This is a genomic window from Undibacterium sp. (assembly GCF_030683615.1).
In the GTDB taxonomy this organism is placed as follows: domain Bacteria; phylum Pseudomonadota; class Gammaproteobacteria; order Burkholderiales; family Burkholderiaceae_D; genus Undibacterium; species Undibacterium umbellatum.
The window spans coordinates 288357-403699 of sequence record NZ_JAUXQE010000022.1 but is presented as its reverse complement, the minus strand read 5'-3'; the positions used below and the strand labels follow the sequence as shown (position 1 = coordinate 403699).

Below are 115343 nucleotides of genomic sequence, written 5' to 3'. Positions count from 1 at the left end.
CGCAAATCCTCGCCTATCAAAACCACGGAATTATACGTGGTTGTGCGTAATAACGTCAAACGTTTGATGTATATCGTCAAACGTTTGGTGCATAGCACCAAAATGCAACATTTTGGTGCTTTTTTATTATTGTACTGGCTTTGCCGTTTTTGTGATTAATGTGTTGAGCCAGTCCTGGCCTTGCTTCCAGCTACCCAGTCCGGAATCGCCATTGATATGGCCTTTCGCACCGATCAGGTGCAGCACCGCCCCCCAGCTTTTTGCCCAGGCTTGTGCAATTGACAGGTCGCACCAGGGGTCGTCGCTGGATGCTACCACGACAACCGGAAACGGAAACCGGATCTGCGGCATGGGATTAAATGTGGGTGCGGGGAAATTTTCCCTGCCCACATTTGGTGGAGCCACCAGGAATGCCGCCCTGACTTTGCTTTTATCCACAACGCCGGGCATATCTGACGCCAGCCACCAGGCCGTCAGCGCACAACCCATGCTATGCGCAACCAGCACCACTTCGTCAGGCACTGCATTGACAGCAGCTGATAAAGTGGCGACCCACACATCCTTGACTGGATTATCCCAGTCTTGTTGCTCTACTCTTTTTACATTCGGTAATTCGGCTTCCCAGCGTGTTTGCCAGTGGCCGGGACCAGAGCTATAAAGGCCGGGTAAAGTCAGTATCTGCATGGATCAAGTCTTTTTACTGTCCGCGAATTTTCAGGATGATGCCGTCCAGGCTATCCAGATCGGCAAAGTCTATCAGCATTTGTCCCCTGCCCTTGCTGCCCAGTTTCAGGGCAACCTGGGTTGCCAGCAAGTCGGATAATTCTTCTTCAAGACGGGTGATGTCGCGGGATTTTTCTGCCTTGTCACGCGGCTTGCCATTGGCACTCATCTCAGCCGTGGTCTTGGCTACCAGTTTTTCCGCTTCACGGACAGACATGCGTTTGGCAACGATCTGGTTAGCCAGTTGTATCTGTGTGGCAGCATCTGTGACCAGTAGGGAACGGGCATGACCCATGTCGATGTCACCAGCCATCAGCATCGTTTGCACGGGTTTGGCCAAGTTCAGCAGACGCAACAGGTTCGATACAGCGCTGCGGGAGCGCCCTACTGCATTGGCTGCCTGCTCGTGGGTGAAAGCAAAGTCGGTGATCAACCTGTGTATACCCTGGGCTTCTTCCAGGGGATTCAAGTCTTCACGCTGCATGTTCTCGATGAGGGCCATGGCGGCGGCGGCCTGGTCATCCACATCCTTGACCAGTACCGGTACTTCATCCATGCCTGCCATTTGCGAAGCGCGGAAGCGGCGTTCACCGGCAATGATTTCGTAACGGGTCACGCCATTGTTTTGTCCTATAGGGCGAACCAGGATAGGTTGCATCAAACCCTGAGCCTTGATGGAGGCAGCCAGCTCGGCCAGTGCGCCTTCGTCCATGCGGGTACGGGGTTGGTACTTGCCAGCCTGCATTTGTGCCACGTTGAGGCTGGTAGGGGCACCAGTGACTGTAGGCACGGCTTCGGCAAAGTCGGCGGCACCGCCGAGCAAGGCGTCCAGGCCACGGCCCAGACCTTTTTGTTTTTTGATCGACATACTTATTTTTCCAGTTGTTTAATTCTTTCCACCATCTCTGCACCAAAGGCAATATAGGCTTGCGCCCCTTTGGATGCAGGATCAAACACCACGCCGGGGATGCCGTAAGATGGTGCTTCTGCCAGACGCACATTGCGCGGGATCAGGGTCTTGAAGACCTTGTCGCCGAAATGCTGTTCCAGCTGGTCGGAGACTTGTTGCGACAGTGTCATCCGTGGGTCAAACATCACACGCAGCAGGCCGACTATCTTCAAGTCTGGGTTGAGATTGGCAGAGACTTTCTTGATGGTATTGGCCAGATCGGACAAACCCTCAAGCGCATAGTATTCACACTGCATGGGGATAATCACTCCATGAGCGGCGCATAGGCCATTCAGGGTCAGCAGCGACAAGGCTGGCGGACAATCGATGAGGATGAAGTCATAGTCAGCATCGACCTTGGCCAGGGCTTCACGCAGGCGCTTGTCGCGGTTATCCAGCGAGACCATTTCTACTTCAGCACCTGCCAGCTCTCGGTTAGCGGGGAGAACATCAAAGCGGCCAGATTCAGAACGCAGTTTGGCCGTTGTCACATCCGACATACCCAGCAAGACTTCATAGATGGAAGCAGTCAGCTTGGCCTTGTTGATACCTGCGCCCATGGTGGCATTACCCTGGGGATCGAGATCAACCAGTAAGACGCGTTGATCGAGTTTCGCCAGGCCTGCGGCGAGATTGACGGTAGTGGTGGTTTTACCCACGCCACCTTTTTGGTTTGCTACACAAAAGATTTTTGCCATAGAGGTTTCCGTGAGATCAGGCCTGGGTTTTCTTGATAAAGACGAGGTGACGTTCTGCCTGCAAACCAGGCACCGTCAAAGCTTGCAACTTATCCACATGCCAGCCAGCAGGAAGGCTGTCTATTTCCTGCTTAGGTTGTACGCCCTTCATTGCAATGAACTGGCCGCCATCTGCCAGCAGATGACCAGACCAATTGACAAAATTAGCCAGCTCAGAAAATGCGCGTGAAGTGATGACGTCAAATGGCTCTTTGACCTGCAAGGCTTCTACCCTGCCGGTATGGACAGTAACATTCCTCAAACCCAGCTCAGTCTTTGCCTGGGTCAGAAAGGCGGTCTTTTTACTGACCGTATCTATCATGGACACTTTTGCCTGTGGATAAGTGATGGCCAGCATCATACCGGGCAAACCGCCACCTGCTCCCACATCCAGTATATTTTTTGCATCCTTGAATGCCGGCGCTGCAGAAAGCGAATCCAGCAAATGTTGTTTGACCATTTCTTTGGGGTCACGGATAGCCGTTAGGTTGTAAACAGAGTTCCATTTTGACAACAATGTCAAATATGCAATCATATTATCAATTTGATCATTATTTAGATCCAGCGATAACTCCTCAACACCGCTCTGTAACATCGATCGTAACTGTGCTTGTTCCACGTGAATCATACGGCCTGGTCCTCGATTAATTTCTTGTTTTTCATTTCAATTTTTGTTTTCGTTTTTTTTTCATCGCCTGAATACGTGCAGATGCCAAAGCACTTGCAAGACACGGGCGTAGTTTGATGTTCCACGTGAATCACTCAGCCTGGCCCTCGACGACAACATCTGCATTTGCCATGAACTCTTTAAAACCGCGCTTCTTCAAATGGACTAATAGCAAGGAAATTGCCGCAGGCGTCACGCCGGAAATACGACCACATTGACCCAGGCTCTCAGGCTGGTGCTTATTCAGCTTTTGCCGGACTTCGATGGAAAGCCCGTTCACTTCCATGTAATCAAAATTGGCCGGCATTTTGAGGTTTTCAAAATGCGCATGGCGCTCAACCTCTTTGGCCTGCCTGTCTATGTAACCGGCATATTTGACCTGTATCTCAACCTGCTCGCGCACATGTGGATCGAGCACACCTGGCCCGGCCAGCTCCTGCCCTTCCACACCTTGCAAACTCATCAGACTGTCATAAGTCACTTGCGGGCGACGCAGTAAATCAGCCAGGGAATACTCACGCTCCAAAGCCTTGCCAACAACGCGCTCGGCTTCGACGTCGGCCAGGATGCGCGGATTGACCCAGGTAGAGCGCAGTCTTTCCATTTCACGCGAAACACTTTCACGCTTTTCTTCAAACTGCTGCCATTGGGCATCGCTGACACAACCCAGTTGGCGGCCTATCTCAGTCAGGCGCATATCGGCATTATCTTCACGCAAACTCAGGCGGAATTCAGCACGGCTGGTAAACATGCGGTAGGGTTCTTGCACACCCTTGGTAATCAGATCATCTACCAGCACACCCAGATAAGCTTCATCACGACGTGGCACCCAGGCTTCTTTACCCTGAGTTTTCAGGGCAGCATTCAGGCCAGCCAACATGCCCTGGGCTGCTGCTTCTTCGTAACCGGTCGTGCCATTGATCTGCCCGGCAAAGAACAGACCTTCAATCTGGCGGGTTTCCAGCGATGATTTCAAACCACGCGGATCAAAATAATCATATTCAATCGCATAGCCAGGGCGCAGGATGTAAGCGCTTTCCATACCGCGCATGGAACGTACGAGATCCAGCTGCACATCAAAAGGCAGGCTGGTAGAGATACCATTAGGGTAAAACTCATTGGTCGTCAGGCCTTCAGGCTCCAGGAAAATCTGGTGCGATTCCTTGCTGGCGAAGCGATGTATTTTGTCTTCTATCGATGGACAATAGCGTGGACCTACCCCTTCAATAACACCCGTGTACATGGGGCTGCGATCCAGACCAGCACGGATAATGTCATGGGTTTTTTCATTAGTGTGCGTGATCCAGCATGGCAACTGCCTTGGATGCATGCTGGCATTACCCATGTACGAGAACACCGGCACAGGATCAAGATCACCTGGCTGCTCTTGCATGAGCGAAAAATCGATGCTGCGACCGTCTATGCGTGGCGGCGTACCAGTCTTCAAACGGCCTTGTGGTAGCGCCAGCTCTTTCAAACGAGCAGACAAAGAGATCGCTGGTGGGTCACCGGCTCGGCCTGCGGAGTAGTTATTCAAGCCCACGTGTATCTTCCCATCAAGGAAAGTACCTGCTGTCAGCACGACTGCACGGGCGCGGAAACGGATGCCAACCTGGGTCACGGCACCGACAACGCGACTTCCTTCGACCAGCAAATCATCAACAGCCTGCTGGAACAACCACAAATTTGGCTGATTTTCCAGGCGACTACGTATCGCTTGCTTGTACAAAATCCGGTCAGCCTGGGCACGAGTGGCGCGCACCGCCGGGCCTTTGGATGAATTCAGGATACGGAATTGTATGCCTGCCTCATCAGTGGCTATCGCCATGGCACCCCCCATGGCATCGACCTCTTTAACCAGATGCCCCTTACCTATCCCACCTATGGATGGGTTGCAGGACATCTGACCCAGGGTCTCGATATTATGGGTCAACAACAGTGTGGACTGCCCCATACGGGCAGCAGCGAGTGCAGCTTCAGTACCGGCGTGACCGCCGCCGACGACGATGACATCGAATTCTTTAGGATAAAACATGGTGGATTTCTGAGAATCTAGGAGATGAGGCTCGATTATAGTTTGTTTTGCAGTGCAAACTTTGACGAGCTAAAGATTCTCTTTTTATTTAGATCTATGTTTCACGTGAAACATGAGTATCAAGACATAAAAAAAGGGGCCGAAGCCCCGTTTTTTTTACCTTCCGACTGTTTCACGTGAAACACAGCTATTTGAGAAAACCATCGTAAGTTGTCTTGCATATCAGCGCCACCACCACGCCAAGAAACATCTTGCGAACGAATGAAGTGCCGTGTTTTATTGCCAAATGACTACCTAAAATTGAGCCACCAACACCACATACTGCCATCGTCAAACCCAGCATCCAGAGTACGTGACCACTATAACCAAACCAGATGAGCGCTGCGGTATTGCATGCGACATTTAATACTTTGGCAGCCGCAGAGGCTCGGAGGAAGTCATAGCCGAAGATACGAACGAACAAAAACATGAAGAAACTGCCCGTACCTGGCCCAAAGAAGCCATCGTAAAACCCTATGCCTGCTCCCACCAGCATAGCCATATAAGTCTCCTTGCTACCCACAAACACAGGCTTATTGTCAGCCCCGAACTCTTTTTTCTTGAAGGTATAGACAGCTACGGCCAACAAAATAAAAGGTAATGCCTTACGCAAATAGGTAGGCGGGATGTGCGTTACCAGAAAAGCTCCGGCGAAAGAAAACGCAAAAGCCATCATGGCGGCTGGTACCACCATGCTCCAGCGCAAACTCACTGTCTTCATATAGCGAGCAGCCGCCACTGTCGTACCCCAGATGCCAGCCATCTTGTTGGTACCCAAGAGCGTTGCAGGAGCCGTTCCCGGCAAGAAAGAAAACAAGGCTGGCACCTGAACCAGCCCACCGCCGCCAACGATGGAATCAACAAATCCGGCAAAGAAAGCCGCAAAACCAAGCAAAACTATATCCATAGGTAACCAGAAATCATCGTAAATTAAAGATACAAACAAAGGACACAAGTGAGGAACAAGCAAGATGCAAGCAACTGCTTCCCGTATATAGTACGATGAAGACCAGGTATTAAATCAGAACAGAAACGCACTAACAGATTGGAATCACATCTTGCTTCACTACTTTTAAACATCTAGCCACAATCGGAAAATGTAAATATGAACGACTTTGAATTCAGAACCGTCCCCAGCCTGATCAGCCAAACCGGTGCAGCAACGCGCCTGGGTAAAATCATACGCCAGGAATTTCCAGCGATTAGCCATGTACTGCTGGTGACCGATGCCGGTTTCCTGCGTACTGGCCTGGTACAGCCAGTGATAGACAGCCTGGAAACGGAACAACTCAAAGTCAGTATTTTCTCCGACGTGATTGCCGACCCACCAGAAGCTATCGTTTTGCAGGCAGTCGAGAATGCCCGTAGCCTGCAAGTGGAACTGGTCGTCGGTCTGGGTGGCGGCAGCTCCATGGACGTGGCCAAACTCATCGCCATCCTGGCTGGCAGCGATCAAAGCCTGTCCACCATGTATGGCATAGGTAATGTCAAAGGCAAGCGCCTGCCGTTGATACAAATCCCGACCACGGCTGGTACTGGTTCTGAAGTTACCCCTATCTCTATAGTCACCACCGGTGCCACCACCAAGATGGGCGTGGTCGCGCCACAGCTATATGCCGACATCGCCATCCTTGATGCACACCTGACAACAGGCTTGCCACCCAAGGTCACCGCCGCCACCGGCATCGATGCCATGGTGCATGCGATAGAAGCCTATACGACAAAACATAAAAAGAACCCGCTGTCCGACATGCTGGCGGTACAGGCTTTAAAATTACTCTGGAACAATATTGACGAAGCCTGTACCAATGGCAACAACCTGGCGGCAAGGCAGTCCATGCTGCTCGGTGCCATGCTGGCCGGGCAGTCTTTTGCCAATGCGCCCTGCGCGGCAGTGCATGCGCTGGCCTACCCGGTAGGTGGCATCTTCCATGTGCCACATGGTTTGTCGAATTCCCTGGTCTTGCCCCATGTACTGCGCTTCAATGCCAGCCATGCAGCTGAACTGTACGCTGAGCTGGCCGCCATCATCGCACCAGCAGCCACAGGAACGGCAGAGCAGCGTTGCCACGCCATGATCAAGGCCATGGAAGACCTGGCAACCCGAGTAGGCATAGAAACCCGCCTGAGCCAGGTTGGTGTCACTGCGCAAGATCTCGATCAACTCGCCAGCGACGCCATGCTGCAAACGCGCCTGCTTGGAAATAATCCACGTGAAGTGACGAAGGAAGATGCCAGGGCGATCTACGCAGCAGCCTTGTAAGTATGAAGGTGGCGCATGGGTAAGCATCCATGCGCCATCCACCCTATATCAGCGCCAGCATCCGTAGCATCTCCCACCCATCACGCAAATTTAAAGTAGCCTGAAGGACGAATCCAGACATGGTGAACTTTGCAGAGCAACTCTCCAGGACATCCATACTGCCCATCATCATGGCTTGTGCAGAAACCCGCAATGCAGATGACTTCAGTCTGATCGCACAAGGCATATTGCGCGAAGTCTTGCCGCATGAAATGATGGTCTGCGGCGTAGGTGGGGTCAGCCCGCGGGGCAACTATGTACATAAATTATTGCAGTTCAATTGCCCGGCAGAGAGCTACCACTATTATCAATCCCTGCTCGACAGCAAAGGCCGGGCAAATAGTCCCTTGATGCAAAAATGGCGGGAAACACAGGAACCGGTTTTCTTCCAGACGGGGCGTGATGATCATGCAGTCCCCGCAGAATGGCTGGCCTCATTCAAGAAGCAGAAAATGCATAACACCGTTGCCCATGGCATGCTGGACCTGAGCGGGCATTTTTCCAGCTATTTCATCTTCACAAATCTGCCTTTTGAAGTCAGTCATCAGCACGCTTATCTGCTGGCCTTGTTGACACCTCATCTGCACCTGGCACTTGCACACGCCCTAACTAAGGTAGAAGAATTTCCCGTCAGACCCGGTATCAATAATAAAACCCTCAGTGAGCGGCAAAGAGAAATCCTGCACTGGATGCACGAAGGCAAAACCAACTGGGAAATAGCCACCATCCTTGAACTCACCGAAGTCAACGTCAAATATCACATCGACCAGATCTTCGCCAAACTGGATGTACGCAGCCGCGTACACGCTGTCGCCAAAGCCTATGAGCTGGGCTTGCTGTTAGCCTCGCATAAAAACTGACGCCAGCACATCCTTGCCACTATCTGAATAGATAGTGGTGGTCATAGCGACATGCTCCTACCCTGTTTTTTCCTGCGCACCAAAGCGCGGGACTACATAAAAACACAACAGGAGACATCACCATGCAACACCACACACTCACCCGGGTGCTCATCACAATGGGCTTCGGTTTTATCGCCTGCGCCAGCAACGCAGCTTGCCTCGACAATGTGGTACTGGTACACGGCAACGCAGGTTCACCGTCAGACTGGAATGCCACCGTCACCACCCTGAAAAACCAGGGTTATGTCGATGCCCAGCTATATCGCCCCAACTGGGGATCGAAAACCAATCCTGCCGTCAATGACCACGGCGCCGCCAATACCAATCCGGTGAAAGCATCCTTGCAGGCTGCCAAGGCAGCATCTTGCACTGGCAGGATAGATGTCATCGGCCATTCCATGGGTGTGACCCTGGCGATGAAGGCCATCAATGAACTGGCGTATGCAACATCAGTCAATTCCTTCATCGGCATCGCCGGTGCCCAGCACGGCCTGGGATCATGCGGCGTCTACCCTTTCAATGTCGTGACGCCGACTTGCGGCAGCAATGGCCTGGCTATCGACAGCCCCCTGATCCTGTCAGTCAAGAACAAACGCTATGGCAGCAAAATGTATTCCATCAAAAGCTATATCGATGAAGTCGTATGTTTTGGCAGTTGCTTTGTCTATGGCTCGCATACCAGCAATATCGACGGGCAGAATGCGACCTATGATTTCTGGCTGGGGCATTTCGGTTTGAAGGACTACACCACCAATACCCAGGCCAGCCTGGCATTTCAATAAGCAACTCCGGCACAATAACCAAAATGGAAAAAGTCCCCATGTACAATAAAACGGTGTTGTCCATATCATCCATGCACAATGCTATTGCAAGGGCTTTTTCCAAATTAGGACAGCTTCAAACCATGAAAAAAATCCTGCTCTTGCTGAGCCTGCTTGCCCTGGCCAGCCTGATATCAATGAACTGGATGACGCTGCCTTCAGACACCGCCAGCCCAGCACCAGTAGTCGCCAAGCATGGGGGTAGTGACAAAGCACAGCTTGCGACCCAAGCAGCACATACTCTGGGTCAGTTCACCAGGCTATGGGGAAATACAAACAGCGCCTCAATGCCCGTAGAAAAAGCAGATCCATTTGACTTGCTGTGGGCACGCGCCCTGTCACCTGCCGACCAGCTTGAAGGAAAAGAAGATGCCCAGGATCAGTTACGAAAACTCGCGCAAGAAAATCCGCACTACCTGAAAAAACTGGTGGCGCTGTATGACAGTGAGACATACGCCGCCAGCAGGGAGCTCATCATCAACCTGCTCGCCAGCATACCCAGCGCAGAAACATTGGCTTTATCAAGACGGCTTGCCAGCAGCCTGGATGCCGGACAACGCAAAGCAGCTTTATCCATGCTGGGCAACCTGAATATCAATCTGCAGGAAGAGCGTGAACTCATACTGCTATCGCTGAATAATCAACAAGTACCGGCCGTCGCCCTGCAGGCATTGGCAGCACTGAAAGCACCTGCACCAGCAGGAATTGACGGGCCACCCAAGCCCGCTAACAATATGCTGGACAGCGCCGATACCAAAACAACTGCAGCCGTGATCAGGCAACTACAAAGCCTGACTGAAAATCCAGATGCCACAGTCAGAAGCCGCAGCATTTCACAGCTCGCGCAATGGGATAAAAACGACAGCAGCCTCAATTACTTTTCTACTGCCCTGAATGATCAAATACCAGAAGTACGCCAGGCAGCCATCTTTGCCATTGCGCAGTCGGGCACGAATGCTGAAACCGTGAAACAGCTGCTGACCAGCCTCGTCAACAATGCCAGCGAAACTACGATAATCAAAACAAGTGCACGACAAGTGTTGGAAAGGCTGGCAGATAACAAGCACGTCGCCAACTAAGTCTTCAAGAAAAGAAAAAGCCCCGGGAATTTTCTTCACGGGGCTTTTTTGCTACTGGCAATTCAAAGCATTCAACCGGCCTTGGCCTTGCCATTGCGTTCAACATAGGCCATCAATTCACCCACAATACCACGCCTGAAAGCCAGTACGCAGACGATGAAAATCAGGCCAGTAACGATGGTGACTGAGTCACCTATGGTGCGGAACCATTCTATCGTCGTGACGTTTGCCAGCATGTTACCAAGATCACCGAGTTTGTTTTCCAGTGCGATGATGATAATGGCACCCACTATCGGGCCCACCAGCGTGCCCAGACCACCCACCAGCGTCATCAATACTACCAGGCCAGACATGGACCAGTGTACGTCCGTCAGCGTCTCAAAACCGAGTACCAGGGTTTTGGTGGCACCTGCCAGGCCTGCCAGTGCTGCCGACAGCACGAAGGCCATGAGTTTGTAGCGGTCTACGTCATAACCCAGCGAAATGGCACGCGGTTCGTTTTCCTTGACGGCTTTCAAGACCTGGCCGAACGGTGAATGCACGGTACGCATGACGATGGCAAAGCCGGCAATGGCGATCACGAGTACAAAGTAATACAGCGTCAGGTCAGAACTCAGATCCACCATGCCCAGCAGCTTTCCACGTGGCACACCTTGCAGACCATCTTCACCACCAGTGAACTTGGCTTGCAGGAAAACGAAGTACAACATCTGCGCCAGCGCTAGCGTGATCATAGTGAAGTAAATACCCTGGCGGCGTATCGCCAGTGCGCCCATCAACAGGCCTATCAGGGCTGCAGCCCCTACTCCAAGCAAGATACCCAGCTCGGTCGGCAAGCCGGCATCGCGCAAGGCCCAGCCAGCGATATAACCAGCAGCACCAAAGAAGGCAGCGTGACCAAAGGACAGCAAGCCAGTGAAACCAATCAGCAAATTAAAAGCACAGGCAAACAGGGCGAAGCACAAGAGCTTCATCAGGAACACCGGATAGACTATAAACGGTGCCGCCAGTAACAGGGCAAAAGCAATGCCGTAACTGATTTTCTTATTCATGGTGGCTCCGTTCATTTTTCTTTACCGAACAAACCGGCAGGGCGGATCATCAGGACGATGGCCATGACGATGAACACGACAGTGGCCGACAACTCAGGATAAAACACCCGTGTCAGACCCTCGATAATGCCCAGGCCCAGACCTGTCAAAATCGAACCCAGGATAGAGCCCATGCCACCAATCACCACCACCGCAAATACCGTGATAATCAGGTTGGAACCCATCAGCGGCGACACCTGTATGACGGGTGCTGCCAGCACACCAGCAAAGGCCGCCAGTGCCACACCGAAGCCATAAGTCAGCGTCACCATCAGCGGTACATTGACACCAAAGGCTTCGACCAGTTTGGGGTTTTCAGTACCGGCACGCAAGTAGGCACCCAGCTTGGTTTTTTCGATGACGAACCAGGTCGCAAAGCACACCACCAGTGAAGCTAACACTACCCAGGCACGGTAATTAGGCAGGATCATGAAGCCAAGATTGGTCGCCCCCATCAGCGCTTCCGGTACCTGATATGGCTGACCAGACACACCGTACACCGAGCGAAACACACCTTCCAGCATCAGGGTGATACCAAAGGTCAGCAGCAAGCCATACAGATGATCAAGCTTGTACAACCAGCGCAGCATGGTCTTTTCTATGATGATGCCAAACAGCCCCACCAGCAAAGGCGCAGCAATCAGCATGACCCAGTAATTGATACCAAAATAATTCATGCCCATCCATGCAAGGAAGGCCCCCATCATATACAGGGCGCCATGAGCAAAATTAATTACATTGAGCAAGCCAAAAATCACAGCCAGCCCCAGAGACAGCATCGCGTAAAACGAGCCGTTGACCAAGCCCAGCAAAAGCTGACTCAGCATCGCTTGCAGCGGAATACCAAATATTTCCATGGCACGCTAAATAAAAAATGGATGGAAAGGTGAAGACCTCTCAACACAGAGACACAGAGTCACAGAGAAAATCAGGAGAAAACCAAACTCTCATTGATCAACTTCTCATCAAACCCTCTGTGTCTCCCGATAAGACAGTTTCTACTTTTTACAAAGTCGAAGCATCGTTTTTAAACGATGCTTCACGTAAATCAACGGCAAACTTGAAATTCAATTACCGGGATGCAGAGCAAGGCGCAAAACACAGCAATACTTTAGTATCGCGAGGCTTTGCAACGCCGCTATGCGCCCGGAAATTGGATTTTATTTCCAGAGGGAGCACTTGGATTCGGATTTGGTGGTAAATGCCTGCTCACCCGGAATAGTCTGCGCCACTTTGTAATAATCCCAAGGCTCTTTAGATTCGGCGCTGGTCTTCACCTGCATGAGGTACATGTCATGGATCATGCTGCCGTCGCCACGGATATAACCGTTTTTGGCGTACATGTCATTAACCTTGGCAGCCTTCAGTTTTTCCATGACCTTGGCCGTATCATCCGTACCTGCGGCCTTGACGGCATTCAGGTAAGTCAGGGTCGCAGAGTAATCAGCGGCTTGCAGGCTGGAAGGCATTTTCTTCATCTTTTCGAAATAGCGGCGTGACCATTTGCGCGCTTCTTCATTCTGGTTCCAGTACCAACTGTCGGTCAGGTACATGCCGTTAGTGGCATTCAGACCCAGGGAATGGATGTCATTGATAAACATCAGCAGGCCTGCCAGTTTCATGGTCTTGGTGACGCCAAATTCGTTGGCCGCTTTAATCGCATTGATGGTGTCGCCGCCAGCATTTGCCAGACCCAGGATTTGTGCCTTGGAAGCTTGTGCCTGCAACAGGAAAGAAGAAAAGTCAGATGCTGACAAAGGATGTTTGACTGAACCTGCGACTGTGCCGCCATTGGCTTTGACCACATTGGCGGTATCACCTTCCAGCGAGGCACCAAAGGCATAATCAGCCGTCAGGAAATACCAGCTTTTGCCACCTTGTTTGACAACGGCAGAACCCGTGCCTTTTGCCAGGGCCACGGTGTCGTAAGCATAGTGAATTGTGTTTGCTGTGCATTCTTCATTGGTCAGGCGGGCAGTACCAGCACCGATAGAGATGAAGATGCGTTTCTTTTCAGCAGACACTTTGGACATGGACAAGGCTGTACCTGAATTGGTACCACCGATCAGCATATCGACGCCATCGCGGTCAAACCATTCACGTGCGCGGCTGGCTGCGATATCGGCCTTGTTTTGATGATCGGCTGTGACCAGTTCAATTTTCTTGCCCAGAACCGTGCCGCCAAAATCGGCAATCGCCATCTTGATGGCTTCTGCGCCACCCTGGCCATCGATATCAGAATACAGGCCAGAAATATCGGTGATGAAACCGATCTTGACCGTATCACCAGATACTTGCGCATTTGCATTCAGCGCAAAACCAGCCAGTGCAGCGGAAACAGCGAGACTTGCTACTTTTAATTTCGTGAATGTTGCTTTCATGCGTCTTCTCCAATCATATTTTTATTTAAACCTGCTTCACCAAGACAGCGAGGCAGTTACCTTACAGATGTACATCCTAAACACCCAACAACTCATTCAAGACCGGCATTTTTTCTTGCAATTGTGCAGACGCAAAGCTCTCAACAATCTGCCCATGCTCCATGACATAAAACCTGTCCGCCAGCGGAGCAGCAAAGCGGAAATTCTGTTCCACCATGACGATGGTATAACCCTTGGATTTCAGCATCGTGATCATGCGTGCCAAAGCCTGGACGATGACCGGTGCCAGGCCTTCGGAAATTTCATCAAGCAACAAGAGGCGGGCGCCGGTGCGCAAGATACGCGCTACAGCGAGCATCTGTTGTTCACCGCCAGACAGACGCGTTCCCTGGCTGTTCTTGCGCTCAGCCAGATTCGGGAACATCTCGTAAATCTCGGCCACCGACATGCCCTGGTTGTCCTTGGAGACTGAGGGCGGCAGCATCAGGTTTTCTTCTGTGGACAAGGATGAAAATATCCCCCGCTCTTCCGGGCAATAACCTACGCCCAGATGAGCCACTTTATAGGTCGGCAGGTGGATGGCTTCCTGTCCATTGATTTTGATTGACCCTTTGCGTGCACCTGTCAGGCCCATGATGGCGCGCATGGTGGTAGTACGCCCGGCACCATTGCGGCCCAGTATGGTCACCACTTCACCCTGGTTCACTTTCAGATTCACATCATGCAGGATGTGCGATTCACCATACCAGGCTTGCAGGCCGGTAATTTCCAATGCGGGACTCATATTGTTACTCATGCATGCGCCCCTTCCAGCTCACCACTGGTACTGCCCATATACGCTTCCATGACTTTGGGATTGGTGGACACTTCCTGATAAGTGCCCTCGGCCAGCATGGCACCGCGTTGCAAGACCGAAATCTTGTCGCAAATGCCTGACACCACACTCATATTGTGTTCCACCATGAGGATGGTACGGCCAGCCGATACCTTCTTGATCAACTCGGTCACGCGATGCACATCTTCATGACCCATGCCTTGCGTGGGCTCATCGAGCAGCATCATTTCAGGTTCCATGGCCAGTGTCGTAGCGATTTCCAGGGCGCGCTTGCGGCCATAGGGTAAATCAACCGTCACCGTGTCGGCAAATGAAGTCAGGTCAACTTCGGCCAGCAATTCCATGGCGCGGGCATTGAGCTGGTTAAGCGATTGCTCGCTTTTCCAGAAATGAAAGGATGTGCCCAGTTTTCTTTGCAAACCTATGCGCACATTTTCCATGACAGTCAGGTGCGGGAAAACCGCCGAGATCTGGAAAGAACGTATGATGCCCTGACGCGCAATCTGGGCTGGTTTGGCCGAGGTGATATCGCTGCCATTGAACAGAATTTGCCCCGAAGTCGGGACAAGAAATTTGGTCAGCAAATTGAAACAGGTGGTCTTGCCAGCACCGTTAGGGCCGATCAGGGCATGGATATGCCCACGTTGCACCTGCAAATTTACCTCGCTTACAGCTGTGAAGCCCTTGAACTCTTTGGTCAAGCGCTTAGTCTCCAGGATGACGTCGGTCATCTCTTCTCCTTATTGTCTGGCTTATGGTATCTAATCCCACTACGTCCAACGCGACAACACTTCCTTTATTTTTTGGAAGTTTTTTATATTAGCTTTTTATAGTACCCAGCAAATGGATTTCTAAACAATACGGTATAACTACTGTAAGTAATTCCACGCAGAAAAATTACTTCCTCTTTTTGATTCAATTTCCGTCCGCTCAGCTTGCCAATATACTCGTGGCTGCCTTCTCTGCAATCATCACAGTAGGTGAGTTGGTATTACCTGAGGTTATAGTCGGCATAATAGAAGCATCAGCCACACGCAGGCCTTTTATGCCTATTACACGCAAGTTGCTGTCGACTACTGCCGCAGGATCGTCCCCCCGTCCCATTTTGCAAGTGCCAACCGGGTGGAAAATCGTTGTACCGATATCCCCTGCTGCCCTGGTCAATTCTTCTTCAGTCTGGAATTCCACACCCGGCTTCATTTCTTCGGGTCTGTATTTCTGCAAAGCAGGTGCAGCAACTATCTTGCGCGTCAGCGTCAGCGAGACCGCTGCGATCTTGCGGTCTTCCGTGGTCGTCAGATAATTGGGCACGATTTTTGGTGCGGCAGCAGCATCATTGCTGGCAATCCGCACATGGCCGCGTGAAGTAGGGCGCAGGTTACAGACGCTGGCCGTGAACGCCGGGAAATCATGCAAAGGGTCGCCAAATTTTTCCAGCGACAAAGGCTGTACGTGGTATTGCAGGTTAGGTGTCGCCTGGCTGGCATCCGAGCGGGTAAATGCACCCAGTTGCGAAGGTGCCATCGACATCGGCCCGGTCTGGAACATCGCATATTCCAGTCCTATGCGCGCCTTGCCTATCAGACTATTGGCCATCTTGTTGAGCGTGCGTGCGCCGGTAATCTTGAAGGCAGAACGTATCTGCAAGTGGTCTTGCAAGTTACCACCTACACCAGGCAATTCATGCACAACATCAACTCCAGCCTGTTGCAAATGTGCTGCATCACCGATGCCGGACAATTGCAAAATCTGCGGTGAACCTATGGCTCCTGCGGCCAGCACAGTTTCTTTCATGGACTCGGCAAACCAGCTGCGGCCACCACCTATGAATTCCACACCCGTACATCGCTTGCCTTTCTCATCACTCTGGATGACCAGCTTTTGCACCTGGCAACCAGTCATGATGGTCAAGTTAGGCCTGCTTGCTGCCGGTTTTAAAAATGCCTTGGAGGCATTCCAGCGCACGCCACGTTTTTGATTGACATCGAAATAGCCGCAACCTTCATTATTGCCACGATTAAAGTCATCGCTTTTAGGGATGCCGACTTCGGCTGCGGCATTGCGGAAGGCATCCAGGATTTCCCATGACAGCCTTTGTTTTTCCACCCGCCATTCGCCGCCCTTGCCATGGAATTCTGCATCACCGCCGTGGTGGTCTTCGCTCTTCTTGAACAAGGGCAAGACATGTTCCCAGCGCCAACTATCATCACCTGTCAGCTCTGCCCATTGCTGGTAATCCCTTTCCTGGCCACGCATGTAAATCATGCCATTGATGGAGGAACTGCCTCCCAGCACCTTGCCACGCGGATAAATCAGGCTACGGCCATTCAGGCCAGCTTCTGCCTCAGTGCGGAACATCCAGTCTGTACGTGGATTATTGATGCAGTATAGATAGCCAACCGGGATGTGTATCCACACATAATCATCCTTGCCACCCGCTTCTATCAGCAAGACCCGGTTATCAGGATTTTTGCTGAGGCGGTTTGCCAGTACGCAACCTGCAGTACCGGCACCGACGACGATGTAATCAAACTGTCCTGCTGCTTCCATACTGTTTTCCCTTGTTCCTGATTAATTTTGCATTTCCGCGATCAGTGCAGCCATCAACTCCGCCACACTCAAATCCCTGGTGGCGGCCATACCCTGCCCGGCCCACATCGACATCAACTCGGTATTCGCTGCCTTGCCCGCCGCTGCACGTATGGAACCCGTCAGTGCATTTTGTATCGGATAGGCGGGCACTTTGTCAGCCACGGCAGCCAAGGTTTGCATGAAATGATTGTCGAGGCCACGCGCAATACGACCAGAAAAAGCACGGGTCTGGCGTGTGGTGTCACTGCTGCTTTCCAGCAGACGCTGTTTATAGGCAGGGTGGATGGCTGATTCCTTCGTCGTCAGGAATGCCGTGCCCATCTGCACCAATTGCGCGCCAGCCTGTAAAGCCTGTTTGATCTGCCTGCCATCCATAATGCCGCCAGCAGCGATAATGGGTACCTGCATATGCGGCTTGCAGGCTTCCAGCAAGGCAAACAGGCCGAGGGGCGAATCTTTTTGCGCACCAATGAAAGTCCCGCGGTGACCACCCGCCTCCACTCCTTGCAGGCAGACCGCATCTGCGCCCATGGCTTGCCAGACGATGGCTTCCTGCAGGTTGGTGGCGGTACCCACTACTTTTATTCCGGCATCATGCAGGCGCTGCAACTGGCTACCGTGCAAGACATCGAAAGTAAAACTTGCCACTGCAGGGCGTGCCGTGATCAGGGCATCGAGCTGTGCTTCAAAGTCTTCACACCAGCGGGTTGGGGTCGGTAAGGTGTCCCAGCCCAGCTCTTCGCAAACTGGTTGCAGCAACAACTTGGCGGCTTCCAGTGCGGCAAAATCGACTTGTGGCCGGGTTTGGACGAAGAGGTTGATGGCGAAGGGTTTGTCCGTCAGTCTTCTGATGTGTTCAGCTTGTTCTATGATGGCGAGTGGGGTCAGCAAGGGGGCTGCGAGAGAGCCCAGGCCGCCTGCATTTGACACTGCGGCCACCAGCTCTGGGGTGGTGGCACCACCGGCCATGGGGGCCTGGATGATGGGGTGGGGGCAGAGGGTTTGCAGGCTGGGCATTTTGGATGCTCCTTTAAATTTGATTTAGTAGCAAATGGGAATTCGGTTCTTTTATTCGCATTGATTAATGATTTGCTTTGAACGCTAACTCATTTATTCACTTCTGTCACTGTATTGCGATTGCAGGTCGGGGGTAGCCCGACAGCTACTCACTTTTCTTGTCTCGCCAAGAAAAGTAAGCCAAAGAAGGCGACCCAGGCGTAGTCGCCCCTGCGGGGTTCCCGTTTGTGCAGTACAAAAAATGGGAAATGCCCGAAACTCGCTGCGCTCAAACACGTGCATTTCTTAATCCATTTTCTGTACTGCACAAACGGCGTCTACACATGGGAACTACAAAAGTCAAAAACAGCAGCAACCCCAAAACCCCGGTTGATTGATCACTCTCAACGACATTATCGTAACGGTTGCATTGACGTTGTAGTTGCTGTTGTTTTTGACTTTCATCCGCTTGGGACGAAGCCGTTTGTGTGATGCAGAAAATGGAAAAAGAAGTGTCCGTTGTTTGAGCATAGCGAGTTTCGGACACTTCCCATTTTTTGCTTCGCACAAACGGGCACTCCCGCAGGGAGCGAGTCTGCGGTCGCCTTTCTTTGAATCCTTTCTTTGGCGAAGCAAAGAAAGGATTTCGGCCGCCGGGCCGAGACCCGGCTTGTGTCTACGGAGTGCAATCCCTTTAACAAAGACTCAAGCATGCAACGAACGCCACTAGGCTCCTGCCTTCGCAGGAGCGACGACAATCTGATTGCCGTTTATCGACAGAACCCCCATCCTCATCCCTACTGTCTCCTTAAAGGAAGCAGTTCGTGGTTACTTCGCCACCGGCATCGTAAACTCTGCCCCTTTATCTATGCTATCCGGCCATCTCTGCATGATGGATTTATAGCGCGTATAAAATCGTATACCCTCTTCCCCATAGGCATGCACATCGCCAAACAAAGAACGCTTCCAGCCGCCAAAAGAATGCCAGGCCATAGGCACAGGAATCGGCACATTGATGCCCACCATGCCAACCTGTATACGGCGGGAGAATTCGCGGGCGGTGTTGCCGTCCGAGGTAAACAAAGACACGCCATTGCCGAATTCATGACGGTTGATGAGTTCGACAGCAGAGGCAAAATCGGGGACGCGGACTACGCATAAAACAGGGCCAAAAATTTCTTCGCGGTGTATCTTCATGCCCTCTTTGACATGATCAAACAAACAGCCGCCGAGGAAGAAGCCGCCCTCATGGCCGGACACTTTCAAGCCACGGCCATCGACCAATAGTTGCGCGCCTTCGGTTATTCCTTCAGCGATATAAGACTCGATTTTTGCCTTGTGCTGGGCTGTCACTACCGGGCCCATTTCGGCATCAGACTCCATGCCGTTTTTTATCTTCAAGGCTTCCACCCGCGGTACTAAAGCTTCGACAAGTTTGTCAGCGACATTGCCAACGGCAACAGCGACGGAGATCGCCATGCAGCGTTCACCAGCAGAGCCATAGGCTGCGCCCATCAGGGCATCGACAGCTTGTTCGAGGTTGGCATCTGGCATGACGACCAGGTGGTTTTTTGCGCCACCCAAAGCCTGCACGCGCTTGCCCATGCGAGTGCCTTCGCTGTAGATGTATTCAGCGATGGGAGTTGAACCAACGAAGGAAATGGCAGAGACATCAGGATGCTGGAGCAAAGCATCGACAGCCACTTTATCGCCCTGCACGACATTGAATACCCCATCCGGCAAACCGGCTTTTTTGAGCAAGTCAGCTATCAGCAAAGAGCAGGATGGATCACGTTCAGATGGTTTCAAAATGAAGGTATTACCAGTCGCAATCGCCAGCGGTGCCATCCACATAGGCACCATAAAGGGGAAGTTGAAAGGCGTGATGCCTGCCGTCACACCCAGCGGTTGGCGCAGGTTGTAATTGTCTATGCCGCCACCAATATTGTCCGAGAATTGTGATTTCAACAGTTGCGGCATGCCGCAGGCGAATTCGACGATTTCTATGCCGCGTGTGACTTCACCCATGGCATCCGACAATACCTTGCCGTGTTCACGAGTGATCAGGGTGGCCATTTCCTTGTGATGCTGGTCCAGTAATTCCTTGAACTTGAACATCACACGGGCGCGCTTCAGCGGAGCGGTTTCTGCCCAGGCCGGTGCGGCAGCCTTGGCGGCGGCGATGACGGCATGTACTTCCTCTATGCTGGCGAGGGCAACACTGCCCATCACTTCGCCAGTGGCAGGATTAAACACATCTTGCTGTCGACCACTGCTGGATACATAGGTCTGGCCATTCATATAATGCGCAATTGTGGATGTCATAAGTAAACCTTGTGGATAAGTTTCGTTATACGGAAAGATGTGCACCACAATAATCGACTACCCGCTGTAAATCCAATGAGTTATTATCAAGAGCAATATAAGGATTGCTAATAATGGACTTGACACAATTACGTGCTTTTGTCGCTGTCGCCAGGGAAGCCAACCTGACCCGGGCGGCAGAGCAACTGCATGTGACACAACCCGCAGTCAGTCTGCAAATCAAGTCCCTGCAAGAGAGCTTGCAACTCACTTTATTCACGCGCAGTGCCAGTGGCATGCGTCTCACCAACGATGGTGCCAGGCTTTTGCCTTTTGCTGAGAAAGTCATCGCCAGTATGAGCGAGTTCCGCCAGACGGCGCAGGCCTTGCACAGCACTGTTTCTGGCGAGCTGGCGATAGGGACGATCCTGGACCCTGAATTCACCCGCCTGGGGGTATTTTTAAAGCGCCTGGTCGAGACTTATCCACAGTTATCCACAAAATTGCAGCAGGGCATGTCGGGTACTGTCTTGCAACAAGTGCGGGCTGGTAGCCTGGATGTGGGTTTTTACCTGGGCCAGCCGCCAGATGATGGCAAAACCCCCTGTCATAGCCTGGTGCTGACAGCATTCACCTATCGGGTGGTAGCGCCGAATGGCTGGAGAAGCCGGGTCGCTGGTCAGGGCTGGGCCAGCCTGGCAAAGTTGCCCTGGCTGTGGACCCCGCCAGAATCTGCCCATCATCGGCTATTAAGCAAAATCTTCGCCGAACATGAGGCCATTCCCAACAAAGTTGCCTTGGTGGACCAGGAACCGACCATGCTGGATCTGGTCAAGTCCGGAGTGGGCCTGAGCCTGATACGGGACTCCATCGCCATACGCGAAGCCCACGCCCATGGCCTGGTGATTGCCGATGCAGTCAGCATCACCACTGAACTAAGCTTCATCTGCCAGGAGAAACGTCAACATGAAGCCATGATCGCCGCCAGTTTTGCCTTATTGAAAACAATCTGGTCATAAACACCACTTTGCTTGTACAGCAATCAGAAATAGCTGCCCTAATTGGAAATTCAGCGGTATATTTCCACAAATTATCTCTATCGGAAACCTGAGTCGTGAACTCCCTGAAATCCAGTTTGCTTTGTTGCCTGGTCGTCGTTCCTGCCATCAGCCATGCAGAAACGATCAAACTGCTCATCCAGGAATTTGCACCATTTACCCATACGGATATCAAGACTGGAGAAATTCAGGGGGCACTGACGGAGAAGGTGCAAGAAATCCTGAAACGTGCCGGAGATAACTACAACATCGGCAGTACCTCGCTGGCTCGTGGGCTGCAATCCACTCTCAACGATGATAACACTTGCCTGTTTGGCTTTCGCAGGACGCCTGAGCGCGAAAACTCTTTTAAGTGGGTGGGGCCACTAGTTACCGATAATTGGGTTTTGTATGGCCGCAAAACGGATAGCCGGCTATTGAAAAATTTTGAAGATGCCAAACCCTATTCCATAGGCTCCTATAAAAATGCGGCGACAGGCTTGCAACTCCACGAACAAGGATACAAGATAGAATTTTCCAACCAGGACGAGGATAATCCACGTTTGCTGGTCAACGGCAGGCTGGATTACTGGATAGTTTCAGAATCGCATGGCATGGTCATTGCCCAGCAACAAGGATTTGGCCACGAGATTGCGCGCGCCATCAAGTGGAAAAGCATAGAGCTCAATATGTTATGCAATGTCCGCATGGATAAGCAGCGTATAGAGCTGTACAACAAAATAAATAAAGAGCTGGATAACGACGGCACTATGGAAAAAATCATGCGCAAATACGGGATCAAATAATGGCCAGATCAACCAAGGCCGCCTATGCTGTCAACCGCCTGCGCGAGCGTAGCAATGCAGCATATTCCATGGTCAGCCTGGCCGATGGCCGTTTTTCCCTGACTCTGGCCAATCTGGAACAGCCAGATGAATTACCAGCCAGTGTCAGTGAAGCCATGGAAATGGATGAATTTGTCGCTTATGTGAATAACTTGCAAAAGCTGGCTCCAAAAAAAGCCAGCAAACTGGATATCGCCTTTGAGAAAAAACTCGCGGCAGCCAAACAAAAATAATCTGTATTACCAATAAGGAAAACCGAATGAAATACAAAAGTCTTACCGCCCTGCTCGCCAGCACTTTGTTCACTGGCATCTTCTCCGTCCCACTGGCCCAGGCACAGGCACCTGATAGTGTGGTCATCAGCAGGCTCACTAAAATCGATGAAAAAGTTGGTAATGGCAAGCTGGCAAATGTAGGCAATACTGTCAATGTCCACTATACGGGCTGGCTGCATGATCCCTTTGCCCACAAGGAACGCGGCACCAAGTTTGATAGCTCGGTAGGTCAGCAAGCTTTTTCATTCACCATTGGAGCAGGTCGTGTCATCAAGGGTTGGGAGCAAGGTGTGGCTGGCATGAAGGTAGGCGGCAAACGCACCCTGATCATCCCGCCAGAACTGGCTTATGGTGCATCAGGGGCTGGCAATGGTTTGATACCGCCTAATTCTTATCTAATTTTTGATATTGAATTGCTGGACGTCAAATAAGAGAAAGCTGCCAGTTCAAGGCTGACTTTTTGCCTTGCTTTCCTGTGTCCCCATCCAGGCGGCATCATAGGAATACATGGCATAAAAGAAAACCGAAATCGCCAGCACAGTCGCCAGGGTCCCTGCAAAAAACAGGGGACTCAGGCCCGTCGGGAAAATATATTGATACCAGCTCAGCAGGCTGGCGGCGACCATGGCAAAAAAAGCCAGGATGATCAAACTGCGGCTTTTGCGCATGGTGCCAAAAGCCATTAACAGCAGTACCAGTAAAGATAAAGAAAAATTGATTAATCCTGGCACAGGTTACCTTTCTTGCATAGTAGTCAATATTAATTAATAATCTACTATAACAAATTCAACTTCAATTACCAGCACGTTGCTGGCTTATTTTGTAACCAGACGTCAGCATCAGGCTGAATGTTTTTCACTCTGCATCTTTTCCCGGACGCATCAGGAATTTTTATGACATATCTGCTTGCACTAGACCAGGGTACTTCCAGTTCGCGCAGTATCATCTTTAATGAGCGCGGAGAATTGATCGCCACAGCCCAGCAAGAGTTTCGTCAGATATTCCCGCAACCAGGATGGGTGGAACATGATGCCATGGAAATCTGGCAAAGCCAGTTCTCCACCTGCCAGCAAGTCTTGAGCAAGGCGGGACTGAATGCGACAGATATTGCTGCCCTCGGTATCACCAACCAGCGTGAAACCACAGTATTGTGGGACAGAAAAACAGGTCAACCGCTTTACCATGCCATCGTCTGGCAAGACCGCCGGACAGAAACTTATTGCGATGAATTGCGTCAGCAAGGCTATGCCGGGCGCATCCAAGCCAAAACCGGCCTGATACTCGACCCCTATTTTTCTGCTACCAAACTCAAGTGGCTGCTGGACAACATCCCCGAGGCCCGCCGTCGCGCCCAGGCTGGTGAACTGGCCTTTGGTACTATCGATAGCTGGCTGGCCTGGCAACTTAGTGAAGGCAGCTTGCATGTCACTGATGTCAGCAATGCTTCGCGCACCATGTTGTACAACATCCACGATAACAAATGGGATGAAGAATTACTGAGCTGGTTTGATATCCCCAGGGCTTTGCTGCCTGAGGTTTTACCATCCAGTCACCAGTTTGGACATAGCAAGCTGCTGGGTGCGGCCATCCCCATCGCCGGTATGGCCGGTGACCAGCAAGCTGCCTTGTTTGGCCAGGCTTGCTTTACACCGGGCATGGCAAAAAATACTTACGGCACCGGTTGCTTCATGCTCATGCATACAGGTGATCAATGTCCAAGTTCGCATAATGGCCTGATCAGTACGGCGGCCTGCCAGACCGACAACCGAGCCCAATATGCGCTTGAAGGTAGTGTCTTCATCGGTGGGGCAGTAGTCCAGTGGCTCAGGGATGGCTTGAAAGCGATACAGCATTCCACTGATGTAGAACAACTCGCGGCAAGCGTGCCGGACTCTGGTGGCGTAGTATTCGTGCCTTCGTTTACTGGTCTTGGCGCACCTTACTGGGTACCTGCCGCCAAGGGTGCCATCCTGGGCCTGAGCCGGGGCAGCACGGTAGCCCACATCGCCCGCGCTGCGCTGGAGTCGATCGCCTTCCAGAGTACAGCCTTGCTGCAAGCCATGGTCAGGGATGCAGTTTTCCCTATCAAGGAATTACGTGTCGATGGCGGTGCAGCAGCCAATAATATGTTGCTACAATTCCAGGCTGATTTGCTGGGCATACCCGTGATACGTCCCAAAGTGACGGAAACCACGGCCTTGGGTGCAGCCTGTCTGGCTGGCCTGGGTGTCGGTGTGTACAAAAATATGGAAGAATGCGCGGCCCAGTGGCAAATGGACAGGCAGTTCACACCAGTCATGAGTCGCGATGAAGCAAATAATCTTATGCAAAACTGGGAAGTCGCCATAGGAAAAGTAAGATAATTCGCAGCGGATATCCATAGCCTGGGTATCTACTGTATTGATAGATCTATAGATAGATGAAAAAAACAGGAGAATAAAAAATGAAGATCATCAAATGGTCGGCTGGCATACTGATTACAGCAATTGCCTTGATACTGGCGATTGCCTATTCACTCCCTAATGAATATAAAGTCAGTCGCAGCGTACTGATACGTTCCACACCAGCCGTACTTTACCCCTTGATCGCCACCCCTAAGGAATGGAAGAACTGGTCAGTCTGGAATCAGCGCGATCCAAATATGAAGATGGAATTTTCCGGCCCTGAATCAGGCTCGAATGCCGCCTGGGAATGGAAAAGTGAATCACAAGGCAATGGCGGCATGAAACTCACCCATGCAGGCCCAAACCGCTTGATTGAATATGAATTGCATTTTGAAGGCATGGGCAAACCATCCACTGGCAGTTTCACACTGGAAGCAGAGCCAAATGGCACGAAAGTGACCTGGAATATGCAGGGCAGCAGTGAGGGCAATTTTATGATGAAGCTATTTGCCCCATTTATGGATAAAATGGTGGGTCCCGATTTTGAAGCTGGTTTAAGTAATTTGAAAAAGCTGGCTGAAAAAAAATAATTGCCTTGGTATCAGGCTGGTCTCACCTGATACATCGCTGATACCTGGCATCTCACCCGATTGCATTAATGAAACTCAAGTATGCCCTGATCCTGGCTTTGCAGATGCTGACGGCATTGCCAGCTTCCTCTGTTTTTGCTGCAGCGAGTAGCAATGCTGCCGCGCCCGCTGCTCCGGCCCAGGGTTCGCAAGCCGTATTTGTGGTCGCACCACAAGACCTGCCAAAACAAAACGCCGGTGTGCAAATTGACACACCCAGGCAAGCCGCAATTGAAAAAAGCGATAAGCCTGAAGTCCGTATACAAATCTGGTCAGGGCCAGTCCCCCTGGCGGGCGGCTTGTGGATACTGGTTGCCTCCATGCCCGTGCTGGCTTCCCTGTATTTTGCTTATCAGTTATTCATGTTCATCAAGGCCAGACGTCGTCGCTTATCCATAAAGCACGGTAACTGAGTCAAACCAGCCCTGACGGAAACCCGAAAAAGCATGAATCATGGTTCATGCTTTTTTTATGACGTTTTTTTGTCGCTTTCTTATTTGTTTTTCACATAATCTTCATCAATCTGTCACTAGCCTGTCACCTCTGCATCCTAAAGTCTTCCTTATCCTAAAAACATAAGCGGAGACCAGCATGTCCAGCAAAGCTCTGATAGACAGCGCCGTTTTCAATTCCACCACGTCTGGCCGCAAGGGCCTGGCTGACAAATTGTTCGCCCACTGGTTCAGCCGCCTGGTGTACGCCCAGATCTGGGAAGACCCTAAATCCGATCTGGATGCCCTGCAACTCAAACCAGGCTCGAATATCCTGACCATTTCTTCGGGTGGCTGCAATGCACTGGCTTATTTATCTGCTGAACCGGCCGCCGTCCATGCGGTGGATTTGAATGCGGCCCACCTGGCCATGCTGAACATCAAGCAAACTGCCATCAGGCATTTGCCCGACTATGATGCGGTGCTGGCATTTCTGGGCAATGCCGACAAGCCCGATAACCTGAAGCGCTATAAGCGTCATATACGGACGCAGTTGTCAGACGATGCCAGCAACTTCTGGGAAAGTCGCTCTTTGTCCGGCAGACCACGCTACCATTACTTTACTAGCCAGGCTTATCAACATGGCTTACTGGGTAATTTCATCGGCTTCGCGCATTTCTTTGTACGCCTCATGGGTGGTGACATGAGCAAACTCATGCAGGCTAAAAATCTGCAGGAACAGGCGCAGTTATTTGAGCAATATGTCGCACCGGTATTTGAAACCCGCTTGTTCCGCCTCATCGCCAGCCAGCCTCTGGCTCTGTATAGTCTGGGAATACCGCCTTCACAATTTGCTGAATTAAAACACGATGCCAAAGATGGCCTGCATCTGCTGTTCAAAGAGAGAATGCGTCACCTGGCCTGTGATTTTCCTCTGGAAGAAAACTGTTTTGCCCAACAGGCTTTTGGCCGCCGTTATGACACCAAAAAGCAGGCCGCCTTGCCCATGTATCTGCAACAAGAACATTTCCACACCCTGCGCCGCAATATAGACAGGCTGCATCCTCACCATCAAACCCTGACAGACTTTTTGCTGGGCCAGCCACGGGCTTCCATGGATGCCTATCTCTTCCTCGATGCCCAGGACTGGATGGACAGACAACAATTGACCGAGCTCTGGCAAGAAGTAAGCCGTACAGCCGCACCTGGCGCCAAGGTAGTATTCCGCACTGGTGGCAGCGAGTCGCCACTGGAAGCCAAATTACCATCAGAGATACTGGCCACCTGGCATACCGATGTTGCGCATAACCGCGCCCTGTATGCCACTGACCGCTCTGCCATTTATGGCGGCATGCACCTGTACACCAAGATTTAAACTCTAAATTGCATACTTCATTACCGCCACGCGTGGTGGCAGATGCCCTGTGGCTAATGACTGCCCGTTCTCGCGGTGGCCAGCACTGGCTTAATAATGCAACTTGCGATGTCAATGCGATAGAAATCGCAGGACAAAGTCAGCCCGTCACTTTGCTGGATAACAGCACCTGGCAGGAAAGCTATGTTGCCAGCCCGCGTTCAACCTGGTTACGCTATCCGCGTCAGGAAATATTGCGCGATGCCAGTGCTGCCAAGGCACAAGCCATCAAGCTGGGCAGTTGCGCCATCCTTGGTCCCCTCTCCGCCCTTTTTAAGGCAAGTAAACTGGATCAGGCCGCAATCATTGCCAATCATCTGGTCTCCACCAATTTGTACTCTGACTGGACGGCGAGCGAAATCAGCAAAGTCACCGATAAGTTACTAGAAACTTATCCACAGCGCCCGTTGATGATGCGAAACATCTGTCCACAGGTCAACCCTGAACTGACTGAAAGCTTGCTTGCCAAAGGCTGGCAACTATTCCCAAGCCGCATGATTTACCTCTGCGACCCACGACATGCCAGCGTCTGGAAACACAATCATGTCAAACAGGATGCCCGCTTGCTTGACCATCCTGTAGTGGAAGTGCTTGGCCATGAAACACTACAGATGCATGACATCGCCGTATTGCAAGAACTTTATCGCCAACTCTTCATCGATAAGCATTCATACCTGAACCCTGACTTCAGCGCAGCCTTCTTTGAGCTTTGCCTGGAAACCGAATTTCTGGAAATGCATGCTTTGCGCTGGCAAGGTAAGCTGGTCGGCGTACTTGGTATTTACACGCAGCCAGAGCAGGGCTGGCTGACCACGCCACTGATAGGGTATGACACCAGCCTGCCAAAAGAACTGGGTTTATACAGACGCCTGATGGCTTTACTACTCAAAACAGCCAAAGACAAGAAGCTGAAACTGCACTACAGCTCAGGTGCCAGCCAGTTCAAACGCGCCCGTGGAGGCATCCCACATCTGGAATACACCGCCATCTATAACCGCCACTTATCCACAACTGCGGTACAAAGTGCAGCGATATTTGGTCGTTTACTCACTACTTTTGCGCCTTCAATCCTGAAAAAAGCCGACGGTATTTAAAATTTGACAACACAATTTCCCCTGTTTTATCTGTGGATAAGCCTATGCATATCCACAGGATGAACTGTGCAAAACCAGTGAAAGCTGTCTCCCAAGATTTTTTATCCCAAAACCGTCCTTTTTTCATACAGGACTTATAAGCACTTCTATACATGAACTAAGTACTTGTTTCTGTGAACAAATAAAGACTTATCCACAAAAAATCGCGACGTTAACTACTATTACTATGTATATGTAAACTAAGTTATTTAATTAAACCGTTTTTGGAAAACCCTTGATACTTTTCCTAAAAGAGCTGTTTTCAAAAGAAATACAAAAGTTTCAAGATAGCCTGCCCTAAAAAAAAATTTAAAACGCAGCCAGGAATATCTAAAAAAATTGCACTCTTTTTTTTCAAGCTGTTTTTTTATTTGCACGACTGCATTCAGCTTAAGAAACTTCCTGCAGGTCTTAAAAGCAAACCTGGCCCCTTCTTTCCCCAAAAAACTTGTTTGTAAAGCTAAAAACAGTTTTTTTTGGAAAAATTTTCCTTGAAAAACAACATTTTTAAATAAATCTTTGTGGATAAGTCTGCTGATATCCACTGTATCTATTGTGCGTAACCCAAAAATTACTTACTACAGCGTTTACTGTTCAGAATCTATCCTGTGGATATACAGACTTTTATCACCGCCTTATCATTTGCCTAAACTCTTGATCCTGTGGATGTTTACCGACTTATCCACAGCAACATACCTGCGTTAACTACTACTACTATTTATATATAAACTTATTCAATCTAAAGGTATCCACAGCTCAAAAAAAGCAAAAAAACAAAAGCAAAAAACTGTCGTAGAATCCGTAACTCGTACAAACCTGAGAGGAAATACCGATGAAGCCATGGTCAAATTTGTTGTTTGTGACCGTGCTTTGCTGTGGTTCAACACATCCCGAAAAACCAACCACAGTCTCGGTTTAAGAATTACTGAGATTAACGAATAATCAGCAAATGCTGAAAAATAGAGAAGTCCAAATGGAACCATTCCATCAAAGAAATGATGAAAACCGCCATGAAAGACCTAGCTGTCCGTGCAGAACAGCAAAAAATAATGAATAACTTCAGGGATAAGTTCATAGATATCCACAGATCAGAATTTTGCTTGGAAAAACTCGAACCAATTATTGTTCAGGTTTATAGCTGTACCCTGAGTCAGTAAGATAAAGATGGCATGAGCGCTTTCTACAGACCACCAGTTCGCAGGTCTTATGACAGCAAAATGCCTGTTGTCATTAAAAATACTGACAAATGTGCCGCAAAAAAATCGGGGTGAAGAGCAGCGCGACCTGACCCCAAAAAAAACTGACGACGTCACCTGGTGCCATCATGAATATTGGCATCAGCAAATGTGGATAAATTTTGACGATATTGTATTTACAAGAGAACAAAACACCATGACTAAAGCCAGGCATTTCATTTTTCTTGGCATGGGTACACTGGGAGATATATTTCCTTTCCTCAGTCTGGCAGTAGAAATGCAGCTGCGCGGACATGAAGTAACCATCTTGCTGGCCCCAGTTCATGCAAGTCATGCAGAAAAAGCTGGTATTTCTTATAAGATTTTTGGAACCCAGGCTGATTATGATGCGGCGCTGCGTCATCCGGATATGTGGGAAATACGCAAGGGCATGGGCATCGTGCTTGAATCAAGTAAGTCAGTGCTTACTGAGCTCCCAGGCTATATCGCGTCATTATCAGCAGAACAAGATTGCGTCCTGGTTGTCCATCCACTGGGTTTGCCCGCAGCTGATATTGCGCGCAGTTTCCGGCCTGACATTCCTGTCGTCGCGGCTTATCTCGCACCCTCGAATTTACGAACTGTCCATAATCCCCTGGTGATGGGTGATTTATTCATACCGCAATGGTTGCCGGTATGGATGCGCAGGTGGCTATGGACTTATGCAGACAAGAATTTTATTGATCCAGTCGCTGTACCCATCATCAATCAAGCCAGGCAGGCCAGGAATTTATCGACTATCAGCAGCCTGGCACCGCATATGTATGCAGTACCAGATTTGAGTATCAGTTTTTTCCCTGACTGGTTTGCACCAGTCCAGCCAGACTGGCCAGCTCCTTTGGCCATGGGCGAATTTCAGCTATATGATAGCAACCTTGTTACAGACTTATCCACAGAACTGGAAGAATTTCTTGCTGCAGGCCCTGCGCCACTGATTTTTACGCCCGGATCAGGAAATATACAAGCCAGTCATTATTTTCTATGTGCGCAGCAGGCTGTACAAAAACTGGGTTTGCGGGCAATTTTCCTTACCAGCCATCGTGAGCAGATCACTACAGCTTTACCTGACAACATACTCTGGCAAAGTTATTTACCCCTGCGCAGTATTTTGCCGCGCGCATCTGCACTTATTCACCACGGTGGTATAGGGACAACGGCAGAAGCACTGAGGGCAGGCACACCACAACTGGTAACGCCACTGGCGTTTGACCAGTTTGATAATGCTGCACGTGTTAAAAAACTAGGTACAGGCGATTTCATACGCATGTCGCGCCTGACTGGCAGCAAACTGACGCGCAGTCTGCAACAATTGCTGGCTTCTGAGGTCATAAAAACCAGTTGCGCGCAAGTTGCTAAGAAATTCAAGCAAAACGGCTATGCAGATTCTTTATGTAATGCTATCGAAACACTGCAGTCAAAACAAAAAAGCTGAGCAATCAACTCAAGCTACAGGGCATTAATCAAAATAAGAAAACTTATCCACAGCTTATTATTGTTTGTAGGTTTTTTGCACGCGAGAGCATCTGCAGACTCCAGTTGAAACGCGAATATTTTGCGTATGCAGTCAAAAAAATAACAGAGATAACCGAGCAAAGCCACGCCCTGTAAAGCTTTGCGGCTCGTCATGCATCGCTGGTATTACGCGACTATTAGATGTCAATGAAGACTTTTATCATATCCAGCATCAATTACTTTTTTATGTCTGGAGTCACCGGTGTCTTTATCTTCCCAATCTTCAGCGTCATTGCAGGCTGCAAATGCAAAAAATGCAACAACGGGCGCTAATGTTATTCTCAAGCTGCTGCCACTTTCGCTGGCGGTTTTCATAGGCTTTCTGACCATGGGCATGCAGTTACCGGTGCTGCCTCTTTACCTGCATGACAACCTGGGCATGAGTACCCTGGTTATTGGTACGGTCATCGGTGCACAGTTTGTTGTAGCTTTGCTTTCACGCGCATGGGCAGGCAATTTTGCGGACAGCCGCGGTGCCAAACGGGCGGTAGCGACTGGCCTGGTCATCATCGCAAGCTCAGGCCTGGCTTATCTTGCCTCACTGCCTTTTGTCTCTGTACCAGTCACTTCAGTCTGGATATTGCTAAGCGGACGAGTCTTGCTGGCAATAGGTGAAAGCCTGGTCGTCACAGGTGCCCTGGGCTGGGGCATAGGGCTGGTGGGGCCGCAAAATGCGGGCAAAGTCATGGCCTGGGTGGGCATTGCCCTTTACGGCGCCATGGCGCTGGGGGCACCAGCAGGCGTCGCCTTGAATGCACACTGGGGTTTTGCCGGTATTGCAGTCAGCACCATATGCATACCATTCCTGGCCTTGCTGATCGCTTTGACTATCACCTCAATTCCACCCTTGGGCAGTAGCCGCATGCCTTTTTATAAAGTATTGGGCATGGTTGTGTTACCTGGCATGGGCCTGGCACTGGCCAGCATAGGTTTTGGCGTGATCACGGCTTTCGTTGCCTTATTGTTTGCCGCCAGAGGCTGGGGTAATTCTTCCATGGCATTCACCTCCTTTGGTCTGGCTTTCATCGCTGCGCGCATTTTCTTTGGACATTTGCCAGACAAGCTTGGTGGGGCCAGGGTGGCGCTCGTCAGTGTCATCATAGAAGCTGCGGGATTACTGTTGATCTGGTGGGCGGATACAGCGACGATGACCTATCTCGGCATCGCCTTAACAGGTTTTGGATATTCGTTGGCCTTCCCTGGTTTCGGCGTCGAAGCCGCCAGACGTGCACCGCCTCAAAGTCGTAGCGTTGCCATGGGGGCTTACGTGGCTTTCCTGGATATCTCGCTGGGCATTGCCAGCCCGCTGGCAGGTGTCATCGCCGGGCGCTGGGGAGTGAATATGGTATTTCTTGTCGGTGGCGTGGCCGTAGGTTTATCCATGTTGGTGGCTATGCGTTTGCTGGGTAAAACTTCTGGAACTGCATAAAGTCTTGAACAGGCTGGTCGTCAAGCCTGTTCACTTCTGTTTTTCAGGTTGCTCAGATAAGCACAAAACATATCCGCCATGGCATTCGCATAATCATCTACTCTCGCCGCAGGATAAGTACTTGCCGAGACATGTTCTCCTGCATTGCTGAGCGTAGTAGACAGCAGTTCTTCCACGATGGAACGGTTTGCTGCAGAGGCCGCAGGCAGCAACTCTGCAATGAATACCTTGACGGTGTGATCCCAGTATAGCCATGCCTCCTGTGCCTGCGGGTCATCGTTATACAGCGGGGCAATATCTGTCAGGGCGCTACGCATTTGCGCCTCTTCACATTCTGAGCGGATGAAGGCATGCACAAGGGTGCGCAAACGTTCCAGCGGTGCTTGCTGGGCATCCTGCAGTATCTCGCGCAACATTCCGCCCGTCTGCCGCCATTCATCGCTCTGCAGGCGGAACAGGATGGCCGCCTTGTTCGGGAAATACTGATAAACAGAGCCTACACTGACACCTGCCCTTTCTGCCACCCGCGCCGTGGTAAATTTCTGTGCACCTTCCCTTTCCAAAACCTGCAATGCAGCTTCCAGTATGATGGCCACCAGTTCTGCAGAACGGCTTTGCTGAGGCTGCTTTCTTGAAGAAATACTGGGGTTCTGGCGTTTGCTCATGGGTGTGAAAAAGGGCAGTAAGTAAGCGGGGAACAAGCATGGGGTAAAGCACAAAATTGAATTGCCCATGCTCTTGCAAGTATTTTAACCCGTCCTTATTTTTCCTGACATTCCTTCATGAGCACCTGGCCTGCAAGAAATGCACGACTGGCTTTTGCGAAACAGCCAGGTGCCGTCCACAGTATGAAATGCGGGGCTTCATTTACAGTGACGAGCGTGAGCTTGCCGGTTTTTTTCAGGCTGGCGATATGCTCTACGGCGCCCTCATAATGAGTTTTCGGGTCCCATGTGCCTTGCAGTACCAGGCTGGGTGGCAAACTTGCAGGCACTTTTCCAAAGTACTGATCTGGCTCATAGGCAGGCAAACCGGTATTGATGAGCAAGCCTGGCAAGGGGCTGGTAAACAATAGGCTGGAGTTTTCCTGCTGTATAACCTCATGCGTCAAGCCCGGGCGCAAATTGTTTTCTGAGTGGCTGATGATGCTCACCAAAGGTATCGATGGATGCAATTGTGGATAAGCACCAAATTCAGAATATTTCTCACCCAGTATGCCCAGCACCTTTTGCAATTCACCTGCCTGCGTACCTTGCTCCATCTCTCTGATCAGGGCTGGCAAATGCTGTCGTGCTGCTGGTACATCCAGCAATCTGCCAAAAAACTGTCTGACTTCCCTGCCGGGGATATCTTTTGTCAAAGCAGGATTTGCTGCCAGTCTGGCCAGCAGATTTTTATAGGAGGTTTCGGTAGGACCAGCCAGCACTTTGCGGCCTATATCATCAAGCACAAAAGAACGCTGACTAAGATCCCATTTACCTGCTGTCTGCAAGGGCACCAGAGAATCAAGGATAAGACCATCCAGTGGCAATTCGGCGATCTGCAGAGCACGCAGTATTAATTGCGTGCCATACGATACCGCATATACATAAACAGGTTTGCCATCCTGGTTTTGTAGGATCAACTGGCGCAAATCATGTGCCGCATTTGTCAGGCTGAACTGGCGCGCATAGCCAGGATGTTGCTGAAGATAGCTGAAGCAGTTTTGCCATTCCTGAGCCACCAGTGTCGAGCCACCTGGGCTGTCCACCGCTTCTTCCTGCGGACACAGGCGGCTGGAAAAACCAGTACCGCGATGATCGGGTACCAGCAAATCGAAACCTGGAAAGCTATCCCGGAAGCGCTCAACAAAAGAATATAGGGAAGCACCTGATTCTCCAGGGCCACCGGCGATCAGCCATAGCTGGCCTTTTGCTATGCCTGCTGCTGGAAACTTCCGGACAAACAGGCTAATCGTCTTATCTGGCTGCTCAGTGACTGGCTTGCCATGCGACAGTGGCATATTCACGTGTGCACATATGCTGCCTTTCAAACGTGCATCGCTCCCGGCATCGCTACAAAGAGAAAACTCTGGCTGGTAGTTGTTACCGTCTTGTCCTGAAATCACCGCAGCAAAACAACTGTCGTTGAAGAAGGCATTGCACAGAAATAATATGAGCAGAAAACGCATTTTTTCCCTTGATGAAATCCATGACATACAAAAAAATGCCAGCATATCCACAGCAGGCACGAAGCTGTGGGGTGACGCGCCAGACTGAGAAAATAAGGGTGTGAAATGAGGATATGCGCACATCAAACCTGCTAGCTGCGGACGAACAAAAACAAAAAAAGCTCCTCCGTTTCCGGAGGAGCTGATTCTGGTGCAGCTTACAGATAATGGGTTTTAGTTAGCCAGTGTCATCAAGCTGGCATTGCCACCCGCAGCCGTGGTATTCACACAGAGTGCACGTTCAGCCATCAAACGCCACAAAGGTATTTCTGCATGGTCATGGGTTTCGACGACGGAGACAATGGCTTCATTCAGACCAGCAAACAAGAGTTTGTAATGGGACAGCAAACCACCTTCCACCATGGCCAACTGGGCACCGCAGTCTTCTGCTTCCGCAGTAATCAGCAGCTTGCTGACTTCGGCCGGCAACCCGGCAGGCAGGATAGCCATGGTTTGCGCAGGCAAAACCGGCTGGTTGCCCGTCGCCAGCGTTGCCGCCAGTTGATTGACGAGGCAGTTGACGGTGGTCGCCGCGCAGAAGATACGGCCACGTGGGGCAAATGACAGGGTATTGCGTTCGCCCGTTGGGCCGGGCAAGACCTGGGTCACTTTATAAGGGCTGTTATGGGCATAGTGTTCACCCAGCTCGGCGATTTTCTGATGACCTTGTTTTTGTGCCCATACCAGCAAGGCTTCCAGTGCTGGCGGTGACTGGCGTTCATACACGGTATGTCCACCCAGGCCAGTCACAGGCGTGCGTTGCAGGCGCTTCAGGTACAACGGGCCACCAGCTTTGGGGCCGGTACCGGATTTGCCTTCACCACCAAACGGTTGCACACCCACTACCGCACCAACAATATTGCGGTTGACATAGATATTGCCGACATGGGCGCGGGAGATGATGAAATCGATGGTTTCATCGATGCGGGTATGGATACCCAGGGTCAGGCCAAAACCGGTGCCATTGATCTGGTCTATCAATGCGGGCAAGTCACTGCGCTTGTAGCGCAAGACATGCAGTACCGGGCCAAATACTTCTTTTTTCAGGTCAGCCAGATTGGCGATTTCCATGACAGTTGGTGCAACAAAAGTACCGGCACGGCAAGTGGTTGACAGGTCCAGTGTGTAGAAGGACTTTGCCTTGTCACGCATGCCATTGATATGGTTCATCAAATTGTTTTGCGCTTCGGCATCGATGACAGGGCCGATATCGATGGCCAGACGGTCGGGCTGGCCTATGCGCAATTCCTGCATGGCACCGTGCAGCATTTCTATGGTTTTGTCGGCGATATCTTCTTGCAAGCATAGGACGCGCAAGGCAGAGCAACGCTGGCCGGCACTGTCAAAAGCGGAAGACAATACATCATTGACAACTTGCTCAGGCAAGGCGCTGCTATCGACGATCATGGCATTCTGGCCACCGGTTTCTGCAATCAGCGGGATATCGATGCCCTCAGCCACAGCGCGTTTTGCCAGTGTCCGGTTGATGATTTGTGCGACTTCAGTCGAGCCAGTAAAGATGACGCCCTTGACGCGGGAATCAGCTACTAGCTGGGCACCAACAACTTCACCCGTGCCTGGCAAGAACTGCAGGGCACCACGTGGCACGCCTGCTTCATGCATCAGTTGTATGGCGCGATAAGCGATCAGCGGGGTTTGCTCTGCTGGCTTTGCCAGCACCACATTACCTGCGGCCAGTGCGGCACTGACTTCACCGATGAAGATGGCCAGCGGAAAATTCCACGGACTTATACAGACGACAGGACCCAGCGCCTGGGTATTTGCCTGACTCTCTACCTGGGCTGCGTAATAGCGCAAAAAGTCTACTGCTTCGCGTACTTCTGCCAAGGCATTTGGCAGTGATTTACCCGCCTCACGTATCGCCAGCGCCATGAAATCCAGGGTTTGCGCTTCCAGCAAATCAGCAGCTTTTTTCAGGGCAGCAGCACGTTCTACTGGCGCTGTGGTTTGCCAGTCCATCGCATATTGTTCTGCCGCATGCAGGGCAGTTTGTACGTCCTGGGCATCAGCTTCTATGACTTCACCAACGACATCCAGCTGATTTGCCGGGTTATTCACAGGGCGTGTTTGTGTAGCAGATACCTGGCCATGCAGGATAGGCGCCGCTATCAAACTTTGCTGGCTGCTTTCGGCAAAATGGGCGCTGATTTTTTGCAACTCCAGTTCATTCGAAAAATCCAGGCCAGAAGAATTTTTTCTTTCCTTGCCAAATAAGTCCTTGGGCAAGGCAATGGCGGCATGCGGTGCACCACCCAGTTCGCGCGAGACGGCTATCGGGTCAGCCAGCATGGATTCTATCGATACATTTTCATCAACGATCTGGTTGACGAAGGAGGAGTTCGCACCGTTTTCCAGCAGGCGGCGTACCAGGTAAGCCAGCAAGGTCTGGTGTGAGCCTACCGGGGCGTAGATGCGGCAAGGCTTGTCCAGCTTGTCTTTACCTACCACCTGGTCATACAAGGTCTCGCCCATGCCGTGCAGGCACTGGAATTCATAATCAGTGATACCGGCTTTTTGTGCCCAGGTATAAATGGTGGATAAGGTCAGGGCGTTATGCGTGGCAAATTGTGGATAAATCACATCAGTCGCTGCCAGCAGTTTTTGTGCACAAGTCAGGTAAGACAAATCGGTGTAGACCTTGCGGGTATAGACCGGGAAACCACTCATGCCATCAACTTGCGAACGCTTGATTTCTGCATCCCAGTATGCGCCCTTGACCAGACGTATCATGAACTTGCTGCCACTGCGGCGCGCCAGGTCAACCAGGTAGTCGATCACAAACGGGCAACGCTTTTGATAGCCTTGGACGACAAAACCTATGCCTTCAAAACCTTTGAGGTCGGCATCAAAGGCCAGTGCTTCCATCAAGTCCAGCGACAATTCCAGCCTGTCGGTTTCTTCTGCATCAATGTTCAGGCCGATATTGTATTGCTTCGCCAGGAGCAGCAATTTTTTCAGCAGGGGCAGCAATTCATTCATCGTGCGTTCACGCTGGGCGCGTGAATAACGCGGGTGCAGGGCCGACAGTTTGACGGAAATACCAGGGCCATTCTTGATACCGCGGCCATTCGAGGCCTTGCCTATCGCATGGATGGCAGTTTCATAGGCTTTGTAATAGAAGGCCGCATCCTTGGCAGTCAGCGCTGCTTCACCCAGCATGTCATACGAATAACGGTAGCCGCGTTTCTCATTATCCTGGCTGTTTTTCAGGGCTTCTTCTATGGTTTGTCCGGTAACGAACTGGTTGCCCAGCATGCGCATGGCCATATCGACGCCCTTGCGTATCAATGGCTCACCACCCTTGGCAATCAGGCGCGTCAGGGCAGAACCCAGACCTTGTTCGCTATTCGTGCTGACCAGCTTTCCTGTCACCAGCAAGCCCCAGGTGGCGGCATTCACAAACAGAGAAGGTGATTCACCCAAATGCTTGCGCCAGTCACCCTTGCTGATCTTGTCAGCGATCAGGCGGTCAGCGGTTTGATGGTCGGGAATGCGCAACAGGGCTTCGGCCAGGCACATCAGGGCTACGCCCTCTTCCGAAGACAGTGAGAATTCATGCATCAGGGCATCAACACCAGAAGCGCGGGTGCGTTGCTGGCGTACATTGCTGACCAGACGGTGTGCCAGTTCTGCAACACTCTTTTGCTGATCTTCCTGCGGATTGATATTGCCGAGCAGCCATTGCACAGCATCTGGCTCTGATCGGCGGTATGCTTCTGTAATGGCAGTACGGAGAGGGCTGGCAGGGGCGAGCAGCTCTGCCTTCAGGGCAGAAAAAGGTGAGTTATTGGTTGGCACGGTGGTCGCAATCATATAAAAATAATCAAAACAAATATGATTTCATTGTATAGATGCTCTTCGAGGATTAATTCTGGAAATCAGAACATATATCGAAATTTTCTATTTTGTGAGAAAATTATGCCGAATATTATTAACCACCACACTGACGATTTTTGACTTCTTATGCTCGACAAAATCAGTAAAAGAATTCTGGCCGAATTGCAAAACGATGGCCGTATCAGTAATGTAGAACTGGCAACCAGGGTAAATCTCTCCCCTGCTGCCTGTCTGGAACGCGTGCGCAAGCTGCAAGAATCCGGCTACATACTAGGATACACAGCCCAGCTCAATCCTCATCTCCTGGATGTGGCTTTGCTGGTTTTCATAGAAGTTGTGCTCGACCGCACGACGCCTGACGTGTTCGACGCTTTTCGGCGTGGCGTACAAGCCATCCCTGAAGTGCTGGAATGCCATATGGTGGCGGGTGGTTTTGACTACCTCGTCAAGGCGCGTGTCAAAGACATGAATGCCTACCGCGATTTCCTCGGCAAATCGCTGCTGCAATTGAATGGCGTGCGTGAAACGCATACTTATGCAGTGATGGAAGAAGTCAAGAATACTAGTTGTTTGCCTATCAAATAAACCTGCTGTCGATATCTCCTTGGGGAGTTTGTCATGGAAGCGCGCCTGGAACGCCTTGAAGCCGTTCAATCCATGGTGCTGGAAATCAGCCAGATTTCTGCTTCCTCCAGCGACGTTACAGGATTCCTGCAAGCAGTGCATCAGGCACTGGGCCGCCTCATGTATGCGGCCAATTTCTATGTCGCCCTCTACGATAAACAGCAGCACGCCATACGCTATGCCTATAGGGTTGATGAAATTGACGCGCCTGTGGACCCGGCTGCCTGGTTTGTGCTGGCCTCTCCCGACCAGTCACCGACCGCCTGGATCATACTGAATCGTAAGCCCTTGCTGATGACGGCGGAAGAGGATGCGGCCAGGGAAAACGCCGTCATCGCCGCTGGTGGCGAAGCCTGGGGCACTGGCGCCCGTGCTGAACACTGGATGGGTTGCCCGCTGCTGGATCAGCAAAAGCAGCCACTGGGGGCGATGGTCATACAAAGCTATGATGCATCGCATACCTACAGCGAAGAAGATCAGGCCCTGTTTGCCCTCATCGCCAATCATATTTCCACCTCCTTGCAAGCGGTACAAAGCCTGGACCGCCTCGAACAGGCAGTGGCAGACAGAACGGCCCTGCTGGAACATGAGGTACAGGAAAGACGCCGCGCCGAAACTCTGCAAAGAGTCTTGTATGAAATCGCCGAGCTGTCCATTACCGTTACCGAAACCGAGCTGAAATTCTCGCGCCTGCATGACATTGTCAGCCAGTTATTGCAGGTGCCAAATTTCATGGTGGCCCTGTATCTGCCGGATAGCGATGAATTCAGCATACAGTATATGCGGGATGAAAAAGACGCGGACCTCAAGGGGCAACGCTTTCCTATGGGCGCAGGCATGACCTCTTATGTGGTCCATCAACGCCACGCACAACTGATAGATCAGCAGCGTTTGCAAAAGCTGGTCAGCGATGGTGAAATACAGGTATTGGGCAGTAGCGACCTGGTCAGCTGGATGGGGGCACCCATGCTGGCAGATGAATACATTCATGGCGTCATCATCGTGCAGAGTTATAACGCCGATATCATCTATACCGAGGCCGATCTTGATTTGCTGGCATTTGTGGCCAACCATGTTGCATCTGCCCTGGCGCGTATCAAGGCAGATAGTGATATACGCGAGGCCTATACCAGGCTGGCACAACAGAACGATACCCTGAACCACACCTTGGCCGCCTTGCAAGCCGCGCAGGCAGAACTCATCAGCCAGGAAAAACTGGCCTCGCTGGGTCGCCTGGTGGCCGGCGTCGCCCACGAAATCAATACCCCGGTAGGCATCTGTGTGACGGCCACCAGTCATATGGTGGAAGAGCTGGCACTGATACGCAAGGACTTTGAGGCAGGCCATCTCAGCAAGGACAGCTTGCAGCAATTCTTCGACATCATGGACCAGTCCCTGCGCATCATGACCAGCAATTGCCAGCGCAGCGCTACACTGATACGTAGCTTCAAACAAGTGGCGGTAGACCAGTCGTCAGAAAGCATGCGCGAGTTTGACCTGCGTGCCTATCTCGAAGAAATCCTGTTGTCTTTGCATCCCAAGATCAAGAATAAAAACATCAGTGTCAAACTGGAATGCGACAAGGGTGTACTTGTCATGAATTACCCCGGCGCGCTATCCCAAATCATCACCAATATGCTGATGAACTCCATCCATCATGGCTTTGATGGACGTGAGCAAGGCACCGTGACTATCCGCGCGCAAAGGTCGCAGGATCAGGTGGAACTGGAATTTGCCGATGATGGCATAGGCATGGATGATGCTGCCCTGAAAAAATTGTTTGAGCCATTCTTTACCACCAAGCGTGGGCAGGGTGGCAGCGGGTTGGGGGCGCATATTGTGTATAACCTGGTGACCGGGGCTTTGCATGGTACTGTTAGGGCGACCAGTGTACTGGGGGAGGGATTGCGGTATCAGTTGCGGTTTCCGCAGAGGAGGAGTTTGCCGGTGAGGGAGGGGGCTTAGGTTCTCGCGTCTTCATTTTTTGATATTTTGATACGAGATTGGAGATCGCAGACCGATGATAGACTGCATACTAAGCTACGTCATTCCTGCGTGCTTTTAGCAGGAATCCAGAGGCGTTCACGACATACTATAGGGTATGTTAATTTCAGATTCGTATTGTTTTATGTATTTGATTTTCAAACCTGTACTCGTTATTTAAGATTGCAAGTCGGGGGTAGCCCGACAGCTACTCACTTTTCTTGTCTCGCCAAGAAAAGTAAGCCAAAGAAGGCGACCCAGGCGTAGTCGCCCCCTAAAGGGGGTTCCCGTTTGTGCGGTACAAAAAATGGGAAGGCCCGAAACTCGCTTCGCTCAGACAGCGGTCCTTCTTAATCCATTTTCTGTACAGCACAAACGGCGTCTACACATGGGAACTGCGAAAGTCAAAAGCAACCCCAACCCCGTATCTCGTTGATCAACCACATTTAATGCAATTTAAATCTCGGTTGTATTGACGTTGCTTTTGACTTTGGGGCTGCCTTTGATCTTTGCCGTTCCGATGTGTCGATGCCTTTGCTGCAAGGCAGAAAATGGATTAAGAAATGACCGTTGTCTGAGCGCAGCGAGTTTCGGGCATTTCCCATTTTTTGTCTTGCAGCAAAGGGAACCCCGCAGGGGCAGCGACGCCTCGGTCGCCTTTTTTCGCTTACCTTTTTTGGCGAAGCAAAAAAGGTGAGTAGCCGCCGGGCTACCCCCGGCCTGCAATCTCAAATGACGTGTAACAGTAACGAATAATATGACTTAAAACAAGGTCAACGATATGTAGAGCAAACACCTTCTAACTGTCTCAATCCGGAAACCTTGCATTGATCATCAGCGCCTCATCCACATTGGCAATCATCAAATCCACATAACGCGGATCAAGGTGGCTGCCGCTGACGCTTTGCAGGTGGCTGAGGACATCGTCGAGTTCCCAGGCGGGTTTGTAGCAGCGGGCGTGCATGAGGGCGTCGAAGACGTCGGCGACGGCGACGATGCGGGCGTAGACGTGGATGTTTTCTCCGCTCAGGCCCTGTGGATAACCACTACCATCGTATTTTTCATGGTGCTGGTGGGCGATGATGGCGGCGGCTTTGAGTATGGGTCTTTGTGAACCTTCCAGTATCGATGCACCTACGTCGGGATGTTGCTTCATGATTTCCCATTCGGCCAGGTCGAGTTTGCCGGGTTTTAGCAAGACAGCGTCAGGTGTCGCTATTTTTCCTATGTCATGCATGGGGGCAGCTTGCCGCAGGATATTCGCTTCATCCCTGGGCATGCCGGAGGCAACTGCCAGCAGATAAGAGACTTCAGCCATGCGCTGTACATGGTTGCTGGCTTCATGCGAGCGCGATTCCACCACATCACCCAGGCGCATGATCATTTCACTCTGGGTATCGGTGATTTCCTGGTTGAGCAAAATATTATCGAAGGCGATGGCGACACCGGAAGAAAAAACTTCCAGCAATTTGGCATCGATCTCGGCAACATCATGCACACCCCTGAGCACCAGCAAAGACGCCTTGCCGCTACTGTTCGGGAAATAGCCTACATAGGTATCACCGTTCAGGAGCGAAATGCGGTTGGCGCAGGCTTCATGTAATTGCAATACCAGTTCATCAGTGAAGATCTGGCTGTCATCGTCGAATTCACCTATTTTGGCCAGCACCTCATAACTGTCTGCACCCGAGATGCCGCTGGCACCGCGTAGCCTTACCAGCAGGCTTTGTTCCAGCCGCAACAGGGCAACCACTTGCTGCAGCAAGCCATTGGCAAAATCATGCAGGTTGCGCTGCTTGAAGATATGGGCGGAGGCTTCGATGACACGCTCCAATCCTTCGCGATAAGTGGCCTGGAAACGCCTGGCCTGTTCCACGTCCATGATATCGCGGTAAGCACGCAGGGCGGCGAAGGTGGTGGTGAATAATTTCTTGCGGTCTAGCTCGGTTTTTTCCTTGTAATCATTGATATCGTAATCAACGATGACATTTTCTTCTGGTGCCTGGCCCGGTTGTCCAGTGCGCAAGACGATGCGGGTGAATTGATTGCCTTGCTCCTGGCGCAACCAGCGGGCTACTTCGAGGCCGCTGTCTTCTTTTTCCATGACCACATCAAGAAATACCAGGGCGATATCCTGATGGCTGGCCAGCATGGTTTTAGCTTCTGCACCGCTATAGGCATCGAGAAACAGCAGAGGCCGCTCGTCCATGCGAAAACGGCTCAGTGTCAGCTTGGTGACATCATGAATATCAGGCTCGTCATCAACCAGCAAGACTTTCCAGGGAGGCAGTGGCTTAGTGTTCGATGACAAGAAAGACATGACGTATATCCCCTCAAAACCTGCATGGATGAGTCTGAATTAATTCGGTCTGCTTATGCTCATTATGTATGTATTTTTGTTATCTGTCACAAGAGGTATTTTTCTTGTTTTCAATCTGCCTGAGTTTCTTTCAGTTTTTATTTGACAAGGCCAGCTTGATACCAAAAGAGACAAACATCAAACCAATGAAGCGGTTCAGCCACAGCGTGACAGCCTGGTTGACAGCTACGCGCTGTCTGGCAAATGCCGTTGATACTGCGAGGATATGACACCAGATCATGCCATTGAAATTAAAAATGCAACCCAGGAAGATCAGGGTCAGCGGTTTGTTGCTGGCATCAGCAGCAATAAATTGCGGCACGAAAGCCAGGAAGAAAATCGCTACCTTGGGATTGAGTACATTCGTCAAAAAGCCCTGCATGAAAATCTTGCGGTGGCTGAGCAAAGGCTGGCTGGTATTGCCTGCCTGAGCTTGTTCAGCAGACTTCGCCCGGCTCAACAGCATGGATACGCCGACGTACAGCAGATAGGCTGCACCCGCCAGTTTGACAATGGTGAAAGCAGTTGCAGAAGTCGCCAGCAAGGCTGACAACCCCAAGGCTGCGGCCATGATATGCACCAGAGTACCCGCACCTATTCCCAGCGCCGCAGCCGACCCGGCACGCCAGCCCTGCGTTGCGCTGCGTGTCATGATCAGGATGGAGTCGGGGCCAGGGGCGATATTGAGTAAAATGCCTGCGATGATGAACTGGATGAGGTCTTGCGTGCCTAACATAGATACTCCGGTATGGGATGGGGCGGACAAGGCCTCCATTATAATTGGTAATTGAAAAGGGATCGTCACCTGCAAGTCTGAACTGGTTTTTCAGGAACATAATTTTATTGATACAGTTTACATATCGCGAATGCAAATCCACCCAAGCGTAAGAAAGCTTTTGCTAAACATCATGAAGACGTTTCCTGATGTTGCCATTCCTATGTTAAGGCATGCCAGGAAACATCGCAGCATCGCACTTTGCACAACTGAAATGGTAGGAGAATTTGCCAGACTGACTACTCAGGCAGTGCGTGATGGCAATCAACCAGTGGTGCAATCGCATCTGAAGTTCATGTCCGGCTTACTGAGAGTAGCAGATGAAAAAACAAGAGAATATATAGATGTCTATTATGTCGAAGTGTTATTTTTTGGGTTGACTCACAAGCAAAAGAAAACTGCCTGGCCCTGGATGCCAGCAAATTTGAAACAGTTATATGTTGCCATGTGGGGGGGGGCTTGAGTGAGACTAATTTCCTCCTTGCCCGCTGAATACAATTAACTACTATTGAATACAGTTGTTGAGGATTTTTACAAATGAAGCTGTTTTGGCATAACTTATCCCCCATCTGGAAAACAGTGCTCGCATGCCTGGCGATGGAAACAGGCTTGTTTCTCTTGCTGCTCATATTCAGCCGTTCACTCATCATTTCCATGGTGGTACAGATAGTCTTGTTTGGTCCGCCTACCTTGTTCTTCGCTCCCTTTCTCTATAAAAAATATAAGAAACTGGCAGAGCAGAAAAAGGGATTATTGAGTGAGTAGCAAAAAAATCGACTATGACTGGTCCTGTCATGCCTGCTCAGCAGAAAACAGCAAACAAGTCCAGCAGTGCCAGGTTTGTGGCTGCGAAGCTTTTGCCAGCGTGAAGACTATACAAAACCACACGAACCAGCAGCCCAACGTTGAATTTCGATTTTCACGTGAGATTGTGGTGGAGGCCTTTTCCTGGATAGTGGGAGGCGTCCTTGTGCTTTTATTTAAATATGCCCTCTTGGTGTGGATGTGAAACGAGCATTTTGCGCCCTCGCAATAGCTTCTTCCCTGTTTGTTGCATAATGACGCTTTTAGTCGGCATATTCGTGTAAATACGAACCAAGTTTTCCCGGGTCCGGTTGAAAACTTGCTGCTGGCTTGTTTAATTTTGCTACGCATTTCATGTCTATCTCTGCCCAAACAGCAACAACTCCCGACTTATCCACAGTGCAAACCCTGGCAGAATTATTTGCCTGGCGGGTAGCACAAACTCCAGATGCAGAAGCCTACCGGCAATTTGATGATGCCCAGGGCTTGTGGATATCTTATTCATGGCAACAGACGCAAGAGCGTGTCCAGGGTTTTATCAAAGCCTTGTCACCGCTGGCACTTGAGCATGGCTCACGTATTGCGATCCTGCTGCCGAATGGTTTGCATGCCGTCTGCATGGACCAGGCCGTGCAGGCTTGCGGCTTTGTGCCCGTACCCATGCATGCACTGGATAACCCGGCCAGTATCGCCTATATCCTCAGTGACAGCGATGCTGCTTTTTTAATCGCCGCAAGCGACAGACAATGGAAAGACATCGCCAATGCAGGCCTGGAATTGCCTGCCTTGCTTCAGGTTGTTGTGCTGGAAAAAGAGCTGGATGCGACGGTCCTGCCAGCCAGTGTCCCTGTTTTACAAATCGATGAATGGCTGGCCAGTGCTACGCATTTGCAGGCCAATGCAAAAGGCCCGGTAGCTGATGACCTGGCAGCCCTGGTGTATACCTCTGGCACGACAGGCAAACCCAAGGGTGTCATGCTGACGCATACCAATGTGGTGTCTAACGTCAAGGCAGTTGTCCACAGGGTGTCGCCTGTCATCACGGATGTGTTTTTATCCTTCCTGCCTTTATCACATACCTTTGAGCGTACGGCCGGTTATTACTTGCCAATTGCTGCGGGTGCCTGTGTCGCTTTTTCGCGCTCGGTCAAGCAATTGCCGCAAGATTTGCTGGAAGTGCGGCCGACGATCTTGATTTCTGTACCGCGCATTTATGAGCGTGTGTATGGCGTGATCCAGACCAAACTGTCGGCATCAAAATTCCAGGCGAGTTTGTTTAATCTGGCGATTGCTACCGGTTGGCGTCGTTTCAGCCGTGAGCAGGGTTTGCTCAAGGGTGATGGCATAACAGCCATGCTGGATACCCTGCGCTGGCTGGTGCTGGAACCGTTGATCGCCAGCAAGCTCAAGAACCAGTTTGGTGGCCGCCTGCGGGTGGCTGTCAGTGGTGGTGCGGCTTTATCGCAGACGATTTCGCAATGTTTCCTCGGTCTGGGTATTCCTATCGTGCAGGGCTATGGCATGACCGAGACGGCCCCTGTGGTTTCCTTCAATGCGCCTGACGATAATGATCCTGCCACCGTAGGCCGCGCTGTGGAAAAGGTAGAAGTGCGCATAGGTGAAAATGCAGAATTGCAAGTCCGTGGCCCGAATGTCATGCGTGGTTACTGGAAGCGGGAAGAAGATACTGCCAAGACTTTTATCGATGGCTGGCTGCGCACCGGTGATCAGGCATCTGTCGTCAATGGCCGCGTGCGCATCCTGGGTCGGGTGAAGGAAATCATCGTCACTTCTACCGGTGAAAAAATCGCCCCGGTCGATCTGGAACTGGCGATCATGAATGATGCCGTGTTCGAGCAGGCGTATGCCTTTGGTGAGAGCGCCCCCTTCATCGCCTGTGCTGTTGTGTTGAGCCGTGTTTACTGGCTGGAGCTGTCCAGTTCGCTGGGCCTGAATCCGGATGATGCCGCCAGTCTGAAATCACCACAGGCGCAAAAAGTGGTGGTGCAGCGTATCAAGGCGCTGACGAAAAACTTCCCTTACTATGCACAACCACGTGCCGCGATACTGACGCTGGAACCATGGACTGTGGAAAACACCCTGATTACCCCTACCCTGAAGCTTAAGCGCAATAACCTGCTGGCGCATTTTGCTGCGGATATCGAGGCTGTGTATAAACGTTAGCTTATACACAGGCTGATGCTGCACACTAGCAGTGCAGCATCAGCATGAGTCTTATCCAAACGGGATGAAATCTATGCCGTTCTGTATCTTGGCTATCACCTGCACCTGGTTCTCGGCACTTTCACTAAAGCTGGCGAGTATGTCGGCCCGTGTCATGCCCTTGCTGACCTGCCCATTCCAGTAATCAAAGCCTGCCTGGTCTGGCGTCCGGTGCAGTACATTACTGTACAAGGCAGTCAGGAAGGCATTGTCAGAGATATTCGCCCCATACAATTGCTTGAACTCAGCTGAAATGACGAAGCTGGCAGCGACCTGGTTCAGGGTTGATCCCTTGTCCATCTGTCCTATCCAGTAACCCAGGCCAGGCAAATCCGGCGTGCGGTTGAAGGCTGCCTGGTAAATGCGGTAAGCAACGCCTGCCGTGCTATTGATATCCAGTGCCACGCTCATATCGGCAAACTGCAGGCGTTCCAGCTGGTTGACGGTATCCGTACCCTCGGCCCCGGTTTTATCCTGGACAGTAAAATTGGCACCGGATGGTGAGATGTTGAAGTCGCTGCGTTTGCCAGCATAGATGGCAATGTCCAGACCCGCGCCACCATTGATGATGTCATTTCCGGCCAGTCCATTGAAACTGTCATTGGCTGCGGTGCCGCTCAGGCTGTCATTGCCAGCCGTGCCGATGATGCCGCCAGGTACCGCCTTGATGGCCGTGGTGAAAGAATAACTGCTGGTGCCGATATAGTTGTTGCCAGCAATATCCTTGATGGCACCTGAAGGTATGTTCAGCTTGTAAGTGCTATTGTTATTCAAGTCATTGGTCGGGTTGATGGTGACCGTATTGCCGCTGATCGTGACATTGTTGCTTTGGGCAATATTGTAGCTGGCGACTGTGCTGCCGTCGGCGTTTTGCAGGCTGATGGTGCCGCTGCCAGCCTTGACTGGTTCGCTGAAGGTCAGCACGATATCGCTACTGGTGGCGACGCTGCCAGCCAGTGTCGCCGGGCTGAAGCTGATCACCACAGGTGCTGTGGTATCGCCAAAAAAACTCAGCAAGTCCACCGTATCCTGGCCATTGTTGAATACCAGTCTTTCCATATTAAGCAGCGTCGCATGCAACTCGCCGCTGGCACCGGACAGGGTATCCACATGAATGGAGCCATCTGCTGCCTTGGTGATGGTATAGCTGGAGCGTAGTGAAGTACCCAGATTGAGGGTGTCTATGCCACCCTTGCCATCGAGAGTAAAGGTGGATGGGTTGATGACGGTCCAGGTATTGTTGCCATCGTCGCCGACTACTGTAGCCATGGTTTTACTCCTTAAGTTCTTGGTTCAGGCAGCAGCCTGCGTATGTACTTTACCCTGCTGGTCTATCGCCAAAAACCGTAATCCGGTTTGTTGCAAATACTCCAGTGCGTCTTTTTCTTTCAACATGCCTATCGTGGTGCAACTGCCAGCCAGTGCGGTCAAGGGTGCCAGTACGCTGATACTGCGCCAGTGCCTGACCGGCATGCCGGTTCGTGGATTGAGGATATGACAATACCGCTCTTCACCGACTTCAAAATATCTTTCATAATCTCCACTGGTGGCCAGTGCCCCTATTGTTAAAGGGATGCTGGCAGCGATCTTGTCTTGCTGGCGCGGGTCTTGTATGCCCATGATCCATGGCTGCTCGTCCGGTTTGGGGCCGAGTACCCGTATATCGCCACCCAGATTGATATAGCCATGCGTTACGCCTGCTGCCTGCAACACTGCAGCTGCCCGGTCTGCCGCATATTCCTTTCCAAAACCACCAAAATCGATTTCCATTCCCGCCAGTGGCAATCTCAGCTTGTCACCTGTTCTCTCCACCTTGGCCCAGCCTATGCGCTGGCATAAAACCTGCAGTTCGTCTGCTGCTGGCACTCGCGAGCTCTTGAAGTTCCAGGCCTGTCGGAGGATGCCTGCCGTGATGTCAAACAAGCCATCGCTGGCCTGGTACAGGGCCTGCGCATAATCAAACAAGGCCAGGGTTTCTTCATCACAGACCACTGCATCCCTGCCCGCCTGGGCATTGATGCATGAGACTATGCTGTCTGGACGATAACGCGAATACTTGACTTCTATCCTCCTTACTTCCGCAATCGCTTCCTGTGCCTTGGCAAACATTGCATGTTCATCATGGTCTGCAATGACAACTTCACAAGTGCTGGCCATGGCCTTGAAAGGGATGCGATAAATCTGCATAGTCAACTCAATAACTAAAATTGACGTGACAGCCCGACTTGTATGGTCTTGGCATCAAACGGCAATAAGCCAGTACTGCCACTGCCAAACAAACGCCATGAAGCACGTTGCTGATATTGCTCATACTTCACATCGACCTGCCAGTCTTCATTGATTTGCTTGGCTACTTTGATACCCACAGTGCGAGCGCCATAGGCAGAAACCCTCTGGTCTTCGGAAGAATTCAGCGCACCGTCTGGCGGGTTAGGTGCAAACGGATACATCTCCGGCTTGGCATCGACATAAAAACTGGCCGCACTCTGGCTATAGATGCGCAGTATCGGTGTGATGCTCCAGCCCTGACCAAAGGGCTGGGTATATTCAAGATTGAAGGTATGCGACCGGATTTTCCAGCTATCGCCAAAATAGCGGTAACTGAGTCGTGCGCTGCCACCTGTAGAATCAAAATGATGGTTCCAGCGCGTCAATAGAGCATAGCTATTGCGCTCATCCGGGCGCTTGTCGAACGCCTTGTAAGGGTCAGACAAATATCCTTTGGCATGGGCCAGGCTGAAGTTGACTTGCACAATATCATTCATGCTCATGACCTGGGTCAGGCCCAGCAAGGCATCGGTCACTTGTTTGTTTTCACCCCTGACCTTGCCTGTCGATGCGCTGACAGTATCATTGGCAAACCCCAGGCCTGCAGTCCAGGTGGTATTTTTATCTTCGCTGAACTGGTTCCCCATTACCGAGACGCCACGCGAAATATAATCTGCTTCACTGGAAGCTGTGGCACCCAGGGTCAGCGTGTGATGCGGGAAATAGCGGGTAACTTCAGCATCCAGTGCACGGCGAAAATCCCTGAGCTTGACCAGGCCATAGCTATGGAAGGCGGGTGAAGCGCCAGAAATACTGTCAGTCACATACGTTGCACCGACTGACCATTCATCCGACAGCGGTGCCATGATCTTGAGGGCGCTGGCCTGTACCTTGACGCGCTCTTCACCAGGTTGACTATCCTTGTACTCGAGTAATTTCAGACTGATGACACCCTTGTCCGGTGCTGTTTCCGCATGTGCAGCCTGCATCATGGGCAGAGCCAGCGCAGCCGCCAGCAAAGTGCTGGCCAGATTATCATGGGTTTTGGACGTGACAGGTTTCATGCTTTTTTTCCTGGGCTTTTTCCGCGCTTACACATTAATTGCATCCACAACCGCCGCCACCGACACCGCTGCCGCCGAAGGCAGATTCCTTGCTGGAATAGGTATGCTCGGCGAATTTGCTTTCCAGCTTGTCATGGTCAAAAGTCATTTCCTTTTTAGCCAGCTTGCCTTTTTCCCAGGGTTGCACGGTTTGCACCAACTGCATATTGCTGCAAGCAGTGCAGGACAACACCAGACCCAGCAAGGCCAGTCTATGCAAATGTTTGTATGGCTTAAATTGCTTCATCATTTATTCCCCAGACTCGCCACGATGGCCTGTTCGATTTTAGCTTTGCTGGCGTCATTAAAGCCCGCGTGTTGCGCCAGTATCTTGCCATCCCTGTCTATCAGGATGCTGCTGGGCATGCCCTTGATTTCATACTGGCGCGGCATGACGCCCTTAGGGTCATAGGCTATATGAAAATTGCCGGGAGTGGTTTTCAGGAACTCCAGAGCATCCTCCTGCTTGGTATCCAGATTGATGGCTACTACCTGAAGACCTTGTGCGCCGTATTTGCTCTGCAAGGCATTCATCCATGGGAAGGATAGCTTGCATGGCCCGCACCAGGACGCCCAGAAATCAAGATAAACGACTTTGCCGCGATAATCAGCCAGTTGTATATTGCCCTTGCCAGCCTGGGCGGTGAATTCTGGTGCGGGTTTGCCGGTTTCCAGCGCCAGGGCATGCACATTGATGCCTAAGCCGATAATGACTGCCAATGCCTTCAGGTTTAGAAATTTCATGATGCGGCCTTGCCTTGCGGGATAAGTGATTGCCAGCGCTGTGTCAGCACAACGACTTTGCGTTTTACATCCATCATAAGCCCGGCGCAGAATAAGTAAACGCTGGCTTTGGTAAAGATGCCGGGATTTCTGTAATGAACTGTAACGGATAATGTTGTTAAAACAAGTCTGCTCTCAAACAAGTTTCCAAATTAACATATTTTCCTTTGAAAATCGTATTGCTACCTAAAAACAACAATTCGCATTGCAGTTTTGACCCTCTCCGCTGATATGGCTAGCATGGCTTTACAGAAAAACCACATGGAGTCTCAGCACAATGCATAAGCAAACAGATCCGCAAACAGATCAGCAGTTTAAAGATGGCCTGCACATACGCCAACAAGTCATGGGCGATGCCTTTGTCGAAAAGGCATTCAGCAATACCGATGCCTTCACCGCGCCCCTGCAGGAATTTGTCACCCGCAATGCCTGGGGCACGGTCTGGTGCCGCGATGGTCTGGATTTGAAAACCCGCAGCCTGATCACTCTGTCGATGCTGACTGCCATGGGGCGCGCACACGAGATCAAGGGTCATGTGCGCGGCGCGGTCAATAACGGTGCAAGTATGAAAGAAATACAAGAAGTACTATTACATGCCAGCGTGTATTGCGGCATGCCGCTGGCGATTGATGCCTACCGCTCTGCCCATGAAGTCTTGCTGGAGATGGGCAAGATAGACGCGGACAAAGCAGGAGCCACCTGATTTTTAATTGGAAACCTATATGACAGAGAGCAGAAAAGCAATCGCACTCACTGACGAAGGGGTAACCCGTCCGTTTGCGGTCGAAGACGTGCCCTGGGATGAATATTCCCACGGTCAGAGTTTTGGTTCACGTTATCGCCAGCTCGGCCAATATGGCGGCTGCCAGCATGTAGGCGTAAGCCTGGAAGAACTGGCGCCCGGCAAGCATGCCTGCCCCAACCATTATCATTATCTGGAAGAAGAACAATTGATGATGCTGGACGGCAGCCTGACCCTGCGCATGGGCGAACAGACTTATGTCATGAAGGCAGGGGATTACATGGTATTCCCGGCCGGGCAAAAGATTGGTCACAGCCTATTCAATCATACCGATGCAGTATGTCGTTACCTGGTCATAGGAGAACGTAATCCCCATGATGTGATTGTTTATCCCGATAGCAACCGTATCAGTGTGGTGCTGGCCGGTGAAGGTTATGACAAGGCGGCGACGCTGGAATACTGGGAACGTGAGAAGGATTGATCAGAGCTCTAGCCTGGCAATTAAGGCCCCTATTTCCTCATTTGGTGTCATCACGGTAGCTGTCCGGCAAGAATTGCCGGATACTGCAGTCATTGCATCAGACTAGTGGAAAGGACAGGCAATGCGCCGTATGTGGCTTTTTTATACCCTGGCATGGATAGCCTATTCGATACTGATCGCTTTCGCGATACAGATTGATGGCCTGTCCAAGGGCCAGTTTGATTTGCAACTGGCGCTGTATTCTGAAATCAATACCTTGCCAGCGGCAGTCACCCTGGCGCTTATCTGGCCCATGACGGGCTGGATGGACCGCAAGTCTTTTCGGCCCGTCAGTATTGTGTTTATCCACATTTTGATGAGCATAGGCTTTGGATTTTTCTGGCATTACCTGGTCAGTGGTTTCATGCAAATGATCGTGCATGTCAAAGAAATTGAAGCAGCCCGCCCCCTCAGCGCCTATATCTGGCCTTTCCTGTACAGCCTGATGATGTATGGCGTGGTGGCCAGTATTTTTCACTCGGTGCGGTCCAGCGAAGCACGTCGCCTGCAAGCACTGGCAGCGACCCAGGCCCAGGGTTTGCTGGTGGTGGCAGAACTGGCCAGTTTGCGTAATAAACTCAATCCCCATTTCCTGTTCAATACCCTGCATTCCATCATTGCCCTCATGCGCAAGGATGGCAAGGCAGCCGAGGCCGCGCTGTTCCGTTTTTCTGACATGCTGCGCTATGTGCTTGATACCGAGAAAAACGGTACGACCCATGTTGCGCTGGAAGAAGAATTGAATTTCGTGCGTGATTACCTGAACCTGGAAGCTCTGCGCCTGGGACACAGGTTAAACGTCGACTGGCAGCTTGATGAAATGGCAGGTGGTTTTGGGTTACCAGCCTTGAGCGTGCAACCACTGGTGGAAAACAGTATTAAACACGCCTTCAACCCGCGCGCCCAGCCTGGCAATTTGCTCATCAAGACCAGACTCAAGGCGCTGCGTGGCGAACTGGAAATCACCATCAGGGATGATGGCCCCGGTGCAGACCTGGCAGAAGTGCATGCTTCCAGCGGCATAGGCATGAAAACCGTAGAGCGCCGCCTGCACCTTGAATATGGCGGGCGTGCCAATTTCACCATCAATACTGCACCCGGACAGGGTTTTGAAATATGCTTCACGATACCTATTTCTTCAGCCTGATCTCGTCGTTACCATGACAAAAATAAAAACCGCCTTTATCGCAGAAGATGAACCACTGGCCCGCGAAGTCTTGCGCGATGCCGTCAGTGACAGGCCAGAACTCAGCCTCATCGGTGAAGCTGCAGATGGCGTCACGGCTCTCACGCAAATCAATTTGCTGAAACCCGATGTGGTGTTCATGGATATACAGATGCCCGAGATGACCGGCCTGGAAGTCTTGCGCCGCCTCAGCCATTTACCTGAAATTGTGTTTACCACAGCGTATGACCAGTATGCCGTGACCGCCTTTGAATTGCATGCAGTCGATTACCTGCTCAAGCCTTTTTCGCGTGAGCGCTTTGATGCTGCCGTTGATCGCTTGCTGGATGCGCCACCGTCCTTGCAAGCTATGGAACACGCGCTGAACCTGGCGGCAGGCCGTGAAACCAGTCGGCTGGAACGCATCCTGGTGCGTGACCGTGGCCATATCTTCCCGGTCAATGTGAATGACATCGCCTATTTGAAAGCCGATGCCAAATACACCGCCATCATCGTCGGTGACAGGACCCACCTGGTCAGGCTGGGCATCACTGAGCTGGAAACCCGGCTGGACCCGGCTCGCTTCATTCGCATACACCGCTCGCTGCTGGTGAACCTGGATTTTGTCGAATCCATGAAGGCCGATGAACAATCGCAATTGCGCCTGCATATGCGCGATGGCAGTGTCTTGCTGGCAAATCGCGAAGCATCAAGGATGTTGCGCGATATGTCGATTTGATACTGCTCAGGGCAAAGGAAATATCAGGCAAGTAGTCGTAGCATGCGCATACACCTTGCCTGCCGCATCAACGATACGGCCTTCTGCCGTCCCAACCTGCTTGCCCACCTGTATCACCTTGCCTTCAGCGCGCACGGGACCCGTCTTGTTGCTCATGGCGCGGATCAGGTTGACCTTGATTTCCAGGGTGGTGTAACCAATCCCTGCAGGTAGCATGGATTGCACTGCACAGCCGACAGCTGAATCCAGCAGGGTGCAAAAATAGCCACCATGCACACTGCCTAGCGGGTTGTAATGCTGCAAACCGGGCGTGCCCTGGAAGACGATGCGGCCAGGTTCACCTTCTACCGGGATAAAGTCCAAAGTCTTGCCTATGTGGGCGACAGGGTAATCACCATTCAGGATACCGCGCAAGAAATCGATACCACTGACAGCTTTTAATTGTTCAAGACTCAATACCCCAGGTTCTGCCATGCGGGCGCGCACGGTGGCTTCCTGCTCCTGCCATTGCTTTAAGACTGCCGTTGCGTCACCCTTGGTGTCGCTCTTGACATCACTCATTATGCATCCTTCCTGGGGAATAATATCATTTGGGTACAACGGAACAGGGCTATCGTCTTTCCCTCGTAACTCACGACAGCATCCCAGACCTGGGTTGTGCGGCCCAGATGTATAGCCGTGGCAAGCACGCTGATCTTGCCTTCCCGGGCAGTACCCAGATGATTGGATTTCAGCTCCACTGTGGTAAAGCTTTGTGCCCCTTCAGGCAAGCTGGCTACACAACCGTAGCCGCAGGCAGTATCTGCCAGCGTAACAACACTGCCAGCATGCAGATAACCATTCGGGGCCAGTAAATGTGGCTGGACTGGCAATTCCGCAGTGACTTTGCCTTTTTCCACACTCAGGATATTGATGCCCAGATGGCCTGGTAAGAATTTGGCACCGAACTGGTTCAGGCGCTGCGCCTGTTCTTCTGCTGCACTTTGATTGTGCGTATCTGCCGCCGTCATGATGTTTTCCTGTAAGAAGCTAGTCTGCATTCTAGTTATTGCAAGAATGAATGGACAGTGTCAGTATTGACTCTTTTAATGCAGATTGCGACAAATGGCACATATCGAAGTCTGGCTCTACCCTCAATGCATGGCATCTGCGGTCACTGGCCCGCTGGATGTGTTTGCTGTCGCCAATGCCATCTGGTCGCTCAAGAACGTGGATGAAGTCGATCCCTTGTTCACCTGGAGTTTGCATTCCATCGATGGTGAAGCTGTCATGACGCCCGCCAAAGTCAGATTGAGTGCCGACGCCGGCATACAGACCGAGAGCAAGGCAGATATCATTTTATTACCTGGCCTGTATATGGAAAATGGTATTACCGGCCTGACCAGCAGCATGCATGCCATGCGTGCACTATTCCCGATATTGCGAGCCAGACATGCCCAGGGCTGTGTGCTGGCAGCGAACTGCAGCGCCACCTTCTTGCTGGCCGAAGCGGGTTTGCTGGATGGCGGCCATGCAACGACTACCTGGTGGCTGGAGAGGGCATTCAAGACCCGCTACCCTGAAGTCAGCCTGCGTCTGTCTGAAGTGCTGGATGAGTATGAGAATATTCTGACCAGCGGTGCCGCCACCAGCTTCCTCAATCTTGCCTACCATCTGGTGGAACGCTTTGGTGGCCAGGATATTGCCAGTGGTGTCGCCAAGACCTTGCTGATTGATGCTAACCGCACTTCGCAAATGCCGTATATGCAAATGCTGAGCCTGACCCAGCAAGATACCCATCAGCATGAAAACATCCTGGTACAAAGGGCGCAAAAATGGCTGAGCCAAAATCATCACCTGCCTTTTCGCCTGCCTGCGTTGGCTGAGCACCTGGCAGTCAGTGAACGCACGGTGATACGTCATTTCCACCAGACTCTGGATACCACCCCGGCCAGTTATGCCCAGCAAGTCAAGATGGATATCGCAAAGCGCTTGCTGGAAACCACCACGCTAACGCTGGAGCAAGTGGCAGAACGCACCGGTTATAGCGACCCCAGTTCATTCCGCCGCCTGTTCAAAAAACATTCGGGCCTGTCACCAGCCAGTTATCGCGAGCAATTCAGGCCAGCGAAACGGGTAGTCCACACTGCCTGAAATGCTTTTTTTAATACCGTAGCATCACTGTGTATTAATTAGGACTTACGCAAAACCGCCCCAGCTGTGTTGCAGTTCCTCGCGCGTACTAAAGTACTGTTTTCGCCGCTACGGTGTAGTCGGGGTTTCAGGCAATATACTGTCCGCCAACGGAACGAACCTCCCTTGCCAGGGAGGTTTCCTTGGCGATAGGTATAGTTGGGGTTTCGGACAACAAGTTGTCCGCCAACGCAACGAACCTCCCTTTCCAGGGAGGTTTCCTTGGCGATAGCCTTGTTCGGACAATTTTGCATAAGCCCCATTAACATACAAAATACATATCAAAAATTTATCTTAATTTCTTTGTGGAAATTATGTCTGGCTTTATCTATATAATGCTGTCATGCACAAAGTACCCGGAAAAAGAAAAGTTTCTTATGGCGCCGATACCGTCGCGCCAGAAGCGCCTGCTGTGCTCGATAAAGCCGCTGTCACTGATCATTTTCCATCAACTGCGACCACCGGGGCTGATACGGGCGATGTCAAGCTAGCGCCACCAGCAGTCTCCTATCAAGACCCGGCCGTCACCGATACGCTAGCCAAATTCAATGTGGTGAAAACGCAGTTGCTGCGCTCCCACAGCCGTTATCTGGTGAAATGGGAAGTTGCCCTGATTCATCAGGTTGAGGATACGAAACTCAGCTATTACGGCAAGATCAATGATATTTCCGAAAATGGCCTCAGCATGTTTTGTGACTACAATGTCTTCTTTAATGGCAAAGTGAAACTGGTGATGACCTTGCCACCTTTGCATATAGGCATGCCAGCGCAAAAAATAGAAGTCGAGAGCAGGATGGTCTACACCATACTCTCGCAATACTCTTTCCGCATTGGTTTGGAATTTGTGAGTTTCCGCGATGGTGAAAAGAAAATTTTAATGGACAGGCTGGAAAGCAGCAATTCAGCTCTCAAGCCAGGCACGGCTTAAGTTAATCACCGCCCCCGCCACAGCCGCCTCCGCAGCCTGAACTGTCGCCGCCACCGCTGTCATTGCTACTAGCTCCGCCACCACCACTATCGCGCGCTGTATCGCCAAAATCGTAAGAAGCATCACTGCTGCCCGCGCCGTAAAAATCGCCGCCGCAATACACCGTGCCATCACCGTTGGCGCGTAAGGCGCTGCAATCCGGTGCATAACGAAAGCCATCGGCGATATTCCATTTTGCATCCAGGGCAAACAAGAGCGGCAAGCGGGTCGCACGGCGTGGATTGATATTTTCTTCCAGACAAGCAAACCACCAGGTACGACGCAAGCCTTCATTACTGCGCTGGCCAGCGCCCAATACAGCTGCCGGGGTATGGTGCATGTAACGGCCAAAAGCTCTTTGGCAAAATTGCTCGTAGTTTTTTGTATATAGTATAAATTCATGCCATAACTCATCAACCACTTGAGAAGGCATGGAAATATGCTTGAAACCGGACTTCAAATAGACCAGAAAAAATTGTCGCAAGGCTCTCGCGACCAGTTGTTGATCTTTTAAAGCGAGATCGGGTCGCTGTTTGTGTAGTCTTTCCAACAGTCCAGGTGGAAACATATAGCTGCGTATATAGTCAGCCTGTGCTGCACGTCGCCAGCGAGTCCAGACCACTAGCAGACTGACGGCAAGCACAAGTACAAGCAAACCAAGGAGGATGGACATCAGCATTCTTGCTTTCGATCAATAGAATTTAACAAAAACTTGCGCCATGCGTGCTTTGCGCAAAAGCAATTTTGGCATAGTATGGAAACAAAGTGATTTAGTTAACTGCTAATGCGTTGTTATACGAAAAGCACACCGTAGCTTATTCCATGCGAAGTCCGAGATACCAGATTTTCTCTTCCTCGGGTTCTGTTATGTTGTTTTATGAAAAAGTTTTTTCTAAGAGGCTTATCTGAAATCTTTTCACCATGCAAATGCTTGCCTGGATATCGCCAGCAAATTTCTGTGTGATAGTTCGATGCTTGTCCATGACAACATGCTGGCATATAGCTTGCATGTGATAAAGCGGCCAGATTTCCAGGCAGCAAGCCAGCCAGATCAAGATTTTATGTAAGCACGACCTCGTAGTAACAGTTTTCTTTCTGGGAGATTCACTATGAATTTGCGTCACTTGCGCATAGGAACCCGACTCGCTGTGGGCTTTGGTGTGATACTCGCTACTCTGGTACTCATACTGGTCATTGACAGCATCTTCAGCGCCAGCAATCGCAAGGATATGGTTGCCGGGCTGGAACTTTCACACAGCAAAAGTGAACTCGCTGCCACCATGAAAAGCAGCATGCTGGAAGGCGGCATTGCCATACGCAATATAGGTCTGCAAAGCGATATCGGTGAAATTGACAAGCAAAAAGTCATATCCAAAAAACAGCAAGCCCGATTTGCCGAAGCACGCGAAAAACTTATCGCACTCGGACTTAGCGAAGAAGAAAAGAAGATAGTCGACAGCGTCTCGGAGTTTGACAAGCAAGTTGATGTGCCTATCAAGGAAGCCATGAAAATGCTGCTGGCCTTTAATGGTGAAGAAGCTGTCAAACTCATCGCTACGCAGGTCGACCCCATACAACAAAAAGCCTTGCTTGAAATCAATAAACTGGTGGATATCCAAAACAAGGCAGCGTCTGAATTGGCTGACATTGCCGAGAGCAAGGGCAAACAATTGACGACCACCCTGTTCGCCATAGGTGCAGTGATCTTGTTGTTTGGTGCGGGATTTTCCATCTTCCTGACACGCAGCATCACCACGCCCTTGCGAGATGCGGTTGTTATCGCCAAGCGAGTCGCCGCTGGTGAACTGAGTTTCCGGGAAGCGTCTGATGGCACCGATGAAATCAGTGAATTGCTGAATGCCCTCAAGGAAATGAGCGACAACCTGCACAACATCGTCAGCGAAGTCAGGCAAGGCACGGATGCAATTGCGATAGCTGCAGTAGAAATCTCGACCGGAAATTCTGACCTGTCTTCACGCACTGAAAACCAGGCTGGCGCACTCGAAGAAACAGCCAGCTCCATGGAAGAAATCACTGCCACCGTCAGACACAATGCTGACAATGCCAGACAGGCAAATGGCCTGGTCACCTCGGCTTCCAATTTCGCCATCAAGGGTGGCGAAGAAGTGGGTAAAGTTGTCCATACCATGGACTCCATCAAGGAAAGCTCACGCAAGATTGTCGATATCATCAGCGTCATCGATGGTATTGCCTTCCAGACCAATATCCTGGCTCTGAATGCGGCGGTGGAAGCTGCCCGTGCCGGTGAACAGGGGCGCGGCTTTGCTGTCGTGGCTTCTGAAGTGCGCAATCTGGCACAACGTAGCGCCAGTGCTGCCAAAGAGATAAAAACCCTGATCGGTGATTCTGTAGAAAAAGTCGATGCCGGTGGCAAGCTTGTCGATGCAGCTGGCAAAACCATGAATGAAATCGTCAGCTCGGTAAAACACGTGGCAGAAATCATGTCCGAGATCACTGCTGCTGGCCAGGAGCAAAGCTCAGGCATAGAAGAAGTCAACCGCGCCATCAACCAGATGGATGAGATGACACAACAAAATGCTGCCCTGGTAGAACAGGCAGCCGCAGCGGCAGAAAGCATGGAAGAACAGGCCAACAACCTGGCAAGAGCAGTATCGGCTTTTAAACTGGATGCTGCAGGCAATCATGTACGCCGCGTGCAAGCGGTAAGCCAGGCGACTAATGTCAACGTCTCCAGGAACGACTATACTGAAGAAGAAACCTCTTTCATCATGGCGACTGCTGGTAAACTGGTGAGGGCGCTAGGTTTCAATAAGAATTAGCGGGCCTGTGGGGCAGATCCCCTGCTTCAGGTCTGCTCCAATTATCACATTATGAACAAGTCGGAAGCATTAAAGAGTATCGTTGCACAAGCCAGCAAGGGGGACTTGGTATTCCCTACCAATGTGAATGCCTCGCTGAAGATACAACAGGCACTCGACGACCCCGATTGCGGCATCGAGACAGCCGCAAAACTGGTCATGACTGAACCCCTGATGTCAGCCCGCGTGGTTGCCATTGCCAATTCTGTTGCCTACAACCGCTTCGGCGGCGGCGTCACCAATATCCGCACGGCCATCACCATACTGGGCTTCAATACCCTGCGCTCCGTCACGGCTGCTGTCGTTATGCGCCAGCTAAGTGCTGCGGTCTCTGACCCCGCCATACGCGCCAAGATGGAAGCCTTGTGGCGTCATTCCGCCTACGTGGCTGCACTGGCCCACCTGATTGCCCGCAAGGTCAGCAAGGTGGATGCTGAAACCGCACTGTTCGCTGGCATAGTCCATGAAGTCGGTGGTTTTTATCTGCTGTCGCGGGCACAGGAATTCCCGGCCTTGCTGGAAATTGAATCCAGCCAGACATCTCCAGACGCCCTGGCGGAAACCGATGAAACTTTCATCGGCCGTGCCGTCTTGAACAAATTGCTGGTGCCAAAGCGCGTGGTATCAGCGGTAGAAGCCCTGTGGTATGGTATGCGCGTCATGCCACCAGAAACCCTGGGCGATACTTTGGTGCTGGCGAATGAACTGGCAGCAGTACCATCGCCTCTGGACCCGCGCTCGCCAGAGAACATACGTCAGTCAGCATCGGAAATAGATTTTGCTGTTGGCGAAGGCACCCTGCTTTCCATCCTGTCTGAATCGGCGGAAGAGGTCGATGCCCTGACTGCATCCCTGATCAGCTAGCCTTCATTTTCCCGCCTCAACGAGCTTGGCAGAAATTCGGCATAATAGCTGTCGCATTTTCAATTTTCGTTTCCATCACAGCAAGCTGCCAGATTCTAGTTACCAGCCTGCTGCGTCACTGCCACCTTCAAAGGAAAAACCATGCAATTGAAAAGTTTGCTCCGCTCCGGCCTGTTCAGTTCTTCCATTCTTGCTGGCGTCGCTGTGTTTGGCATACCTGCCATCAGCGCCCATGCCGCCGCGCCCATGGTAAAAACCAGCGCCCCCGGTTTTTACCGCAGCATGCTGGGTGATTTTGAAATCACGGTCTTGTCTGATGGCGTAGTACCCCTGCCTGTTGATAAACTGCTGACCAATACCACGCCAGAAAAAGTCGGCAAGGCACTCAGCAAATACCATTTACAGTCCCCTGTTGTGACCTCGGTGAATGCCTATCTCATCAACACGGGCAACAAGCTGGTATTGATAGACAGCGGTGCCGGTGTGTTCTTTGGACCTACCCTGGGTAAGTTGCAGGCCAGCCTGAAAGCCTCCGGTTATCTGCCTGAGCAAATCGATGAAATCTACATCACCCATATGCACACAGACCATATCGGCGGCCTGGTAGATGGCGACAAAGCAGCTTTCCCGAATGCTATCGTACGCGTAGACCAGCATGACACTGATTACTGGTTAAGCCAGGCCAATCTGGACAAGGCCCCCGCCGATGCCAAAGGCAGTTTTGAAAAAGCCATTGCCATCCTGAAACCCTATGTGCAGGCTGGCAAGTTGAAGTCCTTCGAAGGTGATACAGAACTGGTACCCGGCATCAAGGCAGTCGCTTCCCATGGCCATACCCCTGGTCACAGCATCTACAAGGTAGAGAGCAAAGGTCAGACCCTGGTCTTGTGGGGTGACCTCATGCATGTCGCTGCAGTGCAATTTGAAAACCCTGCAGTCACCATACAATTCGACAGCGACAGCAAGGCAGCTTATGCACAAAGGCAAAAAGCCTATGCTGATGCAGCGCAGCATTACTATCAGGTAGGTTCTGCCCACCTGTCCTTCCCTGGCCTGGGTTATATACGCAAGGAAGGCAAAGGCTATGCCTGGATGCCGCTGAATTATGTGCCACTGCCATGATCTGAATTGTCGTCAGCCTGATTGACAGTACCCGGCAAATCGGACACAGTGCAAACTCTGTCCTTTGCCGGGTTTTTTATGACTTCTGAGTATCGAAACTCTGTCACATTGCCTCCGCTTATAACGGATGATTTTGACCTGCGCCACCTGCCCACCGATTTTTACCAGAACCCCTATCCCTACTACCACGCGCTGCGCGAACAGACCCCCGTGCGCAAGATGCCGGATGGCTCTTACTTGCTGACACGTTATGCCGACCTGATGCATGTGTACAAAGACGCCAAGACTTTCAGTTCGGATAAAAAGCTGGAATTCAAGCCGCGCTATGGCGATTCGCTGCTGTATGAACATCACACAAATAGCCTCGTCTTCAACGACCCACCGCTGCACACAAGAGTGCGCCGTCTCATCATGGGGGGCCTGACACCCGCAGCTATGGCCAATACCGAACCCGGCCTTATCAAGCTGGTCGATGGCTTGCTGGACCAGATGGAAAGCAAGGGTGAAGTTGATCTCATCACAGACTTCGCCTCCGCCATACCGGTAGAAATCATAGGCAATTTGCTGGCTGTACCACATGATCAACGCGAGCCTTTGCGGGCATGGTCACTCGCCATACTCGGAGCGCTGGAGCCAGCCATCACGCCTGAATTTTTTGCCTATGCCAACCAGTGTGTCGCAGAATTTCTGGAATACCTTAAGCAACTAGTGGCACAACGCCGCAGTCATCCCGGTGACCCAAGGGCCGACATGCTAACTCGTCTGATAGAAGGCGAAGCAAATGGTGAAAAACTGACTGAAACCGAGCTCTTGCAAAACTGTGTCTTCCTGCTTAATGCCGGGCATGAAACCACCACCAACCTGATAGGCAATGGCCTGGTCGCCTTGCAGGAATGGCCGGAGCAAAAGGCTCGCCTGATCGCCCAGCCAGAAATGATCAACACCGCCATAGAAGAATTTTTGCGCTTTGAAAGTTCCAACCAGTTGGGCAACCGCATGACGACAGTGGATACGCAACTCGGTGATGTCGATATTGCTGCTGGCAGCCGCATCAGCCTGTGCATAGGTGCGGCCAATCGCGATCCCTTGCAATTTCCTGATCCCGACCAACTGGACATCAGCCGCAGCCCCAACCGCCATCTGGCGTTTGCATCTGGCATACACCAGTGCGCGGGCATGTTCCTGGCGCGACTGGAAGGCAGGGTGGCAATTTCTCGCCTGCTGGCACGCTTCCCCGATTACCAGTTAAGCGCAGCACCCGTCAGAGGTGGACGCGCACGCTTCCGCGGTTTTTTATCTGTACCCTGCAAACTATAAAACTACGCACAACAAAAATACGGAGACACTATGAAGACAAATACCCACATCAAGAAAAGCCTGCTGGCAGCAGCGATCATGCTATGTGCCAGCCTCAGTATTAATGCGCAGGCACAGATCAAAATAGGCGTCACCATCTCATCGACAGGCCCGGCGGCCTCGCTGGGCATACCAGAGAAAAATGCGATTGCCATGTTGCCCAAGGAAATTGCAGGCAAAAAAGTCGACTACATCGTCCTCGACGATGCTTCAGACACCACGCAAACCGTGACCAATACCCGCAAGCTGATCTCGGAAGAAAAAGTCGATGCCATCATAGGCTCGACCACTACGCCCAACTCCCTCGCCATGCTCGGCGTCATTGGTGAAGGCAAGACCCCGACCATCAGCCTGGCGTCCAGCAACCGCATCATAGAACCCATGGATGCCAATAAAGCCTGGATGTTCAAGACACCGCAGACCGACACCATGATGGCAATCGCAATCGCCGAAGACATGAGCAAAAAGGGCATCAAGACCATGGGCTTCATCGGTTTCTCGGACGCACTGGGTGAAGCCTTCCTGGTAGAAGTGACGAAATATGCCGAGCTGAAAAAGATCAAGGTCGTGGCGACCGAACGTTTCAGCCGCAGTGACAATAGCGTGGTTGGTCAGGTCTTGAAACTCATGTCCGGCAACCCAGAAGCCATCGTCGTCGGCGCCTCTGGTACACCCGCCGCCCTGCCACCTAAAACCCTGGCAGAGCGCGGCTACAAAGGCCGCATCTATCACAACCACGGCGTCGCCAACAGTGATTTCCTGCGCGTCTGCGGCAAAGACTGCGACGGCACCTACCTGCCCACTGGCCCGGTCATGGTCGCCAAACAACTGGCTGACAATAACCCCGTCAAAAAAGCTGCTCTGGATTTTTCCAACAAGTTTGAAACCGCTTACGGTACAGGCAGCCTGGCCGCATTCGCCTCCTATGCCTGGGACGCTGGTTTGCTACTGCAACAAGCCATTCCGATCGCCTTGAAAAAAGCTAATCCTGGCACACTGGAATTCCGCACCGCCTTGCGTGATGCCCTGGAAGCAACGCAAGGACTGGCCACCACCAACGGTGTTGTCAACATGAGTAAATCTGATCACCTGGGTCTGGATCAAAGGGCACGTGTCATGGTGCAGATCAAGGGGGGAAAGTGGGTTTATCAGGCGGAGTGAGAAACGGCATTGTGGGCTAACTCGTAAGAGCGGCTTTAGCCGCCCCTACGATGCATAGCGAATACGCGCCTGATTTTTTCAATAAGCAGATTTGATAAGGTTCAATAGTGCGGTGGCCTCTCATCCACCACCGCAGTCCTCTGACTAGCCGCTACCGCCACTTCCCGCAGACGCGCTGCCATCGCCGCACACAGCGCCTCCAGCTCATCAATTTTCTTTTGTTGCCTGTACACCTGGGTATTGAGGGTATCGACCAGATCATCCTGGCGGGTCAGGCGTATTTCCAGGTCTATCAGTCTTTCTTCTGTCGTCATGGCATCGCTTTCATTTAATCAGGCACACAGTATGCCATACCAGTCTGGTATGCTAGTGGACTGGTATTCTCAAGGTACAAGCCAGGCATGCAAGTGGTATGCCCTGCTTTCGCAAAAAATAAAAACCTGTTGACCCAACTTGCTCACACTTGCATGCTATGCATATGAAAAACATACACTTTTCCCCTCGCCCCTTCCTGTCTTGCCTGTTCGGCCTGCTGGTCTTATCTTCCACTGCTGGCAGCCAGGCCAAAGAAACCAGCAAGCCCGCAGTAAAAGTGCAAAACAAGCCTGTGGTGATGGCTTATTATGCGCTCGACAAAGAAGAAATCAATCATTATGACGAGGGCAAAGTCGCCTTCCCGGTGTCTGCCATCACGGCAGAAAAAGCGCGCATGCTGACGCATCTTAATTTTTCTTTCCTGACCATCGGCGAAGATGGGAAATGCATACTGGAAGAAGGCACGAAGCTGCCTGCAGCAGCAAAAATTTTCCAGGAATTGCTGGGACTGAAAAAACATAATCCCGATCTACGCTTGCAGTTTTCCATCGGTGGCTGGGGCTATAGCAATGATGAAAGCCCTACCGTAGGCCGTTACCGTACTGCTGCTGCGACAGCAGAAAATAGAAAGAAACTGACGCAGTCCTGCGTAGGCATGGTGCGTGAATATGGCTTTGATGGCATTGATCTCGACTGGGAATATCCCCGCGCAGAAGATGCCCAGAACTTTGTTGATCTGCTCAAGGAAATGCGCACGCAACTGAGCCAATTGAGAGCGACCAGGCCAGGTAACAAGCTGGCCCCGCAACTGACGATAGCTGCAGCTGGTGGCGCTTTCAATATGGCACGCACTTACCTGCATTTGCCACAAATCGCCGCCCAGGTCGATTACATCAACCTCATGAGTTATGACCTGACCGGCCCATGGGAAAAATTGACCAACCACAATGCCCACTTGTTTGGCGATGCGCGTGAACACATGTTCGATAATCCCCTGCGCGCCCTGCCTATCAAACCGGCATTAAGCAAGAAAGCACTGGAACAACGCTTTCCCTCACCCTTGCCACTAACTGTGGATGCCACCGTGCAGCAATACCTGTACGCCGGTGTGCCTGCCAGTAAACTGGTGCTCGGTTTGCCGTTCTATGGCCGTGCATACTTCCAGGTAGAAGCTGGAGAAAATCGTGGCCTGTATCAGCCATTTGTCACCCCTGCGGGCGATGTGTACGCAGGTGACCCCAGCTTGCTGGCAGGTTGCGATACCTGTACCGCCCGCAAAGACCCGCGCATGCCCAGCTTTGGCGAAATCAAGAAATTGCTGGCCGCCAATCTTGGCTATCAGTCCTATTTCAGTAACGAAACCAAGGTGCCATGGATATATAACGCAGAAAAGAAAATTTTCATCAGCTATGACAATGAAATTTCCTTTGCCTACAAAATCGCTTACCTGAAAAAGTATAAGCTGGCTGGTGCCATGTTCTGGCATCTGGGGCAGGATGATGAAGAGGGTAGCCTGCTACGTAGTTTGTATACAGGTTTGTATCCTGAGGAGGGTTTAAAAGGTGGTTTGCATTATGAGCCAAAATAGGTTTATCAATCAGCAGCACAGTAAAGTACAAATTGTTTCCATTTTGCATAGCTCAAAATGGAAATTAATTTTTGCAACATTTCTCTTTCATCTGACAGCAATCTGGATGCCATGAGTGGCAACAAGTCTATCAAGGCTTGTTCTATCTCTTCCAGTGAAAATGTCTGATCTTCAAAGACATTGGAAATATGATGCAAAAAGAATATATCATTTCTCTTGAGTAATTTGGATATCGACGGGAGTTCATTAAACTCTATTGCACCCACGACATCCCATGCGTGTTTATCTCTACTGTCTTTCCCAACCATGAGGTCGTAAGCCATTTCTCTCCTTCTTAGTTTTTGGTTTTTGCATCAAATATATGCAGTTCTCATTTAACGGGGAATTTCAAAAATACTTCAGCTGATGGTGTTAGCTGTTCCAGTTCTCGTGCTAATGATTGCAAATTGAGATAAAACTTCCCATCATTGATTGCCTGCAGGCTACTTACATTCATCAAATCTATCTGGCATGCTCCTGGCCAGCCGGGGCCACCGGCACTGAATGCATCCCACAAGGCATCCAGATTGCAGCCAAAATACTGGGCACCTTCAGGTTTCACGGTCTCTAAATATAAAGTCCAGAAATCTGCTTGGGAAGAAATATTTGCACAATCCAGAGCGTAGAAATTCATACTCAATATTTACCTAAGGCTACGCTGATTAAGTCCTGCTCGTAAATTTTACCTCTTTGTGAATCAATGACTTATCAAAGGTAATGTCGTTATTCGGATACTTGTTCAGCATAGCCCTAAAATAGCAGCACTTGAGCCTTGAAAAAAGCCTTCTGCCAAAAATTATCAACTCGGTCTTCAGCCAATTCCGGCATGACATTGTCCGGTCGCTCATCCGTTTGAGATTGCTGGCACGGGCGCAGATGATGGCGCTAGAAATAGGTGAATGATTGAAGACATCATCTTGTGCAACTACATGCGGATGTGCCAGGTCAGCAACACTGCCACAGTCCCAATTTGAACTGCTTCAGTAAACTGCACCACGATTAATCATGCCCTGCGTGCAGCACGAGGTCGAACTGCTTTAAGAAATTGTCCACTGCTGCAGTGTAAGCATTATCCAGGCCCAAGTTTTTATTGATCTCGGCATGGCTCAGGCTTTGCGGCAGCAAGACTGCCTGCATGCCCAGGGATTTGGCTTTATTGACGAAAACCTCGGCCTGGGCGCAGGGTTTGTCTGGTCGTATGCTGGAGCAGACGGCCATGAAAGGCGAGGTTAGCTGTTTCAATTGCAAGCTGGGTGAAGTCGCTTGCCAATACGCTGGATCAGTGCCAAAGGCTTCGTCATAAAAGCGGTAATGTTTCTGTTCCATGATCTTTGTGATATCGTAAGCTGCGCTGTCGAGCGCGATAGTCGCCAGCCAGGCTGAGGCACCAGCTTTGGCGGCGATGGCAGGTGAGCTGGCCAGCAGGGACACCAGATGAGCGCCAGCAGAATGCCCCATGAGTATGAAGCGGTTGCGCGAACCGCCCCATTCAGCCGCCCTGGTTTGTGCCGTTGCCAGGGCATGGGCAACATCATCTGCCTGCTCCAGTGGTTTGATGTCTGGCAGCATGCGGTAATTGATGGAGATGAAGATATAACCCCTGGGCAGCCAGTGCGCCGCCTTGTTTTCAACCACGCCACGGGCGGTCTTGCTGCCTGTCCTCCAGGCACCTCCATGTACCATGAAGATCACTGGCATGGCTTTCTGGCTAGTTGCATTGGCGGGCAGGTAGATATCCATGGTCTGGCGTTTGTCGTTGCCATAGGCAAGATCACGCAAGACTTTGGTGCCAGCAGGTAGCCCCAGTGGAGCTAGATCTGTTGTTTCCGGGTCACTCATTTCATTCTTTTCCTGCACCTGCCCTGCTCGCTGCTCTATTCTTTCCTGGCGCTTTTCCATGATCTTGTCGCGCAACACGCCAGCGCTGGCGGGGGCAACTGGCGATACCAGGGCCAGGCCCAGGCACAGTGCCAGTGCTGGCAAGACAGGGCGCGTAATAACAGAAATAGAGAATGACTCAGGCATCTTGCACTCCGGTGGCAGGAAGAAAAGAAAAGCAGGCATAGTGCTTATTTTAAGAAAACTGAAGGGCTCTATTCCAGTTAATTTATGCAACATTTGTTACCTGAGCCCATAAACAAGCAAGCGCAGTCAAGTCAGGTGTGCAAAGCAGCCCTGGTTTGTGCGAATATAGCAGGCATCAACCGTATGGAGTGCCTCCTATGTTGCTGCCCTGCCTGCCGTCGCTCTGCCGCTGCCAGCCGGAGGCAAGGTGATAAGCTATTTCCGCAACTTGCTAAGGCGCTTCCGCAAAGACCAGTCAACTGACGCCTTGCAGGCAGTGACGGTTTTCAGCGAGCCTGAAGACATCGTTGCTGAAGAGGGAGCCTGGCACGCTGACTTTGATGTCGATTCCCGTTTTTATCCCTGGTTGCTGGGCATACATGGCAAGCAGATACAACACGGCGCAGAAAAACCCTTGCTGATCGCCCTGGACCGCCTGGTGCGGGCAGACTTCAGCGATACCCGCCATATCCCGCGGGTGCCCAGCGTGCTGCCTCAATTGCTGAAAAGCCTGCGTAATGAAAATGTCTCAGGCGATGAGCTGGCCAGTCATATCGCCAGGGATGTGACTCTGGTGGCCGAGATCATCAGTGAAGTCAATAGTTCTTACTACAACCCGGCTGACAAGATCAGCAATCTCGATAATGCCATACGCCTGCTGGGTATTAATGGCCTCCGCCTGCTGGTGGCACGTACTGCTTTCCGGCCACTGATACAACTACAGTCAGGCCGTATCACCAGCGTGGTTGCCCCCCTTATCTGGGAGCAGTCAGAAAAATGCGCGCAAGCCTGCCGTTTGCTGGCGCAAGGACGCGGGCTGGATGGCTTCCATGCTTATCTGGCAGGCCTCTTGCAAAACATAGGCTTGATTATCGCCTTTCGCAGTCTTGATCAAATCATGTTGGCCCCAGTCATGCCGCTGGCAACTGAATTTCGCCTGCGTTTTTTGCACATGGCGCATATCCTGTCTTACCGCATTGCCAAAGAATGGGATTTCCCCGATGCCGTCATGCAAGCCCTGAAAGCCCAGGTTAGTCATGAAGGAGAATTACAGGATCTGGCCCTGGTATTAAAGCAGGCGAGTGACATCAGCAAAATCCGATTGCTGGTGAATGCAGGTGTCATTGATGCCAATGATGATGAATTGTGTCTGTCTGCGGACGCAGAAATGCAGCGCTGTTTAATAGCGCTGCATTCGCAGGATGAACCTTAGAGGCTGTTGCAAAATTAACCCGGCGTTGTTGCGCCGCCTTGCCGTGCTAAAGCACTGTCTGCGCCGACGACGCCTAGCCAGTTTAACTTTGCAACAGCCTCTGATGCCCTTCGCCCATTTTCAAAACAAAAACTTCCGTCTGTTTGTCGAAAATCTTTGTTTTAAAAACGGGCGGTCGTGAAGAAAAAAGCCGTTTGTACTTGCTGGCATCCCTTGTGGCTTTGGCGATTGCTATCGCGCACAAAACACATGCTCATCAGCCTTGTATGTGTTTGAGTGATGCCGTTTTTTCTGCCAGTTGTTGACGCACAATCTGGTCTTCCATATCGATCGCCATTTTCTCTTGTGCAGTCAGTCTTTTTGCACTGATCAGTACAGTGTGCGTGACGTTCTGTGCCAGGTTGTCAGCTGTGTCGTATGCGAGTTTTTGTTCTGCAGTCATGCGTTTTGCAGAGATAGTTACGCTGGCGATATTCATGCTTGCTTCAGCCTTTCCTTGGGTAAATGCAGCAGTGATTGCCAGTGCGCCAGTCAGCAATGCTGTAGACAAAATCAGGCCAGTTTTGAATGTGTTGTTGAATGTGTTTTTCATTTCGTTTTCCTCTTTGTGGTTGGTTGATGTGTGTACTTTAGAGCTTGCGCTGTCAATCCGCGATGGCTATGCGACGAAACGCAGGAAACTGAGATTGAAGTGTCAAAAACACCTCTCCAACGATTTTTGGGAGAGATAGTTTGATGAAGAAAATTGCCAGGAACCCGGCGGGGAAAAGAACAAACAGAGGTGGATGAGTGGGCAAGGTGACTGCCAGAAAACGCGGTAGAAATAGAGTGTGGCGCAGGATATTTATCGATGAAATTCCTGGCCGGGGGTATATTACATTCATGTTAAATAGAAATATGACTTAACAGTGACATTCACAAATCATATAACAGACATCTAAACATGTAATTGGATTAGCAAGTTTCCTTCCCGTATCATGAACTTGTTTTTAATCAACCAAGGAAATAAACATGATCACCATTATCGTTTTTGCTCAAATTCTGGCAACGATCGTTATGCTGACTGCTGCTTTGACTGACTAAGCATAGTCAAGCAATAGTTTTTACCAGTAATACGTTGTAGCAGTCGTTGTCGTCGAAGTAGTTATTACATAGTTATCGCATAGTAATCGAAAAGCAATTGTAGTTTCAGGCATATCCATGCCAGATGAGTAAGTTTCACTACCAGCACAAGCGCGACCACCCGGCGTCGCGCTGAGGCGTACCGGATTCATGGCAGGCTGCCTGCACTAGAGGCGTACAATAGTGGTTTTAGCCGCTCTTGCCATCCGTACCATGACCATCCTGCTCACCACCCTGAATGCCCGCTATTCCCATGCTTCTCTGGGACTGCGCTATTTACTAGCAAACATGGGCGAATTGCAGCCAGTGACGCAGATTCAGGAATTTGTCATCGGTGCGCGCAGTACCGACATCGTCGAAAAAATCCTGGCTTTGCGCACGCCCGGCGAAAAATTCATCGTCGGCTTTGGTGTCTACATCTGGAATGTCATAGAAACCACGCAAATCGTCGCCGTCCTGAAACGGGTGGCACCAGATGTCGTGGTGATACTCGGCGGCCCCGAGGTCTCACACGAAACTGGCGATCAGGAAATCATACGCCTGGCCGACTACGTGGTTACTGGCTGGGGTGATGTCAGTTTCCCTGCGCTGTGCCAACAAATCCTGCAAGGTCCGCAACCACTGATGAAAGTGCACGCGGGCCTGCAACCACCTATGGCCGAAATACAATTGCCTTACCACTTGTATAGCGACCAGGATATCCGTCACCGCACCCTGTATGTGGAGGCTTCGCGCGGCTGTCCTTTCAAGTGTGAATTTTGTTTGTCAGCACTCGACAAGACCGCCTGGCCATTTGATATAGACCAGTTCCTGCAAGAGATGGAGGGCCTGTATCAGCGTGGTGCGCGCCTGTTCAAGTTTGTCGACCGTACCTTCAACCTGAATATCAAAACCAGTTTGAAGATCATGCAATTCTTCCTCGATAAACTGGAAGCAGCGCCGCATGATCCTGTCTACGCGCATTTTGAAGTGGTGCCTGATCATTTGCCGGATGCCTTGAAAGAAGGCATACAAAAATTTCCGGAAGGTAGTCTGCAATTCGAGATAGGCATACAAAGTTTTAATACCGAGGTACAGGCCCTGATCAGCCGCAAGCAAAACAATGACAAAGCCGCGGAGAATATACGCTGGTTATGTGAACACTCGCATGCCCATCTGCATGTGGATCTGATTGCTGGCTTGCCTGGTGAAACCATGGAGAGTTTCGCCCAGGGTTTTAACAAACTGGTGGCACTTGGCCCACATGAAATCCAGTTTGGTATCTTGAAACGCCTGCGTGGTACGCCGATTATTCGTCACACCGAAGCCTATCAACTGGCCTTTGATCCGCAACCGCCTTACACCATCCTGGCCAACAAGGACATCGCCTTTGCTGATATGCAAAGACTGATACGGTTTGCCCGCTACTGGGACATGATTGCCAATTCAGGCCGTTTTTCCCATAGCCTGCCCTTGATACTGGCAGATGCCGCTTTCGAGAATTTCATGGCCTTGTCGGACTGGATGTTTGCCAATACCGATGCAACCCACCGCATCGCCCTCGACAAGCTGGCAGCACTGGTCAACAAATGGCTGCTGGAAGTACAGGGCACGGCAGCAGAAGCGATACAACTTGCCATGTCAAGCGACTATGCCGGGCAAGCCATGCATAAGCAGGGTAATAAGAGTGATCCATCGGCACCTCCAAGACAAACCAGGAAAGAAGCCAGCAGGGAGGCTGCAAAGTCTTTACCGCAAAGGCAGGCGCGTCATATGGCAGCGTAAGTAGGTAGCGCGAGGCTTACTTGTCGCTGATCAGTATGCGACTGATTTCACCAGATTTTTTTCCAGCCAGGATCGCTGCATTCAGTTTTCGTATCCATACCTGATACTGGCTACCTACCGCAGCAAAATGCAATTCATCGACCAGCATGGGCTTGGGCAAGACCTTGAAGCCTTGTTCCAAAGTTTTATCTGCCGTGCTGGATTCTTTGCGCAAGATGCGCAGCAATAATTGTTCAATCTCATCTGCCTGGGCACGGCGGTCGCCAAATATCATCACATCCATTCTCTTATTGACGAGTTTTTTCAGGCGTGCGCCGTGCGAGCTTGTATCTTCTTCTACCTGGAACAAGACATTGCGCTGGCTATCGAATTCATCACCATAGCTGGTGCCACGTACGATACCGATGGTCTTGCCTTTCAGGTCCAGCATGCTGTTATAGCTGAAAGTGGCATCGCTGCGGGTGACCAGCCAGACGTAATTGGCATAGATGGCTTCAGAAAACTGGTAAGTCTGCAGGCGCTCGCGGTTTTTCGACAAGCCAAAAATAATGCCCTCACCAGCCTTCGCATTGATTAACAGCCGCGTCCACGGATAGCGACGGATTTCAAATTTGATGTGCAACTGATGTTCAAAGTAATTCAATAACTGGCGGATTTCATCACGTATCGGCACCATCTCACCCGCTTCATTACGAAGCTCGCGTATCAGCAAAACCAGCTTTTCCTGTTTTTCTACTTCAGTTGCTTTAACTGACGGATATGCAAATAAACCAAGGACAAAGAATAGTAGCAGCCACGCTGGCAGCCAGTACCTGCACTCTGGCTCAGGACGGTCTGGCTGGACAGGAGTAAACATATGCAGTGACTCTTCTATCAACTTCAATCAGGCAAACTTTTCCAGTAAAGAAGCCAGCCGCCTGGTACTGGCAATGGCCTCTTCGGTAGTCTCTGCTTTTTCTGCGTGAGTGACAACTGCGCTGGTCAGCAAAGTGACGAAAGAGCGGTCCAGCGCCTTGCGCGCTGCCGACATCTGTTGCGCTACCGCCTCACAGTCTGCAGGCACGGCTGCCTTGGCGATGAGCTTTTGCACACCACGCAATTGCCCTTCTACCCTGGCCAGACGGTGCAACAGGTCTTTCTTTTGTTGATCGTTCAAGGCCGTGCCTTGCACTATCTTCAGTGGGGGAGTATCTGCCATGAAAAGCCTCCTTCGCTATGGTGATATTAAATCCGATACTACTACTGAGTATCCTACACCAGCTAGTCAGAGATGGGGAAACGGATTTGCACACGCAATCCAGACGTTTCTGATTGGGGGTTTTCTTCCAGGCAGGCGTTTGTCAGGCTGATCTCGCCACCATGCAGTTTGACGATGTCATGGACTATGCATAAACCCAGGCCAGTGCCGCCAGGATTGATTGCCGAACTGGCAGATGCTCGGTAAAAAGGCTGGAATACTTTCTCGCGTTCCGCTTCAGGTATGCCTGGCCCGGTATCCTGGATATCAATCATGGCCTGCCCATTGTCCCGATAAACATGCAAGATGATGCGCCCGCCTTCTGGTGTATAGCGTATGGCATTGTCGAGCAAGTTGCTAAGCATTTCATGCAGCAATAAGATGTTGCCACGATAGTAGACGGCATCATCGGCTTCCAGCGCCAGGTCGATCTGCTTGCGCACGGCGGGCATGGCCAGTTCCAGGCAAACTTCTTGAGCAAGCTGGTTCAGCAAGACATCTTGCAGCTCTGCTGCCGCTGCGCCATGGCCAGTGCGCGCCAGTGTCAGCAGGCGGTTTGCCAGATGGACTGTGGCATCGGTAGTCTGGGCAATGCTGGCGACTATCTGGCGCATGGCTACCGCATCATTTTCGCGTAATGCCAGTTCGGCCTGGGTCTTCAATACCGTCAAGGGTGTACGCAACTGATGCGAGGCGTCGGCGATGAAACGTTTTTGTCCATTGATCAAAGTTTGCAGCCGCGCCATATAGGCATTCATGGCATTCACCAGCGGGCGTATTTCCTTGTGCACCACATTCGGATCAAAATCAGACAAGTCGGTAGGTTCACGCGCCTCTACGTCGGCGCGCAATTGCATGATAGGGGCGAGCACGAAGCGCAAAGCCACCCACACCATGAGCGCCACCGCCAGCACCAGTGCCGCCTGGCGCAACAGGGTATCGATGAGGATTTTGCGTGACAGGCCGCGCCGCGCATCCAGGGTTTCACCCACTTCTATCAGGGCGATACCACGCATCTGGTCGTCATACACGGGCTGGTGCAGGGCGGCGATACGCACAGGCTGGTCCTGATAGTCAGCATGAAAGAAATGCACCAGCGCAGGGTAGATTTCTGAGCGCGGCACGTTCTTCGGTAGATCCGGCAAGTCTTCATAACCAGACACAAATTCTCCCTTGACGCCGGTGACCTTGTAATACAGACGCCCTAAAGTATCGGTCTCAAAACTGTCCAGTGCCACATAGGGCACATTGGCGACGACCTTGCCATCCAGGATCTGCACTCTCTCAGCCAAAGCGCGCGCCGAAGACAAGAGGGAACGGTCATACGCCAGATCTGCCGCATCAAGGGCATTGCGGTAAACCGAAAAAGCATTCAAAGCCACCAGCAACACCAGGGGTATCAACAACCAGCGCAAAAACTGTCCGCGCAAACTCCCCAGGCGGTATGGTCTGGACATCAGCGTGCTTCCAGCAAATAGCCTATGCCACGCAGAGTAACGATCACTACCTTGCCAGTGCTGACGGTGTCGAGTTTTTTTCTTAATCTGTGGATATAGATTTCTATGGCATCCAGGTTAGCATCATCATCAAGGGCAAATACTTCATCAAATAGCTTGTCCTTGGATACTGCCTGGCCGGGGCGGCTGATCAGGGTTTCCAGCACCGCATATTCACGCGGTGTCAGTGACAGTGGCTGGCCGTCATAATGGAATTGTCGCGTGACGGTATCAAAGCTCAGCGCGCCACAAGTTAAAGTCACAGCTTCATTGCCCTGGGCGCGACGTAGCAAGGCTTTGACACGCGCTTCCAGCTCAGCCAGCTCGAAAGGCTTGGGCAGGTAATCATCCGCACCAGAATTCAAACCCTGTACCCGGTCACTCAGGCCACCGCGGGCAGTCAATATCAATACTGGCGTCTTGCTGCCGCGCGCACGCATGCGTTTCAGCACATCCATGCCATCCATTTTGGGCAGACTCAGATCAAGGATAACCAGCGCATATTCCTGGGTATGCAACAGTGCATCGGCGTCTGCCCCGTTCATGGCGGTTTCTACCGTCAGGTGCGCATCACGGAGGGCCTTCGCCAGCCAGTGGGATAACTCGACATGATCTTCAACTAATAGTATGCGCATACACAGCCTGTTCAATCCAGATACACGCTAGGCTACCAGCATGGTACAAAAGCGTCACTATTTGTGTAACTATTTCTAACAAGAAAAGCGAGTGGAACTAAAAATACGGATCGCATTCCGGTCATGCCTGGTCTAAGATAAATTTATAAACTCTCTGCCTGACAAGAAAATCTTATAGATCCTGCAACAGGAGGCTGGAATGAGATCAATATTGACAAAGTTGTCGCTATGGCAAAAATTTGTACTATTGAGTGTGATAGCGCTTATTTTGACTGCCATACCAACCACCCTCTACTACCTCGAATCTTCCAAAAACCTCGACGCAGCACTGGCAGAAAATCAAGGCCTGCCAGCCATGACGCAAATACTGAAAACAGTACAACTGACGCAGCAACATCGTGGCTTGTCCGCCCTGGTACTCGGCGGTGTCAGTAGTGAAAAAGACAAACGCGAAGCCAAGCAGAAAGAGGCCGATGCATCTTATTCCAGTATGGCTGGCATAATCAAAATCATCAACGACAAGGCCATCAATGAAGCCTGGAGCGCCGCCGAGCAAGACTGGCATACTCTGCGCGAGCAAGTAAGCAAAGCCAGCATCAACGTGCCCGCAAGTTATCTGGCCCATAGTGCCCTGGTACCCAAATTGCTGATCGTGAATGATCTTATTGGTGACTACTACGGCCTCAGTCTTGATCCCAGTGTCGACAGTTATCAGTTGATACAGGCCATATACTATATCCAGCCCTATCTGACTGAAGAGCTGGGGCGCATGCGTGCCAAGGGTGCTGGTTTGCTGGCCAGGAAAGAAGCCACGCTGGAAGACAAGATGGTCGTCTCTGACCTCATTGCCAGGTCACAGGACCGTACCCAGCAAATGAACAATTCTTTCAGTAAAGCCGTGTTCAGTAATCCCGATATCGAGAAAAAACTCGGCTCTCTCATGAAAGAAGCCACAGCACAAGCCACAGCCGCGATGAAACTGGCCACGGAAAATATTGCCAAGGCAAAGGCCATGGAATTTTCATCAGTGGAATATGTGCAGGTGACGACCCGTGCCATTGACACACAATTCCAGCTAAATGCTGAAGCCTGCAAGGAATTACACCGCATACTCGATCAGCGCATCAGCGATTTCTACCAGCTCAGGTGGACCATGATAGTAGCCATGATGGCGCTGATTTGTGTGGCAGGTTTGTTTGCCAGGGCCATTGCACGCTCGGTTAGCGTGCCGCTGGAACAAGCCATCGTGGTGGCCCAGCATATCGCCAGCGGCGACCTGCGTTTCCCTGCTGACGCAGGTGGCCACAATGAAACCGGTCGCCTGTTACAAGCACTGGAAGACATGCGCGTCAGCTTGATAGACATAGTCGGCAATGTCAGGGATAGCATACAGAATATCAATTCCGGTACACACGATATTGCCAGGGGCAATGTGGATTTGTCCGCCCGCACCGAGACCCAGGCTTCCAGCCTGGAAGAAACTGCCTCGTCGATGGAGCAAATGACAGGCACCGTCAGACAAAACTCCGACAGTGCCAGGCAAGCCAATCAACTTGTCAACGATGCCAGCAAGGTGGCTACGGATGGCGGTGGCATCGTCGATCAGGTCATCCATACCATGGAAGCCATCAATATCAGTTCCCGCAAAATTTCCGAGATTATCGGCGTCATTGACGGCATTGCCTTCCAGACCAATATCCTGGCCCTGAATGCCGCCGTCGAAGCCGCCCGCGCTGGAGAACAAGGCCGCGGTTTTGCCGTAGTCGCCGCCGAGGTCCGTAACCTGGCCCAGCGCAGCGCCACCGCCGCCCGGGAAATCAAGGGCCTGATAGGCAGCAGCGTAGAACAGGTCGATGCCGGTAATGAACTCGCCAGTCATGCAGGCAAAGCCATGAAAGACATCGTCGCCAGCGTCAAACGTATCACCGACATCATGTCAGAAATCGTTACCGCCACCGTCGAACAAAGCACAGGCATAGAACAAATCGACTTGGCCATCACTCAGATGGATGAAATGACCCAGCAAAACGCCGCCCTGGTAGAACAGGCGGCTGCCGCTGCCGAAGGCTTGCAGGAACAATCGCAGGCGCTGGTGCAGACTGTGAGTGTGTTTAAGTTGTAGCCATATTTCATCTTGGTAGCAACAAAGGGACGCTTATGCGTCCCTTTTGATTTGTTGAGCCGCAATGTAAAGCGCAATTTGGATAGATGATGCATTGACGTTGCTTTTGGGGTTGCTTTTGGCTTTCGCAGTTCCCATGTGTAGCCGCCGTTTGTGCAGTACAGAAAATGGAAAAAGAAGAGCCGCTGTCTGAGCGAAGCGAGTTTCGGATCTTCCCATTTTTTGTCCAGCACAAACGGGAACCCCGCAGGGGCGGCTACGCCTGGGTCGCCTTTCTTTGAATACTTACTTTGGCGACGCAAAGAAAGTATTTCGGCTGCCGGGCCGAGACCCGGCTTGTATCCACGAAGGGCAATCGCGTTGAGCAAAGTGCGGCAATTCAATAAACGCCACTGGAGCGCAAGCCGCTGGATTCCAGCCAAACCCACGCTGGAATGACGTTATTAAGATTGTCTCAATGCACCCAACGCGTGAATATCCCACGCATCACAAATCTCCCAAAAGCCCAATCATTGCAAGCAAACTGAAAGCCTGCAGGCTCTATGCTCCCTTACAAAAAAATTCCGGAGACTACCAATATGAAGCCCCTACGCCTCAGTTTCTTCCTGCTCGCCTGTTTCATCTGCCCCGCCATCGCCAGTGCAGGGGGCAAAATCGTCATAGGCCAGTCCGTAGAATTATCTGGCCAGGCCACAGGCAAGGAGAACCGCGAAGGTGCGCAGTTATATTTCGATGCACTGAATCGCCAGGGTGGTATCCACGGCAAGAGTATAGAACTCATCAGCTATGACGACAAACGCGATCCGGCGCTGACCAAAGAAAATACCCTGAAGCTCATCAATGAAGACCATGCCATTGCCCTGTTTGGTTACCGCAGCACCCCCACCATAGAAGCCATCTTGCCATTGCTGGCTAAATATGCGATACCTTTGATTGCTCCTTTTTCCGGTGCACAAAGCCTGCATCAGCCCCAGCATGCTCAGGTATTCAATCTGCGTGCCAGCTACCAGGATGAGGCTGCCACGATGGTGGCCTCGCTGGCTGACCTCAAAATCAGCAAGGTCGCCATCCTGCATCAGGATGACAGCTTTGGCAAAGATGGCTTGAATGGCTTCGTCAGCAATCTGGAAAAGCGCAATATGCGTGCCGCCGTCATTGCCAAATACGACAGGAAAGAAATGAAAGTCGATACTGCTGTTGCCGGTATCGCGGCAACATCGCCGCAAGCAGTCTTGATGGCTTGTACACCAGCCGCCTGTGCCGACTTCATCCGGCAAATGCAAAAACTGGGGCAAAGACCGCAATTTCTGATGCTCTCAAATGTCAATTCTGATGATTTCTTCAAATCCCTTGGGGCAGAAGGGCGCGGCATAGGTGTCATGCAGGTCATGCCTTATCCGCGTGACATAGGCATACCCGTCGTCAAGGAGTTACAAAAAGCGCTGAGATCCAGCAAAAGTCCACCGCCTTTGTCCTATGCTGTACTCGAAGGCTATGTTGCCGCCAAATTAATGGCAGAAGCCTTGCGCCGTGCTGGTAATAATCCAGACTCAAAGAAATTGCTGCAGGCACTGGAAAGCATGCGCGATGTTGATCTGGGCGGGGTGGAAGTCAGCTATGGGCCCAAGGACCATGATGGCTCGCATTTTGTTGAGCTCACCATCGTCGGGAAAAATGGCGTGATATTGCGGTGAGCTGCACCGGTAGTTTGTGAAAGCGTACTGAAAGATTCAATTCGGTATGATCCATGTAACCCATCCACTATGGACTTAACATGCAACGGTCTATCTATCTGACATTCTTGCTGAGCAGCCTGCTGGCCTGCCCGCCTGTTGGCGCGGCAAAGTCTGCATTGGCATCAGAAAAGCCAGAAACGGCAATGTGCATAGTCCCTGCCAAACCCGGTGGGGGCATGGACCTTACCTGCAAATTGGCACAGCAGGCGACAGCCAGTCAGCATATGCAGATTAGCTATTTGCCTGGTGGCGTAGGCGCTATCGCCTGGACCACCATCATTTCCCAAAGAAAAGCCGAAGCGAATACCCTGGTTGCCTATTCCGGTGGTTCGCTGCTGAACCTGGCCGAAGGCAAGTTTGGTAAATCCGATGCCAGCAATGTGCGCTGGGTGGCGGCTATCGGTACTGATTACGGCATGATCGCGGTGCGCAAGGATTCGCCCTACAAAAACCTGCGCGAACTGATGGATGCCATCAAGAGCAAGCCCGCCTCGGTTGCTATCGGCGCTGGTGGCACAGTAGGCAGCCAGGACTGGCTGAAGATGGCCCAGCTAGGCAAGCAACTGGGCATAGACTCCAAAGCCATGCGTCTGGTGGCTTTTGAAGGCGGGGGTGAATCTTTTACTGCCTTGCTGGCTGATCATGTGCAGGCAGTATCTGGTGATGCTTCTGAAGCTGCCCTGCACGCCCGTGAAGACAAGATACGTGTATTGGCCGTGCTGTCTGATGCCCGCCTGCCTGGCTCTCTGGCGCATGTGCCGACGGCGCGGGAACAGGGTTTCGACGTGACCTGGCCGATTATCCGTGGCGTCTATATGGGCCCACAGGTCAGCGACAGGGATTATCAAAAATGGGTCAGCTACTTCCAGCAAGCCATGACTACCCCCGCCTTTGATGAACAGAGAAAAATCCATGGCCTGTTCCCCTTCGCCATGACAGGCAAGGAGCTGACTGATTACATACAAAAAGCCGTCAGCAATTACCGTCTGCAGGCAAAAGAATTTGGCATGGTGCGTTAAGCCTTTGCCAGTAGCAAGTCCGTATAAATTCGTAATACCCAAATAAACAATAACAGGAGAAGACAAATGCATGCAAAAAATTATTTCATCAAGAGTATGGCCGCCCTTGCTGTTGGCAGCATCATGATGCTGAATGCCCAGGCGCAAGCACCGGCTGGCTATCCGGCGGATTACAGCAAGATCGTTGACGGTGCCAAAAAAGAGGGCAAGCTGGTCATCTACAGTGCAACCGATACCAAGGCCGTGGAATCGCTGATCAAGGATTTCCGCAGCATGTATCCTGATGTGCAGGTTGAATACAATGACATGAATTCCACCGAAGTCTATAATCGCTATATCTCGGAAATGGCAGCCGGTGGCAATAGTGCTGACCTGATGTGGTCCTCGGCCATGGACCTGCAAACCAAGCTGGTTTCAGACGGCTATGGCCTGCAATATGCATCGCCAGAAATCAGCGGCATACCCCAGTGGGCGATCTGGAATAACTCTGCCTACGGCACGACATTTGAACCGGCCGTCTTTGTGTATAACAAACGCATGGTGACAGCCGATGAAGTCCCAAAGACCCATGCCGAATTTGCCAAGCTCATCAATAGCAAGCTGGATAAATTCAAAAACAAGGTCACTACTTACGACATCGAAAAATCCGGTGTAGGTTTCATGTTCATCACCCAGGACAGCCGTGAAAACAAGAACTTCTGGGAACTGGCCAAAGCCTTCGGCAATGTCAGCGTGCGTGTGCAATCTTCTACCGGCACCATGCTGGAACGCCTGTCGTCTGGTGAGAACCTGCTGGGTTACAACATCCTTGGTTCTTACGCTCTGGTACGTGCCGCCAAGGACCCGTCGATAGGTGTGCAAATTCCCCAGGATTACACACTGGTGCTGTCACGTGTGATGTTCATCAGCAAGGCCGCCAAACATCCGAACGCTGCCAAACTGTGGCTGGATTACACCTTGTCAAAACGTGGCCAGACCATGATTGCCAATGAGGCCAAGTTGTATGCGATACGTGCCGATGTCAAGGGTGAAACCACGTATTCTGATCTGGCGAAAATCATCGGTGTCGGTCTCAAACCTTTGCCCGTGAACCCGATGTTATTGCAATACCTGGATCAAAACAAACGACTCGCTTTCCTGAAGCAATGGAAAGAAACCGCAGGCAAAAAATAAGCCTTTGAGGCTGTAGCAATGCCGGTTGCTGACTGGCATTGCCAAATGCAATTGGTGGCATTTCCCCACCGCTACCACAAATCAATATTTACATAGGGCTAAGCATGAGCACCCTGAGTCTACCTCCGCGCAGCCGGTGGTCGCAATTCAACTGGCCGCGTGGCCTGGTTGTGACCCTGACGCTGCTGGCGATTTTTACGCCGCTGTCTCTGATTTTATTCCAGAGTTTTTTGAATGCACCTTTCTTTTCTCCGGTGAAAGAACTGGGTCTGGATTCTTATCGTTTCATCTTTGAAGATCCTGATTTCCGCCAGGCATTCTGGAATGGCCTGATCCTCGCTTCCGGCCTGGCTGGCATCGCCGTCCCACTTGGTGCCTTGTTGGCTTTCCTGATGATACGTACCGACTTGCCCGGGCGTAGCTGGATAGAACCGATGTTGCTGGTGCCTATCTTTGTCTCACCCATGGTGATGGGCTTTGGCTATGTGGTGTCGATGGGGCCGGTAGGCTTCTATACACTGTGGGTCAAGCAAATGACCGGTGTTGAGCCGTGGAATATCTATTCTTTCTTCAGCATAGTCGTGATCGCCGGTCTGACCCATGTGCCACACGTTTACCTGTATTCTTCTGCTGCCCTGAAGAGCCTGGGGTCAGATGTGGAAGAAGCTGCACGGGTAGCCGGTGCCTCGCCTTTCCAGGTTGCCATGCATGTCTCCCTGCCCATGATCATGCCAGCGCTGGCCTTTGCTGGGGTGCTGGTGTTCTTCCTGGGTTTTGAAGTTTTTGGCCTGGTACTGGTGCTGGGTGACCCGGAAGGGCATCTGGTATTGGCGACTTATCTGTACAAGCTGACCAATAAACTGGGCACGCCTTCCTATCACCTGATGGCGGCGGCGGCTGTCTGCCTGGTGGCGGTGACCATGCCACTTGTCATGGTACAGCGCTGGTTGTTGAAGTCAGCCAATAAATATGTATCGATCAAGGGCAAGGGTTCACGCCAGAAGCCGCTGCCACTGGGCAAATGGAAATGGCTGGCTTTTGCTGTGCTGGCGGCCTGGCTGATCTTCACTATCGTGCTGCCGTTGTCCGGCATCGTCTTGCGTGCCTTTGTCTCCTACTGGGGCGAAGGTGTCAAGCTGGCAGATGTGATCACCCTGCAGCATTTCAAGGATATTCTGGAACAACCTTCCCTGATGCGAGGCATATTCAATACCGTGTTGATAGGCATTATCGGTGGTGCCCTGGCAGTGATGTGTTATGCAGGTATCGCACTGGCCATGCATCGCAAACCTGACGGCATTACCCGTCTGCTGGATTACAGCGTGCTGGTGCCACGCGCAGTCCCGGGTTTGCTGGCTGGCCTGTCTTTCCTGTGGGTATTCCTGTTTGTGCCCAGCTGGCTGGAAAGTGGCCTCAAAGGTTTTGATAATGCCTTCTGTGTCTGGTTGATAGAAAACTTCATACCGCAATTGCGCGCCTTGCGGTCCACCATCTTCTCGGTCTGGATTGCTTACTCCGTGGTGTGGATGGCATATGGTTTGCGTCTGATTTCTGCCGCCATGCTGCAGGTTGGCCCTGAGCTGGAAGAGGCGGCGCGTGCCGTCGGTGCCAGCCGTGGCCAGGTCACGCGTGATGTCACCCTGCCGCTGGTCAAGTTTGGTTTGCTGGGTGCCTGGCTGATGGTTTTCCTGATTTTTGAACGCGAATATTCAACCGGCGTCTACCTGCTGTCGCCAGGCACTGAGGTCATTGGTGCATTGATTGTTTCGCTATGGGCGGGTGGTTCTGTTGACTTGGTGGCGGCGCTGTCCTTCATCAATATCACTCTGGTCGCCATAGGTTTGGGTCTGGCTCTGCGCTTTGGCGTCAAATTGAGTCATTGATGACATCTATAAAAACTTCATTGCATCGCAATACAAAAATATACGAGAGCACACCATGTCTGAATTAAGCGTACAAAATTTGACCCTGGAATATGGTTCAGGAGCCACCGCCAACCCCATCCTGAAAGGGGTATCGATGAACTTGCAGCGTGGCGAAGTGGTCGCCCTGCTGGGGCCATCGGGCAGCGGCAAGACTACCTTGCTGCGCGCAGTTGCCGGGCTGGAGTCGCCAAAAACCGGCACCATCACTTTGGGTGAACGCGCCATTTTTGATGGCAGCAAGGGCCTGGAAGTACCGGCAGAACAACGCAACCTGGGCTTGGTATTCCAATCCTATGCCTTATGGCCACATAAAAACGTATTCGACAATGTTGCCTATGGTTTGAAGCTGCGCAAACTCGGCAGCAGCGAAATCAATGACAAGGTCAGGGATGTGCTGGGTCAGCTCGGCCTGGGTCATCTGGGCGAACGTTTCCCGCATCAATTGTCAGGCGGCCAGCAACAGCGCGTGGCGATTGCCCGTGCACTGGTGTACAACCCGCCAGTGATATTGCTGGATGAACCACTGTCGAATCTGGATGCCAAACTGCGTGAAGAAGCACGCGCCTTCCTGCGTGAACTCATCGTCAGGTTAAACCTGTCCGCGTTGATGGTGACCCATGACCAGGGCGAAGCGATGGCGATCTCTGATCGTATCCTGTTATTGAACAATGGCGTCATAGAGCAACAGGGTACACCGCAGAGCATGTATGAAACCCCCAACACACTATTTACTGCCGAATTTATGGGCAGTAATAACAAACTCAAAGGCAAGATCATCCAGCGCAATGGCGACACGGCTACCATCAGTGTCAACGGCGAGCAGTTGAAAGCCACGGTGCGCGGCAAGGATATCGGTGAGGACGCCACCGCCATCATTCGTCTGGAAAAAGTCAGGATTACCGATAGCCACGCTGAAAATGCCATCAAGCTGCCACTGACCACTTGTATGTACCTGGGTGATCGCTGGGAATGCCTGTTTGGTCATGCCGAGGGCGGTTTGCGTGCGTATTCACCATTCAAGCTCAACCAGGGTGAGTATTATTTGCAAATGGATGCAGACAAGCTCTGGCTCTACTAAAAAGACGCAGGCATCATCCCTGAAAGCCCTACATTGTGGATAACAATGTGGGGTTTTTACCATTGTGGGCAAGAATTCCCTTAAAAAACACATACTTAGGTATTTCAGCTCTTGCCCGAACTGGCAGTTACGCTCATTATGCCTCCCCATACCGATTTTCGAACGTGACTTGAATAATGTCTCATTTCCGCACTTGCCAGCTGACCGCTTTTGCCATGCTAACCTGCCACTGGCAGGTGGCCAGTGCGACTGTACCCGCCAATGGCAGTGCGTCACCCTGCTGGCAGAGTCTGTGGATTTGGCTGGGCGCAGCAATGCTCGCTCTGGTCATCATTACGACTGTCTATCTATGGCATGTGCGCACCCTGAAAAAACAAAAGCAGGACCTTGAAGCTGAGATCAAGCTCAGGGCCATGGAAGTCAGTGCCCAAAAAGAGGAACTGGAAAAAGTCAATCTGGCCTTGTTAAAAGTGAACAAGCGCCAGGAAGCGCAGCAAAGTGAGCTGACACGTTTTCTTGCTGTTGCCAGTCATGATTTGCGCCAGCCCATGCATGCACTGAATTTGTACCTGGGTGCACTGACCAATTTTGAACTGCCTGCCGCAATGCGCCCTGTCGTCAATAATCTCAGGCATTGCGCACGCACCATGGATGATATGTTTGCCAATCTGCTGGACTTGTCACGTCTGGATGCGCAAATCGTGGAACCACAATTAAAGGAATTTGCCATCGCAGAAGTGTTAGGAAAACTCGATGTGGAGTTCACACCGCAGGCCTTGGCCAAGGGGCTTCAATTCCAGATTCATCACAGCCTGGCTATCGTCAACAGTGACGCCGACCTGGTCGAACAAATCCTGCGCAACCTGATTGCGAATGCAATACGCTATACACCAACTGGCCACATCGTGGTCAATTGTCTTGAGTTTGACCAGCAGTTGCAAATTGCGGTGGAAGATACTGGCATCGGCATCTCCACACATGATCAGGAAACCATTTTTGAAGAATTTTTCCAGGTCGAAAGAAAACAGGAATCCAGACGCAGCACCATGGGCATGGGCCTGGGTCTGGCAATCGTGCAAAGACTGGTGCGGCTCCTGAACATCCCTATTAAGCTGCAATCGCAACCTGACCACGGCTCGACATTTGCTATCGGCCTGCCACTGGCTGCCAGCCAGGAAATGACGGACAAGCATGGCCGCAGCAAAGCCAGCAATTCGGCATCGCTGCTGCAAGCCCTGATCGTCGTCATTGATGATGATGAAAACATACTGATGGCCATGCGTGGCTTGCTGGAACGATGGGATGCACGCGTCATCACTGCTACCTCAGGCGCAGGCGCGTTGGCACTGTGCAGCGAAGAAATTAAAATCCCTGATTTACTGATCTGTGATTACCGACTGAAACTCAATGAAAACGGCATCGACGTCATCAATAATTTCAGGGAAGAATTCAATCACCTGATTTCTGCAATATTGATCACTGGCGATATCTCGCCACAGTTATCAGATGACGCAAAAGCAGCTGGATTGATACTGATGCACAAGCCCATACAAGCAGAAAATTTGCATGGGACTCTGACACAATTGCTCAACGAAGCGAAACAGTGAAGTTAAAATAGGGAACACAAGGATGAAAAGAATTTACATCATGTTTACGATTTTCACCCCTAATTTTTAGAGAATATTTACGCCGCGACTGCTAATCTTGAATTGTGTCAAACAACACGAGATTACGATGAATCAGCATCCCGGTCACACATCTGAAAATTATTCAGACGTTTTAAAATCATGCAAGCGCGAAAAATTTTTATTTGAAAATCATCGCCATCGCAAAAGCGCCTATGCGCTGCAGCAACCCCTGGTCACGTACAAGACGCCTGTAAAATTGGTACAAAATGATTTCGTCATGCGTATCACGGTCGACTCCGAAAGTATCACGGAATTGCGCCATTTGATACTGAAGTCTTGCGGTGACCTGGTCTTGTTCATGCGCGTCAAACCGATAGACCATGCCAGCAAAATGAAGGTATGGCTATGTCTCAGCAAATCTTCGGTCGATACCATCATCAGCCATATCATGCGCGTCTTACCGCAAGCAGAATTTGGAAAAATCACGCCACTTTTGGCAGCCTGAATCAAAAACATAGCGATTCAATCATTCACTTTAGAAATTATTCATCATGTCTATTTACGAAGGCATCTGGGTTCCGCTCGTCACGCCATTTAATCAGGGCAAACCTGATCTGGATAAAGTGCAGCAACTGGCCACGCAATTGATTGCTGCAGGCATACGTGGCCTGGTAGTTTGCGGCACCACAGGCGAGGCGGCGACCCTCACTGAAAATGAGCAAGGCCAGCTATTGTCAGCGGTGCTGGAAGTAGCGAAGAATTCTTGTCCGGTACTGATGGGTATCAGCGGTAGCGACACACGCTTGCTGGCAGAAAAAGTGCGGGCATATACCAATCAACACCTGCAAGGTTTTTTGCTGAGTGCGCCATCTTATTTGCGCCCTTCGCAAGAAGGTGTGCGACTGCATTTCGAGACTATCGCAAGAGCGACTGAGAAAGACATTGTTCTATACAACGTCCCTGCCAGAACAGGTGTGAATATCGATCTGAGTACCGTCATTGCATTGGAAAAGCAGACGAACATCGTCGCCATCAAGGAAAGCGGTGGCAACCTGACGCAAATGATGGGGCTGGTGAATTGCAGTCATCTGACGGTATTGTGCGGTGATGATGGCATGTTGATGGACACCCTGAGTATGGGAGGACAGGGTGCCATTTCTGCGGCCGCTCATGTCCAGCCTCATCTGTTTGTGCAATTGCTTGAGTTGATGCGAACTGAACATTACCCTGAAGCACAGGCTTTGTTTACAGAATTGCAGCCTCTGATACGTTTGCTGTTTTCTGAATCCAATCCAGCTCCCGTCAAGGCTGCACTGGCCTTGCAGGGCTTGATACAGGAAGAGCTACGCCTGCCTATGACAGCCATGTCCTTGACAGGAAAAATAAAACTGGCGAACGAGCTGGAAAGATTGGCGAACTTGTCTTTGCCGGTTAAACCCAAGACCCTGTCTATTCCTGCCTCCGGCCAATTCCGCTCCCTGCGCATGGTGCGCTGAACTCTTTGACTGTACCACCACTTATGATAATCACCATTGCACATGGCGCGGGCGGCCGTGCCAAGTCCATCGTCGCTGACAACCTTGCTGCCTTGAGGACGCTGTCAGGCAGCAAGCTTATCTTGCTGGACAATGATGCCCGTCATGCCTCCCTGAACTGGAGCATCATGCGCCGATACTCTGGTACTTGCACTCCAGTCATGGCGCGTCAGATCAGTGGCAAGGGCATGCAGGCAGAATTGGAGAATCTACGTTTTCACTATCATGACATCGTCATCGATGCCGAGGCACGCGATTGCATGGGTAGCCGTAGTGCCTTGCTTGCGGCACATGTCACCATCCTGGTGATTGATCTGGATCAGATTGATCAATTGCAAGAAGCAGAATTGAGCGCACGCATGCAGATTGCCCAGGCCGCCAATCCCCGCATGCGCACCTTGATCGTCATGAGTTGCGAGGATGCTTTTCCCGCGAAAGAAAAAGTGTTAAGGGTCAGAAATTTTGTCAGCCAGCTCAGAGCCACAGAATTATTTCCTCACCCCATACTCTGCAGCAATGGCCTCAATCAAGCCTATGAACAAGGCCTGGCAATAAGTGAGTACCAGGCAGCCGATCAAGAGGTGGTATATGGCATGACAGAATTGTTCAGCATGGTATTCACCACCCATTAGCAGCAAGAGATTCTACATGAATAGCCAATTTTTCCTGGTCTTTGTCATGCTCTTGCTAGTCATCTTCGCACCGGCCGTGACGCCATTGCCCGCTATTGGCTGGACTGTCTATTCCCCGCACATTTTCCTGCTTGTATTGTGGACATACGTTTGTGTCACCATGCTCTCCATGTTGATCGCACAGCAAACTGACAAGTTTTCAAGGGGCAAGAAATACAGTGTGCTGGTCGTAAGCTTGCAGAAATTTCTGGCCCTGATTCTCGTGCTAGTGGCAGTGCAATACCTGCTTTCGAGCTTGTCGGCACACCCAGGGACTATGCCCTTACTACTCGGACGTGGTGCTTGAACCATGATATTGACAATCGTTGGTGACAGCATGGCACCTGGCCAGGAAATCAGCGCCACCTGGCTGGCCAGGCGCCGTGCTTTGGCCGGCAGGAATGTCTTACTGCTTAAGGCTATGCTGAACAAGTATCCGAATAACGACATTACCTTTGATAAGTCATTGATTCACAAAGAGGTAAAATTTACGAGCAGGACTTAATCAGCGTAGCCTTAAGCAAAACTGCGCGAAAAAGCAGGCAAACCAGTACACCAGGGAACGCGACCATGCTGACTGGTTGCGTACAGAAATGAAAGCTGGTGCCAGGTCCAGTGAACTGGCGAGTGATCTGGTGGAGCAGGAATTGGCAAGTGAGAATAATGCGTTTCACGACATTATTATCGATATTCCCAAACCTTTCTATGCCGACGCAAAAACCGTCCTGGCCAATAGCGGCCTGTTGATATTTCACATGGAGCTTAACTTGTGGAATAAGGAAAGGCAGGCAAATTTACTCAAGTGCATCAGGCACGCCCGTAGATCGAATGCCGAACTGCCCGTGCTTATCATAGTCGACAAAATTACCTGTATGCAAAGCCAGAGTTTTGTCAGTAAAATCGCCCATAGTCTGACGAACATCAGGTTCATATACCTGGACGTAGCTGGTGATTTAGCTTTGGTCAATCTGTACAGGGCGGTTTATTTATCATAAATCACCCTGAATATGCTGAGCCAGGCTCGAAGCTGGCTCAGCACGCGCAACTTAGAACCTGTTCACGATCTGTAGCGAGCGGGCGTCAGCGGGAGTAGCACATGAGCCCCGATCACGCACGCGCAGTAAGATCGTGAACGGGTTCTTAGAAAGTCTTGCTGACACTCACTACCAAGGCTGTCTTGCCGAGGAATTTTCCATTCGCTGGAGAAGCATAAGCAACTTCACCGGCATTGGTACCGATTACTGCCACGGCACCTGTGACGATACCAAAATCCTTGGTCAGGCCCAGCTTCCAGTCTGTATAACTAAAAGCACCATTGTTCTTGACTTGTTGACGGCCCGCATGCAGATTCAGCGTCAGACCACTGCTGATTTCTACATTCGCGCCCAGATCCAGATAGCCACTATTTTTGCTGTCAGCAAAGCCGAACAGGTTGGTGACTGAATGCGAATACTTGGCATAGGCCGGGCCATAGGAAACTTGTCCATAGATTTCTGTAGTGTTGGCGCTCACAGCAAGGCCATTCGATGGATAGACATAGCTCAGCACGCCTACGTCATAGTCGAAGTCCTTGGCGATTTCACCGCGCTTGCCAGCGTACAGATCAATTTCTACATCGCCACCACCACCGGCATCCTTGGTCCATTTGATGGTCGATGCCCATGCGCCGACATAGAAGCCGCTGCGGTTATGTGTATAGTCTGCACCACCCTGCAATGCTGCTTGCAGGCGAGTTTGTGAAATCCCTCGATAGCGATAGTCAGAAGTCACTGCTGCGTTGTAGCTGACTTCATGCTCAGGTTTGGTATCTTCTGCACTGGCGTATCCGGCAAGAAAAACTGTATTGATGGCTGCTGCCATGATGATTTTTTTCATATTGAGTCCTCTCAAAAAAGTATTTGCAAAATTCAAGGATGCAAAAGTCCCACCGGCGAGCAAAGGCTGCTGCCGGTTATTCAGATTCGTAGGTAATTTAAGTTGGCAAGTGCAAGCGATAACCTATCGCTGTCTCGGTCAGCAGATAACGCGGTTGCGCCGGGTCATCTTCCAGTTTCTGTCGCAAATGCCCCATGTAGATGCGCAGGTAATGGCCGCTTTCGGAATGACTGGGACCCCAGACCTCACGCAGTAATTGCGGGTTGGTGACGACCCTGCCGACATTGGTGACCAGAACCATCAGCAGGCGGAATTCTGTTGGTGTCAGTTTCACCATAGCTCCTGCCTTGGTGACTAGGCGGGCTTTCATATCGACCTTGACGTCACCAAATTGGACTATGCCATCCAGATTGACGCCAGGCTGGCGCTGCCGCCGGAAGGTGGCACGTACCCGTGCCAGCAACTCACCAACACCAAAAGGCTTGCTGAGATAATCGTCGGCCCCGGCATCCAGTGCCTTGATCTTGTCTTGTTCACTGACGCGGGCAGACAAGACGATGATGGGTACGTTCGACCATTTGCGTACATCCAGGATGAAATCTATGCCGTCGCCATCTGGCAGACCAAGGTCAAGGATGATGAGGTCAGGCTGGCGCGTACCGGCATCCACCAGGCCGCGTTGCAGGTTGACGGATTCGTGGACTTGCCATTCTTCTTCCTCCAGCGCATTGCGCACGAAGCGGCGGATTTGCGGTTCATCTTCCACCAATAAGGCAACTGGCATTGCTTGGTTAGTTGTATTCATTTTGAGTGTTCTGATTATTCTTCCAGGTCCGGCATTGCTGGCGGAGTGCCCAGGGGCAGGGTGAAGACAAAGCAGGCACCGCCATTGGGCGATGCGGCTGCATGCATGGTTCCCTTGTGGGCCGTGATAATGGCGCGGCAAATTGCCAGCCCCAGGCCAACGCCAGGCAGGGCAGATTCACGTTCACCACGGGTAAATTTTTCAAATACGGCTTCTTCACGTCCGGCTGGCAAACCCGGCCCATTGTCATACACCTTGGCTTCCAGCACGCTGCCATTGAGTTCGGCTGCAATGCTGATGAGAGAATTGGCGGGCGTATATTTGCAGGCATTTTCCAGCAAATTACACAATACCCGCTCTATCAGCACGGCATCAAAATTGATCAGTGGCAAAGCGGCTTGCAGCCTGGTCTCCACTTTGTGCGTTTGCAATTGTTCGCTACAGATGCGTAGCGAAGTGCCAACGATTTCTTCAAAGCTTTGCCATTGCAAATTCAATTTGACTTCACCACTTTCTATCCTCGCCATGTCCAGCAAATTAGTCACCAGGGCAGACAGGCGCAAGGTTTCGTCACGCAGGGCTTGCGCCATACGCAGTTGCGCATCTGCCAGCGCGGGTTTGGACATGGCCAGGGATTCGGAGATACCCACCAGTGAAGTCAGCGGTGTGCGCAAGTCATGCGAGAGGGCAGCCAGCAGTGAATTGCGCAGGCGTTCGGATTCCATATGGATCAGGGCATCTTGTGCGACTTCGATATAGTGCACGCGTTCCAGCGCGATTGCTGCCAGGGCGGCAAAGGTATCGAGTTGCTGCCTTTGCTCGGGGATCATGATCCAGCGCTTGCTCTCAGGTTGTATCGCCAGCAAGCCACGGGTGCGCATGGGTGCCACCAGTGGCAAATAAAAGAAATTGCTGGCGGGCAGGGTGTCTGTACCTATACCTGCTGCTTCGACCTTGTCAAAAGACCATTGCGCTATGCCCATGTCCAGACCATCGACTGGTAGGGCTGGTGCTTGCAAGTGCCCGCCATCATCAGGCAATAACAGGGTTGCCTGCGCACGAAATGCCCTTTGTATGATAACTTGCGTGGTTTCTGAAATCTGCTCTGCCAGTAGCACACCGGATAAGTCGCGGGCAAATTCATACAGCGCCCGTGCCCGCGATTCCCTGTGTGATGCCACCCTGGCCTGGTAGCGCAAATCAGCAGTCAGGTGACCGGTGATCAGACCCACCACCAGCATGACGGCAAAGGTCATCAAATACTGAAAGTCGCTGACCGCGAAAGAAAAACGTGGTGGTACAAAAAAGAAATCGAATACGGCAATACCAATAATCGTTGACAGTACCGAAGGGCCGCGGCCAAATTTCACCGCCACCAGCACCACCGTCAATAAAAACAGCATGGCGATATTGACCAGATTGAACACCTCGAATAAAGGTGTGGCAATCAAACCGGCCGCAACACTGGCCAGGGCTGCATACACATAACGCCAGTGCCGCGCCGGTACGCGTGGGCTGGCAAACTCACCGATGTTGTCAGATACCGTATTTTTTTCATTTTCAGTGTCTGTAGTACTTGCCCGGCTTTGTCCAACCTCGATTAAATCCAGATCAGGTGCATAGACGGCTATGTTCTTCAGATGTGAAGTGTGCTGCCACGCAAAACGCCATTTACTGCTGCTGTTTCGTCCTAGCACAACACGTGAAAAATTATGGCTGTGCGCATATTCAACGATGGCCAGCGCAACATTTTTGCCGGTTAACACTGCCGTAGTCGCTCCAAGATCTTGCGCCAGTTTCAGTGTCTTCAAAATACGTTCACGCTGTGCTGATGGCAGACGCTGCAATTGCGGGGTTTCGACATAAACGGCGTGCCATTCTGCACTCATCTGGCTGGCCAGCCGGGCAGCACTGCGCACCAGATGGTCGGCATCACCATCTGGTCCTATGCAGGCCATCAGGGCGGCATCGGTCTTCCAGATGCTGCCTATTGATTTTTCTATGCGATAAGCCTGTACATCATCTTCCACCCGGTCGGCGGTGCGGCGCAGAGCCAGCTCGCGCAAGGCGATCAGATTACCTTTGCGGAAGAAATTCTTGGCGGCGCGTTCTGCCTGCGGGAGTTGATAGACGCGACCAGATTTGAGCCTGGCCAGCAATTCATCGGCCGGGATATCCACCAGCACGACTTCATCAGCCTCATCAAAAACCTTGTCAGGCAGGGTTTCATTGACGCGTATGCCGGTAATGCCACCGACTACGTCATTGAGACTTTCCAGATGCTGTACATTGACAGTGGTGTAGACATCAATACCGGCACTCAGCAATTCATCGACATCCTGCCAGCGCTTGGGATGACGTGAACCAGCGGCATTGGAATGCGCCAGTTCATCCATCAGGATCAGGGGGGGATGGCGTTCCAGTGCTGCATCTATGTCAAATTCACTGAGAGTCTTGTCGCGATAGGGTATCGCCCTGGGCGGTAAGACTTCCAGCCCATCGACCAGCGCAGCAGTTTCATCACGCCCATGGGTTTCTATGACACCGACCAACACTTGATGGCCTTCAGCAATCAGCTTGCGCGCGGCCGTCAGCATGGCGTAGGTTTTACCCACGCCAGCGGAGGCTCCAAAATAAATGCGCAACTTGCCACGCATGGCCCTGCGTTCTTGCTCCTGCACGTGGGCAAGCAAAACATCAGGGTCAGGGCGTTGTTCGCTGTTGATGGCCATATTCGTGTTGATCGTTAAAACTACTTACTTGCGAAGTATATAGATGAGCAAGCTATCTTACTTGCTCGCCTTGTCCAGTGCCAGATTCAAAGCCAGCACATTCACCCTGGCTTCGCCTAGCAGACCCAGCATGGGCTGTTGCGTCAACTGGTCTATGATAGCCTTGACTTGCGACTCTGGTAGCTTGCGTTCACGTGCGACCCTGGCAAGCTGGTAATTGGCGGCTGCCAGACTGATTTCCGGGTCGAGGCCACTGGCCGATGCTGTCACCAGATCAACCGGGATTTTTGCAGTATTGCCAGGGTCCGCGGCTTTCAGCGCTTCGATCCTGCCTTTGACCGCATCAATCAGTGCCGGATTTGTCGGGCCCAAATTGGAACCACTGGATCCGCCAGCATTGTTTGACATAGGGCCAGTCGCAGATGGCCTGCCCCAGAAATACTTGGGTGAAGAGAAGGACTGCCCTATCAGGGAAGAGCCGACGGTTTTGCCATCTTGCACGATCAGGCTGCCTTCAGCCTTTTCATTAAAAAGGACCTTGCCTACGCCTGTCATGGCGAAGGGATAGATGACGCCAACGATCAGTGTCAGACCGGCAAACAAGACCACAGCAGGACGAAAATTTGAATTACTGGTACTCATGATATTTCCTTATGGATCAGGATAGCTTCAAGCCAGGTGTAAAAGGGTCAGAATGACATCGATAAGCTTGATGCCCACAAAAGGCAGAATGATGCCGCCCAGGCCATAGATCAGCAGATTGCGGCGCAACAGCATTGATGCACCGATGGCGCGGTATTTCACGCCCTTCAAAGCCAGCGGGATCAGGAAGACAATGATCAGGGCATTAAAGATCACCGCAGACATGATGGCTGAGGACGGGCTGGTCAGATGCATGATGTCCAGCGCCTTCAACTGTGGATAAGTGGCGACAAAGGCAGCCGGGATAATCGCAAAATACTTGGCGATATCATTCGCAATCGAGAAAGTCGTCAGCGAACCGCGCGTCATCAGCATCTGCTTGCCGATTTCGACGATTTCCAGCAGCTTGGTAGGATTGGAATCCAGGTCCACCATATTACCCGCTTCTTTTGCCGCCTGCGTACCGGATGCCATGGCCACAGCCACGTCAGCCTGTGCCAGTGCCGGTGCATCATTGGTGCCGTCACCTGTCATGGCAACCAGGCGACCATCGGCCTGGTAACTGCGAATCAGCTTGAGTTTGTCTTCTGGCGTGGCTTCAGCCAGGAAATCATCGACACCGGCTTCGGCAGCAATCGCCGCTGCTGTCAGCTTATTGTCGCCAGTAATCATGATGGTCTTGATACCCATGCGGCGCAGTTCGGCAAATCTTTCCTTGATGCCGCCCTTGACGATGTCTTTCAACTCTATGGTACCCATGACCTTGCCATCATCCACTACCACCAGCGGTGTACTGCCACGGCGGGAGATGTCTTCCACCACGCGCGTTACTTCGGCAGGGAAAGGGCGACCCATGGATTCAACAAATTTCCTGACTGAATCAGCGGCACCTTTACGTATCTGGCGGTTAGCGATATCGACGCCACTCATGCGTGTTTGTGCGGTGAATTGCACGAATGTTGCATTCAGGCTGGCCATTTCACGTTCACGCAGGTTATAGCGCTGTTTGGCGAAGATGACGATGCTGCGTCCTTCCGGGGTTTCGTCTGCCAGTGAAGCCAGTTGGGCAGAGTCGGCCAGTTGTGGCAGTGTCACGCCAGGTGCAGGGAAAAAGTCAGACGCCTGACGGTTACCGAGAGTGATCGTGCCGGTTTTGTCCAGCATCAATACATCAACGTCACCGGCAGCTTCCACGGCACGACCAGAAGTGGCAATCACATTGGCCTGCATCATGCGGCTCATGCCAGCCACACCAATGGCAGACAGCAAGCCGCCTATGGTAGTTGGGATGAGGCAGACCAGTAAAGCGATCAGGACAGTAATGGAAATGGGACTTGAAGCAATCCCTGCTGCCTTGGCTGCATCCACGCTGAACAGTGAGAAAGGCAGCAAAGTCACTGTGACAACCAGGAAGATGATGGTCAGGGCGACCAGCAAAATGGTCAGGGCAACTTCATTAGGTGTCTTTTGACGTTTGGCACCTTCCACCATGGCGATCATGCGGTCGATGAAGGCTTCGCCTGGATTGGAGGTGACTTTCACCACCAGCCAGTCAGACAAGACGCGGGTACCGCCAGTCACGGCAGAAAAATCACCACCAGATTCACGTATTACGGGCGCAGACTCACCAGTGATTGCGCTTTCATCGACAGTGGCCACACCTTCTATGACTTCACCATCGATAGGGATGACATCATTGGCTTCGACCAGCACCACATCGCCTTTGCGCAAATCATTGGTAGATGCAGGCAGCCAGCTAGTGCCATGTTTTGGTACGGACAGTTTTTTTGCCATCACTGTTTGCTTCAAGGCACGCAAGGAAGCAGCCTGGGCCTTGCTGCGCCCTTCTGCCAGTGCTTCGGCAAAATTGGCAAACAGGACGGTGAACCAAAGCCAGATGGAAATGGCCAAGATGAAGCCGGGACTGGCTTCGCCTTCGCTAATCAGTGACTGTATATACAATAAGCTGGTGATGATACTGCCTACGTAGACAACAAACATCACTGGGCTGCGCAGTTGCGTGCGTGGGCTGAGTTTTTTGAAAGAGTCGACAATGGCAGGCATCATCAGGCTGCTATCAAACAGCGACAAGCGTGGCTTGTTGCCAGATATGGTATCTCCAGCTTGTCCGGCAGCGGGTTTAGCGCCTCCATTGACTTTGCTATCGATCGATTTTTGTACACTGGTACTAGACATGAAAATCCCCTTAAACTACGGGCAGAGCTGAATGAGAGCGCATTCCAAATGCTGCTGTCATTCAGACTTCCCCAAATTATTTCGCGATGAGTTGCAGATGTTCAACGACTGGTCCCAAAGCTAGGGCGGGCACATAGTTGAGCACACTGATCAGCACCACGGTACCTACCAGCAAGGCAATGAACATCGTGCCATGAGTAGGCATGGTGCCGGCATTGGCTTCCAGACGTTTCTTGCCAGCCAGTGAACCGGCTATCGCCAGCACGGGCACGATCATGGCAAAACGGCCAAACCACATGGCAATCGCCAGCATGATGTTGTAGAAGGGCGTATTCGCACTCAGACCGGCAAAGGCACTGCCATTGTTATTGGCGGCTGAAGTAAAGGCATACAGCACTTCAGAAAAACCATGGGCACCGGGATTCAGGATACCGGCCCTGCCAGCCTCCGACATGACCGCTATCGCCGTACCAGCCAACACCAGGACCGGTGTCACCAGGATGGCGATGGAAGTCATCTTCATTTCAAATGCCTGGATTTTCTTGCCCAGGTATTCTGGGGTGCGACCTATCATCAGTCCGGCGATAAACACCGCCAGTATGGCGAAAATCAACATGCCATACAGGCCACTGCCAACACCACCAAACACCACTTCACCAAACTGCATCAGCACGATAGGTACCAGACCACCAATAGGCATGAGGGAATCATGCATGGCATTCACGGCACCGCAAGAAGCTGCTGTAGTCACCGCAACAAACAGGCTGGAGGCGCTGATGCCGAAGCGGGTTTCCTTGCCTTCCATATTGCCACCGGCTTGCAGAGCTGAACTCGCCTGGTCGATATTCATGCTGGCCAGTACAGGATGGGTCTGCTGTTCAGAGAACATGACTGTGAGCGTCATTGCTACAAACAATATCGTCATCGCCGTCAGCACGGCCCATCCCTGGCGCATATCACCCACCATGTGGCCGAAGGAAAAGCACAGCGCAGCAGGGATCAGGAAGATAGCGATCATCTGCATGAAATTGCTCAGATAGCTGGGGTTTTCATAGGGATGTGCCGAATTGGCATTGAAAAAGCCGCCACCATTCGTGCCCAGCAACTTGATCGCTTCTTGTGAAGCAACCGGGCCCATGGCCAGGGTTTGGGTGCTTGTCGTCAGGGTTTCCATGACGGGTGCGCCCTTGTCATCTTTCAGAGGCTGGCCGTCAGTGCCGACTTTGGCCTGGCTATAGCTCACGGGATCAATCAATTGCACTTCTTTATAGCCAGAGAAATTCTGGATCACGCCCTGGCCCATAAGAAATACGGCGAAAATAACAGAAAGGGGCAGCAAGAGATACAGGGTGGAGCGCGTAATGTCAGTCCAGAAATTACCTATGGATGTGGCTGAATGACGGCTGAAACCGCGTATCAGGGCAAACACTACGGCGATGCCGGTCGCTGCAGAAAAGAAATTTTGCCCGGCCAGTGCCAGCATCTGGGTCAGGTAACTCATGGTGGCTTCACCGGCATAACCTTGCCAGTTGGTATTGGCAACAAAGCTGACAGCGGTATTGAGTGAAGAATCCATACTGACATTGGCCAGACCTTGTGGATTCAAAGGCAGCCAGGCTTGCAATCTCTGCACCGCATAGACAGCAAGCGCACCCAGGGTGTTAAAAATCAGCAGGGCAACCGCATATTGCTTCCAGCCCATACCAGTATCAGACTTGACGCCTGCCAGACGGTACAGGGCTTTTTCCAGCCAGCGTAACCAGCTCATGCCTGGTACGCTGGCCTGGTCATCAGCGATTTTGGCGATGAATTTACCCAAAGGGTAGGACAAGATAAGCAGTACACCTAAGAATAATACTAATAAAACAACTGATTGAGTAGTCATCACAGCTCCTCGGCATTCAACAAGGCTGCGATCAGATACACGAACAAGGCAGCAGCCACTACCGTGCCCAGGATGTAGAAGGGATTCATGTTTTTGCTCCCAGAATGTCGCAGGCCTGCACCAGTGCCCAGACCAGCAGGAAGAAGATTCCCATGCCTGCGAGATATAAAAATTCCATTAAATATTCCATGCTTTACTCCTTGGTTTTTACACTTTGAAGCATAGTCAGAAGCATGTAAAAAATTCGTAAAGACTTAAATGAGAGGCGTAAACAAGATGTAAAAATTCGGCAGAAGCAGGATGTGACGATGCCTTTTTATTACTTTCAACAAGCCAGAGGGAAAAGCAGACTTATCAAAAGTTAACCAACACTTGCCTGCCTTTGCCCCATAATTGCTCAAGTCCTTGAAAGTCTTCATCCATGTACAAGTCAGAGCAATTTGCCCACTCTAGAAATTTTCGCCAGAAAATATGGCTGGGGCATTTTTTGTTGATTGTGCTGGCTTACTTTGCCGCTGGCCGCATCGGCCTGTCCATACCCTATGTCAATCCCAATGTCAGCCTGATCTGGTTGCCAACAGGTATCGCCATCACTAGCATGCTGCGCTACGGCAAGCTGGCCGTTGCCGCTGTGTTCATATCAGCCTGGCTACTGGAAATATCCGCTGGTTTTAGCATATTGGTTTCCGGCAGCCTGGCTATTGGCAATACGCTGGGGCCACTGCTGAGCAAATGGATATTACGCAAACAGGGTTTCAGACGCGATTTTTCAAGGCGGCGCGATGTCATCGGTTTTGGTCTGGCTGTCATGGCGGGCATGTGCATATCAGCAAGTGGTGGCACATTGACCTTATGGATGCACGGCCTCAGTAGTGATCTGGTGGCTGTCTGGTTTACCTGGTGGGCAGGTGATACAGTTGGTGCCTTGCTGGCAGGGCCATTATTACTGTCGTTTTCATTGACATCGCTGTCGGGCTTGTCCGTGAGGCGCAAGGAAATCTTTGGTTTTCTGTTACTGTTTGCCGTTGCCAACTGGTTTATTTTTGCTTCACCCTACAGTCATCAGCATCTGACTTTCATCATCGTGGGATTCATGATCTGGGTCGCCATGCGCTTCGGCATTACAGGTGCCTCCTGTGCCGTGTTGACTGCATCCCTGTTCTCTGCCTGGGCAACATCCCATAATATGGGCCCATTTTATGAAGGTGGCCAGGCAAACCTGCTGATACTCTGGGCCTATATGACGACCATGGTGCTGATCACCCTGATCATCACTGCCCTGCAGTCAGAAAGCATAGACGCCACGCGGCAGATACAGGAAGCTTATCAGCGCATCAATAAAGTCGCCTCGCGCCTGCCTGGCCTGGTCATGCAATACCGCATACGGCCTGACCATAGCGCCTCCATCCCCTTTGCCAGCGATGCCATCTTGCAGATGTTTGAAGTCACGCATGAAGAAGTCAGGGACGATGCCCTGCATTTGTTTGCCCGCATAGACCCGCGCGATATAGAAAACGGTACTGCATTGATACGCGAGGCAATGCGTAATTTGTCACCCTGGCAAAGTGAGTTCCGCATGCGCCGCAAGGACGGCACAGTGCGCTGGCTGTATCTGGATGGGTTGCCAGAGCCTGAGCCGGGCGGCTCGATGTTATGGCATTGTTTCATTACCGACATCACAGAACGCAAACAGGCTGAACAGGATTTACGCATCGCTGCCTGCACTTTTGAGTCACAGGAAGGCATCTTCGTGACAGATGCCAACTGGATCATGCTGAGGCTGAACCAGGCTTTCACCCGGATTACCGGCTATGCAGCTGAAGACTTGATTGGCAAGCGCCCTCCCCTGCACAAGACCAAACAGCAGGACCGGGATTTTTTTGAACACATCAATATCTCGCTGAAAGAACACCGTTTCTGGCATGGTGAGCTGTGGAGCCGCCGCAAGGACGGTGAAATTTATCCACAAATGATTACCCTGACCGCCATTACCGACAACCATGGCGAAGTCAGTAATTACATAGCTTCTTTCACCGACATCAGCCGCCACAAAGGCTATGAAGCCGAGATACGCAATCTGGCTTTTTATGACCCCTTGACGCAGTTGCCAAATCGCCGTTTACTGATGGACAGGTTGCAGCATCTGATCTCCATCAGCAACCGTAACGATACCCATAGTGCCATCCTGTTTATCGATCTGGATAATTTCAAGACCCTTAACGACACCCGTGGCCATGATGCCGGTGATTTGCTCTTGATAGAAACTGCCAGCCGCCTGCAAACCTGCGTGCGCGATAGTGATACCGTGGCACGCCTGGGTGGCGATGAGTTTGTCGTAGTCCTCGAAGAACTGAGCATAGACAAAGAAGATGCCGTGCGCCAGGCAGACATGATCGCCGAGAAGATACGCCAGTTACTTAGCCAGCCGTATATGATTACTGATTTTGAACATCATGGCTCCAGCAGTATCGGTGTCTGCCTGTTTCATGGCGGCGATATCACGGTCAAAGACTTGTTCAAGCGCGCCGACACTGCCATGTATGAAGCCAAGACGGCTGGCCGTAATGCAGTGCGCTTTTTTGATCCGGCCATGCAAGCCATACTGGTGGTGCGCATGTTGCTGGAATCAAATTTGCGCGTAGCGCTAGCGAATAATCAGTTTCAGTTGTATTACCAGGTACAGGTCAACTCTGAGGGCAAGCTCATTGGAGCAGAAGCCCTGCTACGCTGGATACATCCTGATCGTGGTTTTATTTCACCGGCAGATTTCATCCCGCTGGCGGAAGAAACCGGCCTCATCATCCCCATAGGCTTATGGGTTTTGGAAACTGCCTGCACCCAGCTCAAGCAATGGGAAAGCAGCAAGGAAACCCGTCACCTGACCCTGGCCGTGAATGTCAGTGCCAAGCAATTCCAGCAAGTGGATTTTGTTGATACGCTCAGTGAAATCATACAGCGTCACAAGATTGACCCTACCCGATTGAAAATTGAATTAACCGAAAGCACGGTGCTCGACAATGTCGATGCCACTACCGAGAAAATGCATGAGCTGAAAAAGCTGGGTATCGCTTTCTCCATGGATGACTTTGGCACCGGCTATTCTTCACTGGCATATTTGCAGCGCTTGCCCTTGAACCAGCTGAAGATAGACCAGTCTTTTGTACGTGATCTCAGCCATGATGAAAACGATGCGACCATCGTGCGTGCCATCATTTCCCTCGGTGTCAACCTGGGCTTGAATGTGATTGCCGAAGGGGTGGAAACCAGTGCCCAGCGCGCCTTTTTGATTGCGCATAATTGTTATGCCTTCCAAGGCTATTATTTTTCCAAACCCTTGCCACTGGAAGGCTTTCTGGCGTTATTGAAGCCACCGGAAAAACCAACGGAATCAGACCAGATTCAATAGCCGCACATCAAGCTTGCCATCCTGCATCGGCGGACACCAGAAATAGCTGCCTGTCTGCGGTTGGGTAAACTGGAACAATGCATCGACTGTACCATCTTCAGCACCTGACATGCGCTTCAATTGCACTTCAAACGGGTAGAAGGAATTGGCAAAGGCAACGAAATACAGACCTGCCTTATCCAATGCAGACCAGGGCATGGAACGCCTCAGCATGAAGGCCTCAGGCGTGAAATCTTCTTGCGCAGTACGCTTGACGTGAGCTGATTCTGGCGCATCTTCCAGCTCCTCATTATCGCTACGGCGGCGTCCTACGGCATTGTCCTGATCTTCGCCAGACATGGCATCAAAACGCTCAAACCTGTGTGTCCATCGCTGGATGGCGACAAAGCTGGAGCCTGTGAGGCCGGGCGTATCACCCGCAACAAAAGCCGCAGCCAGAGCTGCATCGTCATGCGGGTTTTCGGTACCGTCTTCATAACCGCTGAGGTCACGGCCTTCCTTGTATTTAAAGGCATCGACCTGCTGTTGCAATTCAAAGGCTGGTGCCAGAGTATGCATGATCTGATGCAACTGGCGCACCAGGTCGCCGCGTTCATGCTGGCGTAGCCAGCACCACAGTGCTGCCGGTGTCGCGGGCAAGCGCATGCGGCTACCTTCAATGCCATGAAATTCTTTCATGCCTGCGATCTCGCTACCCAATGTCTGCACGAGGCTGGCACCAAAGCCGATGACCAGATTCTGCCCATCGGTCTTGTCAGCCAGTGCGCGTACTACCTTCTTGACGATAGCTGCGTCAGTACCTTCCTTGATATTCAAACTGAGATAAACAGCATGTGCGGGCACTGCTTGCAATATGCCTTCCTGGAATAACTTCATGTATTGCTCCACCTTGTTGAATTGATCGAATAGCGACAAACTTGTTCTCATAAGCATAACGCATCTTGCTGAAATGTAGATTGCTCGCTACAATCATTCGCGAGGCAAATCGCTTCAACGTCGCTCGGACGGTTCCGGGCGCCCCGTTCTTGAAGTCTGTATGGACTACAAGGGCTACGTACAATTCAGATCATGACAAATACAACTACTCCGCCGGGCCGGGGTTCTGCTGTTGAAGGCACACCTGCGCCTGCAACAAAGTTCTCCTTCGCTCGTATCAACCGCCTGCCCCCTTACGTATTCAATATCACTGCCGAGCTGAAGATGGCTGCGCGCCGTCGTGGCGAAGACATTATTGATATGTCCATGGGTAATCCCGATGGTGCAACCCCAGCACACATTGTTGAAAAGCTGGTCGAAGTGGCCCAGCGCCCTGACACCCACGGTTATTCTGCCTCCAAGGGCATACCACGTTTGCGCCGCGCGATTGCGCACTGGTACAAGAGCCGTTATGACGTGGACCTGAACCCTGATTCAGAAGCCATCGTCACCATAGGATCAAAAGAAGGCCTGGCGCATCTGATGCTGGCGACGCTGGATAAGGGTGATACGGTGCTGGTGCCCAACCCCAGCTACCCCATCCACATCTATGGCGCGGTGATTGCCGGTGCCGATATACGCTCGATACGCATGAGTCCAGGCGTGGATTTTTTTGCCGAGCTGGAAAGGGCAATACGCGAAACTTATCCCAAACCGAAGATGATGATCTTTGGTTTTCCATCCAACCCCACTGCGCAATGTGTGGAGCTGGAATTTTTCGAGCGCGTGGTCAAGCTGGCCAAGGAACACAATATCCTGGTAGTGCATGATCTGGCCTATGCCGACATCACCTATGACGGCTGGAAAGCCCCGTCCATCATGCAAGTGCCGGGCGCACGCGATGTCGCGGTAGAATTTTTCACGCTCTCAAAAAGCTATAACATGGCAGGCTGGCGCATAGGCTTCATGGTCGGCAATAAGGAGTTAGTTGCGGCGCTGGCACGTATCAAGAGTTACCATGACTATGGCAGTTTCACACCTGTGCAAGTGGCAGCGATTGCCGCTCTTGAAGGTGACCAGACGTGCGTCAATGAGATCCGCGACCAGTACCAGCGTCGCCGCGATGTACTTGTCAAAGGCTTGCATGAACTGGGCTGGATGGTAGAAAAACCAAAGGCATCGATGTATATCTGGGCGCATATCCCTGAGCATTATCGCCACCTGGGTTCACTGGAATTTGCCAAGCAGATGCTGGAAAAAGCCAAACTCTGCGTCTCACCCGGCATAGGCTTTGGTGAATATGGCGATGAATATGTGCGCTTTGCATTAATTGAAAATGAGTCGCGCATACGCCAGGCTCTGCGTGGCCTGAAGACCATGTTCAAGGATGATGGAGTGGCGAAATAAGCGCGATCACTATTACTGTCTTGCGTGACTTGTTGTCACCCTGGGGAGAATTGCGCCCGCAAGTGGCAAGTGATTGGCAGGGTGAAGTAGCCCTGCCTGCGGTTCTTGCGAGCTTCTATGAAAAGCTAGGCCCCTGGGGTGAGGTGCATGAAAAACATGGCCCTATGGGTTTAAGTATAGCTGCGGGTGGCAACCCCGTTGATATTCCCACATTGAAGGATTTATGGTTGCGCCAAGCTTGCTATCGCTGGCATGGTAATACCGGTGAGCGCCTGCCTGAGTGGCAGGATCACTGGCTGGTGGTGGCGACAGAGGGCAGTAATCCATTCATGCTCGATACTATCTCAGGGCAAGTGTATTTTTCGCTGGCTGGCGGCAAGCCTGATTTCCAGTTATTCGCACCAGACTTGCTGACTGCTTTTGCCGCCATCGCCTGCGTCGCGAATACCATGCGAGAACTGGATGAACAGGCTTTTGATGAGACTTATGAATTGACAGTTGCTGCCCGTGCGCAAGTCACTCAGAATCTGGATAAACTACTTGCAGGCAGTGCAGATGCCAGTCAAATGCTGGCGGCCTGGCGCTGGTATTGCTGATAAGGCAGCTATCAACGTATCCCCCAATACTGTTCGATCATCTGATATCCACGTGCATCATATTTTTTCAAACCAGCCTTGTCATAAGGATAGTAGGTACTTCCCATGAAATACATGGCAGTCAACTCAGCAAAATATTCGCGTTCATTGGTGAGTGCATAGGCAGTGTCAAGCATCTTGCCTTTGTAGGTTTCCACATTTTTGTACAAGCCGGCAAGTTTTGCTGCCTGGAAGGCATCTGTAACTTCAGGATGTTTTGCTGGCCAGTCGCGCAAATGCCAGGTGTGTCCTATCTCATGGCTCAAGTCTTTTCGCACAACCACTTCATCCACTGCCACGAAATTTGCTGCGCTGTAAATAATGACTGCATTTTTCCAAACCGGGTCGTACAAGGGGTGGTTGACAGGATTAAATTGCAATACAGCCCGCATTCCTCCTTTTTGTCCTCCCTTGGGTGACTTTGGTCCCCACATCAGATAAAAATTAAGTCCTTTGACATATGCATGTGATGCAGCAGGCAATTTCTCAAGGATGCTAGCTAAAGCCTGTTGTAACCTGCTACTGGCAGCAGCAGTGAGTTTTGGGTCCGCTGCTGCCATATCCTGTTCGACCAGTATTTTCCACTCACCCGGTATGCTTTGATAAATGCGTGGTGGCGATCTGTAGTTTGCCAGGCCAGAAGTGACAGAGTCGTGGACATCGTGCTTTTGCGCCTGTCCCACGCAATTTGCCGTATTGTCGGTGTAGATGGTTTTGCCATTTGCATCCTTACAACTCAAAATATCTGCTGCCACTGCAGTTGCGGGGCAGAGTGATAAAAGTAGCAAGGCATGTGATACACGACTTTTTGCTAACAAAGGAAAATAAGAGAGGTGCATGCTGGCAGGAGTAAAATCATGGTGCGACACTATAAATCATAAAGTATCTGGCAAATTATTCGTGATTTGTTTGAGTGCCCGCTTCGACAGGATTTGCGCTTTTCAGCATGGCAATTTCTTGTCTCCCTGTTCACTCCAGGTTTTCATGATGTGCATTTTGACCACGCTTCCAGTATGCCGCCACCCGCATGGCAACACTTGCATGGCCTTTTTCTTCCGCCAGTATACGGCGCGTCGCTGCCATGGTGGCAGCTTCACCGGCGCACCAGGCATAACCATCACCCGTAGGCAAAGGCAGGGCGCGCAGGGTATCCAGAAATTCTTGTGCGCTGTCTACCCAGACAATGCTGATATCTGCTGCACTGCTCAATTCACGGCGCTCAGTTGGGGGCACTTGCAGGATAACCATCGCGCTTACTCCAGCCGGTAATTCTTCCAGGCGTCTGGATATCGCTGGCAATGCTGTTTCGTCGCCAGCCAGTAAATGCCATTCATAATCAACCGGGATGACTAAAGAGCCACGCGGCCCGGCGACAGTGACGCTATGGCCGACATCAGCCTGGCTGGCCCAGGCAGCCGCAGGCCCGTCACCGTGGATGGAAAATTCCAGCACCAGTTCGCCTTTGACGGCGTCGTAATGCCTGGGTGTGTAATCTCGCATCACAGCATTATCACTATCGACGGCAAGTATCAATTTGAGGTGATCATCAAAAGATGCGCTGATAAAGCCCGGCAGGTCGGCACCACTGAGGGAGATACGGCGGAAATGCGGCGTCGGGCTTTCAACACGGACAACTTGCAGGTTGCGGCGTTTGATTTCATGGCGTATGCGTTGTACGCGGTTGCTTGCAGAGGCTATACTCATTTATTCACACTTCAAATTAGTTGACAATATCTACTATAATGCGCAAAACAAATGACAATGTCAACCATTCTCTGAGAAATAATGAGGATGGGGTGTTGGACCTTATTCATACGGTCATGCATCAATACCGTTCCATGCAATACCAGGCTCTGCGCGACGGCCCGCATGACATTACCCATATGGAAGGCAAGGTATTGGGCTTTTTTGGTCGTCACCCCGGTGCTACCCAGAGTGACCTGGCCAAGCACAGTGGCCGCGACAAGGCGCAACTGGCGAGGCTGATCAAAGGCTTGCGTGACCGTGGCTTGCTCGATGCAGTAGCCGATGAAAGCGACAAGCGCAATGTGCGGCTGACGCTGACTTCGGACGGGCAAAGCGTGTTGACCGTCTTGCGTCAGCAAGCCAAACGCTTAAATACCCTGGCTTTGCAGGAAATGGATAGTCACGAGCAAGAACAATTGCTGCAGCTCTTGCAAAGAGTGAAAGTCAATCTGGATGCTGGGTCATAAAGAATTTTTTCGCTAAAAAGAATTGTCAGATCATGAGTAAATACTGGAGTGATGTTGTCCACAAGCTGAGTCCTTATACCCCCGGTGAGCAACCCAAGATTGCCAAACTCATCAAGCTCAATACCAATGAAAACCCTTACCCGCCTTCACCCTGTGTACTGACGGCAATACAGCAAGCCACCAACGGCGATTTGCGCCTCTACCCTGATCCCGGCTCGGATCACTTGCGCAAAGTCATCGCCCAGTATCATGGCTTGCAGGCAGACCAGATTTTTGTTGGTAATAGCTCTGACGAAGTGCTGGCCCACGTATTCCAGGCTCTGCTTAAACATCAGCGGCCCTTGCTCTTCCCTGACATCAGTTACAGCTTTTATCCTGTGTATTGCGGCCTGTATGAAATAGCTCACCGCAGCGTGCCGCTAGATGCAGAATTTCAACTGAATGTGGAAGACTATCTGCAAGAAAATGGCGGGATCATTTTTGCCAATCCTAATGCGCCTACTGGCTGCAATGTCACACTGGAAAAAATTGAATTCCTGCTGCAACAGAACTGCGATACGGTAGTCGTCATTGATGAGGCCTATGTGGATTTTGGCGGTGATACGGCAATAGCATTGATAGACCGCTATCCCAATTTGCTGGTTGTTCACACCCTGTCAAAGTCACGTTCACTGGCTGGTTTGCGGGTAGGTTTTGCAGCAGGCCATGCAGAGTTGATTGCGGGTTTGAACCGCGTCAAAAACAGCTTCAATGCTTACCCGCTGGACAGGCTGGCAGTGGCTGGCGCGATTGCCGCATTTGAAGATCAGGATTATTTTTTGCAAACCTGCCAGGCAGTGATGGCGACACGCGAAAGACTGGCAACAGATATGCGTGAGCTGGGTTTTGAAGTCTTGCCGTCAGCCACCAATTTCATCTTCGCCCGTCACCCTCGTTTTGCGGCAGAAGAAATCGCCCTGGGTTTGCGAGAGTCCGGCATCATCGTGCGCCATTTCAAACTGCCGCGCATCAGTGAATTCTTGCGGATTTCAATAGGTACGGATGAGGAGTGTACAGCGCTCGTATCAGCCTTGAAGTTGTTGGTGCAAGCAGCTTAAGCAATACCTACTCAGGCCACCTGGATAACACCAGCTCTTCTATATTATTCGGGTCATTCATTTTCTTTTTCGCCTCTGCCCAGTCGGCAGGGGAAGGTACGGGTTTTTTGGTATGCACGGCAGTGTCTATCGCCATCTTCATGCCAAATACCAGGATGCCGCTTTCTACATTGACAGGCTGGATTTTTTTGACGATTTCATAAATCTGGTTGTCGTAATATTCATGCACGGCGGGTGCCATGTCCAGCCAGCAGGTGACCTCGCCATCCGAGCGTATCGCCACCACCAGATAACCCGCACTTTCCGGCATTTTGACTTTTTTCAAAGCCCGGTAAATCTGCGTTTGCAATGTCCGCGTATAGCGGCCAAAGGTATCGATATTAATGCCTTTTTTTTCCAGCTCGGCTTGCGACTGAAAAAAATAGATAGAATCAAAACGCGTTTCTGCTGCCTGCGTCAGGCTAGAAAAACACAGCAATAATGTCGCCAGCAGCAGTTTCATCATGATCTCACTTGTTGACGAAGACACCGGCCGTGCGGTTTTTTTGTACATTATCCCAGGGGAAGACCTTGCCATTCATGGCGACATGCACACCAGGTGGCAAGAGTTGCGCTGCGCTACAGGCAAAACCCAGATTGAAGAAAGCGTCGGAATTGGCGATTTCATAAGGGATCATTGCACCTGTGAAGACGATGGTCTTACCCAGATTTGCCGCGCCCAGTACTTCTGCTGTTTCACGCATGGTGTCGGTACCGTGGATGATGACGATGGCATTTTCAGCCGATTGCTGGCAAGCCTGCAAGACGGTATTGCGGTGGCTGTCGTTCATGTCCAGTGAGTCTACCAGCATGCAGACTTCCAGCTCTACCGGTATCGTCAAACGCGCACGTTTCAACACTTCAGGCAGGTGGCTGTCAGCAAAGCTGAGCTTGCCAGCCAGTTCATCATAATGTTTATCAAAAGTGCCGCCAGTGGCGATGATACGCAAAGTCATGGTTTTGTCTCAACAGGATGGGAATAAATTTTTAGATTGGACACATTGTAACGCGCTAAGGGGGCCAGTGAAAACTGCTACACTAAGCTGTTGCATTTCATTGCATGCAGCATATTGATACATTCCTGATACACCACCAATATATGAAACCGATCGCCCCCGGAACCGTTATTTTTCACCGCCATCGTGGCTATGGCGTACTGACAGCCGTGAACTTGCTGAGCGGCTGGGTGGCGGCGCGATTTGGGGATGAAAAACGTACCCTGGATTTGAACTTGTCCACAGATGAAGTCCAGCATGCCGATGGCGAGCCCATACTGTTTCGCCGTTCACCACCAGAGCGCATGCCGCATGCGCGTTTGATGGCCATGGTCAGGGACTTGCATGCCGCAGGTTATCAAAAACTGTATCTGTATAGCTGGCCCAAGCCGTCTGGCCTGCACTGGCGCTGGCAGTTATTCACAGGCCCGCGCAACTGGATGCAAAGACCCTGGCGTGAAGGCTGGTATGGATCAGGTGCCGATTACAACTTCAACCCTGTCATGGGCTGGGGCGATGCACCCGGTGCCAGTACGGCTGAACTGATAGAGGCCCTGGCCCGTTTTGACCCCGCTGGTCTGGCCAATGCTCTGGGCCAGGATGAAGACCATACGGCCTGGTTTGCCGCGGTGTGTGATGCCCTGCTGCCGAATTATGCGTATAGCCTTGGGGCGGATACGCCAGAGCAGCCGCTGCCGCTGCACCTGCCAGTGATTGCCGTGCGCCAGCGCCTGCCAGACTGGCAAGGTGAAGGCCTGGCCTATCCACCCGGCTGGGAAAAAACCTGGAGCACCGACAGCCTGCAACGCCGCCAGCAACAGCGTGCCGTGGTCAGGCATGATGTCATCCCTGCAAGCTGGAGTTTGCCGCTGGAATTTTGAGTTTGAACGGTTAGCTCAGCCTATTTTTTTTGACAGGTGGTGACAACTCAAGTCGAAACCATTGTTCAGGTACAGCCTGTGTGCATCATGCCTTTGAAAGCCGGTATCGAGGTGCAATTCATTGCAATTCAGAATCTTTGCCTGCTGTTTTACCCATTCCATCAGCGCCGACCCCAAACCTGCATTTTTCTTTTGCGGGTGGGTAATCAAATCATCCAGATAGAGTATCTTGCCCCAGGCCAGGTAATGCTGCACGCGATAACCGGCGGCAGCGACTGCCTCTCCATCCATATAGATGCAGGCGATGGTATACCCTTCAGCGACCTGGGTTTGCACACGGCTGATGAATTCTTCCTCATCCAGGTGGGGCCGCAAGTAGCTGAATACGGCGAAGCACTGACGTATATTTTCTACATGGCTGGTATCAACTATGCGCACTTCGTACTTCATTTCCATCTTATTTCCATCCTTATTTCAGGAACCCAGCGATTCCCATAGGTTGTCCCAGTCGTTAGGCTGGAAAGTGCCTTCCCGTTTCAAGACCAGCTGGCCCTTGGGGTTGATCACAAAATGGGTGGGCTGGTTGACGATAGTGCCAAAATTATCCTTATAGCCTGGCGTATTGCGCCAGATGATAGGAAAGCGTTGCTCGACTGGCACTGCCAGATTAATCAGTTGCACATAAGAATCAAAATCTTTCTTTTCGGCGTCAATATTAATCGCCAGCAAGACAAAATTGCGCTTCACATTGCGATTATAAAAATCGCGCATGAGCTTCAAGTCACGCGCGCAGAGATTGCAACCCGCCGTAAAAAAACTCACCAGCAGGGTCTTGCCTGCATAATCACTGAGAGCAATTTTCTTGCCATTTAGTTCAGCCCCTTGAAAACTCATTTGCTGAGTATCTTTGTTTGCCTGGGCCGCTGCAGAGAAACTGGCAATCGCCAGCACAGTAGCAGTAATGGCACTGAGTAATTTTGCTTTTTTCACGATGGGGACTTTCTATAAATGGATGTATTTATGTATGAATCATACGACAGATATAAATTGGTCGGTATCGCCAGCAATAAGCTTACGGATATTTAACTCAAGATGCGCAATGTGAGTAGAATCCAGCTTGTGCTGTTGCAGACTTGCAGCGCTATGTTGCCAGATCATTCCACCTGGGGATTTCTAAACGTATACTCAAAATACGCAAACACCTCACGTGTCAGCGAATACGCATCCCGTATTTCGTAGTCAGTAGAATGCACATGCCCTACCGGCTCGACGCCATATTTCTTCATCGCCAGCTGAAACCGTGCGATATGGAAAAACTGACTGGCCAGCATGCTGGATTTCCAGTTTTTTTCCCTCATCAAGGCTGCCGCCGCTTTTGCCGTGGCAAAAGTATTGATACCCTGATTGTCGGTATACACAGCCGTCGCCGGTACGCCTCGCTCAACCAGGTAGTTTTTCATGACTTCCGCTTCGTCATGGCCTTCCACACCAGTGCCACCACTGACCAGGATAGCCTTGCACTTTTGTGCCACATACAAACGCAAAGCAGCATTCAGGCGGCCACGCAAACGGTCGGATGGCTTGCCATCAGGATTGACGGTATTGCCTGGCACGATGACCAGATCAGCAGCCACGACCTGGTCGCGCAAACCCAGGGTAGAAATGGCCGCCGCCATGAACAGCAGGCAGATCAACAGCGCCAGGCTGAACTGTTTTATTTTTTTTTGCAGTGTAAAGGGCATGGAAGCATGGCGAATAATGGATAGGAACCCGCATGCTAAGCCTTTTCAGGAATGAATGCAAAATCAAGCTGAAGTGCTTCAAGCCTGCAACACGGCACGCCGGTTAATCTGCCAGGATCTGGCCCATTGGTTGAAGACGTCGGCAGGCATGGGTTTGCAGAAATAATAGCCTTGCCCTATGTCACAACCCATTTCCTGCAATTGTTGCTCGGTCCTGGCGCTCTCTATGCCTTCCGCCACGACCTTCAGGTTGAGGTTATGCGCCAGTTGTATGGCAGACTGCACGATGGCGCGGCAATTGGCATCGGTCGCCATGGTACGCATGAAACTCTGATCTATTTTGAGTTCATCTATCTTCAGATTTTTCAGATAAGACAGCGAGGAGTGGCCCGCACCGAAATCATCGATGGACAGGCAGAACCCCAGCTTATGCAAGCTTTGTATGGTTTCCATGGCAGTTGCCGTCTCGTCGGCAAGGCACGCCTCGTTCAGTTCGAGCACCACATATTCGGCGGGCAAATTGAATTCCTTGAGCATGCCGTGCAAATCATCAACAAGTTGTCTATCTAATATGCATCTGGCCGAAAGGTTAATCGAAACGCGAAGATTCAGTCCCTCGGCACGCCATCTGGCAAGTTGCCCAAAAGCTTCGCGCATGACCCAAAGGGTAAGCGGTTTGATGAGGCCGGACTTTTCGGCAATCGGGATGAATTCTGCAGGAGCGATAGGGCCGGACACCGGGTCTATCCACCTGGCCAGGGCTTCGGCACCGATGACCGCGCCGCTTTTCAAGTCGATCAGGCCCTGATAATGCAGGCTGAGCCCGCCTTTTTGCAGAGCTTCATGCAATTGCACGAAGAGCTGTTGCTTGCGGTTGAATTGCTGTTCCTGTCTTTCATCAAAGAAAACCAGACTTTGATTGGCAAACTGCGCCTGCAACATGGCTTGAGCCGCTTTGTGTAGCAGGGTTTCGGCCTCCTGACCATGTCTGGGATAACTGGCGATGCCTATCGTATGATCGATATGGATGGCATAGTCATTGATTTTATACTCGAGACGGAAAGCCAGGATTTCCTTGATGATGTCGGTGGCCGAGATATCTTCTGAATGCTTGCGGTAGATACATACAAATTCATCGCGCCTTATGCGTGCAAAGATGCCACGCGAACCTACTGCTGCCGTCATGGTGGCGGCAATATTGCGTATCAGTTTGTCGCTGGCATCTGCGCCAATGATGGTGCTGGTTTCAAACGTTTTTTTGAGACGTATATGAGCTACCAGCAAGGTGTGCCCGCGCTCTTGGGCCAGGCTGATTTCGCGGTTGAGTATATCCAGCAGGCGCAAGCGATTGGGCAAGCCGGTTGCGCCATCGTGATAAGCAGCCTGTTCCAGTCTCGCCAGATAGTCGCGGTTCTTGGCTTGTACCCCTTGTTCACTGACATACAGCTTTTCTTTCAGCTGGCTGTGGCTGAAATTGTAGGCCAGGGCGATACCGCCATACAGCAACATGGCCACGCTTGCCTGCACCATGAATTTTTCATCATAAACATGGGAAAAAGGAAATTCACTGCCTGCCCAGATGCAGAGCAACATGGACAGCAACCACAATAAACTCCATCGCGCACCCTGGCGCTGGCCTTTGAGCCATAAGGCCAGGAAGGGGAAGGCATAAATCCATAAGACCCCACTGCCTGCAATGCCGCCCAGCAAGACCAGAGTGATGTTCGCGCCTAATGCAAGCAGCAAGAGCAAGGACTCGGCCATGGTCAGCAGCTTGTCCTGGCTGGATAGAAAAAATGCTGCAACTAGTACCAGCACGGCAGCCAATGCCACGATCAGGCCAGACAATGGATAGCCAGATTGCAGGAAATTTGCCAGGCCCAGTAACAAGGCACAGGGCAATGCCACATAAATCATGTGCCGCACATGGGGCTTACGTTCACTGACACTCAACTCATGTCCAGCCAGCATGCCCAACATACCTTTCAGCAATCCAGAATTCAGCATCTGTAGTCTCATCGCAAGGCTCTCCTCTGCAATCAATACGGTGAGTATTGACGCAGCTTCAGGTTGATAGAGGCAATGCCAGTTTCAGGAAATATTG

General features: G+C 51.4%; 108 protein-coding genes. 53 read left to right on the top strand and 55 right to left on the bottom strand.

What is annotated here, in order from left to right:
* Positions 1-126: 126 nt before the first annotated feature.
* The 6 genes from Q8K39_RS13340 to Q8K39_RS13315 form a co-directional block, all read right to left on the bottom strand.
* The gene (locus tag Q8K39_RS13340) at positions 127-684 is read right to left on the bottom strand and encodes an alpha/beta hydrolase (protein ID WP_162061389.1); all 558 of its coding nucleotides are present in this window, start codon (positions 682-684) and stop codon (positions 127-129) included.
* A 13-nt stretch (positions 685-697) separates the two neighbouring features.
* Complete coding sequence (locus Q8K39_RS13335) at positions 698-1591, bottom strand: ParB/RepB/Spo0J family partition protein (protein WP_305260860.1); 894 nt, start codon at positions 1589-1591, stop codon at positions 698-700.
* A 2-nt stretch (positions 1592-1593) separates the two neighbouring features.
* Positions 1594-2370: a ParA family protein gene (locus Q8K39_RS13330; RefSeq protein ID WP_186954433.1), complete on the bottom strand. Its 777-nt coding sequence runs from the start codon at positions 2368-2370 to the stop codon at positions 1594-1596.
* Between the two features lie 16 nt (positions 2371-2386).
* Positions 2387-3037, bottom strand: coding sequence for a 16S rRNA (guanine(527)-N(7))-methyltransferase RsmG (rsmG, locus tag Q8K39_RS13325; protein ID WP_305260858.1), 651 nt, complete (start codon positions 3035-3037; stop codon positions 2387-2389).
* Positions 3038-3167: 130 nt separating this feature from the next.
* On the bottom strand, positions 3168-5111 hold the full coding sequence (mnmG, locus tag Q8K39_RS13320; protein ID WP_305260856.1) for a tRNA uridine-5-carboxymethylaminomethyl(34) synthesis enzyme MnmG: 1944 nt from the start codon (positions 5109-5111) through the stop codon (positions 3168-3170).
* 187 nt (positions 5112-5298) lie between these two features.
* The gene (locus Q8K39_RS13315; protein ID WP_305260855.1) at positions 5299-6057 is read right to left on the bottom strand and encodes a TSUP family transporter; all 759 of its coding nucleotides are present in this window, start codon (positions 6055-6057) and stop codon (positions 5299-5301) included.
* A gap of 198 nt (positions 6058-6255) precedes the next feature.
* On the opposite strand from Q8K39_RS13315, the gene Q8K39_RS13310 reads away from it, so the two are divergent.
* The 4 genes from Q8K39_RS13310 (at position 6256) to Q8K39_RS13295 (ending at position 10254) form a co-directional block, all read left to right on the top strand.
* A complete protein-coding gene (locus Q8K39_RS13310; RefSeq protein WP_305260853.1) occupies positions 6256-7413 on the top strand; it encodes an iron-containing alcohol dehydrogenase in 1158 nt (385 codons plus the stop codon).
* A 119-nt stretch (positions 7414-7532) separates the two neighbouring features.
* Positions 7533-8312 (top strand): response regulator transcription factor, encoded by a 780-nt coding sequence (locus Q8K39_RS13305; protein WP_305260851.1) that lies wholly within the window; start codon positions 7533-7535, stop codon positions 8310-8312.
* A 122-nt stretch (positions 8313-8434) separates the two neighbouring features.
* On the top strand, positions 8435-9136 hold the full coding sequence (locus Q8K39_RS13300; RefSeq protein ID WP_305260849.1) for an alpha/beta fold hydrolase: 702 nt from the start codon (positions 8435-8437) through the stop codon (positions 9134-9136).
* Between the two features lie 122 nt (positions 9137-9258).
* Positions 9259-10254 carry a HEAT repeat domain-containing protein gene (locus tag Q8K39_RS13295; protein ID WP_305260847.1) on the top strand — a complete coding sequence of 332 codons (996 nt, stop codon included), beginning with the start codon at positions 9259-9261 and terminating at the stop codon, positions 10252-10254.
* Between the two features lie 71 nt (positions 10255-10325).
* On the opposite strand, the gene Q8K39_RS13290 is transcribed toward Q8K39_RS13295, so the two are convergent.
* From Q8K39_RS13290 to Q8K39_RS13255, 8 genes are all read right to left on the bottom strand, one after another.
* Entirely contained in the window at positions 10326-11306 is a 981-nt protein-coding gene (locus Q8K39_RS13290; protein WP_305260845.1) for a branched-chain amino acid ABC transporter permease, read from the bottom strand.
* A gap of 11 nt (positions 11307-11317) precedes the next feature.
* Complete coding sequence (locus Q8K39_RS13285) at positions 11318-12202, bottom strand: branched-chain amino acid ABC transporter permease (RefSeq protein ID WP_305260843.1); 885 nt, start codon at positions 12200-12202, stop codon at positions 11318-11320.
* Between the two features lie 303 nt (positions 12203-12505).
* Positions 12506-13726: an ABC transporter substrate-binding protein gene (locus Q8K39_RS13280; RefSeq protein ID WP_305260841.1), complete on the bottom strand. Its 1221-nt coding sequence runs from the start codon at positions 13724-13726 to the stop codon at positions 12506-12508.
* A gap of 76 nt (positions 13727-13802) precedes the next feature.
* On the bottom strand, positions 13803-14510 hold the full coding sequence (locus Q8K39_RS13275; protein WP_305260839.1) for an ABC transporter ATP-binding protein: 708 nt from the start codon (positions 14508-14510) through the stop codon (positions 13803-13805).
* Positions 14511-14518: 8 nt separating this feature from the next.
* Complete coding sequence (locus tag Q8K39_RS13270) at positions 14519-15292, bottom strand: ABC transporter ATP-binding protein (RefSeq protein WP_186954422.1); 774 nt, start codon at positions 15290-15292, stop codon at positions 14519-14521.
* A 199-nt stretch (positions 15293-15491) separates the two neighbouring features.
* The gene (locus Q8K39_RS13265; RefSeq protein ID WP_305260838.1) at positions 15492-17111 is read right to left on the bottom strand and encodes a GMC family oxidoreductase; all 1620 of its coding nucleotides are present in this window, start codon (positions 17109-17111) and stop codon (positions 15492-15494) included.
* Between the two features lie 21 nt (positions 17112-17132).
* Positions 17133-18170 carry a nitronate monooxygenase family protein gene (locus tag Q8K39_RS13260; protein WP_305260836.1) on the bottom strand — a complete coding sequence of 346 codons (1038 nt, stop codon included), beginning with the start codon at positions 18168-18170 and terminating at the stop codon, positions 17133-17135.
* Between the two features lie 807 nt (positions 18171-18977).
* Complete coding sequence (locus tag Q8K39_RS13255; protein WP_305260834.1) at positions 18978-20474, bottom strand: CoA-acylating methylmalonate-semialdehyde dehydrogenase; 1497 nt, start codon at positions 20472-20474, stop codon at positions 18978-18980.
* Between the two features lie 113 nt (positions 20475-20587).
* Between Q8K39_RS13255 and Q8K39_RS13250 the strand changes: the two genes are divergently transcribed.
* The 4 genes from Q8K39_RS13250 (at position 20588) to Q8K39_RS13235 (ending at position 23041) form a co-directional block, all read left to right on the top strand.
* Entirely contained in the window at positions 20588-21472 is an 885-nt protein-coding gene (locus Q8K39_RS13250; protein ID WP_305260832.1) for a LysR family transcriptional regulator, read from the top strand.
* A gap of 95 nt (positions 21473-21567) precedes the next feature.
* The gene (locus Q8K39_RS13245) at positions 21568-22296 is read left to right on the top strand and encodes an ABC transporter substrate-binding protein (protein WP_305260831.1); all 729 of its coding nucleotides are present in this window, start codon (positions 21568-21570) and stop codon (positions 22294-22296) included.
* Positions 22296-22568, top strand: a complete 273-nt coding sequence (locus Q8K39_RS13240) for a hypothetical protein (RefSeq protein ID WP_186954416.1) — start codon at positions 22296-22298, stop codon at positions 22566-22568. The genes Q8K39_RS13245 and Q8K39_RS13240 overlap by 1 nt, the downstream gene beginning before the upstream one ends.
* Positions 22569-22594: 26 nt before the next feature.
* Positions 22595-23041, top strand: a complete 447-nt coding sequence (locus Q8K39_RS13235) for an FKBP-type peptidyl-prolyl cis-trans isomerase (protein ID WP_305260826.1) — start codon at positions 22595-22597, stop codon at positions 23039-23041.
* Positions 23042-23056: 15 nt separating this feature from the next.
* Here the strand turns inward: Q8K39_RS13235 and Q8K39_RS13230 are convergent, their stop codons facing one another.
* Entirely contained in the window at positions 23057-23341 is a 285-nt protein-coding gene (locus tag Q8K39_RS13230) for a hypothetical protein (protein ID WP_305260824.1), read from the bottom strand.
* Positions 23342-23503: 162 nt separating this feature from the next.
* Between Q8K39_RS13230 and glpK the strand changes: the two genes are divergently transcribed.
* The 5 genes from glpK to Q8K39_RS13205 all read left to right on the top strand — a co-directional run bounded on the left by glpK (position 23504) and on the right by Q8K39_RS13205 (position 28562).
* Positions 23504-24973, top strand: coding sequence for a glycerol kinase GlpK (gene glpK / locus Q8K39_RS13225; protein WP_305260822.1), 1470 nt, complete (start codon positions 23504-23506; stop codon positions 24971-24973).
* Positions 24974-25053: 80 nt separating this feature from the next.
* Positions 25054-25584 (top strand): SRPBCC family protein, encoded by a 531-nt coding sequence (locus Q8K39_RS13220; RefSeq protein WP_305260819.1) that lies wholly within the window; start codon positions 25054-25056, stop codon positions 25582-25584.
* Positions 25585-25652: 68 nt separating this feature from the next.
* Entirely contained in the window at positions 25653-26036 is a 384-nt protein-coding gene (locus tag Q8K39_RS13215) for a hypothetical protein (RefSeq protein WP_305260817.1), read from the top strand.
* A 178-nt stretch (positions 26037-26214) separates the two neighbouring features.
* Entirely contained in the window at positions 26215-27429 is a 1215-nt protein-coding gene (locus tag Q8K39_RS13210) for a DUF3419 family protein (RefSeq protein ID WP_305260815.1), read from the top strand.
* An 8-nt stretch (positions 27430-27437) separates the two neighbouring features.
* Entirely contained in the window at positions 27438-28562 is a 1125-nt protein-coding gene (locus tag Q8K39_RS13205; RefSeq protein WP_305260813.1) for a hypothetical protein, read from the top strand.
* Positions 28563-28810: 248 nt separating this feature from the next.
* Here Q8K39_RS13205 and Q8K39_RS13200 read toward each other — a convergent pair whose 3' ends face one another.
* A complete protein-coding gene (locus tag Q8K39_RS13200) occupies positions 28811-29146 on the bottom strand; it encodes a hypothetical protein (protein WP_305260812.1) in 336 nt (111 codons plus the stop codon).
* Positions 29147-29807: 661 nt separating this feature from the next.
* On the opposite strand from Q8K39_RS13200, the gene Q8K39_RS13195 reads away from it, so the two are divergent.
* On the top strand, positions 29808-31268 hold the full coding sequence (locus Q8K39_RS13195) for a glycosyltransferase (protein WP_305260810.1): 1461 nt from the start codon (positions 29808-29810) through the stop codon (positions 31266-31268).
* Positions 31269-31492: 224 nt separating this feature from the next.
* Here the strand turns inward: Q8K39_RS13195 and Q8K39_RS13190 are convergent, their stop codons facing one another.
* Positions 31493-31663, bottom strand: coding sequence for a hypothetical protein (locus Q8K39_RS13190; RefSeq protein ID WP_305260943.1), 171 nt, complete (start codon positions 31661-31663; stop codon positions 31493-31495).
* Here Q8K39_RS13190 and Q8K39_RS13185 point away from each other — a divergent pair.
* The gene (locus Q8K39_RS13185; protein ID WP_305260939.1) at positions 31581-32777 is read left to right on the top strand and encodes an arabinose transporter; all 1197 of its coding nucleotides are present in this window, start codon (positions 31581-31583) and stop codon (positions 32775-32777) included. The genes Q8K39_RS13190 and Q8K39_RS13185 overlap by 83 nt on opposite strands.
* A gap of 20 nt (positions 32778-32797) precedes the next feature.
* Here Q8K39_RS13185 and Q8K39_RS13180 read toward each other — a convergent pair whose 3' ends face one another.
* The 3 genes from Q8K39_RS13180 to putA form a co-directional block, all read right to left on the bottom strand.
* Positions 32798-33442 carry a TetR family transcriptional regulator gene (locus Q8K39_RS13180; protein ID WP_305260808.1) on the bottom strand — a complete coding sequence of 215 codons (645 nt, stop codon included), beginning with the start codon at positions 33440-33442 and terminating at the stop codon, positions 32798-32800.
* Positions 33443-33537: 95 nt separating this feature from the next.
* Entirely contained in the window at positions 33538-34947 is a 1410-nt protein-coding gene (locus Q8K39_RS13175) for an alpha/beta hydrolase (protein WP_305260806.1), read from the bottom strand.
* A 213-nt stretch (positions 34948-35160) separates the two neighbouring features.
* Positions 35161-38820 carry a trifunctional transcriptional regulator/proline dehydrogenase/L-glutamate gamma-semialdehyde dehydrogenase gene (gene putA / locus Q8K39_RS13170; protein WP_305260804.1) on the bottom strand — a complete coding sequence of 1220 codons (3660 nt, stop codon included), beginning with the start codon at positions 38818-38820 and terminating at the stop codon, positions 35161-35163.
* 150 nt (positions 38821-38970) lie between these two features.
* On the opposite strand from putA, the gene Q8K39_RS13165 reads away from it, so the two are divergent.
* Together Q8K39_RS13165 and Q8K39_RS13160 are read left to right on the top strand one after the other, a co-directional pair.
* Positions 38971-39429 (top strand): Lrp/AsnC ligand binding domain-containing protein, encoded by a 459-nt coding sequence (locus Q8K39_RS13165; protein ID WP_110254407.1) that lies wholly within the window; start codon positions 38971-38973, stop codon positions 39427-39429.
* Positions 39430-39462: 33 nt separating this feature from the next.
* Positions 39463-41433: a GAF domain-containing sensor histidine kinase gene (locus tag Q8K39_RS13160; RefSeq protein ID WP_305260802.1), complete on the top strand. Its 1971-nt coding sequence runs from the start codon at positions 39463-39465 to the stop codon at positions 41431-41433.
* An 826-nt stretch (positions 41434-42259) separates the two neighbouring features.
* Here Q8K39_RS13160 and Q8K39_RS13155 read toward each other — a convergent pair.
* Positions 42260-43771 (bottom strand): response regulator, encoded by a 1512-nt coding sequence (locus Q8K39_RS13155; RefSeq protein WP_305260801.1) that lies wholly within the window; start codon positions 43769-43771, stop codon positions 42260-42262.
* A 130-nt stretch (positions 43772-43901) separates the two neighbouring features.
* On the bottom strand, positions 43902-44546 hold the full coding sequence (locus Q8K39_RS13150; RefSeq protein ID WP_305260799.1) for a LysE family translocator: 645 nt from the start codon (positions 44544-44546) through the stop codon (positions 43902-43904).
* A gap of 172 nt (positions 44547-44718) precedes the next feature.
* Between Q8K39_RS13150 and Q8K39_RS13145 the strand changes: the two genes are divergently transcribed.
* The 3 genes from Q8K39_RS13145 to Q8K39_RS13135 all read left to right on the top strand — a co-directional run bounded on the left by Q8K39_RS13145 (position 44719) and on the right by Q8K39_RS13135 (position 47573).
* Positions 44719-45048: a hypothetical protein gene (locus Q8K39_RS13145; protein ID WP_305260797.1), complete on the top strand. Its 330-nt coding sequence runs from the start codon at positions 44719-44721 to the stop codon at positions 45046-45048.
* 74 nt (positions 45049-45122) lie between these two features.
* On the top strand, positions 45123-45350 hold the full coding sequence (locus Q8K39_RS13140) for a hypothetical protein (RefSeq protein ID WP_186954398.1): 228 nt from the start codon (positions 45123-45125) through the stop codon (positions 45348-45350).
* A gap of 393 nt (positions 45351-45743) precedes the next feature.
* Positions 45744-47573: a long-chain fatty acid--CoA ligase gene (locus Q8K39_RS13135; RefSeq protein ID WP_305260795.1), complete on the top strand. Its 1830-nt coding sequence runs from the start codon at positions 45744-45746 to the stop codon at positions 47571-47573.
* A 51-nt stretch (positions 47574-47624) separates the two neighbouring features.
* Here Q8K39_RS13135 and Q8K39_RS13130 read toward each other — a convergent pair whose 3' ends face one another.
* From Q8K39_RS13130 to Q8K39_RS13110, 5 genes are read right to left on the bottom strand one after another with little or no spacing between them, the layout of a single operon-like run.
* The gene (locus tag Q8K39_RS13130; RefSeq protein ID WP_305260793.1) at positions 47625-48881 is read right to left on the bottom strand and encodes a DUF4214 domain-containing protein; all 1257 of its coding nucleotides are present in this window, start codon (positions 48879-48881) and stop codon (positions 47625-47627) included.
* Between the two features lie 24 nt (positions 48882-48905).
* On the bottom strand, positions 48906-49799 hold the full coding sequence (locus tag Q8K39_RS13125) for an FAD:protein FMN transferase (RefSeq protein ID WP_305260791.1): 894 nt from the start codon (positions 49797-49799) through the stop codon (positions 48906-48908).
* A gap of 14 nt (positions 49800-49813) precedes the next feature.
* Positions 49814-50944 carry a DUF3570 domain-containing protein gene (locus tag Q8K39_RS13120; RefSeq protein WP_305260789.1) on the bottom strand — a complete coding sequence of 377 codons (1131 nt, stop codon included), beginning with the start codon at positions 50942-50944 and terminating at the stop codon, positions 49814-49816.
* A gap of 34 nt (positions 50945-50978) precedes the next feature.
* The gene (locus tag Q8K39_RS13115) at positions 50979-51233 is read right to left on the bottom strand and encodes a DUF4266 domain-containing protein (RefSeq protein ID WP_305260787.1); all 255 of its coding nucleotides are present in this window, start codon (positions 51231-51233) and stop codon (positions 50979-50981) included.
* Positions 51230-51727, bottom strand: a complete 498-nt coding sequence (locus Q8K39_RS13110; protein WP_305260785.1) for a TlpA disulfide reductase family protein — start codon at positions 51725-51727, stop codon at positions 51230-51232. Before Q8K39_RS13110 ends, Q8K39_RS13115 begins: the two co-directional genes overlap by 4 nt.
* A gap of 316 nt (positions 51728-52043) precedes the next feature.
* On the opposite strand from Q8K39_RS13110, the gene Q8K39_RS13105 reads away from it, so the two are divergent.
* From Q8K39_RS13105 to Q8K39_RS13090, 4 genes are all read left to right on the top strand, one after another.
* Entirely contained in the window at positions 52044-52469 is a 426-nt protein-coding gene (locus tag Q8K39_RS13105) for a carboxymuconolactone decarboxylase family protein (protein WP_305260783.1), read from the top strand.
* A 19-nt stretch (positions 52470-52488) separates the two neighbouring features.
* On the top strand, positions 52489-52989 hold the full coding sequence (locus tag Q8K39_RS13100) for a cupin domain-containing protein (RefSeq protein WP_186954391.1): 501 nt from the start codon (positions 52489-52491) through the stop codon (positions 52987-52989).
* 121 nt (positions 52990-53110) lie between these two features.
* Complete coding sequence (locus Q8K39_RS13095) at positions 53111-54175, top strand: sensor histidine kinase (RefSeq protein WP_305260781.1); 1065 nt, start codon at positions 53111-53113, stop codon at positions 54173-54175.
* Positions 54176-54188: 13 nt separating this feature from the next.
* Entirely contained in the window at positions 54189-54932 is a 744-nt protein-coding gene (locus tag Q8K39_RS13090; protein ID WP_305260779.1) for a LytTR family DNA-binding domain-containing protein, read from the top strand.
* A 6-nt stretch (positions 54933-54938) separates the two neighbouring features.
* Here Q8K39_RS13090 and Q8K39_RS13085 read toward each other — a convergent pair whose 3' ends face one another.
* Together Q8K39_RS13085 and Q8K39_RS13080 are read right to left on the bottom strand one after the other, a co-directional pair.
* Entirely contained in the window at positions 54939-55493 is a 555-nt protein-coding gene (locus Q8K39_RS13085; protein WP_305260777.1) for a PaaI family thioesterase, read from the bottom strand.
* The gene (locus tag Q8K39_RS13080; RefSeq protein WP_305260775.1) at positions 55493-55942 is read right to left on the bottom strand and encodes a PaaI family thioesterase; all 450 of its coding nucleotides are present in this window, start codon (positions 55940-55942) and stop codon (positions 55493-55495) included. Before Q8K39_RS13080 ends, Q8K39_RS13085 begins: the two co-directional genes overlap by 1 nt.
* Positions 55943-56036: 94 nt before the next feature.
* Here Q8K39_RS13080 and Q8K39_RS13075 point away from each other — a divergent pair, with 94 nt between their 5' ends.
* Both Q8K39_RS13075 and Q8K39_RS13070 read left to right on the top strand, forming a co-directional pair.
* Positions 56037-57065, top strand: coding sequence for a GlxA family transcriptional regulator (locus Q8K39_RS13075; RefSeq protein WP_305260773.1), 1029 nt, complete (start codon positions 56037-56039; stop codon positions 57063-57065).
* A gap of 382 nt (positions 57066-57447) precedes the next feature.
* Positions 57448-58032, top strand: coding sequence for a PilZ domain-containing protein (locus Q8K39_RS13070; protein ID WP_305260771.1), 585 nt, complete (start codon positions 57448-57450; stop codon positions 58030-58032).
* 1 nt (position 58033) lies between these two features.
* Here the strand turns inward: Q8K39_RS13070 and Q8K39_RS13065 are convergent, their stop codons facing one another.
* The gene (locus tag Q8K39_RS13065) at positions 58034-58744 is read right to left on the bottom strand and encodes a hypothetical protein (RefSeq protein ID WP_305260770.1); all 711 of its coding nucleotides are present in this window, start codon (positions 58742-58744) and stop codon (positions 58034-58036) included.
* 436 nt (positions 58745-59180) lie between these two features.
* Between Q8K39_RS13065 and Q8K39_RS13060 the strand changes: the two genes are divergently transcribed.
* The 5 genes from Q8K39_RS13060 to Q8K39_RS13040 all read left to right on the top strand — a co-directional run bounded on the left by Q8K39_RS13060 (position 59181) and on the right by Q8K39_RS13040 (position 65414).
* Positions 59181-60872, top strand: coding sequence for a methyl-accepting chemotaxis protein (locus Q8K39_RS13060; RefSeq protein ID WP_186954384.1), 1692 nt, complete (start codon positions 59181-59183; stop codon positions 60870-60872).
* 51 nt (positions 60873-60923) lie between these two features.
* The gene (locus Q8K39_RS13055; protein ID WP_186954383.1) at positions 60924-61775 is read left to right on the top strand and encodes an HDOD domain-containing protein; all 852 of its coding nucleotides are present in this window, start codon (positions 60924-60926) and stop codon (positions 61773-61775) included.
* Between the two features lie 141 nt (positions 61776-61916).
* Positions 61917-62897, top strand: a complete 981-nt coding sequence (locus Q8K39_RS13050) for an MBL fold metallo-hydrolase (protein WP_370868599.1) — start codon at positions 61917-61919, stop codon at positions 62895-62897.
* A gap of 108 nt (positions 62898-63005) precedes the next feature.
* A complete protein-coding gene (locus Q8K39_RS13045) occupies positions 63006-64214 on the top strand; it encodes a cytochrome P450 (protein ID WP_370868597.1) in 1209 nt (402 codons plus the stop codon).
* A gap of 30 nt (positions 64215-64244) precedes the next feature.
* Entirely contained in the window at positions 64245-65414 is a 1170-nt protein-coding gene (locus tag Q8K39_RS13040) for an ABC transporter substrate-binding protein (RefSeq protein ID WP_305260764.1), read from the top strand.
* Between the two features lie 101 nt (positions 65415-65515).
* Here the strand turns inward: Q8K39_RS13040 and Q8K39_RS13035 are convergent, their stop codons facing one another.
* Positions 65516-65728, bottom strand: a complete 213-nt coding sequence (locus Q8K39_RS13035; protein WP_162044826.1) for a SlyX family protein — start codon at positions 65726-65728, stop codon at positions 65516-65518.
* 164 nt (positions 65729-65892) lie between these two features.
* Here Q8K39_RS13035 and Q8K39_RS13030 point away from each other — a divergent pair, with 164 nt between their 5' ends.
* Positions 65893-67317, top strand: coding sequence for a glycoside hydrolase family 18 protein (locus Q8K39_RS13030; protein ID WP_305260760.1), 1425 nt, complete (start codon positions 65893-65895; stop codon positions 67315-67317).
* A 5-nt stretch (positions 67318-67322) separates the two neighbouring features.
* On the opposite strand, the gene Q8K39_RS13025 is transcribed toward Q8K39_RS13030, so the two are convergent.
* The 3 genes from Q8K39_RS13025 to Q8K39_RS13015 form a co-directional block, all read right to left on the bottom strand.
* Positions 67323-67640 carry a hypothetical protein gene (locus tag Q8K39_RS13025; protein ID WP_305260758.1) on the bottom strand — a complete coding sequence of 106 codons (318 nt, stop codon included), beginning with the start codon at positions 67638-67640 and terminating at the stop codon, positions 67323-67325.
* A 47-nt stretch (positions 67641-67687) separates the two neighbouring features.
* Entirely contained in the window at positions 67688-67990 is a 303-nt protein-coding gene (locus Q8K39_RS13020; RefSeq protein ID WP_305260756.1) for a barstar family protein, read from the bottom strand.
* A gap of 365 nt (positions 67991-68355) precedes the next feature.
* Positions 68356-69381, bottom strand: a complete 1026-nt coding sequence (locus tag Q8K39_RS13015; RefSeq protein ID WP_305260754.1) for an alpha/beta hydrolase — start codon at positions 69379-69381, stop codon at positions 68356-68358.
* Positions 69382-69628: 247 nt separating this feature from the next.
* Between Q8K39_RS13015 and Q8K39_RS13010 the strand changes: the two genes are divergently transcribed.
* Positions 69629-70633, top strand: coding sequence for an HDOD domain-containing protein (locus tag Q8K39_RS13010; RefSeq protein WP_186954377.1), 1005 nt, complete (start codon positions 69629-69631; stop codon positions 70631-70633).
* A gap of 256 nt (positions 70634-70889) precedes the next feature.
* Here the strand turns inward: Q8K39_RS13010 and Q8K39_RS13005 are convergent, their stop codons facing one another.
* On the bottom strand, positions 70890-71225 hold the full coding sequence (locus Q8K39_RS13005) for a hypothetical protein (RefSeq protein ID WP_305260752.1): 336 nt from the start codon (positions 71223-71225) through the stop codon (positions 70890-70892).
* Between the two features lie 743 nt (positions 71226-71968).
* Between Q8K39_RS13005 and Q8K39_RS13000 the strand changes: the two genes are divergently transcribed.
* The gene (locus Q8K39_RS13000; RefSeq protein WP_305260750.1) at positions 71969-73519 is read left to right on the top strand and encodes a B12-binding domain-containing radical SAM protein; all 1551 of its coding nucleotides are present in this window, start codon (positions 71969-71971) and stop codon (positions 73517-73519) included.
* Between the two features lie 16 nt (positions 73520-73535).
* Here the strand turns inward: Q8K39_RS13000 and Q8K39_RS12995 are convergent, their stop codons facing one another.
* The 4 genes from Q8K39_RS12995 to Q8K39_RS12980 all read right to left on the bottom strand — a co-directional run bounded on the left by Q8K39_RS12995 (position 73536) and on the right by Q8K39_RS12980 (position 76887).
* The gene (locus Q8K39_RS12995) at positions 73536-74375 is read right to left on the bottom strand and encodes an ABC transporter substrate-binding protein (protein ID WP_305260747.1); all 840 of its coding nucleotides are present in this window, start codon (positions 74373-74375) and stop codon (positions 73536-73538) included.
* 27 nt (positions 74376-74402) lie between these two features.
* Positions 74403-74717 (bottom strand): metal-sensitive transcriptional regulator, encoded by a 315-nt coding sequence (locus Q8K39_RS12990; RefSeq protein WP_186954373.1) that lies wholly within the window; start codon positions 74715-74717, stop codon positions 74403-74405.
* A gap of 62 nt (positions 74718-74779) precedes the next feature.
* Entirely contained in the window at positions 74780-76213 is a 1434-nt protein-coding gene (locus tag Q8K39_RS12985) for a sensor histidine kinase (RefSeq protein WP_305260744.1), read from the bottom strand.
* Positions 76213-76887: a response regulator gene (locus Q8K39_RS12980; RefSeq protein ID WP_186954371.1), complete on the bottom strand. Its 675-nt coding sequence runs from the start codon at positions 76885-76887 to the stop codon at positions 76213-76215. Before Q8K39_RS12980 ends, Q8K39_RS12985 begins: the two co-directional genes overlap by 1 nt.
* A 199-nt stretch (positions 76888-77086) precedes the next feature.
* Between Q8K39_RS12980 and Q8K39_RS12975 the strand changes: the two genes are divergently transcribed.
* The 13 genes from Q8K39_RS12975 to Q8K39_RS12915 all read left to right on the top strand — a co-directional run bounded on the left by Q8K39_RS12975 (position 77087) and on the right by Q8K39_RS12915 (position 90769).
* Positions 77087-79009, top strand: a complete 1923-nt coding sequence (locus Q8K39_RS12975) for a methyl-accepting chemotaxis protein (RefSeq protein WP_305260741.1) — start codon at positions 77087-77089, stop codon at positions 79007-79009.
* Between the two features lie 578 nt (positions 79010-79587).
* Positions 79588-80703 carry an ABC transporter substrate-binding protein gene (locus Q8K39_RS12970; protein ID WP_305260740.1) on the top strand — a complete coding sequence of 372 codons (1116 nt, stop codon included), beginning with the start codon at positions 79588-79590 and terminating at the stop codon, positions 80701-80703.
* An 80-nt stretch (positions 80704-80783) separates the two neighbouring features.
* A complete protein-coding gene (locus Q8K39_RS12965) occupies positions 80784-81764 on the top strand; it encodes a tripartite tricarboxylate transporter substrate binding protein (RefSeq protein WP_305260739.1) in 981 nt (326 codons plus the stop codon).
* A gap of 66 nt (positions 81765-81830) precedes the next feature.
* Positions 81831-82937 carry an ABC transporter substrate-binding protein gene (locus Q8K39_RS12960; protein WP_370868596.1) on the top strand — a complete coding sequence of 369 codons (1107 nt, stop codon included), beginning with the start codon at positions 81831-81833 and terminating at the stop codon, positions 82935-82937.
* 104 nt (positions 82938-83041) lie between these two features.
* Complete coding sequence (locus Q8K39_RS12955; RefSeq protein WP_305260738.1) at positions 83042-84820, top strand: iron ABC transporter permease; 1779 nt, start codon at positions 83042-83044, stop codon at positions 84818-84820.
* Between the two features lie 55 nt (positions 84821-84875).
* On the top strand, positions 84876-85940 hold the full coding sequence (locus tag Q8K39_RS12950) for an ABC transporter ATP-binding protein (RefSeq protein WP_305260737.1): 1065 nt from the start codon (positions 84876-84878) through the stop codon (positions 85938-85940).
* A gap of 176 nt (positions 85941-86116) precedes the next feature.
* Positions 86117-87547: a hybrid sensor histidine kinase/response regulator gene (locus Q8K39_RS12945; RefSeq protein ID WP_305260736.1), complete on the top strand. Its 1431-nt coding sequence runs from the start codon at positions 86117-86119 to the stop codon at positions 87545-87547.
* A gap of 298 nt (positions 87548-87845) precedes the next feature.
* On the top strand, positions 87846-88073 hold the full coding sequence (locus Q8K39_RS12940) for a hypothetical protein (RefSeq protein WP_305260734.1): 228 nt from the start codon (positions 87846-87848) through the stop codon (positions 88071-88073).
* Positions 88074-88119: 46 nt separating this feature from the next.
* Positions 88120-89064, top strand: coding sequence for a 4-hydroxy-tetrahydrodipicolinate synthase (gene dapA, locus Q8K39_RS12935; protein ID WP_305260732.1), 945 nt, complete (start codon positions 88120-88122; stop codon positions 89062-89064).
* A 23-nt stretch (positions 89065-89087) separates the two neighbouring features.
* A complete protein-coding gene (locus tag Q8K39_RS12930; protein WP_305260731.1) occupies positions 89088-89735 on the top strand; it encodes a hypothetical protein in 648 nt (215 codons plus the stop codon).
* Between the two features lie 16 nt (positions 89736-89751).
* Positions 89752-90081, top strand: a complete 330-nt coding sequence (locus Q8K39_RS12925; RefSeq protein ID WP_305260729.1) for a hypothetical protein — start codon at positions 89752-89754, stop codon at positions 90079-90081.
* A 3-nt stretch (positions 90082-90084) separates the two neighbouring features.
* A complete protein-coding gene (locus Q8K39_RS12920; RefSeq protein ID WP_305260727.1) occupies positions 90085-90279 on the top strand; it encodes a hypothetical protein in 195 nt (64 codons plus the stop codon).
* Positions 90280-90355: 76 nt separating this feature from the next.
* Entirely contained in the window at positions 90356-90769 is a 414-nt protein-coding gene (locus Q8K39_RS12915; protein WP_305260725.1) for a hypothetical protein, read from the top strand.
* 145 nt (positions 90770-90914) lie between these two features.
* Here Q8K39_RS12915 and Q8K39_RS12910 read toward each other — a convergent pair whose 3' ends face one another.
* The 7 genes from Q8K39_RS12910 to kdpF form a co-directional block, all read right to left on the bottom strand.
* The gene (locus Q8K39_RS12910; protein WP_305260723.1) at positions 90915-91649 is read right to left on the bottom strand and encodes a TorF family putative porin; all 735 of its coding nucleotides are present in this window, start codon (positions 91647-91649) and stop codon (positions 90915-90917) included.
* A gap of 97 nt (positions 91650-91746) precedes the next feature.
* Positions 91747-92454 carry a two-component system response regulator KdpE gene (gene kdpE, locus Q8K39_RS12905; protein ID WP_186954359.1) on the bottom strand — a complete coding sequence of 236 codons (708 nt, stop codon included), beginning with the start codon at positions 92452-92454 and terminating at the stop codon, positions 91747-91749.
* A 14-nt stretch (positions 92455-92468) separates the two neighbouring features.
* Positions 92469-95186 (bottom strand): two-component system sensor histidine kinase KdpD, encoded by a 2718-nt coding sequence (gene kdpD / locus Q8K39_RS12900; protein ID WP_305260722.1) that lies wholly within the window; start codon positions 95184-95186, stop codon positions 92469-92471.
* Positions 95187-95243: 57 nt separating this feature from the next.
* Complete coding sequence (gene kdpC, locus Q8K39_RS12895; RefSeq protein ID WP_186954357.1) at positions 95244-95828, bottom strand: potassium-transporting ATPase subunit KdpC; 585 nt, start codon at positions 95826-95828, stop codon at positions 95244-95246.
* 27 nt (positions 95829-95855) lie between these two features.
* Positions 95856-98024 (bottom strand): potassium-transporting ATPase subunit KdpB, encoded by a 2169-nt coding sequence (gene kdpB, locus Q8K39_RS12890; RefSeq protein ID WP_305260721.1) that lies wholly within the window; start codon positions 98022-98024, stop codon positions 95856-95858.
* 76 nt (positions 98025-98100) lie between these two features.
* Complete coding sequence (kdpA, locus tag Q8K39_RS12885; protein WP_305260719.1) at positions 98101-99909, bottom strand: potassium-transporting ATPase subunit KdpA; 1809 nt, start codon at positions 99907-99909, stop codon at positions 98101-98103.
* Positions 99909-99998, bottom strand: a complete 90-nt coding sequence (gene kdpF / locus Q8K39_RS12880; RefSeq protein ID WP_110254457.1) for a K(+)-transporting ATPase subunit F — start codon at positions 99996-99998, stop codon at positions 99909-99911. Before kdpF ends, kdpA begins: the two co-directional genes overlap by 1 nt.
* 332 nt (positions 99999-100330) lie before the next feature.
* On the opposite strand from kdpF, the gene Q8K39_RS12875 reads away from it, so the two are divergent.
* A complete protein-coding gene (locus Q8K39_RS12875; protein WP_305260715.1) occupies positions 100331-103315 on the top strand; it encodes an EAL domain-containing protein in 2985 nt (994 codons plus the stop codon).
* On the opposite strand, the gene Q8K39_RS12870 is transcribed toward Q8K39_RS12875, so the two are convergent.
* Positions 103298-104191 carry a Dyp-type peroxidase gene (locus Q8K39_RS12870; RefSeq protein WP_370868603.1) on the bottom strand — a complete coding sequence of 298 codons (894 nt, stop codon included), beginning with the start codon at positions 104189-104191 and terminating at the stop codon, positions 103298-103300. The two genes, Q8K39_RS12875 and Q8K39_RS12870, sit on opposite strands and share 18 nt — an antisense overlap.
* A gap of 192 nt (positions 104192-104383) precedes the next feature.
* Between Q8K39_RS12870 and alaC the strand changes: the two genes are divergently transcribed.
* Together alaC and Q8K39_RS12860 are read left to right on the top strand one after the other, a co-directional pair.
* Entirely contained in the window at positions 104384-105637 is a 1254-nt protein-coding gene (alaC, locus tag Q8K39_RS12865; protein WP_305260713.1) for an alanine transaminase, read from the top strand.
* 20 nt (positions 105638-105657) lie between these two features.
* Positions 105658-106233 (top strand): hypothetical protein, encoded by a 576-nt coding sequence (locus Q8K39_RS12860; protein ID WP_305260711.1) that lies wholly within the window; start codon positions 105658-105660, stop codon positions 106231-106233.
* Positions 106234-106244: 11 nt separating this feature from the next.
* On the opposite strand, the gene Q8K39_RS12855 is transcribed toward Q8K39_RS12860, so the two are convergent.
* Positions 106245-107111: a DUF4124 domain-containing protein gene (locus Q8K39_RS12855; protein ID WP_305260934.1), complete on the bottom strand. Its 867-nt coding sequence runs from the start codon at positions 107109-107111 to the stop codon at positions 106245-106247.
* 130 nt (positions 107112-107241) lie between these two features.
* Positions 107242-107976: a siderophore-interacting protein gene (locus tag Q8K39_RS12850; RefSeq protein ID WP_305260709.1), complete on the bottom strand. Its 735-nt coding sequence runs from the start codon at positions 107974-107976 to the stop codon at positions 107242-107244.
* A gap of 92 nt (positions 107977-108068) precedes the next feature.
* Here Q8K39_RS12850 and Q8K39_RS12845 point away from each other — a divergent pair, with 92 nt between their 5' ends.
* Together Q8K39_RS12845 and hisC are read left to right on the top strand one after the other, a co-directional pair.
* Positions 108069-108485 carry a MarR family winged helix-turn-helix transcriptional regulator gene (locus Q8K39_RS12845; RefSeq protein WP_370868595.1) on the top strand — a complete coding sequence of 139 codons (417 nt, stop codon included), beginning with the start codon at positions 108069-108071 and terminating at the stop codon, positions 108483-108485.
* Positions 108486-108517: 32 nt separating this feature from the next.
* Complete coding sequence (gene hisC, locus Q8K39_RS12840) at positions 108518-109582, top strand: histidinol-phosphate transaminase (protein WP_305260706.1); 1065 nt, start codon at positions 108518-108520, stop codon at positions 109580-109582.
* A gap of 7 nt (positions 109583-109589) precedes the next feature.
* Here hisC and Q8K39_RS12835 read toward each other — a convergent pair whose 3' ends face one another.
* Positions 109590-110087, bottom strand: coding sequence for a hypothetical protein (locus tag Q8K39_RS12835; protein ID WP_305260704.1), 498 nt, complete (start codon positions 110085-110087; stop codon positions 109590-109592).
* 4 nt (positions 110088-110091) lie between these two features.
* On the bottom strand, positions 110092-110577 hold the full coding sequence (locus tag Q8K39_RS12830) for an asparaginase domain-containing protein (RefSeq protein WP_305260702.1): 486 nt from the start codon (positions 110575-110577) through the stop codon (positions 110092-110094).
* Between the two features lie 143 nt (positions 110578-110720).
* On the opposite strand from Q8K39_RS12830, the gene Q8K39_RS12825 reads away from it, so the two are divergent.
* Positions 110721-111497 (top strand): L-asparaginase, encoded by a 777-nt coding sequence (locus Q8K39_RS12825; RefSeq protein ID WP_305260700.1) that lies wholly within the window; start codon positions 110721-110723, stop codon positions 111495-111497.
* A 15-nt stretch (positions 111498-111512) separates the two neighbouring features.
* Here Q8K39_RS12825 and Q8K39_RS12820 read toward each other — a convergent pair whose 3' ends face one another.
* From Q8K39_RS12820 to Q8K39_RS12805, 4 genes are all read right to left on the bottom strand, one after another.
* Complete coding sequence (locus tag Q8K39_RS12820) at positions 111513-111953, bottom strand: GNAT family N-acetyltransferase (protein WP_305260696.1); 441 nt, start codon at positions 111951-111953, stop codon at positions 111513-111515.
* An 18-nt stretch (positions 111954-111971) separates the two neighbouring features.
* The gene (locus Q8K39_RS12815; protein ID WP_305260694.1) at positions 111972-112487 is read right to left on the bottom strand and encodes a TlpA disulfide reductase family protein; all 516 of its coding nucleotides are present in this window, start codon (positions 112485-112487) and stop codon (positions 111972-111974) included.
* Positions 112488-112651: 164 nt separating this feature from the next.
* Positions 112652-113239 (bottom strand): YdcF family protein, encoded by a 588-nt coding sequence (locus Q8K39_RS12810; protein WP_305260692.1) that lies wholly within the window; start codon positions 113237-113239, stop codon positions 112652-112654.
* Between the two features lie 78 nt (positions 113240-113317).
* Positions 113318-115246: a bifunctional diguanylate cyclase/phosphodiesterase gene (locus tag Q8K39_RS12805; RefSeq protein ID WP_305260690.1), complete on the bottom strand. Its 1929-nt coding sequence runs from the start codon at positions 115244-115246 to the stop codon at positions 113318-113320.
* Positions 115247-115343: the final 97 nt, after the last annotated feature.

Bases quoted from the DNA above. Each gene is read 5' to 3' on its own strand.
- Q8K39_RS12820 (WP_305260696.1), bottom strand. From the start codon at position 111,953: ATGGAAATGAAGTACGAAGTGCGCATAGTTGATACCAGCCATGTAGAA.
- Q8K39_RS13145 (WP_305260797.1), top strand. From the start codon at position 44,719: ATGAAGACGTTTCCTGATGTTGCCATTCCTATGTTAAGGCATGCCAGG.
- Q8K39_RS13020 (WP_305260756.1), bottom strand. From the start codon at position 67,990: ATGAATTTCTACGCTCTGGATTGTGCAAATATTTCTTCCCAAGCAGAT.
- Q8K39_RS12875 (WP_305260715.1), top strand. From the start codon at position 100,331: ATGTACAAGTCAGAGCAATTTGCCCACTCTAGAAATTTTCGCCAGAAA.
- Q8K39_RS13260 (WP_305260836.1), bottom strand. From the start codon at position 18,170: ATGCCCAGCCTGCAAACCCTCTGCCCCCACCCCATCATCCAGGCCCCC.
- Q8K39_RS12960 (WP_370868596.1), top strand. From the start codon at position 81,831: ATGCATGCAAAAAATTATTTCATCAAGAGTATGGCCGCCCTTGCTGTT.
- Q8K39_RS13070 (WP_305260771.1), top strand. From the start codon at position 57,448: ATGCACAAAGTACCCGGAAAAAGAAAAGTTTCTTATGGCGCCGATACC.
- Q8K39_RS13190 (WP_305260943.1), bottom strand. From the start codon at position 31,663: ATGAAAACCGCCAGCGAAAGTGGCAGCAGCTTGAGAATAACATTAGCG.
- Q8K39_RS12850 (WP_305260709.1), bottom strand. From the start codon at position 107,976: ATGAGTATAGCCTCTGCAAGCAACCGCGTACAACGCATACGCCATGAA.
- Q8K39_RS13035 (WP_162044826.1), bottom strand. From the start codon at position 65,728: ATGACGACAGAAGAAAGACTGATAGACCTGGAAATACGCCTGACCCGC.
- Q8K39_RS13240 (WP_186954416.1), top strand. From the start codon at position 22,296: ATGGCCAGATCAACCAAGGCCGCCTATGCTGTCAACCGCCTGCGCGAG.
- Q8K39_RS13140 (WP_186954398.1), top strand. From the start codon at position 45,123: ATGAAGCTGTTTTGGCATAACTTATCCCCCATCTGGAAAACAGTGCTC.
- Q8K39_RS13085 (WP_305260777.1), bottom strand. From the start codon at position 55,493: ATGAGTGATGTCAAGAGCGACACCAAGGGTGACGCAACGGCAGTCTTA.
- hisC (WP_305260706.1), top strand. From the start codon at position 108,518: ATGAGTAAATACTGGAGTGATGTTGTCCACAAGCTGAGTCCTTATACC.
- Q8K39_RS13105 (WP_305260783.1), top strand. From the start codon at position 52,044: ATGCATAAGCAAACAGATCCGCAAACAGATCAGCAGTTTAAAGATGGC.
- Q8K39_RS12870 (WP_370868603.1), bottom strand. From the start codon at position 104,191: ATGAAGTTATTCCAGGAAGGCATATTGCAAGCAGTGCCCGCACATGCT.
- kdpF (WP_110254457.1), bottom strand. From the start codon at position 99,998: ATGAATCCCTTCTACATCCTGGGCACGGTAGTGGCTGCTGCCTTGTTC.
- kdpD (WP_305260722.1), bottom strand. From the start codon at position 95,186: ATGGCCATCAACAGCGAACAACGCCCTGACCCTGATGTTTTGCTTGCC.
- Q8K39_RS12985 (WP_305260744.1), bottom strand. From the start codon at position 76,213: ATGTCCAGACCATACCGCCTGGGGAGTTTGCGCGGACAGTTTTTGCGC.
- Q8K39_RS13005 (WP_305260752.1), bottom strand. From the start codon at position 71,225: ATGAAAAACACATTCAACAACACATTCAAAACTGGCCTGATTTTGTCT.
- Q8K39_RS13015 (WP_305260754.1), bottom strand. From the start codon at position 69,381: ATGCCTGAGTCATTCTCTATTTCTGTTATTACGCGCCCTGTCTTGCCA.
- kdpB (WP_305260721.1), bottom strand. From the start codon at position 98,024: ATGTCTAGTACCAGTGTACAAAAATCGATCGATAGCAAAGTCAATGGA.
- Q8K39_RS13090 (WP_305260779.1), top strand. From the start codon at position 54,189: ATGACAAAAATAAAAACCGCCTTTATCGCAGAAGATGAACCACTGGCC.
- Q8K39_RS13300 (WP_305260849.1), top strand. From the start codon at position 8,435: ATGCAACACCACACACTCACCCGGGTGCTCATCACAATGGGCTTCGGT.
- Q8K39_RS13110 (WP_305260785.1), bottom strand. From the start codon at position 51,727: ATGAAATTTCTAAACCTGAAGGCATTGGCAGTCATTATCGGCTTAGGC.
- Q8K39_RS12830 (WP_305260702.1), bottom strand. From the start codon at position 110,577: ATGACTTTGCGTATCATCGCCACTGGCGGCACTTTTGATAAACATTAT.
- Q8K39_RS13210 (WP_305260815.1), top strand. From the start codon at position 26,215: ATGTCCAGCAAAGCTCTGATAGACAGCGCCGTTTTCAATTCCACCACG.
- Q8K39_RS13115 (WP_305260787.1), bottom strand. From the start codon at position 51,233: ATGATGAAGCAATTTAAGCCATACAAACATTTGCATAGACTGGCCTTG.
- Q8K39_RS13040 (WP_305260764.1), top strand. From the start codon at position 64,245: ATGAAGACAAATACCCACATCAAGAAAAGCCTGCTGGCAGCAGCGATC.
- Q8K39_RS12925 (WP_305260729.1), top strand. From the start codon at position 89,752: ATGAATAGCCAATTTTTCCTGGTCTTTGTCATGCTCTTGCTAGTCATC.
- kdpE (WP_186954359.1), bottom strand. From the start codon at position 92,454: ATGAATACAACTAACCAAGCAATGCCAGTTGCCTTATTGGTGGAAGAT.
- rsmG (WP_305260858.1), bottom strand. From the start codon at position 3,037: ATGATTCACGTGGAACAAGCACAGTTACGATCGATGTTACAGAGCGGT.
- alaC (WP_305260713.1), top strand. From the start codon at position 104,384: ATGACAAATACAACTACTCCGCCGGGCCGGGGTTCTGCTGTTGAAGGC.
- Q8K39_RS12920 (WP_305260727.1), top strand. From the start codon at position 90,085: ATGATATTGACAATCGTTGGTGACAGCATGGCACCTGGCCAGGAAATC.
- Q8K39_RS12805 (WP_305260690.1), bottom strand. From the start codon at position 115,246: ATGCTGAATTCTGGATTGCTGAAAGGTATGTTGGGCATGCTGGCTGGA.
- Q8K39_RS13130 (WP_305260793.1), bottom strand. From the start codon at position 48,881: ATGGCTACAGTAGTCGGCGACGATGGCAACAATACCTGGACCGTCATC.
- Q8K39_RS12855 (WP_305260934.1), bottom strand. From the start codon at position 107,111: ATGCACCTCTCTTATTTTCCTTTGTTAGCAAAAAGTCGTGTATCACAT.
- Q8K39_RS13075 (WP_305260773.1), top strand. From the start codon at position 56,037: ATGGCACATATCGAAGTCTGGCTCTACCCTCAATGCATGGCATCTGCG.
- Q8K39_RS13270 (WP_186954422.1), bottom strand. From the start codon at position 15,292: ATGACCGACGTCATCCTGGAGACTAAGCGCTTGACCAAAGAGTTCAAG.
- Q8K39_RS13285 (WP_305260843.1), bottom strand. From the start codon at position 12,202: ATGGAAATATTTGGTATTCCGCTGCAAGCGATGCTGAGTCAGCTTTTG.
- mnmG (WP_305260856.1), bottom strand. From the start codon at position 5,111: ATGTTTTATCCTAAAGAATTCGATGTCATCGTCGTCGGCGGCGGTCAC.
- Q8K39_RS13120 (WP_305260789.1), bottom strand. From the start codon at position 50,944: ATGAAACCTGTCACGTCCAAAACCCATGATAATCTGGCCAGCACTTTG.
- Q8K39_RS13250 (WP_305260832.1), top strand. From the start codon at position 20,588: ATGGACTTGACACAATTACGTGCTTTTGTCGCTGTCGCCAGGGAAGCC.
- Q8K39_RS13235 (WP_305260826.1), top strand. From the start codon at position 22,595: ATGAAATACAAAAGTCTTACCGCCCTGCTCGCCAGCACTTTGTTCACT.
- kdpC (WP_186954357.1), bottom strand. From the start codon at position 95,828: ATGAGTACCAGTAATTCAAATTTTCGTCCTGCTGTGGTCTTGTTTGCC.
- glpK (WP_305260822.1), top strand. From the start codon at position 23,504: ATGACATATCTGCTTGCACTAGACCAGGGTACTTCCAGTTCGCGCAGT.
- Q8K39_RS13175 (WP_305260806.1), bottom strand. From the start codon at position 34,947: ATGCGTTTTCTGCTCATATTATTTCTGTGCAATGCCTTCTTCAACGAC.
- Q8K39_RS13255 (WP_305260834.1), bottom strand. From the start codon at position 20,474: ATGACATCCACAATTGCGCATTATATGAATGGCCAGACCTATGTATCC.
- Q8K39_RS13335 (WP_305260860.1), bottom strand. From the start codon at position 1,591: ATGTCGATCAAAAAACAAAAAGGTCTGGGCCGTGGCCTGGACGCCTTG.
- Q8K39_RS13155 (WP_305260801.1), bottom strand. From the start codon at position 43,771: ATGTCTTTCTTGTCATCGAACACTAAGCCACTGCCTCCCTGGAAAGTC.
- Q8K39_RS13095 (WP_305260781.1), top strand. From the start codon at position 53,111: ATGCGCCGTATGTGGCTTTTTTATACCCTGGCATGGATAGCCTATTCG.
- Q8K39_RS13160 (WP_305260802.1), top strand. From the start codon at position 39,463: ATGGAAGCGCGCCTGGAACGCCTTGAAGCCGTTCAATCCATGGTGCTG.
- Q8K39_RS12955 (WP_305260738.1), top strand. From the start codon at position 83,042: ATGAGCACCCTGAGTCTACCTCCGCGCAGCCGGTGGTCGCAATTCAAC.
- Q8K39_RS12940 (WP_305260734.1), top strand. From the start codon at position 87,846: ATGCGTATCACGGTCGACTCCGAAAGTATCACGGAATTGCGCCATTTG.
- Q8K39_RS12930 (WP_305260731.1), top strand. From the start codon at position 89,088: ATGATAATCACCATTGCACATGGCGCGGGCGGCCGTGCCAAGTCCATC.
- Q8K39_RS12950 (WP_305260737.1), top strand. From the start codon at position 84,876: ATGTCTGAATTAAGCGTACAAAATTTGACCCTGGAATATGGTTCAGGA.
- Q8K39_RS13305 (WP_305260851.1), top strand. From the start codon at position 7,533: ATGGTGAACTTTGCAGAGCAACTCTCCAGGACATCCATACTGCCCATC.
- Q8K39_RS13315 (WP_305260855.1), bottom strand. From the start codon at position 6,057: ATGGATATAGTTTTGCTTGGTTTTGCGGCTTTCTTTGCCGGATTTGTT.
- Q8K39_RS13310 (WP_305260853.1), top strand. From the start codon at position 6,256: ATGAACGACTTTGAATTCAGAACCGTCCCCAGCCTGATCAGCCAAACC.
- Q8K39_RS13165 (WP_110254407.1), top strand. From the start codon at position 38,971: ATGCTCGACAAAATCAGTAAAAGAATTCTGGCCGAATTGCAAAACGAT.
- Q8K39_RS13080 (WP_305260775.1), bottom strand. From the start codon at position 55,942: ATGACGGCGGCAGATACGCACAATCAAAGTGCAGCAGAAGAACAGGCG.
- Q8K39_RS12810 (WP_305260692.1), bottom strand. From the start codon at position 113,239: ATGCCCTTTACACTGCAAAAAAAAATAAAACAGTTCAGCCTGGCGCTG.
- Q8K39_RS12910 (WP_305260723.1), bottom strand. From the start codon at position 91,649: ATGAAAAAAATCATCATGGCAGCAGCCATCAATACAGTTTTTCTTGCC.
- Q8K39_RS12945 (WP_305260736.1), top strand. From the start codon at position 86,117: ATGTCTCATTTCCGCACTTGCCAGCTGACCGCTTTTGCCATGCTAACC.
- dapA (WP_305260732.1), top strand. From the start codon at position 88,120: ATGTCTATTTACGAAGGCATCTGGGTTCCGCTCGTCACGCCATTTAAT.
- Q8K39_RS12975 (WP_305260741.1), top strand. From the start codon at position 77,087: ATGAGATCAATATTGACAAAGTTGTCGCTATGGCAAAAATTTGTACTA.
- Q8K39_RS13195 (WP_305260810.1), top strand. From the start codon at position 29,808: ATGACAGCAAAATGCCTGTTGTCATTAAAAATACTGACAAATGTGCCG.
- Q8K39_RS13275 (WP_305260839.1), bottom strand. From the start codon at position 14,510: ATGAGTCCCGCATTGGAAATTACCGGCCTGCAAGCCTGGTATGGTGAA.
- Q8K39_RS12970 (WP_305260740.1), top strand. From the start codon at position 79,588: ATGAAGCCCCTACGCCTCAGTTTCTTCCTGCTCGCCTGTTTCATCTGC.
- putA (WP_305260804.1), bottom strand. From the start codon at position 38,820: ATGATTGCGACCACCGTGCCAACCAATAACTCACCTTTTTCTGCCCTG.
- Q8K39_RS13000 (WP_305260750.1), top strand. From the start codon at position 71,969: ATGACCATCCTGCTCACCACCCTGAATGCCCGCTATTCCCATGCTTCT.
- Q8K39_RS13290 (WP_305260845.1), bottom strand. From the start codon at position 11,306: ATGAATAAGAAAATCAGTTACGGCATTGCTTTTGCCCTGTTACTGGCG.
- Q8K39_RS12980 (WP_186954371.1), bottom strand. From the start codon at position 76,887: ATGCGCATACTATTAGTTGAAGATCATGTCGAGTTATCCCACTGGCTG.
- Q8K39_RS13280 (WP_305260841.1), bottom strand. From the start codon at position 13,726: ATGAAAGCAACATTCACGAAATTAAAAGTAGCAAGTCTCGCTGTTTCC.
- Q8K39_RS13215 (WP_305260817.1), top strand. From the start codon at position 25,653: ATGAAACTCAAGTATGCCCTGATCCTGGCTTTGCAGATGCTGACGGCA.
- Q8K39_RS12835 (WP_305260704.1), bottom strand. From the start codon at position 110,087: ATGATGAAACTGCTGCTGGCGACATTATTGCTGTGTTTTTCTAGCCTG.
- Q8K39_RS12995 (WP_305260747.1), bottom strand. From the start codon at position 74,375: ATGTTTACTCCTGTCCAGCCAGACCGTCCTGAGCCAGAGTGCAGGTAC.
- Q8K39_RS12990 (WP_186954373.1), bottom strand. From the start codon at position 74,717: ATGGCAGATACTCCCCCACTGAAGATAGTGCAAGGCACGGCCTTGAAC.
- Q8K39_RS13055 (WP_186954383.1), top strand. From the start codon at position 60,924: ATGAACAAGTCGGAAGCATTAAAGAGTATCGTTGCACAAGCCAGCAAG.
- Q8K39_RS12825 (WP_305260700.1), top strand. From the start codon at position 110,721: ATGAAACCGATCGCCCCCGGAACCGTTATTTTTCACCGCCATCGTGGC.
- kdpA (WP_305260719.1), bottom strand. From the start codon at position 99,909: ATGACTACTCAATCAGTTGTTTTATTAGTATTATTCTTAGGTGTACTG.
- Q8K39_RS13100 (WP_186954391.1), top strand. From the start codon at position 52,489: ATGACAGAGAGCAGAAAAGCAATCGCACTCACTGACGAAGGGGTAACC.
- Q8K39_RS13060 (WP_186954384.1), top strand. From the start codon at position 59,181: ATGAATTTGCGTCACTTGCGCATAGGAACCCGACTCGCTGTGGGCTTT.
- Q8K39_RS13180 (WP_305260808.1), bottom strand. From the start codon at position 33,442: ATGAGCAAACGCCAGAACCCCAGTATTTCTTCAAGAAAGCAGCCTCAG.
- Q8K39_RS13030 (WP_305260760.1), top strand. From the start codon at position 65,893: ATGAAAAACATACACTTTTCCCCTCGCCCCTTCCTGTCTTGCCTGTTC.
- Q8K39_RS13150 (WP_305260799.1), bottom strand. From the start codon at position 44,546: ATGTTAGGCACGCAAGACCTCATCCAGTTCATCATCGCAGGCATTTTA.
- Q8K39_RS13050 (WP_370868599.1), top strand. From the start codon at position 61,917: ATGCAATTGAAAAGTTTGCTCCGCTCCGGCCTGTTCAGTTCTTCCATT.
- Q8K39_RS13340 (WP_162061389.1), bottom strand. From the start codon at position 684: ATGCAGATACTGACTTTACCCGGCCTTTATAGCTCTGGTCCCGGCCAC.
- Q8K39_RS13135 (WP_305260795.1), top strand. From the start codon at position 45,744: ATGTCTATCTCTGCCCAAACAGCAACAACTCCCGACTTATCCACAGTG.
- Q8K39_RS13125 (WP_305260791.1), bottom strand. From the start codon at position 49,799: ATGCAGATTTATCGCATCCCTTTCAAGGCCATGGCCAGCACTTGTGAA.
- Q8K39_RS13220 (WP_305260819.1), top strand. From the start codon at position 25,054: ATGAAGATCATCAAATGGTCGGCTGGCATACTGATTACAGCAATTGCC.
- Q8K39_RS13330 (WP_186954433.1), bottom strand. From the start codon at position 2,370: ATGGCAAAAATCTTTTGTGTAGCAAACCAAAAAGGTGGCGTGGGTAAA.
- Q8K39_RS13265 (WP_305260838.1), bottom strand. From the start codon at position 17,111: ATGGAAGCAGCAGGACAGTTTGATTACATCGTCGTCGGTGCCGGTACT.
- Q8K39_RS13295 (WP_305260847.1), top strand. From the start codon at position 9,259: ATGAAAAAAATCCTGCTCTTGCTGAGCCTGCTTGCCCTGGCCAGCCTG.
- Q8K39_RS13025 (WP_305260758.1), bottom strand. From the start codon at position 67,640: ATGGCTTACGACCTCATGGTTGGGAAAGACAGTAGAGATAAACACGCA.
- Q8K39_RS12965 (WP_305260739.1), top strand. From the start codon at position 80,784: ATGCAACGGTCTATCTATCTGACATTCTTGCTGAGCAGCCTGCTGGCC.
- Q8K39_RS13065 (WP_305260770.1), bottom strand. From the start codon at position 58,744: ATGTCCATCCTCCTTGGTTTGCTTGTACTTGTGCTTGCCGTCAGTCTG.